The sequence below is a fragment of the Tistrella sp. genome, assembly GCF_002684955.1.
Lineage (GTDB): Bacteria > Pseudomonadota > Alphaproteobacteria > Tistrellales > Tistrellaceae > Tistrella > Tistrella mobilis.
In genome coordinates, this window is record NZ_NYWI01000072.1 from 1 (window position 1) to 112,919 (window position 112,919).

The 112,919-nt window shown below is 68.6% G+C and carries 106 protein-coding genes, 1 tRNA gene, 2 pseudogenes and 1 riboswitch (1 of these 110 running past the window's edge); of the genes and pseudogenes, 45 read left to right on the forward strand and 64 right to left on the reverse strand.

The features are described 5' to 3' along the window. A pseudogene (locus tag CMO28_RS22710) lies at nt 1-84 on the forward strand (IS5/IS1182 family transposase); the annotation flags it as partial. A 2-nt stretch (nt 85-86) separates the two neighbouring features. Here CMO28_RS22710 and CMO28_RS22715 read toward each other — a convergent pair. The 4 genes from CMO28_RS22715 to CMO28_RS22730 form a co-directional block, all read right to left on the reverse strand. Further along, nucleotides 87-1,985, reverse strand: a complete 1,899-nt coding sequence (locus CMO28_RS22715) for a TonB-dependent siderophore receptor (protein WP_296717404.1) — start codon at nt 1,983-1,985, stop codon at nt 87-89. Between the two features lie 138 nt (nt 1,986-2,123). After that, a complete protein-coding gene (locus CMO28_RS22720; protein WP_296717406.1) occupies nt 2,124-3,086 on the reverse strand; it encodes a FecR family protein in 963 nt (320 codons plus the stop codon). Then, nucleotides 3,083-3,607, reverse strand: a complete 525-nt coding sequence (locus tag CMO28_RS22725) for a sigma-70 family RNA polymerase sigma factor (protein WP_296717409.1) — start codon at nt 3,605-3,607, stop codon at nt 3,083-3,085. The genes CMO28_RS22720 and CMO28_RS22725 overlap by 4 nt, the downstream gene beginning before the upstream one ends. Nucleotides 3,608-3,652: 45 nt before the next feature. After that, a complete protein-coding gene (locus CMO28_RS22730; protein ID WP_296717411.1) occupies nt 3,653-4,396 on the reverse strand; it encodes a TetR/AcrR family transcriptional regulator in 744 nt (247 codons plus the stop codon). A 183-nt stretch (nt 4,397-4,579) separates the two neighbouring features. Between CMO28_RS22730 and CMO28_RS22735 the strand changes: the two genes are divergently transcribed. Next, nucleotides 4,580-5,992: an amidohydrolase family protein gene (locus CMO28_RS22735; RefSeq protein WP_296717414.1), complete on the forward strand. Its 1,413-nt coding sequence runs from the start codon at nt 4,580-4,582 to the stop codon at nt 5,990-5,992. A 66-nt stretch (nt 5,993-6,058) separates the two neighbouring features. Here CMO28_RS22735 and CMO28_RS22740 read toward each other — a convergent pair whose 3' ends face one another. Both CMO28_RS22740 and CMO28_RS22745 read right to left on the reverse strand, forming a co-directional pair. Next, nucleotides 6,059-7,237, reverse strand: coding sequence for a trans-sulfuration enzyme family protein (locus CMO28_RS22740; protein WP_296717416.1), 1,179 nt, complete (start codon nt 7,235-7,237; stop codon nt 6,059-6,061). Further along, entirely contained in the window at nt 7,238-9,481 is a 2,244-nt protein-coding gene (locus CMO28_RS22745) for a rhodanese-like domain-containing protein (RefSeq protein ID WP_296717419.1), read from the reverse strand. It abuts the gene before it with no gap. A 127-nt stretch (nt 9,482-9,608) separates the two neighbouring features. On the opposite strand from CMO28_RS22745, the gene CMO28_RS22750 reads away from it, so the two are divergent. After that, on the forward strand, nt 9,609-10,454 hold the full coding sequence (locus CMO28_RS22750) for a LysR substrate-binding domain-containing protein (RefSeq protein ID WP_014745789.1): 846 nt from the start codon (nt 9,609-9,611) through the stop codon (nt 10,452-10,454). 14 nt (nt 10,455-10,468) lie between these two features. Here the strand turns inward: CMO28_RS22750 and CMO28_RS22755 are convergent, their stop codons facing one another. The 4 genes from CMO28_RS22755 to CMO28_RS22770 form a co-directional block, all read right to left on the reverse strand. Further along, entirely contained in the window at nt 10,469-11,986 is a 1,518-nt protein-coding gene (locus tag CMO28_RS22755; protein ID WP_062769763.1) for a tripartite tricarboxylate transporter permease, read from the reverse strand. A gap of 18 nt (nt 11,987-12,004) precedes the next feature. Further along, nucleotides 12,005-12,439 (reverse strand): tripartite tricarboxylate transporter TctB family protein, encoded by a 435-nt coding sequence (locus CMO28_RS22760; RefSeq protein WP_062769766.1) that lies wholly within the window; start codon nt 12,437-12,439, stop codon nt 12,005-12,007. Nucleotides 12,440-12,624: 185 nt separating this feature from the next. Further along, nucleotides 12,625-13,584 (reverse strand): tripartite tricarboxylate transporter substrate binding protein, encoded by a 960-nt coding sequence (locus CMO28_RS22765; protein ID WP_062769769.1) that lies wholly within the window; start codon nt 13,582-13,584, stop codon nt 12,625-12,627. A gap of 550 nt (nt 13,585-14,134) precedes the next feature. Further along, on the reverse strand, nt 14,135-14,671 hold the full coding sequence (locus CMO28_RS22770; protein ID WP_296717428.1) for a PaaI family thioesterase: 537 nt from the start codon (nt 14,669-14,671) through the stop codon (nt 14,135-14,137). Nucleotides 14,672-15,234: 563 nt separating this feature from the next. On the opposite strand from CMO28_RS22770, the gene ccoN reads away from it, so the two are divergent. From ccoN to CMO28_RS22810, 8 genes are all read left to right on the forward strand, one after another. Continuing rightward, a complete protein-coding gene (ccoN, locus tag CMO28_RS22775; protein ID WP_296717430.1) occupies nt 15,235-16,746 on the forward strand; it encodes a cytochrome-c oxidase, cbb3-type subunit I in 1,512 nt (503 codons plus the stop codon). Nucleotides 16,747-16,754: 8 nt separating this feature from the next. Further along, complete coding sequence (gene ccoO / locus CMO28_RS22780) at nt 16,755-17,525, forward strand: cytochrome-c oxidase, cbb3-type subunit II (RefSeq protein ID WP_322111405.1); 771 nt, start codon at nt 16,755-16,757, stop codon at nt 17,523-17,525. Continuing rightward, on the forward strand, nt 17,522-17,689 hold the full coding sequence (locus tag CMO28_RS22785) for a cbb3-type cytochrome c oxidase subunit 3 (protein WP_296717434.1): 168 nt from the start codon (nt 17,522-17,524) through the stop codon (nt 17,687-17,689). The genes ccoO and CMO28_RS22785 overlap by 4 nt, the downstream gene beginning before the upstream one ends. Further along, nucleotides 17,676-18,545 carry a cytochrome-c oxidase, cbb3-type subunit III gene (gene ccoP / locus CMO28_RS22790; RefSeq protein ID WP_296717436.1) on the forward strand — a complete coding sequence of 290 codons (870 nt, stop codon included), beginning with the start codon at nt 17,676-17,678 and terminating at the stop codon, nt 18,543-18,545. Before CMO28_RS22785 ends, ccoP begins: the two co-directional genes overlap by 14 nt. After that, on the forward strand, nt 18,542-20,134 hold the full coding sequence (locus CMO28_RS22795; protein ID WP_296717438.1) for a 4Fe-4S dicluster domain-containing protein: 1,593 nt from the start codon (nt 18,542-18,544) through the stop codon (nt 20,132-20,134). Before ccoP ends, CMO28_RS22795 begins: the two co-directional genes overlap by 4 nt. Then, on the forward strand, nt 20,131-20,664 hold the full coding sequence (locus tag CMO28_RS22800) for a FixH family protein (RefSeq protein WP_296717441.1): 534 nt from the start codon (nt 20,131-20,133) through the stop codon (nt 20,662-20,664). The genes CMO28_RS22795 and CMO28_RS22800 overlap by 4 nt, the downstream gene beginning before the upstream one ends. Before the next feature lie 85 nt (nt 20,665-20,749). Next, complete coding sequence (locus tag CMO28_RS22805) at nt 20,750-21,406, forward strand: hypothetical protein (RefSeq protein ID WP_296717444.1); 657 nt, start codon at nt 20,750-20,752, stop codon at nt 21,404-21,406. A gap of 45 nt (nt 21,407-21,451) precedes the next feature. Then, complete coding sequence (locus CMO28_RS22810; protein ID WP_296717448.1) at nt 21,452-22,168, forward strand: sulfite exporter TauE/SafE family protein; 717 nt, start codon at nt 21,452-21,454, stop codon at nt 22,166-22,168. Between the two features lie 106 nt (nt 22,169-22,274). On the opposite strand, the gene rpsD is transcribed toward CMO28_RS22810, so the two are convergent. From rpsD to CMO28_RS22900, 18 genes and pseudogenes are all read right to left on the reverse strand, one after another. After that, the gene (gene rpsD / locus CMO28_RS22815) at nt 22,275-22,889 is read right to left on the reverse strand and encodes a 30S ribosomal protein S4 (protein ID WP_062769792.1); all 615 of its coding nucleotides are present in this window, start codon (nt 22,887-22,889) and stop codon (nt 22,275-22,277) included. 76 nt (nt 22,890-22,965) lie between these two features. Next, nucleotides 22,966-23,757, reverse strand: coding sequence for an ABC transporter ATP-binding protein (locus CMO28_RS22820; RefSeq protein ID WP_296717453.1), 792 nt, complete (start codon nt 23,755-23,757; stop codon nt 22,966-22,968). Further along, nucleotides 23,754-24,749, reverse strand: a complete 996-nt coding sequence (locus CMO28_RS22825; RefSeq protein ID WP_296717455.1) for a FecCD family ABC transporter permease — start codon at nt 24,747-24,749, stop codon at nt 23,754-23,756. Before CMO28_RS22825 ends, CMO28_RS22820 begins: the two co-directional genes overlap by 4 nt. Next, the gene (locus CMO28_RS22830; RefSeq protein ID WP_296717460.1) at nt 24,746-25,684 is read right to left on the reverse strand and encodes an ABC transporter substrate-binding protein; all 939 of its coding nucleotides are present in this window, start codon (nt 25,682-25,684) and stop codon (nt 24,746-24,748) included. Before CMO28_RS22830 ends, CMO28_RS22825 begins: the two co-directional genes overlap by 4 nt. Before the next feature lie 2 nt (nt 25,685-25,686). After that, nucleotides 25,687-27,831, reverse strand: coding sequence for a TonB-dependent receptor (locus CMO28_RS22835; RefSeq protein ID WP_296717463.1), 2,145 nt, complete (start codon nt 27,829-27,831; stop codon nt 25,687-25,689). Nucleotides 27,832-27,861: 30 nt separating this feature from the next. Continuing rightward, a complete protein-coding gene (locus tag CMO28_RS22840; protein ID WP_296717467.1) occupies nt 27,862-28,683 on the reverse strand; it encodes a hypothetical protein in 822 nt (273 codons plus the stop codon). A 95-nt stretch (nt 28,684-28,778) separates the two neighbouring features. Beyond that, nucleotides 28,779-28,991: riboswitch (cobalamin riboswitch) on the reverse strand. 111 nt (nt 28,992-29,102) lie between these two features. Continuing rightward, nucleotides 29,103-29,732 (reverse strand): bifunctional nicotinamidase/pyrazinamidase, encoded by a 630-nt coding sequence (gene pncA, locus CMO28_RS29970; protein WP_296717786.1) that lies wholly within the window; start codon nt 29,730-29,732, stop codon nt 29,103-29,105. 189 nt (nt 29,733-29,921) lie between these two features. Then, a pseudogene (locus CMO28_RS29975) lies at nt 29,922-30,677 on the reverse strand (RNA methyltransferase); the annotation flags it as partial. A gap of 53 nt (nt 30,678-30,730) precedes the next feature. Beyond that, nucleotides 30,731-32,368, reverse strand: coding sequence for a citramalate synthase (gene cimA / locus CMO28_RS22855; protein WP_296717472.1), 1,638 nt, complete (start codon nt 32,366-32,368; stop codon nt 30,731-30,733). Between the two features lie 105 nt (nt 32,369-32,473). Continuing rightward, nucleotides 32,474-33,652, reverse strand: a complete 1,179-nt coding sequence (locus CMO28_RS22860) for a DUF1501 domain-containing protein (RefSeq protein ID WP_296717475.1) — start codon at nt 33,650-33,652, stop codon at nt 32,474-32,476. A 13-nt stretch (nt 33,653-33,665) separates the two neighbouring features. Then, a complete protein-coding gene (locus CMO28_RS22865) occupies nt 33,666-34,991 on the reverse strand; it encodes a DUF1800 domain-containing protein (RefSeq protein WP_296717479.1) in 1,326 nt (441 codons plus the stop codon). Between the two features lie 126 nt (nt 34,992-35,117). After that, on the reverse strand, nt 35,118-36,509 hold the full coding sequence (gene cysS, locus CMO28_RS22870; protein ID WP_296717484.1) for a cysteine--tRNA ligase: 1,392 nt from the start codon (nt 36,507-36,509) through the stop codon (nt 35,118-35,120). 80 nt (nt 36,510-36,589) lie between these two features. After that, nucleotides 36,590-37,945, reverse strand: coding sequence for a glutamate--tRNA ligase (gene gltX / locus CMO28_RS22875; RefSeq protein ID WP_296717488.1), 1,356 nt, complete (start codon nt 37,943-37,945; stop codon nt 36,590-36,592). Between the two features lie 80 nt (nt 37,946-38,025). Then, a complete protein-coding gene (locus CMO28_RS22880) occupies nt 38,026-39,690 on the reverse strand; it encodes an NAD+ synthase (RefSeq protein WP_296717493.1) in 1,665 nt (554 codons plus the stop codon). Between the two features lie 41 nt (nt 39,691-39,731). Further along, entirely contained in the window at nt 39,732-40,862 is a 1,131-nt protein-coding gene (locus CMO28_RS22885; protein WP_014745815.1) for a nicotinate phosphoribosyltransferase, read from the reverse strand. 170 nt (nt 40,863-41,032) lie between these two features. Next, nucleotides 41,033-42,427: a class II 3-deoxy-7-phosphoheptulonate synthase gene (locus CMO28_RS22890; protein WP_014745816.1), complete on the reverse strand. Its 1,395-nt coding sequence runs from the start codon at nt 42,425-42,427 to the stop codon at nt 41,033-41,035. Nucleotides 42,428-42,783: 356 nt separating this feature from the next. Next, complete coding sequence (gene gor, locus CMO28_RS22895) at nt 42,784-44,133, reverse strand: glutathione-disulfide reductase (protein WP_296717501.1); 1,350 nt, start codon at nt 44,131-44,133, stop codon at nt 42,784-42,786. Between the two features lie 92 nt (nt 44,134-44,225). Further along, entirely contained in the window at nt 44,226-45,683 is a 1,458-nt protein-coding gene (locus CMO28_RS22900; protein ID WP_416370981.1) for an NAD-dependent succinate-semialdehyde dehydrogenase, read from the reverse strand. A gap of 219 nt (nt 45,684-45,902) precedes the next feature. Here CMO28_RS22900 and CMO28_RS22905 point away from each other — a divergent pair, with 219 nt between their 5' ends. After that, nucleotides 45,903-46,277 carry a hypothetical protein gene (locus tag CMO28_RS22905; protein WP_296717510.1) on the forward strand — a complete coding sequence of 125 codons (375 nt, stop codon included), beginning with the start codon at nt 45,903-45,905 and terminating at the stop codon, nt 46,275-46,277. Between the two features lie 146 nt (nt 46,278-46,423). Further along, nucleotides 46,424-47,413, forward strand: coding sequence for a hypothetical protein (locus tag CMO28_RS22910; RefSeq protein WP_296717516.1), 990 nt, complete (start codon nt 46,424-46,426; stop codon nt 47,411-47,413). Nucleotides 47,414-47,425: 12 nt separating this feature from the next. Here the strand turns inward: CMO28_RS22910 and fahA are convergent, their stop codons facing one another. From fahA to CMO28_RS22925, 3 genes are read right to left on the reverse strand one after another with little or no spacing between them, the layout of a single operon-like run. Continuing rightward, the gene (gene fahA, locus CMO28_RS22915; protein WP_296717521.1) at nt 47,426-48,682 is read right to left on the reverse strand and encodes a fumarylacetoacetase; all 1,257 of its coding nucleotides are present in this window, start codon (nt 48,680-48,682) and stop codon (nt 47,426-47,428) included. A gap of 15 nt (nt 48,683-48,697) precedes the next feature. After that, a complete protein-coding gene (locus CMO28_RS22920; protein ID WP_062769829.1) occupies nt 48,698-49,390 on the reverse strand; it encodes a TetR/AcrR family transcriptional regulator in 693 nt (230 codons plus the stop codon). Beyond that, nucleotides 49,390-50,796, reverse strand: a complete 1,407-nt coding sequence (locus CMO28_RS22925; protein ID WP_296717526.1) for an amidohydrolase family protein — start codon at nt 50,794-50,796, stop codon at nt 49,390-49,392. The genes CMO28_RS22920 and CMO28_RS22925 overlap by 1 nt, the downstream gene beginning before the upstream one ends. Before the next feature lie 204 nt (nt 50,797-51,000). On the opposite strand from CMO28_RS22925, the gene dctP reads away from it, so the two are divergent. Genes dctP through CMO28_RS22945 form a run of 4 tightly spaced genes read left to right on the forward strand, consistent with a single transcriptional unit; the run spans nt 51,001 to nt 54,443 of the window. Beyond that, nucleotides 51,001-52,020 carry a TRAP transporter substrate-binding protein DctP gene (dctP, locus tag CMO28_RS22930; protein WP_296717529.1) on the forward strand — a complete coding sequence of 340 codons (1,020 nt, stop codon included), beginning with the start codon at nt 51,001-51,003 and terminating at the stop codon, nt 52,018-52,020. Between the two features lie 36 nt (nt 52,021-52,056). After that, on the forward strand, nt 52,057-52,587 hold the full coding sequence (locus CMO28_RS22935; RefSeq protein WP_296717533.1) for a TRAP transporter small permease: 531 nt from the start codon (nt 52,057-52,059) through the stop codon (nt 52,585-52,587). Then, nucleotides 52,587-53,882 (forward strand): TRAP transporter large permease, encoded by a 1,296-nt coding sequence (locus tag CMO28_RS22940; protein WP_296717535.1) that lies wholly within the window; start codon nt 52,587-52,589, stop codon nt 53,880-53,882. The genes CMO28_RS22935 and CMO28_RS22940 overlap by 1 nt, the downstream gene beginning before the upstream one ends. A gap of 33 nt (nt 53,883-53,915) precedes the next feature. Then, nucleotides 53,916-54,443: a cupin domain-containing protein gene (locus tag CMO28_RS22945; protein WP_062769843.1), complete on the forward strand. Its 528-nt coding sequence runs from the start codon at nt 53,916-53,918 to the stop codon at nt 54,441-54,443. A 7-nt stretch (nt 54,444-54,450) separates the two neighbouring features. On the opposite strand, the gene CMO28_RS22950 is transcribed toward CMO28_RS22945, so the two are convergent. Next, nucleotides 54,451-57,594, reverse strand: coding sequence for a multidrug efflux RND transporter permease subunit (locus tag CMO28_RS22950; RefSeq protein WP_296717539.1), 3,144 nt, complete (start codon nt 57,592-57,594; stop codon nt 54,451-54,453). 15 nt (nt 57,595-57,609) lie between these two features. After that, the gene (locus CMO28_RS22955) at nt 57,610-58,776 is read right to left on the reverse strand and encodes an efflux RND transporter periplasmic adaptor subunit (protein WP_322111404.1); all 1,167 of its coding nucleotides are present in this window, start codon (nt 58,774-58,776) and stop codon (nt 57,610-57,612) included. Nucleotides 58,777-58,921: 145 nt separating this feature from the next. Between CMO28_RS22955 and CMO28_RS22960 the strand changes: the two genes are divergently transcribed. Together CMO28_RS22960 and CMO28_RS22965 are read left to right on the forward strand one after the other, a co-directional pair. Then, complete coding sequence (locus tag CMO28_RS22960) at nt 58,922-59,674, forward strand: response regulator (RefSeq protein WP_296717544.1); 753 nt, start codon at nt 58,922-58,924, stop codon at nt 59,672-59,674. Then, on the forward strand, nt 59,671-60,786 hold the full coding sequence (locus tag CMO28_RS22965; RefSeq protein ID WP_296717548.1) for an ATP-binding protein: 1,116 nt from the start codon (nt 59,671-59,673) through the stop codon (nt 60,784-60,786). The genes CMO28_RS22960 and CMO28_RS22965 overlap by 4 nt, the downstream gene beginning before the upstream one ends. Here the strand turns inward: CMO28_RS22965 and glmS are convergent. After that, nucleotides 60,747-62,573, reverse strand: a complete 1,827-nt coding sequence (gene glmS / locus CMO28_RS22970; RefSeq protein WP_296717551.1) for a glutamine--fructose-6-phosphate transaminase (isomerizing) — start codon at nt 62,571-62,573, stop codon at nt 60,747-60,749. The two genes, CMO28_RS22965 and glmS, sit on opposite strands and share 40 nt — an antisense overlap. Before the next feature lie 265 nt (nt 62,574-62,838). Here glmS and CMO28_RS22975 point away from each other — a divergent pair. After that, nucleotides 62,839-62,913: transfer RNA gene (locus tag CMO28_RS22975), tRNA-Val, on the forward strand. Between the two features lie 48 nt (nt 62,914-62,961). Here the strand turns inward: CMO28_RS22975 and CMO28_RS22980 are convergent. From CMO28_RS22980 to CMO28_RS23045, 14 genes are all read right to left on the reverse strand, one after another. Next, the gene (locus tag CMO28_RS22980; protein WP_296717553.1) at nt 62,962-64,416 is read right to left on the reverse strand and encodes a DUF2793 domain-containing protein; all 1,455 of its coding nucleotides are present in this window, start codon (nt 64,414-64,416) and stop codon (nt 62,962-62,964) included. A gap of 43 nt (nt 64,417-64,459) precedes the next feature. Beyond that, on the reverse strand, nt 64,460-67,747 hold the full coding sequence (locus tag CMO28_RS22985) for a phage tail protein (RefSeq protein WP_296717556.1): 3,288 nt from the start codon (nt 67,745-67,747) through the stop codon (nt 64,460-64,462). 2 nt (nt 67,748-67,749) lie between these two features. Continuing rightward, nucleotides 67,750-68,583, reverse strand: a complete 834-nt coding sequence (locus tag CMO28_RS22990) for a DUF2163 domain-containing protein (protein WP_296717561.1) — start codon at nt 68,581-68,583, stop codon at nt 67,750-67,752. A 15-nt stretch (nt 68,584-68,598) separates the two neighbouring features. Next, on the reverse strand, nt 68,599-69,234 hold the full coding sequence (locus tag CMO28_RS22995; RefSeq protein WP_296717564.1) for a DUF2460 domain-containing protein: 636 nt from the start codon (nt 69,232-69,234) through the stop codon (nt 68,599-68,601). 12 nt (nt 69,235-69,246) lie between these two features. Next, nucleotides 69,247-69,399, reverse strand: a complete 153-nt coding sequence (locus tag CMO28_RS23000; protein ID WP_014745833.1) for a hypothetical protein — start codon at nt 69,397-69,399, stop codon at nt 69,247-69,249. 13 nt (nt 69,400-69,412) lie between these two features. Next, complete coding sequence (locus tag CMO28_RS23005; RefSeq protein ID WP_296717567.1) at nt 69,413-70,204, reverse strand: hypothetical protein; 792 nt, start codon at nt 70,202-70,204, stop codon at nt 69,413-69,415. A gap of 15 nt (nt 70,205-70,219) precedes the next feature. Continuing rightward, nucleotides 70,220-70,648, reverse strand: coding sequence for a phage tail terminator-like protein (locus CMO28_RS23010; RefSeq protein ID WP_296717570.1), 429 nt, complete (start codon nt 70,646-70,648; stop codon nt 70,220-70,222). Next, the gene (locus CMO28_RS23015) at nt 70,648-71,037 is read right to left on the reverse strand and encodes a hypothetical protein (RefSeq protein WP_062761802.1); all 390 of its coding nucleotides are present in this window, start codon (nt 71,035-71,037) and stop codon (nt 70,648-70,650) included. Before CMO28_RS23015 ends, CMO28_RS23010 begins: the two co-directional genes overlap by 1 nt. Continuing rightward, nucleotides 71,034-71,495 (reverse strand): DnaT-like ssDNA-binding protein, encoded by a 462-nt coding sequence (locus CMO28_RS23020; protein WP_296717574.1) that lies wholly within the window; start codon nt 71,493-71,495, stop codon nt 71,034-71,036. The genes CMO28_RS23015 and CMO28_RS23020 overlap by 4 nt, the downstream gene beginning before the upstream one ends. A gap of 22 nt (nt 71,496-71,517) precedes the next feature. Then, nucleotides 71,518-72,495, reverse strand: coding sequence for a major capsid protein (locus CMO28_RS23025; RefSeq protein WP_296717577.1), 978 nt, complete (start codon nt 72,493-72,495; stop codon nt 71,518-71,520). A 33-nt stretch (nt 72,496-72,528) separates the two neighbouring features. Beyond that, complete coding sequence (locus CMO28_RS23030; RefSeq protein WP_296717580.1) at nt 72,529-73,113, reverse strand: hypothetical protein; 585 nt, start codon at nt 73,111-73,113, stop codon at nt 72,529-72,531. 12 nt (nt 73,114-73,125) lie between these two features. Next, complete coding sequence (locus tag CMO28_RS23035) at nt 73,126-74,511, reverse strand: DUF4055 domain-containing protein (protein ID WP_296717582.1); 1,386 nt, start codon at nt 74,509-74,511, stop codon at nt 73,126-73,128. Between the two features lie 39 nt (nt 74,512-74,550). Beyond that, a complete protein-coding gene (terL, locus tag CMO28_RS23040; RefSeq protein ID WP_296717584.1) occupies nt 74,551-75,960 on the reverse strand; it encodes a phage terminase large subunit in 1,410 nt (469 codons plus the stop codon). Between the two features lie 193 nt (nt 75,961-76,153). After that, nucleotides 76,154-76,675 (reverse strand): DinB family protein, encoded by a 522-nt coding sequence (locus tag CMO28_RS23045; protein ID WP_062761796.1) that lies wholly within the window; start codon nt 76,673-76,675, stop codon nt 76,154-76,156. On the opposite strand from CMO28_RS23045, the gene CMO28_RS23050 reads away from it, so the two are divergent. Continuing rightward, a complete protein-coding gene (locus CMO28_RS23050; protein ID WP_296717586.1) occupies nt 76,668-76,841 on the forward strand; it encodes a hypothetical protein in 174 nt (57 codons plus the stop codon). The genes CMO28_RS23045 and CMO28_RS23050 overlap by 8 nt on opposite strands. Before the next feature lie 62 nt (nt 76,842-76,903). Beyond that, on the forward strand, nt 76,904-77,851 hold the full coding sequence (locus tag CMO28_RS23055) for a hypothetical protein (RefSeq protein ID WP_296717589.1): 948 nt from the start codon (nt 76,904-76,906) through the stop codon (nt 77,849-77,851). Nucleotides 77,852-77,871: 20 nt separating this feature from the next. Here CMO28_RS23055 and CMO28_RS23060 read toward each other — a convergent pair whose 3' ends face one another. After that, nucleotides 77,872-79,131 (reverse strand): threonine ammonia-lyase, encoded by a 1,260-nt coding sequence (locus tag CMO28_RS23060; RefSeq protein WP_296717592.1) that lies wholly within the window; start codon nt 79,129-79,131, stop codon nt 77,872-77,874. Between the two features lie 191 nt (nt 79,132-79,322). Here CMO28_RS23060 and CMO28_RS23065 point away from each other — a divergent pair, with 191 nt between their 5' ends. Next, nucleotides 79,323-81,248, forward strand: a complete 1,926-nt coding sequence (locus CMO28_RS23065; protein WP_296717595.1) for a potassium/proton antiporter — start codon at nt 79,323-79,325, stop codon at nt 81,246-81,248. Between the two features lie 15 nt (nt 81,249-81,263). On the opposite strand, the gene CMO28_RS23070 is transcribed toward CMO28_RS23065, so the two are convergent. From CMO28_RS23070 to CMO28_RS23085, 4 genes are all read right to left on the reverse strand, one after another. Further along, entirely contained in the window at nt 81,264-81,698 is a 435-nt protein-coding gene (locus tag CMO28_RS23070) for a hypothetical protein (RefSeq protein WP_296717598.1), read from the reverse strand. A gap of 3 nt (nt 81,699-81,701) precedes the next feature. After that, complete coding sequence (locus CMO28_RS23075) at nt 81,702-81,953, reverse strand: type II toxin-antitoxin system prevent-host-death family antitoxin (RefSeq protein WP_014745847.1); 252 nt, start codon at nt 81,951-81,953, stop codon at nt 81,702-81,704. Between the two features lie 73 nt (nt 81,954-82,026). Beyond that, a complete protein-coding gene (locus CMO28_RS23080; RefSeq protein WP_014745848.1) occupies nt 82,027-82,722 on the reverse strand; it encodes a fumarylacetoacetate hydrolase family protein in 696 nt (231 codons plus the stop codon). A 151-nt stretch (nt 82,723-82,873) separates the two neighbouring features. Further along, nucleotides 82,874-83,866, reverse strand: a complete 993-nt coding sequence (locus CMO28_RS23085) for a 2-hydroxyacid dehydrogenase (protein ID WP_296717603.1) — start codon at nt 83,864-83,866, stop codon at nt 82,874-82,876. 234 nt (nt 83,867-84,100) lie between these two features. Between CMO28_RS23085 and CMO28_RS23090 the strand changes: the two genes are divergently transcribed. From CMO28_RS23090 to CMO28_RS23105, 4 genes are all read left to right on the forward strand, one after another. Continuing rightward, the gene (locus CMO28_RS23090; protein WP_296717606.1) at nt 84,101-84,748 is read left to right on the forward strand and encodes a precorrin-2 dehydrogenase/sirohydrochlorin ferrochelatase family protein; all 648 of its coding nucleotides are present in this window, start codon (nt 84,101-84,103) and stop codon (nt 84,746-84,748) included. 65 nt (nt 84,749-84,813) lie between these two features. Beyond that, a complete protein-coding gene (locus CMO28_RS23095) occupies nt 84,814-85,524 on the forward strand; it encodes a phosphoadenylyl-sulfate reductase (protein WP_296717609.1) in 711 nt (236 codons plus the stop codon). A gap of 93 nt (nt 85,525-85,617) precedes the next feature. Next, nucleotides 85,618-86,442: a 3'(2'),5'-bisphosphate nucleotidase CysQ gene (cysQ, locus tag CMO28_RS23100; RefSeq protein ID WP_296717612.1), complete on the forward strand. Its 825-nt coding sequence runs from the start codon at nt 85,618-85,620 to the stop codon at nt 86,440-86,442. Continuing rightward, nucleotides 86,439-87,041, forward strand: a complete 603-nt coding sequence (locus CMO28_RS23105; RefSeq protein WP_296717615.1) for a regulatory protein RecX — start codon at nt 86,439-86,441, stop codon at nt 87,039-87,041. Before cysQ ends, CMO28_RS23105 begins: the two co-directional genes overlap by 4 nt. 4 nt (nt 87,042-87,045) lie before the next feature. On the opposite strand, the gene parA is transcribed toward CMO28_RS23105, so the two are convergent. After that, nucleotides 87,046-87,672 carry a ParA family partition ATPase gene (parA, locus tag CMO28_RS23110; protein WP_296717618.1) on the reverse strand — a complete coding sequence of 209 codons (627 nt, stop codon included), beginning with the start codon at nt 87,670-87,672 and terminating at the stop codon, nt 87,046-87,048. A 197-nt stretch (nt 87,673-87,869) separates the two neighbouring features. On the opposite strand from parA, the gene CMO28_RS23115 reads away from it, so the two are divergent. From CMO28_RS23115 to CMO28_RS23125, 3 genes are read left to right on the forward strand one after another with little or no spacing between them, the layout of a single operon-like run. Then, nucleotides 87,870-88,130 (forward strand): hypothetical protein, encoded by a 261-nt coding sequence (locus CMO28_RS23115; protein WP_062761250.1) that lies wholly within the window; start codon nt 87,870-87,872, stop codon nt 88,128-88,130. A gap of 11 nt (nt 88,131-88,141) precedes the next feature. Next, a complete protein-coding gene (locus CMO28_RS23120; protein ID WP_296717623.1) occupies nt 88,142-89,200 on the forward strand; it encodes an L-threonylcarbamoyladenylate synthase in 1,059 nt (352 codons plus the stop codon). 41 nt (nt 89,201-89,241) lie between these two features. Next, the gene (locus tag CMO28_RS23125) at nt 89,242-90,588 is read left to right on the forward strand and encodes a sensor histidine kinase (RefSeq protein WP_296717626.1); all 1,347 of its coding nucleotides are present in this window, start codon (nt 89,242-89,244) and stop codon (nt 90,586-90,588) included. On the opposite strand, the gene CMO28_RS23130 is transcribed toward CMO28_RS23125, so the two are convergent. Continuing rightward, the gene (locus tag CMO28_RS23130) at nt 90,566-90,997 is read right to left on the reverse strand and encodes a DUF1489 family protein (RefSeq protein WP_041604938.1); all 432 of its coding nucleotides are present in this window, start codon (nt 90,995-90,997) and stop codon (nt 90,566-90,568) included. The genes CMO28_RS23125 and CMO28_RS23130 overlap by 23 nt on opposite strands. Nucleotides 90,998-91,094: 97 nt before the next feature. Here CMO28_RS23130 and CMO28_RS23135 point away from each other — a divergent pair, with 97 nt between their 5' ends. Then, nucleotides 91,095-92,528, forward strand: a complete 1,434-nt coding sequence (locus CMO28_RS23135) for an FAD-binding oxidoreductase (protein WP_296717630.1) — start codon at nt 91,095-91,097, stop codon at nt 92,526-92,528. A gap of 16 nt (nt 92,529-92,544) precedes the next feature. On the opposite strand, the gene hutG is transcribed toward CMO28_RS23135, so the two are convergent. Genes hutG through CMO28_RS23150 form a run of 3 tightly spaced genes read right to left on the reverse strand, consistent with a single transcriptional unit; the run spans nt 92,545 to nt 96,274 of the window. Further along, nucleotides 92,545-93,357, reverse strand: a complete 813-nt coding sequence (hutG, locus tag CMO28_RS23140) for an N-formylglutamate deformylase (protein ID WP_296717635.1) — start codon at nt 93,355-93,357, stop codon at nt 92,545-92,547. Then, nucleotides 93,354-94,910 carry a histidine ammonia-lyase gene (hutH, locus tag CMO28_RS23145; protein ID WP_296717640.1) on the reverse strand — a complete coding sequence of 519 codons (1,557 nt, stop codon included), beginning with the start codon at nt 94,908-94,910 and terminating at the stop codon, nt 93,354-93,356. Before hutH ends, hutG begins: the two co-directional genes overlap by 4 nt. Next, nucleotides 94,907-96,274: a formimidoylglutamate deiminase gene (locus tag CMO28_RS23150; protein ID WP_296717643.1), complete on the reverse strand. Its 1,368-nt coding sequence runs from the start codon at nt 96,272-96,274 to the stop codon at nt 94,907-94,909. Before CMO28_RS23150 ends, hutH begins: the two co-directional genes overlap by 4 nt. A gap of 96 nt (nt 96,275-96,370) precedes the next feature. On the opposite strand from CMO28_RS23150, the gene hutI reads away from it, so the two are divergent. Together hutI and hutC are read left to right on the forward strand one after the other, a co-directional pair. Then, a complete protein-coding gene (gene hutI / locus CMO28_RS23155) occupies nt 96,371-97,636 on the forward strand; it encodes an imidazolonepropionase (RefSeq protein WP_296717646.1) in 1,266 nt (421 codons plus the stop codon). Next, nucleotides 97,633-98,367 (forward strand): histidine utilization repressor, encoded by a 735-nt coding sequence (hutC, locus tag CMO28_RS23160; protein ID WP_296717650.1) that lies wholly within the window; start codon nt 97,633-97,635, stop codon nt 98,365-98,367. The genes hutI and hutC overlap by 4 nt, the downstream gene beginning before the upstream one ends. 2 nt (nt 98,368-98,369) lie before the next feature. Here the strand turns inward: hutC and CMO28_RS23165 are convergent, their stop codons facing one another. Next, nucleotides 98,370-99,821: a GNAT family N-acetyltransferase gene (locus tag CMO28_RS23165; protein WP_296717653.1), complete on the reverse strand. Its 1,452-nt coding sequence runs from the start codon at nt 99,819-99,821 to the stop codon at nt 98,370-98,372. Between the two features lie 118 nt (nt 99,822-99,939). Further along, complete coding sequence (locus CMO28_RS23170; protein WP_296717656.1) at nt 99,940-100,113, reverse strand: hypothetical protein; 174 nt, start codon at nt 100,111-100,113, stop codon at nt 99,940-99,942. On the opposite strand from CMO28_RS23170, the gene sbnA reads away from it, so the two are divergent. Beyond that, the gene (gene sbnA / locus CMO28_RS23175; RefSeq protein WP_062761264.1) at nt 100,108-101,091 is read left to right on the forward strand and encodes a 2,3-diaminopropionate biosynthesis protein SbnA; all 984 of its coding nucleotides are present in this window, start codon (nt 100,108-100,110) and stop codon (nt 101,089-101,091) included. The two genes, CMO28_RS23170 and sbnA, sit on opposite strands and share 6 nt — an antisense overlap. After that, nucleotides 101,088-102,125: a 2,3-diaminopropionate biosynthesis protein SbnB gene (gene sbnB, locus CMO28_RS23180; RefSeq protein ID WP_296717659.1), complete on the forward strand. Its 1,038-nt coding sequence runs from the start codon at nt 101,088-101,090 to the stop codon at nt 102,123-102,125. The genes sbnA and sbnB overlap by 4 nt, the downstream gene beginning before the upstream one ends. A 7-nt stretch (nt 102,126-102,132) precedes the next feature. Here the strand turns inward: sbnB and CMO28_RS23185 are convergent, their stop codons facing one another. The 4 genes from CMO28_RS23185 to CMO28_RS23200 form a co-directional block, all read right to left on the reverse strand. After that, a complete protein-coding gene (locus CMO28_RS23185) occupies nt 102,133-102,939 on the reverse strand; it encodes a hypothetical protein (RefSeq protein ID WP_296717661.1) in 807 nt (268 codons plus the stop codon). 567 nt (nt 102,940-103,506) lie between these two features. Further along, nucleotides 103,507-103,923 carry a hypothetical protein gene (locus CMO28_RS23190; protein WP_296717664.1) on the reverse strand — a complete coding sequence of 139 codons (417 nt, stop codon included), beginning with the start codon at nt 103,921-103,923 and terminating at the stop codon, nt 103,507-103,509. Beyond that, nucleotides 103,920-104,378, reverse strand: a complete 459-nt coding sequence (locus CMO28_RS23195) for a hypothetical protein (protein WP_296717669.1) — start codon at nt 104,376-104,378, stop codon at nt 103,920-103,922. The genes CMO28_RS23190 and CMO28_RS23195 overlap by 4 nt, the downstream gene beginning before the upstream one ends. Before the next feature lie 78 nt (nt 104,379-104,456). Further along, on the reverse strand, nt 104,457-105,047 hold the full coding sequence (locus CMO28_RS23200) for a S24 family peptidase (protein ID WP_296717670.1): 591 nt from the start codon (nt 105,045-105,047) through the stop codon (nt 104,457-104,459). A gap of 204 nt (nt 105,048-105,251) precedes the next feature. On the opposite strand from CMO28_RS23200, the gene CMO28_RS23205 reads away from it, so the two are divergent. The 10 genes from CMO28_RS23205 to CMO28_RS23245 all read left to right on the forward strand — a co-directional run. Next, nucleotides 105,252-105,530: a helix-turn-helix domain-containing protein gene (locus tag CMO28_RS23205; protein WP_296717673.1), complete on the forward strand. Its 279-nt coding sequence runs from the start codon at nt 105,252-105,254 to the stop codon at nt 105,528-105,530. Nucleotides 105,531-105,583: 53 nt separating this feature from the next. Next, nucleotides 105,584-106,432, forward strand: a complete 849-nt coding sequence (locus CMO28_RS23210; RefSeq protein ID WP_296717676.1) for a ParB/RepB/Spo0J family partition protein — start codon at nt 105,584-105,586, stop codon at nt 106,430-106,432. A gap of 5 nt (nt 106,433-106,437) precedes the next feature. Then, a complete protein-coding gene (locus CMO28_RS23215; protein ID WP_296717679.1) occupies nt 106,438-107,277 on the forward strand; it encodes a DNA adenine methylase in 840 nt (279 codons plus the stop codon). Between the two features lie 18 nt (nt 107,278-107,295). Next, nucleotides 107,296-107,952 (forward strand): dATP/dGTP pyrophosphohydrolase domain-containing protein, encoded by a 657-nt coding sequence (locus tag CMO28_RS23220; RefSeq protein WP_296717682.1) that lies wholly within the window; start codon nt 107,296-107,298, stop codon nt 107,950-107,952. After that, nucleotides 107,943-108,155 (forward strand): hypothetical protein, encoded by a 213-nt coding sequence (locus CMO28_RS23225; RefSeq protein ID WP_296717684.1) that lies wholly within the window; start codon nt 107,943-107,945, stop codon nt 108,153-108,155. The genes CMO28_RS23220 and CMO28_RS23225 overlap by 10 nt, the downstream gene beginning before the upstream one ends. Next, entirely contained in the window at nt 108,155-108,805 is a 651-nt protein-coding gene (locus CMO28_RS23230; RefSeq protein WP_296717686.1) for a hypothetical protein, read from the forward strand. Before CMO28_RS23225 ends, CMO28_RS23230 begins: the two co-directional genes overlap by 1 nt. Nucleotides 108,806-108,867: 62 nt before the next feature. Further along, the gene (locus CMO28_RS29980; RefSeq protein ID WP_322111406.1) at nt 108,868-109,791 is read left to right on the forward strand and encodes a DNA cytosine methyltransferase; all 924 of its coding nucleotides are present in this window, start codon (nt 108,868-108,870) and stop codon (nt 109,789-109,791) included. Between the two features lie 36 nt (nt 109,792-109,827). Continuing rightward, complete coding sequence (locus CMO28_RS23235) at nt 109,828-110,169, forward strand: hypothetical protein (RefSeq protein ID WP_296717688.1); 342 nt, start codon at nt 109,828-109,830, stop codon at nt 110,167-110,169. A gap of 17 nt (nt 110,170-110,186) precedes the next feature. Further along, nucleotides 110,187-112,412, forward strand: coding sequence for a transposase family protein (locus CMO28_RS23240; protein ID WP_296717690.1), 2,226 nt, complete (start codon nt 110,187-110,189; stop codon nt 112,410-112,412). Between the two features lie 35 nt (nt 112,413-112,447). Beyond that, nucleotides 112,448-112,919, forward strand: the 5' portion of a protein-coding gene (locus CMO28_RS23245) for an AAA family ATPase (protein WP_296717692.1). It continues 302 nt past the right edge of the window; the window shows 472 of its 774 coding nt (coding positions 1-472); its start codon is at nt 112,448-112,450; the stop codon falls past the right edge of the window.

Sequence of the window (112,919 nt, forward strand, 5' to 3'; positions counted from 1 at the left end):
GCCACTCGCTACGACAAGCGACCGGAGAACTATCTCGCCGCCGTCAAGCTCGTGGCCGCGAGGATCTGGTGCCTGAGCTTATGAGTCTACGCCCTAGGTTTGAAAGCTGCGCCGGCCCCCGTGGTACCGCTCTGCGGCTCAAAGCTCTCCGAATAGCTGAGATAAGGGGTCAGCCCCATATCGAAGGCGTAGCCAAGGCCGATGCGGCTGGTGAAAGCCTCATCATCCTGCGACGTCTCGCCCGGTGTCAGGCGGTTCTTCACCCGGCTGTCTGCCCGATCATACCGGCCACCGAGATTGACGATCCAGCCGCCCATCCGGATCTGGTCCTGCGCATAGAGGCCCCACTGGTTGCGTCGCGTCTCAAGATTCTGATAGATCGGCGGCTCGCCCGCGAAGGTGGCATTGCCACCCTGGGGCAGCGTGATCGAACTCACCTGGGCAAAGCGCCGGATCGTGTCGCTGTCGTGGCGGCGGTATTCGAAACCGGCGAGCAGGGTGTGATCCAGCGGCCCCGTGGTGCCGTCGATCTGCACCTGGTTGTCGACCACATACACGTCCGACGACTCGCGCGCCGCGAAGGCGTTGCGATCCAGCGTCACGCCATCCGCCTGAAGCGCACGGATGTAGACGGTCGCGAAGTCCAGCCGGTTGGCGATGTAGCGGGCGTTCTGGCGAAAGGTGATCGCATCGTCGAAACGGTGCTCGAACTGGTAGCCCAGGGTGTAGAGATCCCGGTCCCAATGGCCGTAATCGGTGTCGCCGGCATAGAAGCTGCGCGGCAGCTTGCCATAGGGCGCATCCTTCAGCGTGCCGACGATCGGCAGCATGTTGGAAAAGCCACCATCGACATCGTCGCGCTGCCAGCTGCCGAGCAGGGTGAGCGTGGTGTCGTCCCCGGCCCGCCAGGTCAGCGAGGGGGCGATGGCGGTGCGTTCCTGATCGATGCCGTCGACCTGATTGTCGCTTTCCATCATCAGGCCGGCCACCCGGAAGGCCAGCCGGCCGTCCTCGACCAGCCGGCCGCCGATATCGGCGCCGGCCTCGTGACGGCCGAAGCTGCCGCCGCGCAGCATCACCTCGTTCATCGCCTGGTCGGACGGGGTCTTGCTCACCCGGTTGACGATGCCGCCCGGGGTGTTCTGGCCGTAGAGCACCGAGGCCGGGCCCTTCAGCACCTCGATCCGCTCGAACATATAGGGCTCGAAGCCGCCGACCGCGAAATTGGCGCCGCCGACCTTGATGCCGTCCAGATATTCGTTCGACGAGGCACCATAGGTGCCGTCGCCGCCGAAGCCGCGGACCTGGATATTGTCGCCGCCAGGCATGATGCCGCCGGCACGGCCGCCAACGCGGACACCGGCGGTATAGGCCAGCGCCTCGCCCTCGGTGGTGATGGCCCGGGCCGACATCTGGTCGCGGGTGACGACCGAGACCGATTGCGGGGTTTCCAGCAGCGGCGTGTCGGTCTTGGTCGCGGTGGCGGTGCGGGTCGCGACATAGCCGGTCACGGGGCCCGTCGCCACTTCGGCCGTCCGGACCGCCCCCACCTGAAGCGGATCGAGCACGGTCGCCCCCTCGCCCGCCAGGCGCTGCAGCACCACCACCCCGTCGGGCGTGATCGAGCCGGCAACCGGCGTGCCCGCCAGCAGCTGCGCCAGCCCCGCCGCCGGCGTCATCCGACCCTTGAGGCCGCGGCTCTCAACGCCGCGGGTGACGGCGGTATCGGCAGAGACCTGCAACCCCGCCTGTCGGCCGAAGGCGCCGAGTGCGCCCGCCAGCGGCTGTTCCGGAATGTCGAAGCTGACCTCTGCCGAAAGATCGGCCGCCTCGGCCCGGGTGATCACCATACCGGCAACCAGCCCCGCGCCCCCCACAACCATGGTTCCCGGAAGCGTCGCGACCGATGCCGCAACCATCGCTGCGACGCCCTGCGGCACCTTCCGGCGGCGCTGCTGCCCCTGGCCCATCCCCGTCTCCTTCATGTTCTGCCCGATCCGCTATGCGAGTGCTTCGCATTTTCAGGACCAACAGACGCGGAGCCCGGACGGATTTTCCGCAGGGGCCGGCATTTTTTTGAGAAAAAGACGCCGCTTCTACCACAAGGGGTTGCGGGTCGGTACTCAGGCGCCGTCGAGGATGGTGAGCAGCGCCCCCACCCGGCGGATCCGCCCGCCATGGGCGCGCATCAGCGCCGACAGCGCCGCCTGCGGATCGCGCAGGTCATAAAGCCCCGTCACCTGCCGGCCGGCGAGAGCATCATCCGCCACGATGATCAGCCCGGGGGTATAGGCCCGCAACCTGGCCACCACCTCGCCCACCGTCGCCCCGTCGACGAACAGCCGGCCGTCCTGCCAGAGCGCCACGGCATCGGGGGCGATACGGCCGCGGATGGGGGCGGAGCCGTCGGCCGGGATCTCGACCGTCTCACCGGGGCTGAGCTGCACGGCCGGCACGGCCGGCGCCTCCACCCGCACCGTGCCGCTGCGGACCGCGACCGTCACCCGGTCGTCATCGCGGTCGACCTCGAACCCCGTGCCGGTGACCGTGACCTGCACCCGGCCTGCCCGCACCACGAAGGGTCGGCCGGCATCGGCGACCACCTGAAAGAAGGCCTCGCCGCGCCGCAGGATCACCCGCCGATGGCTGCCGTCCAGCTGCATGTCGGCGGCCGAAAGTGGCGCCAGCTGCATGCGGCTGCCATCGGCGAGCGTCACCAGCCGAAGCTCCCCCACCCCGGTCGCGGCATCCGCCGTCATCCGCAGGGCCAGCCCGGGCAGCAGCATCACCGCAAGACCGGCCGCGACCGCAAGACCGGCAAGCCCGGCGGCCCAGCGCCCACGCCGCGGCCGGCGGGTGACCACCCGCGGCGGCGGCGGCGCCATCGCCGCCAGCCCCTCGGGCACCGCCAGCCAGCTGCGACGGACCTCGGCAAAGGCCGCGGCATGGGCGGGATCGGCCGCACACCAGGCCCGGAACGCCCGGCCCAGCGCCTGATCACCCGGTGCGGCTTCCAGCCGGACCAGCCAGTCCGCCGCCGCAGCTAAAAGGTCGGCGGATGGTCTTGTGCCGGAGCGGCGCGTCATGCCCCGTCCTCATCGCGAAGTGCCAGGGTGAGCTGCACCACCGCACCCTGTACCAGCCGGTGTGCGGTGGTCACCGAGACACCCAGATGATCGGCGATGCGCTGGAGGTTGCAGCCTTCCACGCGGTGCATCTTCAACGCCACCCGCTCCCGCTCCGGCAGGCTGGCGAGCGCCGCGGCCATCCGCCGGGTCTCGTCACGATCGAGCAGCCCCTGATCGGGGGCCGGCAGTTCGGCCGGCGCCAGCCAGTCCGGGCGATGCTGCAGGCGGTTGCGATCCTCGGTCTGGCGTCTGCGGGTGACATCCAGCGCAAGGTTGCGGACGATGCGATAGAGATAGCCCACCGGCTGCGCCACCCGCCCGGCCGCCCCCCCATCCGCGGCGCCGGGGGCGAAGCGGATATAGGCCTCCTGCACGACATCCTCGGCGCGCATGCGATCGCCCACGATCGGCGTCGCGTAATCCACGAGCGTCGCGCGGTGGTCGAGAAACAGTTTGAGCCTGGGATCGTCGTCGCGCACGGCGCCTGCATGCCTTCCGGGGCGGAAACCCGATGCGGTCGCATGCTAGTCGGATTGCGAACCGGTCGCAACAACAACACTCTCCCCCACGGCACCCCGGGGTGCCAGCACCGCAGCGGCGCGGGCGATGCGGTCGGTCAGGTCGTCCCGCCGCCCCGCCGGGACATAGCCGATCAGCGAGGTGGCGATGCCCAGATCGACGGCGGCGCCGAACTGGTCGTCGGCGACCTCTCCCCCGGCCCAGAGTGCCGCGGCACCGCGGAACATGATCGCCAGCTGTTCGGGCAGGGCCCCGACCGCCAGCGGCCGCATGGCGGGATCGATGCCGTCATGATCGCCAAGCGCCAGGATCCACAGGGCCCGGGATCGCCGGCGGAATTCCTCGGGATCGTCGGCGCTGCCGCCACCGGCTGCGGGCCCGCCCGCCACCAGCGTGCCGATCAGATAGCGATGTACGGCCGGACGCTGCAGCCAGACCGCGCAGCCCGCCTGCCCCATCATGAAGGTCCGGTCGATGGCATCGCCCGCACCCGTGGTGCTGTCCGCAACATAGCGATCGGTGATCGCGTCGAACATGCGCTGGGCCAGGCTGCGCAGAATGCCCGTCTTGCTGCCGAAATGGTTGAACGGGGTCGCGAAGCTGACCCCCGCCTCCTCGGACAATGCGCGCATCGAGAAGTCGGGCAGATCCCCGGCCAGAAGCAGCCGTTCCGCCGCGTTCAGGATTTCCTCCCGCGCGAAGGCCCGCTTGCGGTCCGCAAGCCGCACTCTGCCGGATGTCGCAGCCACCCTGCCCTCCCTTTCGACCGGTCTCTCCATCCCCTGCTATGCACCATGGCGGTGGCGCCGGCAAGGCGCGATCAGATTTGTATATCATGATATAAGAATCATATTGTGATTCAATTCATCCTCGCGCCATCATGCCTCCTGACCGGCCCCAGCAGAGCGCCGGCATACCAGGGAGGACATGAGATGACCGCAGAGAGACCGATCCTGATCCGGAACGCCCGGCTTCTGACCATGGTCGACGGCCAGGACGAGACGGCCGGCGACGTGCTGATCGCCGATGGGGTGATCCAGGCCGTCGGCGGGCGGATCGATCACCCGGAGGCAGAGGTCATCGATGCCGTCGCCGGCATCCTGATGCCCGGCTTCGTCGACACCCACCGCCATGTCTGGCAGACCCAGCTGCGATCCGTCGCGGCGGACTGGTCGCTGTTCGACTATTTCGTCCGTATGCGGATGATCTGTTCGGCGTTCTATTCGCCCGACGACGTCTGGCTGGGCAACCATATCGGCGCGCTGGAAGCGCTGCATGCCGGCGTCACCACCATGGTCGACCACTGCCACATCCTGAACAGCCCCGACCATGCCGATGCGGCGCTCAAAGGGCTGATCGATGCCGGCGGGCGGGGCATCTTCTGCTACGGGCTGTTCGGCAATCCACGCGGCCATGATCCGCTGGTGGCCGAGATTGCGCCGAACTGGCTTGCCGCCGATATCCGCCGGCTGCGGGTCGGCACGGGTTTCTCGGGCCAGAACCGGATCCTGTTCGGCATGGCGCCCGCCGAGGCCGAGGCGACGCCACTGCCCCATCTTCTGGGCGAGCTGAACCTTGCGCGCGAGCTTGGCGCCCACAGCATCTCATTGCATGTCGCCATGGGCGGTTACGATCAGGGCCACCGGGTGGTGCAGCAACTGGCCGATGCCGGCGCGCTGGGCCCCGATCTGCTGTTCGTGCATGGCGCCGCCCTGACCGCGGCTGAACAGGCGGCGATCGCCGAAGCCGGGGCCGGGCTGTCGGTGACGCCCGAAACCGAGATGCAGATGGGCATGGGCCATCCGCTGGCCTTCACCGCGCAGGCGGCCGGCATCCGCACGGGGCTCGGCATTGATATCGTGTCGAATTATGCCGGCGACATGTTCCGGCAGATGCGGCTGATGCTTCAGGCCGAGCGCGCCCGGCGCAATGCGGCACTGGAAGCCCGGGGCGGCGCACCGCGACAGATCACCCCAACCGCCCGCGAGGTGCTGCGGATGGCAACCCTCGGCGGCGCCGAAGCCCTGCATCTGGAAGACCGCATCGGCTCAATCGCGCCGGGCAAGCGCGCCGATCTGATCCTGGTGCGCACCGATACCGTCAACATGTGCCCGACCATCGACGCCGTGGCCGCCATCGTGCTGAATGCGGCCCCGTCCGACGTCGACATGGTCATGGTCGACGGCCGGATCATCAAGTGCTGCGGCACGCTCGCCGGCGTCGACTGGCCGGGTCTCGCCACCCGCCTCGAGGCATCGGCGATGCGGATCACCGCAGCGGCGGCCCGGGTCGATCGCGCACCGATCGAGGCCATGGGCGCGGGCCTGTTCGCCAACCTCACCTGACCCCCGACATAAGAACGGCCCGCCCCCGGAAGGGGACGGGCCGTTCTCGTCACCTATGCCGCAAGATCAGCCGATCGCGGCCAGACCGCGCGCCAGATCGGCTTCCAGGTCGGCCGGGTTCTCCAGGCCGATATGCAGGCGAACCGGCACGCCGGGCCCCGTCCAGCCGCGCACGGTGTCGGGGGCCTGCGGCAGGGCCAGGCTTTCGAACCCGCCCCAGGACGAGCCGATGCCGAACAGGCGGAGCGTGTCGACGAAACGGTCGACCGCAGCCAGATCCAGATCCGGGCGCATGCCGATGGTCACCAGCCCGTTGGCGCCGGTGAAGTCGCGGCGCCAGAGGTCGTGGCGGGGATGGCTTTCCAGCGCCGGGTGCAGCACCCGCTCGACCAGGGGATGATCCTGGAGGAAGCGGGCGATGCGGAGCGCGCTGGCCGCATGGATCGGCAGCCGGGCCGCGATGGGGCGCAGGCCGCGCAGGGTCAGCCAGGCATCATCCGGGCTGACGGTCTGGCCCATCACCACCTGCATCCGCCACAGCTCGCGGCCCAGCTCGCCATTGGCGACCACGGCACCCATCATGACGTCGGAATGGCCGACGACATATTTGGTGCCGGCGATCACCGAGATGTCGGCACCGTGCAGAAGCGGCTTGTGCAGCAGGCCCGAGGCCCAGGTGTTGTCGATCACCAGCAGCGCATTGTGATCATGCGCCAGCGTCGAGAGCGCCTTGACGTCGATCAGGTCATAGACCCAGGACCCCGGGTTCTCGGCATAGATCATCCGGGTGGCCGGGGTGATCTTCGCCGCCGCATCCTCGACCGTGCCGTCGAAATAGGTCGACGCGATACCGCGCGGCTCCAGGAATTTCGACCGGATGGCATGAACCTGCGGGTAGACCGTGTTCTGGATCAGCACATGCGATCCGGGCAGCAGGCAGGTCAGCAGGACATGGGCGATGGCGGCCAGCCCCGTGGGGAAAAGCAGCGCCCGCTCCCCCCCTTCAAGCGCGGCCCAGGCTTCTTCCAGCGCATGGTTGGTGGGGGTGCCGCGGGCACCATAGCTGAACACCCGGCTGCCATCCTCGCGCCGCGCCTTGTTGGCGCGCATGGTGGCGATGTCGGGGGCGAGCACGGTAGAGGTGCGGACGACCGGCGGGCTCACCGGGCGGACGCCCTCCATCGGCTGGCTGCGACCCAGATGGATCAGCCGGGTCTCTTCAGACAGCTCACGATCCGCGCTCATTCACGCATTCCCTTCCTTGACGTCATGGCCCGCGCCGATGATGGCGAAACCGGCCCGCTCGCGGTCGTCCAGCTTGGCCAGCAGCCCGGTTTCCCAGGCCAGATAGCGGCGGGCGGCCTCCAGATTGCCATCATGGCGATCATGGACGAAGAACAGGAAGTCAATGCAATCGGCCTCCGACGGCTCGTCCGGGGTCGCCACCATGTCGAAACCCGCCGCCGTCCAGCCGGCGGCATCGGCGGTCACCAGGCCCGCGACCTTGCGGCCAAGCCCGGCAAGATCGATGGCGGCGCAGCGCGCGATGCGCGGATCGGCCGCGATCAGCACGATGCGGGCATCGGCGGCCAGATCGGCCACCGCCGCTGCCAGCCGCGGACGGATCGCCCAGCGGGCCCCCTCGACATGGCCCTTGCGGAAGGCCATGCCCGGGCGGAGATCGATCAGCGCCACCGGTGCGCCGCCATCGGCCTGCATGGCCGCAATCTCGGCCGGGCGCAGCACCACCAGCGCCGGCAGACGGCCCGCCGCCTCTTCATGGCCAAGGCCCGAGGCTCCGATCCGGCCCCAGCCCGACCGGCCGCCTTCCAGCACCGCCACGTCCCAGCCCATGCGCTTCAGCCAGTTGGCCACGACCGCCGAGCGGATGCCGGTGTCGCAGGTCAGCACGACGCGGGCATTGCGCACGCCCAGCCACTGGTCCGAGGCCTGGATCAGCTGGCCGCCCGGGGCATGCAGGGCGCCGGGCGCATGATGCAGCTCGTATTCCTCGGGCGTGCGGACGTCGAGAAGATAGGTGGTGCGGCTGGCATCGCGCAGCCAGGCGCCGGCAACCTCGGGCGAGATGAAGGTGATGCCGTTGACCGCGGCGAAGCCCACCAGCCAGTCCGCGGCCTCGTCATTGCCGTCGACGGCTTCGGGATAGAGCCGGTCGCTGCCATGCTCCAGATCGAAACCGGCCAGGCGCCAGCCCTGGGTGCCGTTGCGCAGCGCCACCACCGGGTTGGGCACGCCGACATCGCGCAGCGTCTGGGCGCCGATGATGCTGCGGGTCCGGCCGGCGCAGTTGACCACGATCCGGGTCTTCGGGTCGGGCGCGATGCTGCGGATGCGGTGCACCAGCTCGCCGTTCGGGCAGCAGATCGCGCCCGGGATGTTCATCTTGCGGTATTCATCGACCGGGCGGCCGTCGACCACCACCAGATCCTCGCCGCGCGCCAGCGCCGCCTGCAGCTCTTCGGCCGAGATCGAGGGGGTGTCGAGTTCGTGCTCCACCACCTCGCCGAAGGTCTTGCTGACCACGTTGACGCCGGCGAACAGCTCGTAGCCGGCCGCGGCCCAGGCGGCGACGCCGCCATCCAGCACCAGAACGTTGCGATAGCCGATCGCCCGGGCGCGGGCGGCGGCACGGGCCGCAACGGTCGACAGGCCGTCGTCATAGACCACGACCCGGGCGGCCTTGTTCGGCACCAGCCGCTCGATGTCCAGCTCCAGCCGGCTATAGGGCAGCGGCACGGCATAGAACAGATGCGACCAGCCGTACTGGCCATGCTCGCGCACGTCGAGCAGCGCGATCTCGCCGCCGTCGTGAAGGGCAGCCTTCAGATGGGCGGCGGTGATCACGCCCTCGGCCGGGGTGTCGTCGACCGGCGCCGGCGGCACCGGGATCGACCGGGTCGGCACGCCGAGCCCCATGGTCTTGCAGGTGCCGGCGGCCAGATCGAAGGTGGTACGGCCCGACAGGGTCTCCAGCGCGCGGCCATAGAAATGCAGATGGCGGATGATCTGCTCGCCCTCGATCACCACCGAATGGATGTCGTCGGGCAGAAGCGCCACGCCCCGCCCGGGGCCGACCTCGATCCGCCCGGCCTCGACCAGGGTCGCGCGGCCCGGCACGGTGCCGTCATCGGTGCGCTGGTAAAGGCGGTTGACCTCAACCCCATCCACCGCGGCCACGCAGGCCCAGGTGGTGTGGTCGTGCGGCGGGATCAGCTTGCCCGGGCGCATCACGTTCAGATAGAGCGCGAAACCGTGATCGCTGTCCTCGCGGATCATGTAGCGGGCCTGGCGCTCACCCTCTTCCGGCGGCGGGAAATCCGCCTCGGACCAGAGTTCGGCACGGGCCGCCAGGGTCTTCAGGCGGTCCAGCACCTGGGCGAGAGCTGCCCGGGTCAGACCTTCGGCGGCCAGGATCTGGCGCGCTTCGGCCACCATCCCGTCGGCGAGAATCCGGCGACGATCGATCATCCGCGTATTCCTTCTTCCTTCCCGTTCAGCGCCCTGCCCGACAGGCAGTGCGTTGCATCTCTGCAGGCTAGCGCTAAACTCATTCCGAAAATAACGAGTTATCCCGCGATTCCCATCAGGAACGCTTATGATTAACTTCGACCTCGCCGCCCTTCGCACCCTGGTCGCGATCGCCGATCAGGAGACCTTCGCCCGCGCCGGCGAAACCGTGCACCGCACCCAGGCCGCCGTCAGCCAGCAGATGCGCCGGCTGGAGGATCAGCTTGGCCTGGCCCTGTTCGAACGCAGCGGCCGCACCAAGGAACTGACCCCCTCGGGCCGGAAGCTGGTCGACTATGCCCGGCGCATGCTGGCGCTTCAGGAAGAGACCCTGGCGGCGCTGCACGCGGTGACCACCGGCGGCCCGGTGCGTCTGGGATCGCCCGCCGACATCGCCGACACGGTGCTGCCCGAGATGCTGCGCCGCTTCGCCCGGGCGAACCCGGCCCTGTCGCTGGTGATCCATGTCGGCCGCAGCCCCGACCTCATGGAGCTGCTGAAGAAGGGCGCCATCGACCTCACCATCTCCACCCGCTTCGACGAAAGCCGGCGCCATTTCCTGCTCCGCACCTCTCCGGTCGTGTGGATCGCGGCCAATGATTTCCGGGTCGATCCGAACCGCCCCCTGCCGCTGGTGCTGGCCGACGAGCCCAGCATCTTCCGCAAGATCGCGCTGGCGGCGCTGGAGCGGAGCGGCCGGACCTGGCACGAGCGCTATACCGCGCCGGGGCTTGCCGGCATCCGTGCGGCGGTTGCAGCCGGCCTCGGCATCACCGCCCGCAGCATCGAAGCGCTGACGCCTGAACTGCGGGTGGTGGGAGAGGCCGACGGGCTGCCGCCGCTCGGCAACATCCGCTACTACCTGTATCAGCGCGACGATGCGGTTTCAGAAGCGGCCAAGAACCTGTTCCGGCTGATGGCCGCCCGCGGCTGAGGCCCGGCAGGACCTCAGGCCTTGCGGCGCCGCGTGATGCGGCCGCCGATCAGCGGCCATGCCACGAAGGCGATCGCCGCCACCATCAGCACGCCCGAAATCGGCCGCTCGAAGAAGATCCAGGGCGAATTGCCCGACAGCGACAGGCTCTGATAGAGCGAGCGTTCGATGACCGGCTCCAGCACCACGCCCAGGATCAGCGGCGACAGCGGCACATGGAGCTTGTTCATCAGGTAGCCGAAGATGCCGAAGCCCAGCGCCACGACCACGCCGAAGGTGCTGTTCGCGACCGAATAGGCACCGGCGATGCAGAGCAGCGCCACCGCCGCCCCCAGCATGCCCTGGGGGATGCGGGCAACGAGCCCCGGAATGGCCCGGGCCATGACCAGGCCCAGCGGGAACATCAGGATGTTGGCGATGACGAAGGCCACGACGATCAGATAGGCGATGTCGGGGCTGTCGGTGAACAGCGACGGGCCGGGGCGCAGACCCTGGATCAGCAGCGCGCCCAGGAACAGCGCCGAGGTGGAGTTGCCGGGGATGCCGAGCGAGAGCAGCGGCACCATCGAGCTTGCGACCACCGAGTTGTTGGCGGCCTCCGGCGCCGCAACGCCTTCCGGCAGGCCGGTGCCGGCCTGGGCGCCGAAGCGGCGGGCGACACGGCCATAGGCCATGTAGATCGCCATCAGCATGCCGGCGCCGGGCAGGATGCCGATCACATTGCCGATCGCCGAAGCCTGAACCCAGGTCGGCAGCAGGCGGCGGATCATCGAGGCCGGCAGCAGCAGGTCGCGGAAGCGGACACCGGCGGTCGCAACCTCGGCCGCCTTGGCCGAGGCCGGGTTGCGGCGGCGAACCCAGGCTTCCTCTGCCATGTCGAGCAGGCTGGCGATGCCGAACAGGCCGATCAGCATCGGCACCAGCGGCAGGCCGTCATACAGCCAGGGCTCGTCGAAGGTGAAGCGCGGATAGCCGCTCTGCGGGCTGAAGCCGATCGTGGCGATCAGCAGGCCGAGCACGCAGGCGATGGTGCTGCGCACCGCATTGCCGGTCGCCATGCCGATAACGGTCGACAGGCCGAGCAGCGCCAGCGCGAAATATTCCGGCGGGCCGAAGCGCAGCGCCTGTTCGGCAAGGAAAGGCGCACACAGCAGCAGGACCAGCGCACTGGTGATGCCGCCGAAGACCGAGCTGTAGGTGGCGATGCCCAGCGCCAGACCGCCCTGCCCCTTGCGGGCCATGGCATTGCCGTCGATCGCCGTCACCACCGATGACGCGGTACCGGGGATCTTGAGCAGGATGGCCGGAAAGGACCCGCCGAAACAGGCCGAGCAGTAGATGCCGACCAGCAGCGGAAAGGCGAGGTCGCCCGGCATGGCGAAGGTGATCGGCACCAGCACGGCCAGCGTGATGCTGTCGTTCAGCCCCGGCATGGCACCCACCACCAGGCCGATGATCACGCCGAAGACCAGGAAGCCGAAGACCGCGGGCTCTGCCAGATGCAGCAGGGCCGGAAGGATCTGATCGATCATGTGCAGGGGCCTCCCGGGTCAGCCGGTGATCGAGGGCAGCGGCACGCCAAGCAGCACGCCGAAGACCAGACGGATCGCCGCGGTGAAGACGATCGCGGTCACCACCAGACGGATCGACAGCGGGTCGCCCAGCAGCCGCGCGATCACGATGAACAGGATGAAGGCCGGAAGCTCGAAGCCCGCAGGCTCGACCGCCAGGATCACCAGCCCGATGCCGAGGGCGATGGCGGCCGGCAGGATCTGCTGGCGGAGCACGACGTCCGAGGCCTTGCGGCCGGCCTGCGGCACGAAGAGCAGCAGCCCGCAGACCGCAAGGATGCCGGCGAAGAGTTCGGGCGCCAGGGCTGCGATCGAATCGTAGCCGGCGGTCTCGAAAAAGACGAAGGCCGCAAGTGCCAGCGAAGCGGCACCGAGGCAGATCTCGGGCAGCCTGCCGCCCGATGCTCGTGGCATGACGCCGTATCCCTGCTGAAATCGGGGCACGCATGGGATCGCCGGGGGGCGGCGATCGCCGGAAAGACGGAAGACGGTGGTGCGACCGGCGGGCCGCGGGGGGACGGGGATCTCCGCGAAGGGAGGGGCCTCGGAGATCCCCTGGGGGGAGGTGGCGCCGCCGGTCACACCGTCCGGGCCGGAGATTATTCCGGCTTCTTCAGCGTGGGGAGGATTTCCTCCATCACCACGGCGACCTTGTCGACATAGGTCGAGAAGGCATCCGGGCCACGATAGGCGATCGGGTAGCCGCCCTTGTTCATGCCCTCGACGAAGCGGGGATCGGCGACCACTTTCTCAAGGGCGGCGGCCAGCTTGTCGACCACCTCGCGCGGGGTCTCGGCCGGCACGGCCAGGCCGCGGAAGGTCGCCATGTGATCCAGCGCCGGCAGGCCGACCTCGGCCAGCGTCGGCACGTCGGGCATGGCGGGCACGCGCTCTTCGGACATCACGCCCAGGATCTTGATCCGGCCGTCCTTGGCGTTGCTCAGCGCCTCGCCCATCGAGACGAAGGCGGCATCCACATGACCGCCCATCACCTGCTGGAACTGCATGGCGGCGCTCTCGTTGTGGATGTAGTTGAACTGCGCGCCGGCTTCCTTCGCGAGCACCAGGGCCGCGATGTGATGCGAGGTGGAATGGCCCGGGGTCGCGATGCTGACCGCACCCGACTTCGACGCCTTCACCAGATCGGCCACATTCGCGAAAGCCGAGTTCGACGGCGCGATCACCACCTCGGGATCCAGGCAGTACATCGCCAGCGTCTGGAACGACTTGTAGGTGTAGGGGGTCTTCTTGACGATCGGGTTGTTGATCACCGACGAGGTATAGGCGAGCACGGTGTAGCCGTCGGGCTTGGCCCGGGACACATAGCTCTGGCCGACCACGGCGCCGCCGCCGGGCATGTTCTCGACGATGATCTTCTGGCCGCCCAGATAGTCCGAGCCGACCTCGGCGATCAGACGGCTGGTGAAGTCGACGGCACCGCCGGGCGAGAACGGCACGATGATCCGCACGTTCTTCTCGGGGAACTCCGCCTTGGCGGCACCGCCGAGACCGAGGGCCAGCACGCCGCCCAGAACGGCGGTCGCCAGGAATTTCTTCATCTCTCTGCCTTCCCTGTGAGCGTCCCGGGGACAGCCTGATCTGCATCCCCGCTTCCCCGGGGGATGCGACGTCTGCCGGGGGTCGGGAAGATCCTATGCCGTCCGCCTCGTCAGAAAAAATTCAAAAAAACACGGGATTGATAAGCTTATGTGATGTTTTACCCGCCAAATACCCTCAGGTTGCAACAGGTCGGCCCGCGTTTCCCTCCCGGATACGCGAAATATCGCGCCCGGTGATGTATATGATAGTGCGATGGCATGCCCAATATCCGAGGCACCGACGACAGAACTCATACAATACTATTGTACTGAAACCATATGCAGAGGGAGCACCCCTCACCCATCAGACAAGCGTTTGATACAACCATTAGTAAATTTTCTAAGCTTTTCGCCAATCCCTTACTTGACGCTCCGGTGCCGAGACCGCATCCTCGGTCGGGACGGCAGGGAGGGATGACGACACGCCTTGTCCGTCGACTGGGTAACCGGCTTGACTTCGGCGGGCCTCGTCTCAGACGAGTGCCCGCCCTTTTTTTGCAGCGGCCGCTTCTCAACCCGCGGAACGTTCTTCGCCGCCTGCCGCTGCACTATGGGTCGCCGCCGCCGCGGGGCTCTCACGGCCCTCGATGACTGCAATACTGGCCCGGCCGGTCGCCACCAGTCTGGGCGCGCCACCGTCCGTCAGCACGTGAACGCGCGCTTCCACGGCGGTCAGCCGACGGCCCGGCTTCACCACCCGGGCATCCGCCACCAGCCGGCCGCCGGCCGCGGCGGCCAGCAGCGAGACGCCGAAATCCGCCGTCATCACCCCATGGCCCAGGGGCACCAGCGTGGCGGCGGCACAGGCGCAGGCATTGTCGATCAGATAGCCGATCACCCCGCCATGGAACACGCCGTGGTTCTGCATCAGCTCGGGCCGTGCGGCGATCTCGATGCGGCAGCGGCCGCTGCCGAGGGCTGTGAGTTCCGCGCCCAGATGCGCGGTGAAGCCCTGTGCCGCCACACCGGCGCGGACACGCTTTTCCTGGATCTCGGGCAGGGGGGCGTCCGGCAGGGCAGCCCAGGGGTCGAAGCCATCGGTGGTCATCGGGCGCAGCTCTCCTTGGTCGGCGGGGCGGCTTCGTCCGGCCGCTTCCGCATATGGCGATCACTCCAGCCCCCAGATTAACCCGAACGGGATCCGCCGTCCGGCGGCATGCGCGCTCCTGTGCGACAGAATGCCGCCGCGACAGTCTGTCGATTGCATGCGCGGTCACGCATCCGCGATAGTCCGCGCCATGGCGCGATGCAGCAAAACAGCCCGATCACGGGCGCACCGTCGGTTCGGTTCCAGCCCCATCACGACTGCGGTCGTGGTGGCTCTTTGTGCTGGACCGATGACGGACCTGCATGCGCAGGCAGGATCAGCCCCCCATCGGGGACCTGCCCTGCCGCTTTGCCACATCCCCAAGCTGCCGGCCATGCCGCGACCTCCGTCGTCGGGCATGACCAGAACGACGGCATCCAAGAAATACCGTGAGGTCATGAGATGGCTTCTTCCATCAGCGTCGGCGATTGCCGCCCGACAGCATCACCATGTCGTCAGGCACAAGAGATCCTGATGTCGACATCAGAAGAAACCGGCCATCTCTCGATGCAGGGGCATTCGGAATGACTGCGACGACAGCCGTGGCGGGCCATGCCCCCGCCATATCCACACCGGTGAGCAGCGACACCATCGCCGGTTATAACGAAGCGGTCGTCCGCCGCTTCGCCATCGCCACCGTATTCTGGGCGGTGTTCGGCTTTGCCGCCGGCACCTGGGTGGCCCTGCTGCTGGCCTTCCCTGAGCTGAACATGGGGCTGGAGGGCAGCTTCGGCCGCCTGCGCCCGGTGCACACCACCGCGGTCGTGATCGCCTTTGCCGGCAATGCGCTGTTCACCACCTCGTTCTATGTTGTGCAGCGCACCTGCCGGACCGGCCTCTGGGGCGGTCCGCGGCTGGCGAATTTCGTGTTCTGGGGCTTCCAGGCCTTCCTGGTCATGGCCATCGTGGGCTATGTGCTGGGCGTTACCCAAAGCCGCGAATATGCCGAGCCGGAATGGTATGCCGACATCTGGCTGACCATCGTCTGGCTGGCCTATATGGCGATCTTCGTCGGCACGCTGGCACGCCGGAAGGAACCCCATATCTACGTCGCCAACTGGTTCTTCCTGGCCTACATCATCACCGTCGCGGTGCTGCATGTGGTGAACAACCTGGCGATGCCGGTGTCCTTCGTCGGCGCCAAGAGCTATTCGAACTTCTCGGGCGTGCAGGATGCGCTGATCCAGTGGTGGTACGGCCACAACATGGTCGGCTTCCTCCTCACCGCCGGCTTCATCGGCGTGATGTATTATTTCGTGCCCAAGCAGGCCGAGCGGCCGATCTATTCCTACCGGCTGTCGATCGTCCATTTCTGGGCGCTGATCTTCCTCTATATCTGGGCCGGGCCGCACCACCTGCACTACACCGCCCTGCCCGACTGGGCGCAGACGCTGGGTGCCGCCTTCTCGATCATGCTGTGGATGCCGTCCTGGGGCGGCATGATCAACGGCATCATGACGCTGTCGGGCGCCTGGGGCCGCCTGCGCACCGATCCGATCATGCGTTTCCTGGTCGTGGCCGTGGCCTTCTACGGCATGGCGACCTTCGAAGGCCCGCTGATGGCGCTGAAGCCGGTCAATGCGCTCAGCCATTATACCGACTGGACGGTCGGGCATGTCCATTCGGGCGCCCTCGGCTGGGTCGCCTTCATGACCTTCGGCGCGTTCTACTATCTGGTGCCGCGGCTCTGGCGCCGGCCGCTCTGGTCGATGCGGCTGGTGGAGTGGCATTTCTGGATCGCCTCTCTCGCCATCGTGCTCTACATCACCGCGATGTGGGTTTCGGGCATCGCCCAGGGCCTGATGTGGCGCGCCTATGACGAGTTCGGCTTCCTGCGTTACAGCTTCGCCGACAGCGTCGCCATGCTGCACCCCTATTACGTCACCCGCGCGCTGGGTGGGGTGCTCTATCTGACCGGCGGGCTGATGTTCGCCTTCAACATCTTCATGACCATCCGCCAGCCCGCCCCGGCCATCCTGCCGGGCGCGAGCGATGCCGCGCCTGCGCGTGGCGCCGCGCCGGCTGCGGGTTCCTGAGGCGGAGGATCGGACACATGCCCCGTTTCAATCACGCCCGCATCGAACGCAGCACCTCGCTGCTGTTCATCCTGACGCTGATGGTCATCTCGATCGGCGGCCTGGTCGAAATCGTGCCGCTGTTCAAGGTGGAAAGCACGGTGAAGCCGGTCGAAGGGGTGCGCCCCTACACGCCGCTGGAGCAGATGGGCCGCAACATCTACACCCGCGAGGGCTGCTACACCTGCCACAGCCAGATGATCCGGCCGTTCCGCGACGAGGTGGAGCGCTACGGCCATTACTCGATCGCGGCCGAGAGCATGTACGACCATCCCTTCCTCTGGGGGTCGAAGCGTACCGGCCCCGATCTCGCCCGGGTCGGTCTCAAATACTCCAATGAATGGCAGGTGGCGCATCTGGTCGATCCGCGCAGCGTCGTGCCGGTCTCGATCATGCCCTCTTATGCCGCGCTGCTCGATCGCGACCTGGACGTCTCGGAGGTCTCGGAGCACCTGCGTGCGCTGCGGGCGGTGGGCGTCCCCTACAGCCAGGAGATGATCGCCCGCGCCGAGGCCGATCTCACCGCCCAGGCCAATGGCACCGATCCGGAAGAGATGCAGCGCCGCTATCCGGGCGCGAAGGTCGGCGACTATGACGGCCAGCCCGGCCGGATCACCGAAATGGATGCGCTGGTCGCCTATCTGCAGGTGCTGGGCACCATGGTCGATTTCACCGATGTCCGGCTGGAAAGCGGCATCGGTGCCGGCATCGCCGGTTCGAAGGTGGAGGGCGGACAGTGATCGATGCGCTGAGTGCCCTTGTCTACAAGTACTGGCTGGTCGCCGCGGTGGCGCTGTTCGCGCTGATCCTGCTGCGCACCTTCCGGCCTTCGTCGCGCGAGCAGATGAAGGCGCATGCCAACATCCCCTTCCTGATCAAGGACGAAGACGATGGCCGCGCCTGAACGTGATGACCTGACCGGCCGCTACACCACCGGCCATGAATGGGACGGCATCAAAGAGCTGTCGACCCCGATCCCCGGCTGGTGGGTCGGCGTCTTCCTGATCTCGATCGCCGTCGCCCTGCTCTACATGGTGCTCTACCCCTCCTTCGCATCGACCGAGCGGTACTACGAAGGCGCGCTGAAATACAGCAGCGCCGAAGAGCTGCGCAAGGAGGTGGTGGCCGCCCGCGCCGCCCAGGCCCCCATGCGCAACGCCCTGGTCGAGACCCCGCTTGAGGAGATCGAGGCCGACGACGCGCTCCGCCGCTTTGCCACCACCGGCGGTCAGGCGGCGTTCAACGAGAATTGCGCCGCCTGCCATGGCGTGGGTGCCGGCGGCCAGATCGGCCAGTTCCCGGCGCTGGTGGACGATGACTGGATCTGGGGCGGCAAAATCGCCGACATCCGCCAGACCATCCTCTACGGCATCCGGTCGGCCCATCCCGATACCCGGCAGTCGCTGATGCCGGTTTTCGGCCAGATCCTGACGCCCGAGCAGATCAGCCAGACGGCCGCCTATGTGAAGGCCCTGTCGGATCCCGCGACCGCCGACAGCCGCGGTGCCATGCCGGGTGCAGCACTGTTCGCGGCCAACTGCGCCTCGTGCCACGGGGCCGAGGGCCAGGGCGGCCGTGATTTCGGTGCGCCGCGGCTGAACGACGCCATCTGGCTGTATGGCAGCAGCCAGGAGGCGATCGAGCGGCAGATCGCCAATCCGCGCATGGGCGTGATGCCGGCCTTCGGCGACCGGCTGGACGAATCGACCGTGCGGATGATCGCGGTCTATGTCCACACGCTTGGGGGTGGCGAGAAATGACCGCGGGATCGGGCATCACAAACGCCTCGGTGGCCGCCACCGATACCGCTGCCGCAACGGACCGGCCGGGGCGTGCAGCCCCGGCCGCCCGCCGGCCGCGGCGCAAACCCCATCTGCCCCAGCCGGTGCACGGCCATTTCCGCCGGCTGAAGACCCGGCTGACCGTGGTCTTCCTCGGCATTCTGTTCCTGGTGCCGTGGATACGCTGGGATCGCGGGCCCGGCCTGCCCGATCAGGCGGTGCTGTTCGACCTGCCCGGCCGGCGGCTGTTCGCCTTCGGCCTGGAACTCTGGCCGCAGGATCTGCCGATCGCGGTGGGGCTGATGGTGGCCGGTGCCTTCGGCCTGTTCTATGCCACCAGCCTGTCGGGCCGGGTCTGGTGCGGATTTTCCTGCCCGCAGACGGTCTGGACCGACATCTTCGGCGGCGTGCGCCGGCTGGCGCACCGGATCGCGAAGGGCAACGAGGCCGCGATCGGGCCGCTGACCGGCGCCATGAGCGCCGCCGTCGCCATCCTGACCGGCCTGGGCTTCGCCCAGTGGTTCGTCGACGCCCCGGGCCTGGCCGGCCGTTTCCTGGGCGGCGGCCTGCCCGGCGCCGTCTATGGCGCGGTCTTCCTGATCGCGCTGTTCACCTATGTGCTGGGGGCCCATGCGCGAGAGCGGGTCTGCCTGCACATGTGCCCCTGGCCGCGGTTTCAGGCCGCCCTGCTCGACCGCGACAGCCTGGTCGTGACCTATCGCCGGACCCGGGGCGAGCCGCGCGCCCGCAAGCGGGTGGCGCTGCGTCCCGAGCTGCTGGCGACGCCCGTGGCCGCGCCCGCGCCCGCGACTGCAAGCGACACGCCGCAGGCCTTCGCCTTTGCCGCCGACGGATCGGTCGGCCTGGCGCCCGGCGCGACCTTGGCCGCGACACCGGCCGGCCGCGGCGACTGCATCGATTGCGGCCGCTGTGTTCAGGTCTGCCCCACCGGCATCGACATCCGCGACGGGTTGCAGATGGGCTGCATCGGCTGCGGTCTGTGCATCGATGCCTGCGACGAGGTGATGACGAAGATCGACCGGCCGACCGGGCTGATCCGGTTCGATGCCGAAGAGGCCGACCCGGCACCGATGGCCCCGCCGGCCCGCATCGGCTTCTTCCGGCCCAAGGCGATGATCTTCGGCGGCGCGATGATCGTGGCGCTGGCGGCGGTCAGCTTCGGCGTGGCGAACATCACCGACGTCCAGGTCGATGTCGAGCCGCAGAACACCCCCCGCTATGTGCTGCTGTCGGATGGCAGCGTGCGCAACGACTACACCGTCCGCCTGTCGCACCGCCTGCCCCGGCTGGACGGGGTGACCGCCTCGGTCGAGGGCATGCCCGAGGCGACGCTCCGCTTCACCAGCGGCGACGGTGGCGATGCGGCGGAGATGGCGGTGGGTGGCCAGCGCAGCGCCGCGAACCGGCTGCTGGTGATCCAGCCGCCGCTGCGTGGCGAGGCCCTGCCCCCGGCCGGGCCGCACCCGATCGTGCTGGTCTTCCACGACACGTCGACCGGCGCAGAACTCGCCCGGGTCGATACCCGCTTCTGGGAGCCGGAGAGATGACATCCCCCCGGCACGGTTCACGACAGTACACCGTCCCCTCGGACCCGCCGCCCCGGCCGTCGGATCGCTGGATCCCGCGGGCGATCGTGGGCTTCTTCCTGGTGCTGGGTTCGGTCCAGGCCGGTTTCGTGACGCTGGCCTATGACAGCTTCACCGGCCTGGTCACCGAAGATCCCTATGCCACCGGCATCGAATACGACCGGGTGCTGAAAGAGCGCGAGAGCGAAGCGGCCCTTGGCTGGCAGGTGGAAGCCGTCTTCGAGCCGGGCGATGCCCCCCGCACCGGCCGGCTGGTGGTGCGGGTGACCGATGCCGGCGGGCGGCCGCTCGATGCTGTGGTGGTCCAGGGCGAGGCCGAGCATACCGGCCGGATCCCGCAGCTCCTGCCCGTCAGCTTCACCGCCGCAGGCCCCGACCGGCTGGTCGGCACGCTCGACTTCCCCAATGGCGGCAACTGGTTCATCCGCCTGAAGGTCACGCAGGGGGATGAGGGGGTGCGACGTCTCGTCGAATTGCCGGTGATCCGCTGACCGGCTATTTCTCCCCTGCCCGCTTCTGCTCTCTCCCCCTGATCGTCGAACCGATCGACGTCCGACATCTTCCGGAGTTTCTGCCATGTCCATGACGACCTCTCCTGCCGGCGGCATCTCGGGTGGCCGGCCGGCCGTGTGGCCACTGATCGTCGCCATCATCGCCGCCGCGGCGATCGGCGGCATGGTCGCCGGGGCCGAAGTGGCCGTCGTTGCCGGGCTGGGCGCCCTGATCGTGTCGCTGCTGCCGCGGATCATCATGATCGCCGGCCGCGGCGGCGTCGGCGCCTTCGCGATTGCCGGCCGGGTCATGTATACCGCCGGCCGGATCGGCGGCATCGCCATCGCCCTGCCCGGCCTGTTCGTCACCAGCCTGGTCTGGCTGATCATCGGCCTGCCGGCGGCGCTCGCCCGCACGGCCCATGCCCGGGCCGCCAGCACCGGCATCCAGCCCGCCCCCCTGCCGACCCTGCCCGATCTGGCCGCCGCGGGCCGGCTGGGCCAGCGTGCGAAAAGCCGCGGGATCAGCTTCCTGAAGGGCATGGTGTCCGAGCGCGGCCTGCCGCTGCTGCTCGCCAATCTTCTGCTGGCGCTGGTGATCGGCTGCGTGCTGCTGGGCATGGGTGTGGCGCTCTACGCCGCCCTGATCGCCGTGCCGGTGATGATCGCCACCATGATGCTGGTCGCGGTCGACGGCAGCGACGAGCCCGAGGTGCCCTCGGCCGGCAACACCCAGCACTGACCCCGGCGCCCGCGCAGGCGCGCGTGCCAGGCGGAGAACCGGGCCATGGCGGTATCCGAACTCACCTTTGCCGGCGGGGCCCTGATGGGCTTCGCCGGCAGTCTGCATTGTGCCGGCATGTGCGGCAGCATCGCCGCCGGGCTGATGTTCTCTTTCGACGGCGAGGGCGGCACGCGCGGCCGGATCAAGGCGCTGGCCGCCGCCCATGCCGGTCGGGTGCTGGCCTATGCCACCGCCGGCCTGGTGGTGGGGGCGATCGGCACCTCGGTCTATGCCGGGCTCGACCGTGCCGGCGGCTATGAAATCGCCCGGCTGATCGGCGCCGCCACCCTGCTTTGGGTCGGGCTGTCGGTGGCCGGGCTGGTGCCCTCCCTCGCCCGGCTCGATCGCCTGGCCATGCCGCTCACCGCCGGCATCGCCCGGGTGCTGCGCCCGGCCGGCATCGGCGGCGGCATCGCGGCCGGCCCCGGCGGGGCCTTCGTCTCAGGCGTCGCCTGGGGCTGCGTGCCCTGCGGCATGGTCTATGGTGCGCTGTTCTACGCCATGATGACCGGCAGCCCCGAAGGCGGGCTTTCGGTGATGGCGGGGTTCGGCCTCGGCACCGTGCCGGCCGTCGCCGCCACCGCCCTTGGTTTTGCCGGGCTGCGCCGCTCCGCCGCCCTGCCCGGCCTGCGCAAGGCCGCGGGCCTCGCCATCGCCGCGCTGGGCCTGCTCTCGGCCGTCATCCCCTCGGTCGGCGCCGCGGTGCTCTGCCTGCCGTAACCGCCGCCGGCTCCGTCACCGCAAAGCAAAACACCCCGCCGGTCGCCCGGCGGGGTGTTTTGTATCTGGTGCCTGAGAACCCGAAAGCTCTCCGGACCCGACAGGATCAGCGCGAGTAGTACTCGATGATCTGCTTCGGATCCATCTGGACCGGATAGGGAACTTCGGCCAGCTGCGGCATGCGATTATAGGTCGCAGTCAGCTTGTCGAAGTCGACGTCAATGTACTCCGGCACTTCGCGCTCGCGGCGCTGGGTGGCCTCGAGCACGAAGGTGAGCTGACGCGACTTCTCGCGGACGCTCACGACGTCACCCGGCTTCAGGCGGTAAGAGGGGATGGTCACGCGGCGGCCATTGACCGCGACATGGCCATGATTGATGAACTGACGCGCGGCGAAGACCGTCGCAACGAAGTTCGAACGATAGACGACGGCGTCGAGACGGCTTTCGAGCAGACCGATCAGGTTCTCGGTCGACTCACCCTTGCGACGGGTGGCCTCTTCGACGACGCGACGGAACTGCTTCTCGGTCAGGTTGCCGTAGTAACCCTTCAGCTGCTGCTTGGCAGCGAGCTGCAGACCGTAGTCGGAAGGCTTGCGGCGACGCTGGCCGTGCTGGCCGGGGCCATACGAGCGTGCATTCACCGGGCTCTTGGCCGTGCCCCAGAGATTCACGCCGAGCCGCCGGCTGATCTTGTGCTTGGCCTGGATACGCTTGGTCATTTGAGAGCGAACCGTTCGGTAACGGGGTAGACCGCAGTAGAGGATCGGGACTGAATACAGGCGCTTCCCGCGGTTGTCAAAGGGAATCACCCGGATTTCCGCGGGGTTCGGCCCCCGCACGCACCGCCACCGGCCAGGCCCCGGGGCCGACCGGCGCCGGCACCGGCCGGATGCCGAAGGCGGCCTCGATCGCCCCGTTCTGCAGCACGACATCGGGCGTGTCCAGCGCCAGCAGCCGGCCCTTCGCCAGCACCGCCACCCGGTCGGCATGGGCAAGCGCCAGCCCCAGATCATGCAGCACCACGACCACGGTCACGGTCCCGCGCAGCCCCTCGAACAGCTGCATCAATGACAGAGCGTGACCAATATCGAGCGCCGCCGCCGGCTCATCCGCAAGCAGGGCGCCGGCCGGCGCCGCCAGCGCCCAGGCGACGGCCGCCCGCGCCCGCTCACCACCCGAGAGATCATCCAGCCGCCGGTCCAGCAGCTCCCCCAGATCGAGGGCGGGATCCGGCGCCGCCGGACGCCCGGCCTGCCACCACCCTGCCCCGCGCGCAGCCCCCAGCCGGACCAGATCGCGCACCGTCAGGTTCCAGTGGCTGCGAAACCCCTGGGGCAGATGGGCGATCCGGGTCGCCACCGCCCGCCGGCCGAGCCCCGCCACCGGCCGGCCGTCGATCAGCGCCCGGCCGATCTGGGGGCGGAGCGTGCCGGTCAGCATGCGCAGCGCCGTGGTCTTGCCCGATCCGTTCGGCCCGATCAGGGCCAGCAATTCCCCTGGCCGGACATCGAGCGAGAGATCATCCAGCACCACCCGCCCGCCCAGGCTGAGGGTGACATGGTCGAGGGCAAGGGCCGCCGCACTCATCGCACCCCTCCCCGCGCCCGGCCGAGCAGCAGCAGGAAGACCGGCGCGCCGGCCAGCGCCGTCAGCAGGCCGAGCGGCAGATCGGCCGGCGGCAACAGGGATCGGGCGAGGCCGTCGAAGATTGCAACCAGCGCGCCCCCGGCGAGGGCGGAGGCCGGCAGCAGCAGATGATGTGCCGGGCCGACCAGGCGCCGGGCCAGATGCGGCACCATCAGCCCGACAAAGCCGACAAGGCCGCCCCAGCCGACCGCGATCGCGGTGATCGCGGCCCCGGCGAGCACGGCGAGTTCGGTGAAGCGGCGGACATTCAGCCCCATGGCGCCGGCCGCCTCGTCGCCCAGCCCCAACCGGTCGAGACCGGGGGCGAGCACGAGCGCGAGCGCGAATGCTGCAAGCGTCGCCAGCCAGAGCAGGCCGAGCCCGGCCATGTCGGGCGTGTGGATACCGCCCATGGTCCAGCTCATCACCACCTGCAGATTGACCGTGTCGTCGGAAAGCGCCAGCAGCATCAGCCCGCGCAGGGCGCCGAGTGCGGCCGCCACCGCCACCCCGGCCAGCAGCACGCCGGTGACGTCGGCGATGCCGGCGGCGCGCGCGGCGGCGATCACCACCCAGGTGGCGCCCCAGGCACCGGCGATGGCCAGCACCGGCAGCGCCAGACCCGGCGCCACCGGCAGCGGCACCAGCAGGGCGATCGCGGCACCGACGGCCGCCCCGGGGGCGGTGCCCAGCAGCCAGGGCTCCGCCAGCGGATTGCGGAACACACCCTGGAAGATCGCCCCCGCCAGCCCCAGACAGGCGCCGACCGCCACCGCCGCCAGCACCCGCGGTAGCCGCCAGGCCAGCAGCAGCCGGGTGAAGGGGCTGTCCTCGCCACGCAGCAGCGCCGCCAGATCGGCGATCCGCGCCGGCTCGGTCCCCAGCCAGAGCCCCACCAGGATCGCGGCCAGCAGCAGGGCGATCAGGGCACCGAAGGCCCTCTGCGTCGTCATTGATCGCCCTCCGCCGCCATGATGCAGCTGCCGCCGGCGGTGAAGGCCTCGGGATGGAGCAGCCGGGCCAGCATTTCCGCCCCCTCCACCACCCGCGGCCCCGGGATCAGCAGCAGCGCGCGGTTGACCGCATCGACCCGGCCGGCGCGGACCGCACGGATCCCCTCCCAGCCCGGGCGCTGCATCAGGGCCGGCACCCGCGCCGGTGGGCCGGCGATCAGGATCCGGTCGGGATCGGCCCGCCAGACCGCCTCTCCCGACACCCGCCCCAGCCGGTCGCGGCCGGCGAAGACGCTGACACCGCCCGCCGCGCGCAGGATGTCGCCGGTATAGGTGGCATCGCGGATGGTGAAGGCGGCGCCGCGCTCGTCACTGCCGGTTTCCAGATAGACCGGCACGGGCGGCCGCCCCTCCAGGCAGGCGCCGAGATGCGCGATCCGGGCCCCCATACGGTCGGCGACCGCATCCGCGGCCGCCTCGCGCCCGGTGGCGCGCCCCAGGCGGCGGATATTGGCCTGAATATCCGCCAGCCGGTCATGGGTCAGCACCAGGGCGGGGATGCCGATCCGGCCCAGCGGATCGACCAGCCCCGCCGCCGCCTGGCGCGCCGGGGTCATCACCACCAGATCGGCATCGAGCCGCGCGATCGCCTCTACCGAAAAGCCCAGCCGGCCGCCGACCCGGGCGGTGCGGGCGACCAGATCCGGCGGCCAGCGCGTCCAGGCCTCGATCGCCACGATGTCGGGTCCGGCGCCGATCGCGGCCAGCATTTCGACATTGCTGGAAAAGATCGCGACGATCCGGCGCGGCGGCGCCGGGATCGTCACCGTGCGCCCCAGCGCATCGGTCACCTGCCGCGGCCAGCCTTCCGCCGCCGCGACGGGGCCGGCGGCGATGCAGGTGAACAGGATCAGCAGAAGACCGATGGCCCGCATCGTCAGAAGCGATAGGTCAGGCCGACATAGGCCGCCCGCCCCGCCTGGCTGTTGCCGGTGCCGCCGCCATTCGACGACACCGGATCGCCGAGCGAGGGCACGGTGTCGGTCGCGATGAACAGCGGGTGGTCGTTCACATCGAACAGGTTGTCGACGCCGGCGAACAGCGTCAGCGTCTCGGTCACGAACCAGTCGCCGCGCAGGTTCATCAGCCAGCTCGATCCCTTGCGATGGACATAGCGGCTGTCGGGCTCGGCCCCCGCCACCAGGCTTTCTTCGGTATCGTAATAGAGCGGGCCGCGGAACACAGCCGTGGTGGTCAGGCTCCACACCCCGGGCTGGCCGGTGGTGACGCCGAGCGCCGCCTGGGTTTCATGCATGCGCTGCAGCTTGTCGGTAGAGGGCCCGGTCAGGGCCGCATCGGCGCCCTTGTCGCGCATCTCGAAATTCCACACGCCGGAGCCGCGCGCGATCAGGGTCCAGCCGTCCCAACCCAGGCGCCGGGCGATGTCATAGGCCGCCTGCAGCTCCAGCCCGCGGATCACCGCATCGCCCGCGGAATTGGCATAGGTCCGCTCATCCGGCCCGGTGGTGACGGTGGTGATCCGGTCGGTGATGGTGTTCTGGAACAGCGCCAGATCCAGGAACAGCGGCCCATCGGCATGGGCGGCGCCGATTTCGTATTGCAGGCTGCGTTCGGGATCGAGGTTCGGGTTGCCGAAGGTGCGGCCGCCGCCGACGGCGGTGAAGTCCGCCGCAAGCTCGGTGCCGGTCGGCGCGCGGAAGCCGGTGGCGACGCCGGCCCTGAGGGTCACCGTCGGCCAGGCCGCCCAGGCGGCGCCGACACTCCAGGTGACATCGTCCCAGCTTTCGGTGCGCTCCACCAGCAGCGGCTGGTTGGGGGTGGCCCTGGTCGAGACCCGGCCATAGGTCCAGCGGGCGCCGGCCCGCAGGGTCAGCGCGTCGTCGAAGGCCCGATGCACGCCCTCGCCATACACGCCGAAATCCTCGGTATCCTGGTTGATGTCATAGGGCGGCACCTGAGAGGTGGCCCCGCCCGAGACCGACTGGCGGAAGCGATCGCTGCGCAGTTTCGCGGTTTCGGCATCGATGCCGAACAGAAGGTCGGTATCGTCCCCCACCGCCAGCCGCGGCGCCAGCTTCAGCCCCAGCACGTCGAGCTGGCGGCGGTTGTCGTCGACCGAAAAGCCCGGCGCACCGCTGCGCTGACGCTCCGACCCCCAGTGAAAGCTGTCGACATCACGCACCGCATAGGCCTGGGCCGAAAGCCCCAGCCCGCCGCCGAATTCGGTGTCCCAGGCAAGATCGAGCGAGGCGTTGCGCCGGTCGTCGGTGTTGTCCAGATCCCATTGCGAGCCGCGGAAGCCGGCATCATAGACACCGTCGGTGCGGAGCGTCAGATCGATGCGCCCGACATCCTCACTCTCGAAGCCCAGCGCCGCCAGACCGCCACCGCGTTTCCAGGCGGTGTTGGCAAGCTGCCCCTCGGGGGTGTGGTAGTCGTCGGAAAGGCCGCCGCCGATGCCGACATAATGGTCGAAGCCGGCCGTGCCGCCGGCATTGGCGGCATGGCCACGGGCCAGGCCGAAGGATCCGGCACGGGCGGTGATCTCGCTGCCCGGGTCCTCGGTGGCGCCGCTGCGGGTGACCAGGTTGACCACGCCGCCGATCGCCTGGGCGCCGTAGATCACCGAGGCCGGGCCGCGGATGATCTCGATCCGGTCCAGATCGTCGGGCGAGAGCTTGGAGAGATTGGCGGTGCCGGCACGGCGGCCGTTCATCAGCACCGTCACCTGGCTGCGCCAGTCGCGGCCCTGGCCGTCGGTCGCGCCGCCGCGGATGTTGAACGAGGTCTGGCCCGGGCTCCAGTCGCTGAAGAAGCCGACGGCGTTTTCGGCCAAAAGATCGGTCACCGACCGGGCGGACGACCGGCGGATGGTAGCGGTATCGATCACCTGCACGGTGCCGGCGGCCCGGGCGCGGGGTTCGTCGCGGCCCTGGGCGGTGATCAGCATGCGGTCGAGTTCGGTGGCGGCGTCGGCCTCCGCCGCATCGGGAAGACAGGCGACGGAGCAGGACAGGGCCAGCACGCCAAGGGCGGGCCGGCGCAGAGAGGTGATGCGCATGGACGGACGATCCGGTTTCTTATGATTTGTTCAGCTGTGCCAGAGGAAGACGGCGGAGAGCTTGGGCGCCTCGGCGATCACCCCGCCATCGGCTTCGACCAACGCCAGATCGAGATGACGATCGAGCCGCGCCTCCAGATCGTCCACCGCATGACCGCGGCGGCCCAGATGGTCGAGCATATGCGCACGTGCGGCGGCACGGTCGGGAAACAGCGCCCGGAAGGTCCAGGGCACCAGATGGACCGTATCGGGGGCAAGGTCGCCCCCCAACTCGTCGAGCGCCGGCCGGTCGCCGGGGGTGATGTCTTCACCATGAAGATGGGATGGCAGGAAACCCGCCAGGCACCAGCTGCGCGGCCCCGCCTGGGCCGGCACGATCCAGGCGAGCATCCGGCCGAGCGGCCGGGTGCGGGCATGCAGCGCCCGGGCCTGGCCGATCGGCCCCGGAATATTGGCGCAGAGCACCAGATCGGCCGGCGCCGCCGGATCGGCGGGCGCAAGCTCCTGCCAGACGGCGTCGCGGATCTCGATCGACAGGTCGGGCCGCGCCTCGGCAAGCCCGGCCAGCCGGCCGCGCATATGGGCATTGGGTTCGATGGCGCACCAGCGCCCGCCGCGGGCGATCACGGCCTGGCCGAGCAGGCCCGATCCGGCGCCGATATCGATCAGGCTGCGCGGCCGGCCGCCGTAAAGCGCACGAAGCGTATCGCCCAGATTGCGGGCATAGTCCGACCGCGCGAGTTGTTCGGCGAAGAAGGCGGCATCGGCATCCGCCCAGAGGGCGGATGGTGGGCTGGCAAATGGAGAGCTGGCCGCGGCCGATGGCACGGCAGCCCGGGGCGTGGCGGACATCTTGGGCCTCACCTGCGTGGCACGTCACCGCAGGCCGGATCCGGGTGGAGCATTCCCCCCGGATCGCCATCGATACACCCCGACCGATGGGCACGCGCGTGACCACGAATGACGGCAGGTCTCCTGGCTCACGGGTCATCGCCGGTCCGTCGCCTTCCCGGCGCCCCGATATGCCGGGCAACCAGTGGCATCGCTGACGGCCAGCTCGCCGTCTACAGTTGCGGGGGCAGCCGGGGCCTGACGCGGATCACCGCCTGCACCCCGTTCCCTTTTGATCCCCGAGGGGAACCGTCGCGGATGACGATAGTGGAGCCGCCCATGACTGGTCAAGCATCCCGCCCTCCTGGTTATTGATACGATATAACATAACATTTTCAGATGATGCAACGCCCCCGACAGACATGCTGCGGGGGCCTCGGTCAGATGAACAGATCACCGGCGGATACGAAGCGCACACCGGCCGCCGTCATCTCGGCGCGTGCGCGGTCCAGCGAGCCGTCGGTATCGATGGCCCGGCAGGCATCTTCCACCAGAACCACCTCGAAACCGGCGGCCCGGGCGTCGAGCGCCGTCCAGGCGACACAGAAATCGGTGGCGAGCCCGCAGACGAAAACCCGCTTGACGCTGCGCGAGCGCAGATAGCCGTCGAGCCCGGTGGCGCTGCGCCGGTCGGCGGCGAGGAAGGCCGAATAGCTGTCGACCGTGGCGTCGTCGCCCTTGCGGATGATCAGCCGGGCATGGGGCAGATCCAGATCGTCATGCAGCCTGGCGCCATGGCTGCCCTGCACGCAATGGTCGGGCCAGAGCACCTGGGTGCCATAGGCAAGCTCCGCGGTCTGGAACGGCGCCTTGCCGGCATGGCTGGAAGCGAAAGAGGCATGGCCGGCCGGGTGCCAGTCCTGGGTCAGCACCACCTCGGTGAACAGCCGTCCGATCCGGTTGACCACCGGCACGATCTCGTCGCCGCCGGCGACCGCCAGCGCGCCGCCGGGCATGAAGTCATATTGCGGATCGGTCACGATCAGCGCATCGCCGGCGCCCGGACGCAGCCGCAGGGCCTCGGCGCGCGCCTCGGCTTCGGCATGACGGCGGCGACGGGACGACCGGCGACCGCCGGTCTCGGCCGAGGCGCCGCCGGTCTCGGCCTGATCCAGCGCCTCGCGGCGGCGGCGATAGGACGGGAAGGCCGCCAGTTCCTCGTCGCGCGCGCCCCGGATCATCAGCCCGTGCAGGAAGCCACGCAGCGAGCGGACCTCCTGCCCGGTCAGATCGGCACGCAGGAACATTGCCTGCAGATTGCGCAGCATCGTCGGCCGCATCTGCCGGTTGCGCACCACCCCCGACCAGTCGAGCGCCTGGCCCAGATGCTCCAGGAAGGCATCGATCTCCTGCTTGCTCGCCCGGCCATAGCGGCCGAAATCGAGCTGCACCGGCACGGTCTCGTCGCGTGCGGTGAACCATTCATACGAGACCAGCGCCACTGCCTGGGCAAGGTTCAGCGAGGCGAAAGCGGGGTTGAGCGGCACCGTCAGGATCAGATCGGCCAGAGCCACATCGTCATTCTCAAGCCCGGTGCGCTCGGGGCCGAACAGAATGCCGACCCGGCCGCCGGCCTCGACATGGCCGCGCATGCGCGCCGCCGCCGCGGCGGGTGTCGCCACCGGCTTCACCATGTCGCGCGGCCGCGCGGTGGAGGCGACCACGAAATCCAGATCGGCGACCGCATCCGCCACCGTCGCATAGATCCGGGCGTTGTCGAGCACCGCATCGGCGCCCGAGGCCAGAACCCGCGCCCGCTCGCTCGGCCATTCGCAGCGCGGTGCCACCAGACGCATGTCGGTCAGGCCGAAATTCAGCATCGACCGTGCGGCCGAGCCGATATTGTCGGCGATCTGGGTGTTCACCAGGATGATGGCGGCCTGGTTGCCGACGGCACCTTCAATGCCACGGGTGGCGGCCGCCTTGGGCGGCCGCTGCTCGGACTGATCGGTCATGCGCTCATATATCTTGTTGCTGCGAAGGGAGCCGGCCGCCGGGCAAAGTATCCTCAGGCGACGCTATTGGCCGCCGCAACCTCTGCCGCCGCCTGCACCGATCCCCCGGCGCGATAGAGCCGCCAGGTGATGCCGTCGGCCAGCGCCTCGTAAGAGGCATTGACGACGTTAGCCGAGACGCCGACCGTCGACCAGTGGTCGCCGGCGGTATCGGCACTTTCGATCACCACCCGGGTCACCGCATCGGTGCCGGTGCCGTCCGGGGCCGACATGATCCGGACCTTATAATCGACCAGCCGCATGTCGCGCACCGGCTGATAGGTCTGGGCGATCGCCCGGCGGAGCGCAGTGTCGAGCGCGTTGACCGGGCCGTTGCCCTCTGCCACCGCCATCACCGGCACCCCGCCGACCGAGATCTTGATCGTCGCTTCCGACAGGGTCACCAGCTCGCCGCGGGCATTGTAGCGGCGCTCGTCGATCACCCGGAAGGACAGCAGGCGGAAATATTCCGGCACCTCGCCCAGCGCGCGACGGGCGAGCAGCTCCAGGCTGGCCTCGGCGCCGTCATAGGCATAGCCCATATGCTCGTTGGCCTTCACCTGCTCCAGCAGGGTCGGCAGGCGCGGATCCGACGGGTCGACCTCGATGCCGATCTCGGCGAGCCGCGCCAGAAGATTGGCCCGGCCGGCCTGGTCCGAGACCAGCACATGGCGCTGATTGCCGACCTGTTCCGGGCGGATATGCTCATAGGCGCGCGGATCCTTGAGCACCGCGCTCGCATGCAGCCCGCCCTTATGGGCGAAGGCGGCGGCGCCGACATAGGGCGCATGGATGTTGGGCGCCCGGTTCATCCGCTCGTCGAAGGCGCGGCTGACGCTGGTCAGATGGGCGAGCCCGGCCTCGTCGACCCCGGTCGTATAGCCCATCTTCAGCATCAGGGTCGGCAGCAGGGTCACCAGATTGGCATTGCCGCAGCGCTCCCCCAGGCCGTTCAGCGTGCCCTGGATCTGGCGCACCCCGGCACGGACCGCCGCCAGGCTGTTGGCGACGGCATTGCCGGTGTCGTCATGGCAGTGGATGCCCAGCCGCTCGCCGGGAACGATCGTCGCCACATGGGAGACGATGTCCTCGATCTCATGCGGCAGCGTGCCGCCATTGGTGTCGCAGAGCACCACCCAGCGGGCGCCGGCCTGATACGCCGCCCTGACGCAGGCCAGCGCATAGTCGGGATTGGCCTTGTAGCCGTCGAAGAAATGTTCGGCATCGAACATTGCCTCGGCCTTGACCCGCGCGGCATGGCCGATGCTGTCCGACACCATGCGCAGGTTCTCGTCCAGATCGACACCCAGCGCCACGGTCGCCTGGAAATCCCAGCTCTTGCCCACCAGACACACCGCCTGGACCGGCGCGTTCAGCACCGCGGACAATCCGGGATCGTTCTCGGCCGAACGCCCCGACCGCCGGGTCATGCCGAAGGCCGAGATCCGCGCCCGCTGCATCCGCGGCAGATCGCCGAAGAAGGCGTCGTCGGTCTGGTTGGCCCCGGGCCAGCCGCCTTCAATATAGTCAATGCCCAGCCGGTCCAGTTCACGCGCAATCGCGGCCTTGTCGGCCGCCGTGAAATCAACGCCACGGGTCTGCGCGCCATCGCGCAGCGTGCTGTCGTAAAGATAGATGCGCTCACCGGACATGGGATCGTATTCTCCGTCGATCGGCTGTTCCGGGACATGTCTAGCACCCGGAACCAGCCGATGCGAAACGAAAATACGCAGATCACGCCTGCGACTCGAGCCTGCTCAGGTTCTGAACAGGTCCTTCGCTGCCGCAACATCACCGGACCCTGGAAAAGCGACCTCGTCAATCTCCGCAGCTGCGATCTCAAGATGCTCTGCGAGCACCGCTTTAATCAACGAACGCACGTCCGTCACCGGCATGAGGTCTCGGTTCTGATAAAGCGCCTTCTCTGTCAGGCCCGGCCATTCACCATGGATCCGACCACCATTGATGCGCCCCCCTCCCAGGAAGGCAAAGCCGCCGGTCCCATGATCAGTTCCAGCACTTCCATTGACTCGCACAGTCCGACCAAATTCCGAGACACCGAGGATGACCGTATTTGCCCAGACCTCTTCGCCCAGAGATTCACGCATGCTTGCAAGTCCGTCCGCCAGAGCCCGTGCGGCAACGAACATACGCCCGTCAACAGTCCCCTGATTGCTGTGGGTGTCCCAGCCTTCCGAGGAAATTACTGCAAGGCGGGGACCGTCGGGCCTGGCGAGCATCTTCGCAGCGGAAACGAAGACCTGGATCTGCGGACGGCCATAGCCCAGAGAACCCGTCGCCTGCGCTGCGTCGCGAATTTCGTCCGCGAAGGCCGCAAATCGAGGATCATGACCATAGACTTGGGCCATGCGTTCAATCACATCGCCGGACGGCAACTTGATGTCGGCCGGCGGAATATTAGTCACCCTGGGCGCTCCCAACAGGACAGCGGGCATACCACCGTCAACGGTAACAGCGGACAGGTGACCTCCATGCTGTTTCATGATGCGACCGAGCCAACCACTATCCACTTTCGAGGGATCGCTCATGCCGCTTTCAAGGATCGCCTGGCCATCGAAGTGGGATCGGTCCCGATATTGGGAAGACACCGCCGAAGCGAAGAGAAGTTGCCGGTCATCGTACCAAGGCTTGACCGGCTGGAAGGCCGGGGTGAGACCGAACAGGTCATTAACAGGCAGCACCTGTTCAGGACCGAATGCAAGCTTCCCTCTCAAAGTGGCGTAGTCCGGGTCACCGATCGGCGGCATCACGCCAAGCGCATCAACGGCTCCGCGCATGATAATCAGTATGAAACGCCTCTCAGCAACGACGGACGAAGCCCGAGCACGACCAGCGACAAAGCCGACCCGGAGCGAAGCGAGTGTCGCCGCACCAGTAGCAGCACCATGAAGAAAACTCCGGCGGGACAAGGGCATGGAAGTATTCCTTTCACCGCAAACTAAAATCGGGAGAGGCGGCAATCAGGCTAAAGGCGTCCTTGGGTGTCGGTGCTCCCTTCAGGGTACGGATCACGTCCTGATTAGCCCCATGAAAGTACACCGACAAAGCCTCGTCGACATCGCTGCGCACTCCGAAATGTTGGTACATCCTGCCAGCAAGTCCTGCACGTAATAGCATGTAGCCCGGCGTAAACCACACGTCGCGATCATCGGGCCACCCCTTGGGCGATCGCGCTGCATGCACCCGATGGCCGAGGGTCAATACCGCAGAAGTGATCTCAGTTGCAGCGTCACGGCCCTTCATGCCACACAGGCTTCCAAAGGCCACAGCCCAATCTTCAGGAAGCAAGACCTTCCGGCCACCAGGCTTCCAGCTTGCAGGATGGTCAATCATCACGCTAAGCACGGCAGCCAAACAGCCATCCTCTGCAAGAAACACCTCGGCCATATTTTGGACCAGTTCCTCAGGAGGCCGATCATCAATAAAGTACTTTGCAACTTTATATGAGATAAAACGTGCCGTCGATGGATGGCTTGCGAGAAAATCGAGAAGGTCGTCAAGCTCCTTCTCTCCGCCCTCTGCAATACGATGCTCCATGATCGACTTATCACCAGGCTCATGTCGATCAGATACAAATCGCATATCGAAGGGGGCGTTTCGGTTATAGATCTGAACGACCCATCCAGTAAGTATCTTCGCAGCCTCACGCACGTCGCTCTGAGTATAGCCTCCGGATACGCCGAGCGTGTGCAGCTCCAGAAGTTCCCGCCCCAAATTCTCATTTAGCCCGACATCGCTTCTCGCTGCGGCTGGAGAGTGAGGACCGAAAGACATGTGATTGCTGAGATATACATGCATCATGGGATGGTGCATCACCGCACCCAGCAAATCGCGGAATCTGCCGGTAACATATGGGCGGATGGCCTCCGCCTCATAAATATCAGTCACCCCCCGCAACGTAGCTTGAGCCATGGAAATAGTGAAATGTTCAAAGAAGAAGCGAACAAGTCGCTCGCGAAATGGATCAGGCGTATCAAGAGCAGTCATGACCCGCCCCTCCCGGATGCCGCGCACATATCCGGTAAAAACGCGGTACCAATCCACCTTCTCCCGAGCTCGTTCCTCAGGTGTGGGATATCGGATCGCCCAGCGTTCGCTGAGTTCGGGCAAAACCGTACGGGTAAAGACCGGTCGTTCCGGATCGAGTTGAGCCTTGAGCCAGCCTTTTGGATCACGCCTGACGGCATCAGCCAGATCACGTCGATACCCGGTACCAAAACGGGTCATCGCGAGGGTCGCCTCGGATGAGATCATCACGTCGTCCTTTCACGGCCGGAGGGCCGTCGATAGATGTCCGCGGGGCAAGGGTACTGCACCCGCGTTACCGGACGAAATGGCGATTTCGTGGCAAACTTTTTGTCTTTGTGCGCCCCGGTCCTATCAGCCGCGCTTCCAGCGCGTGCCGTCGGGCCCGTCTTCCAGCACCACGCCGCGTGCCTTCAGATCGTCGCGGATCCGGTCGGCGGTGGCGAAGTCGCGGTTGCGGCGCGCAGCCAGACGCTCGTTGATCAGATGCTCGATCTCGGCCTCGTCGGGGCCGGTCTCGCCGCCCGAGGCGGGGCCGCCGCGGAACCAGGCTTCGGGGTCGAGCCGCAGCAGGCCGAGCGCATGCCCCGCCCCCAGGATCTGCGCCTTCAGCCGGGCCCGTTCGGCCCGATCGGTGGTGCGGTTCGCCTCCCCCACCAGCTCATGCAGATGCATCAGCGCAAGCGGGGTGTTGAGGTCGTCTTCAAGCGCCGCACGCACCGCGTCGGGATAGACGCGGCAATCGCCGTCGGGCTCGATCTCGTCCATCAGCCGCAGGGTGTTGTAGAAGCGGTCGAGCGTCTGCTTCGCCCGCTCCATACCCTCCTGCGTCCAGTCCAGCGGCCGGCGGTAATGGGTCTGGAGCATCAGCAGACGCACCGCCTCGCCCGGCACATGGCCCAGCAGGTCGCGGACGGTGAAGAAGTTGCCGAGCGATTTCGACATCTTCTCGCCGTCGACATTGATGAAGCCGTTATGCATCCAGTAGCGGACGAACAGCGCGCCGTCATGGGCGCACTGGCTCTGGGCGATCTCGTTCTCGTGATGCGGGAAGATCAGATCCTGGCCGCCGCCATGGATGTCGAAGGTCTCGCCCAGATGGGCCTCGGCCATGGCCGAGCATTCGATATGCCAGCCCGGACGGCCGCGGCCCCAGGGGCTGGACCAGCCGGGCTGATCATCGGCACTCGGCTTCCAGAGCACGAAATCGGCGGCATCGCGCTTGTAGGGCGCCCCCTCCACACGGGCCCCCGCCACCATCTCTTCCCGATCGCGACGCGACAGCCCGCCGTAATCGGGCATCGACGGCACGCTGAACAGCACATGGCCCTCGGCCTCGTAGGCATGATCCTTGGCCATCAGCCGGCGGATCATGTCGATCATCTGTGGGATATGCTCGGTCGCGCGCGGCTCGATCGACGGCGGCAGCGCGTTCAGCTCGCCCATATCCTCGTGGAACATCAGCGCGGTGCGGGCGGTCAGGGTCTCGATCGCCTCGCCGCTTTCCTTCGCCCGCACGATGATCTTGTCGTCGACATCAGTGATGTTGCGGACATAGGTGACGCGCGGATAGCTCGCCTTCAGCAGGCGGTAGAGGGTATCGAACACCACCACCGGCCGGGCATTGCCGATATGCGCGCGGTCATAGACCGTGGGGCCGCAGACATACATCCGGATATGGTCCGGATCGATCGGCTCGAAAGCTTCCTTGGCACGGGTGCGGGTGTTGTAGACGGAAAGCGCCATGATGGCTCGTCCTCGGGCAGGCAATCAAAGACGGGCGAACGGCGGAGGCGCCGGCCGGTTGAATCAGGTGGCCGCGGGCGTCAGGCGTCCCGACCCGAAAGCCGGGCCGCGGCACGCGCGGCGCCGATCATCGGTAGCAGCTTTTTCAGCTCCGGTCCATGCTCGGCCGCGGTCAGCGCCAGACGGAGCGGCCTGAAAAGCCCCCGCCCCTTCACCCCCGTCAGGCCCTGAATCCCGCGGGTCCAGGCGCTCCAGGTCGTCTCGTCCCAGGGCTCCGGCGGCAAGGTGTCGCGGGCCGCGGCAAGCACCGCCTGCGACGTCTCGTCGGCCTCGATCCCCGGCGTCACCGGCCCGGCCACGACCTGCCACCAGCGGCCCGCCTCGGCGATCCGCTCGATATTGCCCGCGACGGCATCCCAGAACGGGGCCACCAGATCATCGGGCACGCCCAGCCCGACCAGCCGCGCGCGCACGCCCCCGGCATCCAGACGCCGGATCTGCCGGGCATTCAGCTGGACCAGATCGGCGGGGTCGAAACGGGCGGCCGCCCGGCCGAAGCGGCTGATGTCGAAGCTCGCCACCAGTTCGTCCAGGCCCGCGACCGGTTCGATCGCATCCGAAGTGCCGAGCCGGGCGAGGAAGGCCGCCACCGCCAGCGGCTCCATGCCGTCCTCGCGCAGTTCCGCCACCGCAAGCGAGCCGACGCGCTTGGAAAGCCCGGCGCCGCCGGCATCCAGCAGCCAGGCCAGATGGCCGAAATGCGGTTCGGCGGCCCCCAGCGCATGGAACAGCTGGATCTGCGCCGCCGTGTTGGTGATGTGGTCCTCGCCGCGGATCACATGGGTGACGCCGGTCTCGGCGTCGTCGACCACGGTGGCGAGCGTATAGGTGGGGGCACCGTCGGCGCGGATCAGCACCGGATCGGACAGCGATCCGGCATGAACGTCGATCCGGCCGCGGACCAGATCCTCCCAGGATGTCTCGCGGTCATCCAGCCGGAAGCGCCAGTGCGGCCGGCGGCCGGTGGCCTCCAGCGCCGCACGATCGGCATCGGAAAGGGCCAGCGCCGCACGGTCATAGACCGGCGGCCGGCCGGCGGCCAACTGGGCCGCACGCCGCGCCGACAGCTCTTCCGGGGTTTCGTAACAGGGATAGAGCCGGCCGCAGGCGACCAGGCGTTCGAAAGCGGCGGCATGGCGATCGGCGCGTTCGGTCTGGCGGAAGCTCTCGTCGGCCGGAATGCCCAGCCAGTCGAGATCGGCCAGAACGCCCGCCACATAGTCCTCGCGGCTGCGCTCGCGATCGGTGTCATCGATCCGGAGTTGCATCACCCCGCCATGGGCGCGGGCATAGAGCCAGTTCACCAGCGCGGTGCGGGCATTGCCGACATGGAGACGTCCGGTCGGAGACGGCGCGAAGCGGGTCTTGACGGTCATATGGGCCGATACTCGGTGGAACCAGGGCAGATGGCCGCGCCGGTCCGCAGCCGCGGCGCCGACAGGGCGGCGGCCGGGCCTCAGGCCCGGTCGCGGAAGCGGTTGGTGATCGGATAGCGTCGGTCGCGCCCGAAGGCACGGCCGGTGATCTTCACACCCGGGGGCGATTGGCGACGCTTGTATTCCGCCACATAGAGCAGGCGGGCGATACGATCGACCTCGTCGCGATCCTGGCCCTGCTCCACCAGCACCCGGTGGGGCAGCTCCTTCTCGACCAGGCCTTCCAGAATGGCATCCAGCCGTTCATAGGGCGGCAGGCTGTCCTCGTCCTTCTGATCCTCGCGCAGCTCGGCCGATGGCGGCTTGGCGATCACCCGCTCGGGCATCACCGGCCCGTCGGGGCCGAGCGCGCCTTCCGGCTTCTGGGCATTGCGCCAGCGCGACAGCTCGAAGACCGTTATCTTGTAGACGTCCTTCAGCACCGAATAGCCGCCGCACATGTCGCCATAAAGCGTGGCATAGCCGACCGACATCTCGGACTTGTTGCCGGTGGTCAGCACCATGTCGCCGAACTTGTTGCTCATCGCCATCAGGATGACGCCACGGATGCGCGACTGAATGTTCTCTTCCGTCACATCCGGGCCGCGATTACCGAAGACCGGCGCCAGCATGGTCGAGAAGGCCTGCACCGCCGGCTCGATCGGGATCTCGTCCAGCCGCACGCTGCAAAGTTCGGCACAAAGCGCCGCATCGTCCAGGCTGTCGCGGCTGGTATAGCGGGACGGCATCATCACCGCGCGGACCCGATCCGCCCCCAGCGCGTCCACCGCCACCGCCAGCGACAGGGCACTGTCGATGCCGCCCGACAGGCCCAGCACCACGCCCGGGAAGCCGTTCTTGTTCACGTAATCGGCCAGGCCCAGCATCATCGCCGAGTAGATCGCCTCCAGCACCTCGGGCTCGGGCGACAGCGGGCCAGCCTCGGCCACCACCTCGCCCGCCTCGGTCCGGCGGATATGGGCAGGCGTGGTGCCGCTGATCCAGGCCGGCGCCTGAACCTTCAGCGCGCCGTCGCGGTCGAGCACGAAAGAGGCACCGTCGAAGACCAGCTCGTCCTGGCCGCCGACCAGATTGACATAGGCGAGCGGCAGGCCGGTTTCGTGCACCCGCGCCACCGCGTGGGCCAGACGCTGGTCGCGCTTGTCGACCTCATAGGGGCTGCCGTTGATCACCAGCAGGAATTCGGCCCCGCTTTCGGCCAGGCATTCGGCCGAATCCGGCCGCCACATATCCTCGCAGACCATCAGCCCGACCCGCCAGCCGCGGATCACCACCGGCCCGGCCGGCGGCGCCAGATCGAAGACCCTGAGCTCGTCGAACACGCCATAATTGGGCAGCGCATGCTTGCGCACCACGCCGGTGACGTGGCCACCATCCAGGACATAGGCCGCGTTGTAGAGCTTGCCGCCCTCGGCATGGGGGGCACCCACGATCAGCGCCGGCCCGCCATCGGCGGTCGCGGCCGCCAGCATGTCGAGCGCGGATGCCACCGCGCGCATCAGCGCCGGCTTGCGCACCAGATCCTCGGGCGGATAGCCGATCAGCGACAGCTCGCCGGTGACGCAGAGATCGGCGCCCTGTTCCGCCGCATGTTGCCGTGCCTCCAGCAGCTGCCGGGCATTGCCCTCGACATCGCCGACGACGGGGTTGATCTGGGCCAGGGCCAGGGTCAGAAGCTGGGTCATGTCGGTCCGGATCCTGTCGGAAAGCACGGCACGGAGGGCCGTCAGCGGCGGGGCCGCCGCGACGGCAGCAGGAATTCGCGCCCGACCTTCACGCTCTCGCGCCCATCATACGAGACGATGTCCGCGGTCGCGTAGGTCTCGCTCCACTTCTCGGGCAGGAAAGAGCCGGTGCCGACCACGTCGATCGGGGCTTCGACGCTGCCCATCACCCGGCACTTCTCGGGCCCGAAGCCGCTGGAAGCGACGATGCGCACCTTGTCGAACCCGGCATCGTCCAGGGCGTTCCGCATCTGGAAGATCGCCGCCGCCGAAACGCCGGGGCCGAGCAGCCATTTCAGCTCGGTCTCGCTGCGATAGCGACGGATCGCGTCGGGGCGGTTGCGCTCCAGCGCCGCATAAGACAGCGCCGGATCCAGCCCTTCCAGGAAGCGGCCACCATGGGTGTCGAGCCGCACCGACAGCTTGCCGGCCGCCGCCATCTCGGGGAAGCGGCGGCAGACCGCCAGCGCATCGGTGATCTCGGCGCCGTAATAGTCGACCAGCACGGTCAGCGCATCGCCCGGGAAGGTGTCGACGAACATCTCCGCGGCCCGAAGCGTGGAGCCGGCATAGCCGATCAGCGCATGGGGCATGGTGCCGAAGCCATGGGCATTGCCGAAATGCACCGCGGTCGCATCGGTGGCATTGCCGATGAAGCCCACCGCCCCTTCCGCCTGGGCCGCAGCCGAGCCGACGCTCGCCGCATAGGCCATCATCTCGGCCATTTCGGCACCGGCGCAATGGCGGGCATCCATGGCGAGGAAGGCCGCGCGCGGCAGGGCGACCGCCATGCTCCAGGCGTTATAGGCGGCGACACATGGGGCGCCCAGACGCTGGAGATACACCGTCTCAAGCTCGACCAGCGCCGACATCGGGCCGGTGATGTACATCAGCGGCTCGCCCGCCCCCACCCACGAGCCTTCCTCGTGGCAGGGTTCGATCACGATCTCCACCCCGCGCAGCCGGGCCATCGCCTCGATCCAGTCGATGGCGAGTTTCAGCGTCGCCAGCACCGGGCGGCGCATGAACACGGCATAGGTCACGCTGCGATCGCCGAAACGCTCGACGATGCGCCGCGTGCGCTTGAAGTAGACATCGGTATAGGCGGCGACGAAGTCGTTGGTGGCAGACATGCGCAGCCTCGGCAGTTCCGTGGTGCCGGCGGACATCGCGTCCGCGGATGAGCTGTCGGCAGAAGAGCTGTCGGCAGAGGATGTTCGGGGGCCAGCGGAAGGAATGACGGCGGCCCCGGTCTCCGGGGCCGCCGCATCGGTCCGACCCTTGGGGGTCGCGGATACGGATGTCACCGTGCGGCACCCGCCGCCGCGGCCGGGGCCTGGGGCAGGCCCAGGCGTTCACGACGCAGGGCATCGGCGATCTGGAAGGCCAGTTCCAGGCTCTGTTCGGCATTCAGCCGCGGGTCGCAATGGGTGTGGTAGCGGTCGGCTAGGCCATACTGGTCGATGGCGCGCAGGCCGCCGACGCATTCGGTGACGTCCTGGCCGGTCATCTCGAAATGCACGCCGCCGGCATGGCTGCCTTCGGCCTGATGGACGGCGAAGAAGTTCCGCACCTCGGCCAGCACCCGGTCGACCGAGCGGGTCTTGTAGCCGGTCTCGGTCTTCATGGTGTTGCCATGCATCGGATCGCAGGACCAGACCACCTTGCGGCCCTCGCCTTCGACCTTGCGGACCAGGGCCGGCAGCTTGTCGGCCACCTTGTCCGCCCCCATGCGCACGATCACGGTCAGCCGGCCGGGCTCGTTGGCGGGGTTGAGCGCATCGATCAGGCGCAGCAGCTCGTCCGGATCCATCGACGGGCCGGCCTTGACGCCGATCGGGTTGGCGATGCCCGACATGAACTGGACATGGGCGCCGTCCAGCTGGCGGGTCCGGTCGCCGATCCACAGCATATGGGCCGAACAGGCGTACCAGTCGCCCGAGGTGCTGTCGACACGGGTCAGCGACTGCTCGTAGCCCAGCAGCAGCGCCTCGTGGCTGGTGAAGAAATCGGTCTGGCGCAACTGCGGCGCGGTTTCCGAATTCACCCCGCAGGCGGCCATGAAGTCGAGCGCATCCGAGATCCGCTCGGCCGTCGCGCGGTAGCGTTCGGCCTGTTCGGAGCCGCCGACGAAGGCCAGGTTCCACTTATGCACCAGGTTGAGGTCGGCGAAGCCGCCCTGGGCAAAGGCCCTGAGCAGGTTCAGCGTCGCCGCCGACTGGTTGTAGACCCGGATCAGCCGGTCGGGGTCAGGCTTGCGGGCCGCGGCGTCGAACTCGATGCCGTTGACCATGTCGCCGCGATAGGACGGCAGCGCGACGCCGTCGCGGTTCTCGAAATCCTCCGAGCGCGGCTTGGCGAACTGGCCGGCCATGCGGCCCACCTTCACCACCGGCATGCCGGCGCCATAGGTCAGCACGACCGCCATCTGCAGCAGCACGCGGAACGTGTCGCGGATGTTGTTGGGGCTGAACTCGGCGAAGCTCTCGGCGCAGTCACCGCCCTGGAGCAGGAAGGCCTTGCCTTCGGCGACGCGCGCAAGATGCGCCTTCAGGCGCCGCGCCTCGCCGGCAAAGACCAGCGGCGGATAGCCCGCAAGCTCGGCCTCGACGCGCGCGAGATGCGCAGGATCGTCGTAGGTCGGCTGCTGCTTGATGGGCAGCGCGCGCCAGGCTTGCGGGGTCCAGGTGGCAGGCATCGGGTCTCGGTCCTCGCGGGCGTCGGGATCGGCGGGCCGATCTGGTCGGACGGCTTTACGTGGTGCGTTGGGCGGGACGTGAGCTGGTCACGGAGAAGGCACGGCCGGCACCGGATGCCGGCCGGAGAGACAAAGAGCGGCGGCGGCAACGCGCCCCCCATGGACCGGATCTTCTCCGGCCCCCGGACGGTCGCCGGTTTCGAACCTATACCGCCGCCCCCGGTGGTTTTCAAACAAAACGCGGGCCGGAAGATGATGCAACACCGCCGCACGACCGATCAGTGACGGATGTAATATCCGGCAAGCCGGCTTTGTGCATTGCAACAAATACCTGCGCGTTCAGCCTCTCTGCCGTCTCAATCCTTCACCGGACTGCGCATGGTGACGAATTCCTCGGCCGCACTCGGGTGCAGGGCGATCGTCTCGTCGAACTGCTTCTTGGTGGCGCCGCAGGTGATCGCGACCGCCAGCGACTGGATGATTTCGGCCGCATCGTCGCCGACCATATGGGCGCCGAGCACGCGGTCGCTGGCACCGTCGACCACCAGCTTCATCAGCACCCGGGTCTCGCGGCCGGTCAGCGTGTGCTTCATCGGCCGGAAGCGCGCCCGATAGATCCGGATCGAGGCATACATCCGCCGCGCCGCCTCTTCCGTCAGGCCGACCGTGCCCACCTGGGGGGTGCAGAACACGGCGGTCGGCAGGGTGTCGTAGCGCAGCCGGTAGGTGTTGTCGTTATAGAGCCGCTCCGCCAGCGAGCGCGCCTCGGCGATCGCAACCGGGGTCAGCTGGAAGCGGTCGGTCACGTCGCCCACCGCCAGGATCGAGCGGAGCTGGGTCTCGTAGCGATCATTCACCACGATCGCGCCGTTCTCGCGGATGTGCACACCCACCTCTTCGAGCCCGAGGCCGGCGGTGTTGGGCACGCGGCCGGTCGCGAACATCACCTGGTCGGCCTCCAGCACCTCACCCGAGGTGAGGGTGACGGCGAACCCGTCGGCCAGGCGATCGATGCGCACCGGCTCGACACCGGTGCGGAAGCCGATGCCGCGCGCCTGCATCTCGCCCTCGACGGCGGTGCGGATATCGGCGTCGAAGCCGCGCAGGATCCTGTCGCCGCGCAGCACCAGCGTCGTCTGCGTGCCGAGCGTGGAGAAGATCGAGGCGAATTCCGTGGCGATATAGCCGCCGCCGATGATCACCAGCCGTTCGGGGCGCTCGGTCAGATCCAGCGCCTCGTCCGAGGTGATGACGTGCTCGATGCCCGGGATCTTCGGCAGATAGGCATGGCCGCCGGTGGCGATCAGGATCCGTTCGGCGGTGACGGTGCGCCCGTCGACCTCCACCTCGTGCGGGCCGGTAACCCGGCCGCGGCCGCGCAGCACGGTCACGCCCGAATTGGCCAGCATCGTCTCGTAGATGCCTTCCAGCCGCTCCAGCTCGCGGTTCTTGGTGCGGATCAGCGCGCCCCAGTCGTGGCTGGCGCCCTCGATCGTCCAGCCGAAGCCGCGGGCATCCTCGATCTCGTCGCGGAAATGCGCACCATAGACCAGGAGCTTTTTGGGCACGCAGCCCCGCAGCACGCAGGTGCCGCCCACCCGGCCCGCTTCGACGATGGCGACACGGGCGCCGTATTCGGCTGCGCGCCGCGAGCCTGCGACGCCGCCCGATCCGGCGCCGATGGTGAGCAGGTCGTAATCGTACATGCGTTCGCGTCTCCTGGCGTTCGCGTCCCTGGGTGCGTCGTCGTCCGGCAGGGGCAGACGGGCCGGGACCCGCCCTGCCCCACCGGTCCGGATCAGGCGCCGATGCCGCCGATCAGGGCGTACTTCACTTCGAGGTAGTCCTCGATGCCGTACTTAGAGCCTTCGCGGCCCATGCCGCTCTCCTTCACGCCGCCGAAGGGGGCGACTTCGGTGGAGATCAGGCCTTCATTGATGCCGACGATGCCATATTCCAGGGCTTCCATCACCCGGAACACCCGGCCGACATCGCGGGTATAGAAATACGAGGCCAGGCCGAATTCGGTGTCGTTGGCATAGGCGACCGCCTCCTTCTCCTCGTCGAAGACGAAGATCGGCGCCACCGGCCCGAAGATCTCCTCGCGCGCCCCCCGCATCTCCTGGGTGGTGCCGAAGACGATGGTCGGCTTGTAGAACCGGCCGCCCAGCTCGTGACGGCCGCCGCCGAGCATGACTTCCGCACCCTTCGAGGTGGCATCGGCCAGAAGCTCGTCGACCTTCTCGACCGCGGCGTCGTCGATCAGCGGCCCCAGGACCACGCCCTGCTCCAGGCCGTCGCCGACCTTCATCCGGGCGACGCGGGCCGCCAGCTTCTCGGCGAAGGCCTTGGCCACGCCGCGCTGGACATAAAGCCGGTTGGCGCAGACGCAGGTCTGGCCGTTGTTGCGATATTTGGAGACGATCGCGCCTTCCACCGCCGCATCCAGATCGGCATCGTCGAACACGATGAACGGCGCATTGCCGCCCAGCTCCATCGACACCTTCTTAACGGTGGCGGCGCACTGTTCGATCAGCACCTTGCCGATCTCGGTGGAGCCGGTGAAGGTCAGCTTGCGCACGATCGGGTTGGAGGTGATCTCGCCGCCGATCGCCGAGGCCGAGCCGGTCACCAGGTTCAACACGCCCTTGGGGATGCCGGCCTCTTCGGCCAGCACCATCAGGGCCAGCGCGGTGAACGGGGTCTGCGAGGCGGGCTTGCAGACCATGGTACAGCCGGCAGCCAGGGCCGGGCCGGCCTTGCGGGTCAGCATCGCCGCGGGGAAGTTCCAGGGCGTGATCGCGCCGACGACGCCCACCGGCTCCTTGGTCACCACGATCCGCTTGCCGGCCGAAAAGGTCGGGATGGTGTCGCCATAGACGCGCTTGGCCTCTTCGGCGAACCATTCGATGAACGACGCGGCATAGGCGACCTCGCCCTTCGCCTCGGCCAGCGGCTTGCCCTGCTCGGTGGTCATGATCCGGGCGATGTCTTCCTGATGCGCCATGATCAGCTCGAACCACTTGCGCAGCAGGGCCGCCCGCTCCTTGCCGGTCTTGGCACGCCAGGCCGGCAGCGCGGCATTGGCGGCCTCGATGGCGCGGCGGGTCTCGGCGGCGCCCATCTTGGGCACGCGGCCGATAACGGCGCCCGTCGCCGGATTGTCGACGGTGATGGTGGCGCCATCATCGGCGCCGACCCAGGCGCCGTCGATATAGCACGCCTCGCGCATCAGACCCTTGTGCGAGAGCTGAATCACCTGAAGTCCTCCCTGGAATGTCTCCCACATGCGGCCTGGCTCCGGGGCGACCGCCCCGGGGGTCCGCACGCGAAACTTCGCCGCCCTCCGGGCCGGCCATGGGTTGAACCCGCCCGAATGCGGCATCAGACTATATGGCGGCCGGGGGTGCCGCAAGGAACCCCCACACGCCGTGGACCCTGTTCCGCGGATCATGCAGGGCTGGAGGATCAGGTCATGCGCCCGCACGGCAACCGGAAGACGACGCACCGCATCGCCATGGCCATGCTTGGGATTGCCCTGCTTGCAGGCGGTCCGGCCCTCGCCGCCGGAAACGAGCCGCCGGAAGAGGGCCATCCGCAAGAAGGGCTGGGCCCCAAGCTCGAACGCCTGGGCCGCGCGGCGGACGAGGCCCTGACGAGCCTGCGCGACGCCATCGAAGACCTGCCCCGCTACGCCGCCCCGGAAATCGACGGCGACGGCAATATCATCATGCGCCGCCTGCCCCAGCACGCCGCCCCGCTGGAGGGCGACAAGGCCCCGGACGAACGCGAGGGCGAGAGGCCGGACCGGGGACGGCCGGTGGAGCGGGATGGCGGGGTATGGCTGTAGAGTATAGGTAAATATTCACCGCCACACGAACTGGTTGCAGCTATCTCATAAGTTAAATTCGTTGACGCCTGTATAAATTCAGAAGAAATTGAACCTGAAGATGGATCCTCGGCAACGTCAGGCGTTTCGGCCTGCTGGATGACGATATGCGCGCAGACAACCTGACAGATCCAGCCTATGCGCGGCTTCCCTCAGGAAGAGCCGGGGACTATTTGGAGAAGCTCGTCCTTGATGGCTTCAAACGGGAACTAGATCAGGAAGAAAATGTCGTTCGAAGTTTGCCATTCTTCGCGACATCTATCGGTATACTAATCACCCTGATCAGCCTTGCTATTCACAATTTGCCAACGGCGGATCATGGTCTATGGATAATATTTATCTATGGGATTCTGATACTATTGATCGCAGATATCTTTGCTCTTCTGTATTTTCTTCATCAGGCAATCCGCACACGTGCGTTTGGTTATCCTATGCACGAGGAAGACCTGCTCGACTATGCAGAACGGCTGATATCGTACTATACGCCGACACCCCCGGCCTCACCAGCAGACAGCAACCCTGAGGCGAATACATTGGAGGTCGTCAGGTCGGATACGCCCGGAGGTGATCTTGACGTCCACGCGATCGTGGAGCGTGCCGTTCTGGAAGACCTTCGCAACGTCTTCATAACACAGTTCGCCAAATCGGCCGGAATCAGCCGCCGTAACAATTGGGCACGCCTGAAAGCCCGCAGCAGAGCCTTCCATTTTCTGATCATGGGGTTGGGCTTCGCGCTCGTACTGATCTGCGTTATGCTTTTTCAGAGCATGATCCATGGAGGATCACATGGAAGACATCGCCTCTCTGGCACAGAAGTTGCGCAACCGCGTGATGCGGGATCCGAAGACGGGACAGGTGATGGAGAAGCCGCAGCCGCCACGGATGCGCAAGGTCGTGAAGGGCTTCTGGACTTACGGGGAAGTCCCGGGGGACGTGGAGGACCTCAGACAGGAGAAGAAGACACGATGAGCGGCAAACCCGTATCTCCTCCAGCGACGTCCGAAACCTCGCAGCCCGCCGACGCGGCAAAGCCTGCACCACCGCCGATGAACTGGACCCGGAAGAATGGTAATGATGCAGGCCGTGAGACGAAGTAACCGGCCTCGCTGTCAGCCGCTTTTGGCCAAAGCCGCCGTGATGGTCCCCGCACATTCGCCGAAGCCGATCCGGTAGCCGTCGCAGTCTGCGTGGCCGGACAGGGTGAGCGTGTCGCCATCCTCCAGATAGGTCCGGGTCGTGGCGTCGGGCAGATGCAGGGGGTCGCGGCCGTTCCAGGTAAGTTCCAGCAGGCAGCCACGGTTTTCGGGCGCGGGCCCCGAGACGGTGCCCGATCCGATCAGGTCGCCGGTGCGCATGGCGCAGCCATTGGCGGCATGATGGCAGAGTTGCTGGACCAGCGAGAAATACATGCGCCGGTAGTTGGTTCGGGTGATGACGGCCTCGGTGCCAACAGACGTGCTCAGCCTTGCGGTCAGGTCGATGTCGAAATGCGCCGGCCGGCCCGCATCGTCCAGATAGGGCAGCAGCGGCAGATGCCGCGCGGGGGCGGCGCAGCGTGCCGCCGCCAGCGCCTCGCGGGTCACGATCCAGGCGCCGATCGAGGTGGCGAAGCCCTTGGACTGAAAGGGCCCGAGCGGCCGGTTCTCCCAGCCCTGGATGTCGCGGGCCGACCAGTCGTTGAGCAGCACATAGCCGAAGATCATTGCCTCGGCCTCGGCCAGGGTGACGGGCTCACCCGGCCGGTTGGGCAGGCCGACCACCGCCCCCAGTTCCAGTTCGAAATCCACCCGCGCCGAGGCGGCGAAAACCGGCATCGTCGCACCGGCCGGCAGAACCTGGCCAAGCGGCCGCCGGACCGGCGTGCCCGAGACCACCACCGTCGAGGCCCGGCCGTTATAGCCGACGGGGATATGCACCCAGTTCTCGGCCAGCGTGTCGGCGCCGCGCAGTGCCATGCCGGCATTGCGGGCATGGTCTTCGCTCGAGAAGAAATCGGTGTATTCGGCAACCGTGAACGGCAGATGCAACTGCACCTCCGTCAGCGGCACCAGCGCCGGACGCAGCTGCGGCGCTTCGGCCGCACCGGCCGACAGCAGGCCGGTCAGCCGCTGCCGCAGGGCCGACCATGCCGCCGTCCCCGCGGCCATGAAGCCATTCCAGGACGGCTGATCGAAGACCGCCGGCAGACCGTCGAGCAGGCCCGCGCGCTGCAGCCGGGCCAGATCCAGCACCTGATCGCCGATCGCGGTGCAGCAGCGCGGCGCATCTCCGCCACGGCTGAACACCCCGCAGGGCAGGTTGTTGAGGGGAAAAGAAGTCTCGGTCTGGTTCGCGCTTGCGACCCAGCTTTCCAGACGCCCGGACATGTGTAGCGGTTTCCTTCAGTCTTGACCGGCGGTCTTCCGGCCGGCAGTGGAGATCCCGCCGGTGATGAACCGCACCAGGTGCTCGCGCATCTCGTCGCGCGCCAGGATCGAGCAGCCGCCGTCCGACAGACGCTCCACCCGGCGGCCGTCATCGCGCTGGCTGACCGAGATCAGCACCGTGCCGACCATGAAATTGTAGAACCAGCAGACTTCGGCGTGATCGAGGTCGGGCGCCGCCGCCGCGATCGCGGCGATATAGCGCCGGGCCATGCCGTCCAGCTCTTCGGCGATCAGGTTCGAGGTCCATTCGGTCGGCATCAGCCGGTTCTTCAGGATCAGATTGGCGAGCAGCCCGCCCTCGGCCGGCGTATCCTCGCGGAAATAGCCGCTGACGAAGCTTTCGACGATCTGGCGGATCCGGACCCGACGCCCCGCGGCGCGGGCCTCGGCCTCCAGCCGGTCCAGCTGCTCCAGCCGGTATTCGGCGCTCCGCCGCGCCACCTGACGGAAGACATCGACGGCCAGATTGTCCTTGGTGCCGAAATGATAGTTCACCGCGGCCACGTTCAGCCCGGCGCCGCGCGCGATGTCGCGGGTGGTGACGGCATCGACGCCGCGCTCGCTGATCAGCATGCGGGCGACCAGCCGGATACGCTCCTTCGGCCCCTCGGCCGGCTGACCCTGTCCCTGGGCTTCCATCTCGGTCATCAATCGGTTCCGGTCGCTCTCTTCACCACACGTGCATAGGCATTGGACGATCCGGCAGCGGTATCGCGGCTTTCCGCCACCCGTTCCGCAATCTCGCCGAAGGCCCGGTCCAGCTTCTCGCGCAGCCCCGCCTGATCGACACCGATCAGCCGGCTGTCGCGCTTCACCACCCGGCCGTCGACCAGCACGGTCACCGCATCGCCCGGCCGTGATTCCAGCAGCAGCATCGCAACCGGGTCGCCCATCGGCATCATATTCAGCCCGCCGGTCGCGAACAGCGCGATATCGGCCCGGGCGCCCTTGCGGAGCGTGCCGATTTCTCCGCCCATCCGCATCGCACGCGCCCCGCCCTCGGTGCCGAAGCGCAGCGCATCGCGCACGGTCAGCCCGATCCTGTCGGGTACGATGCCCTGATCCAGCACCTTCTGATTGTCGATCGCGCGCGCCGTCTGCAGGGCCAGACGCATCTGGGTCAGCATGTCGCCGCCGATATTGGAGGCGATGTCGACACCGAAGCTGGGCAGCCCGCCGGCTTCGATCAGCCGGTTGGTCACCGGCCAGCCCATGCCCATCTGCATCTCGGTCTCGGGCGTGATCGACAGCCCGCCACCCGAGGCGACCAGCCGCTCCAGCTCGTCATCGCCGCACATATTCGCATGGACATGCAGCATGTCCGGCCCCAGACGGCCGCGGCGGTCGAGATCGGCAATGCCGTGGGGCGAGCCGAAAGTGCCGACATGCAGCGTGATCAGCGCGTCGTGGCGCCGCGCGAAGGCCAGCTCCCGATCCGTCACATCCGGCCCGACCAGGCCGAATTCGGTGAGGGCGACGCCGAAATCGAGCAACGGCCCCGCGGTCGCTCGAAAGCTCTGCGCCACCTCTTCCGCATGGCGCAGGCGATCGTCATGGCTGGCGAAGGCCCGCTCGCGCGCCGGCACGTCGTAAAAGCCATAACAGAACACGCCGCGGATGCCGGCATCGGTCAGCCCCTGGATCGCGGCTTCGGCATGCGCGGGGCTGTTCATCAGATGCGAGAAATCGCAAAGCGCGGTGACGCCGGTGTCCAGCGCTTCGAGCGCGCCGGCCAGATTGGCCAGATAGATGTGCTCGGGCGTGTAGGCGGTGGCATAGCCGACCCGGATCTCGCGCACATAATCCGCCAGTGACCAGTCGGCCGCCACGCCGCGGATCGCCGTCTGCCAGACATGGCGATGGCTGTCGACCATGCCGGCCACCGCAATCGCCCGATCCCCCTCGATCACCTCGGCATCCGGTGCCTGGATCCCGTCTTCGACCGCCGCGATCCGGCCATCCCGCACCAGGATGTCGGTGGTACGCGGGCGCGTCTGCGGCGGCAGATCCGGATCCGCCAGATAGACATTCCTGATCAGGATCTCGTTCGGCACGGCGGCGTCCTCCCTTCAGTTCGTTGAACCGAACCATAGCCCCAGCACCCGCATCAAGCAAGTGATCCAATCATATGATTCAAACAAGCGCTTTACATCTGCCGAAGCGTCGCCTACCAATTCCCCAAGGCAGACGGACGCCTGCTGCACATCGGCCCGATCCGTCGAAGACCGACCACATCCAAAAAGACAGGGGGAGGACTCATGAGGTTTCCGCGCATCGCGGCCGTCCTGGCCGCTACGCTGGTCACGGCAACGCTGACGACCGGCACGCCCCGGGCCGCAGAGGTCATCGATCTGAAATTCGCCGTCTTCACGCCCGAGCAGGAGATCACCTATCAGCAAGCGATCAAGCCCTGGGTCCAGGCGGTGGAAGACGCCTCGGGCGGCCGGGTCCGGATCCAGCTTTTCCCCGGCGGCACGCTCGGGCGCGACGGATCCAAGCAGATCAAGATGCTGAACGACGGCGTCGCCGACATCGCCTTCATCATCCCGGCCTACAATCCGGGGCTGTTCCCGGACAACTGGGTGATCGAGCTGCCCGACACGTCTCAGACCGCAAGCGAAGGCTCGGTCGCCTTCTGGCGGATGGTCGACAGCGGCCGGCTCAGGGGCTATGACGGCTTCGAGGTGCTGAGCATGGTCGCCACCTCGCCCTATCTGCTCCACGGTAACAAGCCGATGAACCGGGTTGCGGACCTGAAGGGCCAGAAGATCCGGATCGCCGGCAAGCTGGAACAGCAATGCGTCGAGGCAGTGGGCGGCGTGCCGGTCGGCATGCCGATCACCAAGATCCCCGAAAGCCTGAGCCGCGGGATCATCGATGCGACCCCGATGCACTATGCCGCGCTCTACGCCTTCGGCATTTCCAGTGCCACGAAATACCACTACCACGCGGCGCTGGGCTCGATGCCCTTCGGCTTCGTGATGACCCGGGAGCGGTTCGAGGCCCTGCCCGAAGACGTCCGGAAGGCCATGCAGGCGGAGGGTGGCGAAAAGCTGGCACGCATCTTCGGCGCCGCCATGGATGCCGAAAACGCCCGCCGGCTGGCGGAGACCGAGGCGGCGCCCGGGCAGACGATCGTGATCCCGACCGCCGAAGACGCAGCCGCCTGGTCGGCGGCGATGGCCGGCTGCTCGGACAGATTCGTTGCGGAGCAGGAGAACGGACCGGCGCTCGCCGCGGCCTTCAAGGCCGAACTCGACCGTATCCGCGCCGAATGATCCGGCCGGTGATCCCCCGGGAGCGGAGCGTCTGACATGACCCTCGACCGCCTCGACGGGCTCAACGTCGCCTGCACGCGGCTCATCGCGCTGGCAGGCCTCGCCGCCCTGTTGATCATCGCCATCGCGACCCTGGCCGATGTCGGCGCGCGCTGGCTCGCCGATGCCCCGATCGCCGGGGTCTATGATCTCTCGACCCTGTTCATCGCGGTGGCGATGGCGGCCTGTTTCCCGGCCGCCATCGCCAGCCGGCAGAACATCAAGGTCACCTTCCTGGCCGACCGGCTGCCGCGGCGGGCGCAGCTCGCCTGCGATCTCTTCGCCGAAATCATGACCCTGGTCTTCTTCACCCTGCTCGCCTGGCAGCTGGTGGTCTACACGCGGGAGCTGATCGACAGCGGCGAGACCTCGTTCATCCTCGAGGTCGGAATCGCCCCCTGGTGGGTGGCCGCCACCGCTCTCTTCATGCTCTGCGTGCCGGTGCAGCTGGTGGTGGTCGCCACGGCGCTGCGCGACCTCGCCACCGGCGACACCCACCGTCTTGCCGCGCATCAGGGAGAGGTCTGATGGATCCCTTGACCACCGGCGCGCTCGGCCTCGCCCTGATGTTCGCCCTGATCCTGGTCCGGGTGCCGATCGGCATCGCCATGGGCATGGCCGGCTTCATCGGCTATGCGATCCTGGGCGGGGTGAAGCCCTCGCTCAGCATCCTGGTCTCGGAGCCGGCCGGGATCATCGCCAATTACGAATTCGCGGTCATCCCGCTCTTCCTGCTGATGGGCAGTTTTGCGACCGCCGGCGGCCTCTCGGCCGAGATCTACCGTCTGGCCCATGCCTTTGTCGGCCATCGCCGCGGCGGGCTCGCGATCGCGACCATGGGCGGCTGTGCACTGTTCGGTGCGGTCTGCGGCTCGTCGCCCGCCACGGCGGCGACCTTCGGCCGGGTGGCCCTGCCCCAGATGCTGGACCGCGGCTACGCCCCCTCCTTCGCCACCGGCTGCATCGCCGCCGGCGGTACGCTCGGCGCCCTGGTTCCGCCCTCGATCATCATGATCATCTATGCGGTGCTGGCGCAGGTCTCGATCCTGGACGTCTTCGTGGCCGCCGTGATCCCGGCGATCATCGCCGTCGTCTTCCACGGCATCGCGATCACCGTCTATACCCGCTTCGTGCCCGAAGCCGGACCCGCGGGCCCTCGGACCGGCTGGGCGGAGCGGTGGAAGGTGCTGCGCGAAAGCTGGGCGGTGCTGGTCCTGCTGATCGCCGTGATCGGTGGCATCTATGGCGGCATCGTCACGGTGAACGAGGCGGCCGCGGTCGGCGCCTGCTTCACCCTGTTCCTGGCCCTGCTGCGCCGGCGCCTGAGCTGGGGCAGCTTCCTGCATGCGCTGGGCGAGACCGCCACCAACACGGCGGTGATCTATCTGATCATCTTCGGCGCCTCGATCTTCTCGTATTTCTTCACGATCAGCGGCGCACCGCAGGTGCTGGTCTCGACCATCGGCGCCATGGAGGTGCCGCCGCTGGTGATCATCTTCGCGCTGCTGGTGATGTATCTGGCGCTGGGGGCCGTGTTCGAGACCGTCTCGGCCATGCTGATCACCCTGCCCTTCGTGCTGCCGCTGGTCGTCTCGCTCGGCTACGACCCGGTCTGGTGGGCGATCGTGAACATCGTGGTGATCGAGCTCGGCATGATCACGCCGCCGATCGGCCTCAACGTCTTCGTCCTCAAGGGCGTCGCCGGCAACATCCCGCTCGGCACCATCTTCCGCGGCGTCTCGATCTTCGTGGTCTCGGATCTGCTGCGCCTGATCCTGCTCGCGGTGTTTCCGGTGCTGTCGCTCTACCTGCTCACCTCCTGAACCCTTCCCGCTCCCCGGATATGGAAAACGCATATGCTCAAACCCATTCGCCGCATCGTCACCACCAACACGGCCGAAGGCCGCTCGCGGATCCTCTCCGACGGTCCCTCGCCGCATGTGCTGGAAACGGCAAGCCATCGCGGGCTGATCGATCTCTGGGCCATGGCCGAGGGCGGCCCGGACACCGCCACCCCGGACGGCGCCGATCGCCCGGTGGTGCTGGCACCCGCCCGGGGTGGCAACACCTTCCGGATCTTCCAGCTGCCGCCGGCCGGTGTCGGCGAGAACGACCGGGTGCTGTCGGCCGATGTCTTCGCCCGCATGGGGGCGAGCGATGCCCATGATGCGGATGCGAAACATCCCAACATGCACTGCACCCGATCGATCGACTACATCGTCCTGCTCTCGGGCCGGGTGAAGCTGATCCTCGACGAAGAGGAAACCATCCTGGAGCCCTTCGACGTGGTCATCCAGCGCGAGACCAACCACGCCTGGCAGAACCTGTCCGACCAGCCGGCGCAGCTGATCGCGGTGCTGATCGACACCTCATCTGGAACGTGATGCCGGCTCAGGGACGTGATGCCGGTGGCTGTGACGGCGTGCCCCGACGGGCGCGCCACCAGCCCGCCAGCCGCTCGCGGCCGCCGATCACGAACACGAAGAAGCCGGGCACGAAGAAGATCGCCAGAAGCGTGGCCGTGACCATGCCCCCGAAGACGCCGGTGCCGATGGCCCGCTGTGTTTCGGCACTGGCACCGCCTGCAAGCATCAGCGGCACGACGCCCAGGCCGAAGGCGAACGACGTCATCAGAACGGGGCGCAGGCGCAGCCGGGCCGCGGTCACCGCCGCCTCTGCCACCCCCATGCCGCGCCCGTGCAGCTGGCGGGCGAATTCCACGATCAGGATGGCGTTCTTCGCCGACAGGCCGATGACCGTGATCAGGCCGACCTTGAAAAACACATCATCCGGCATGCCCCGCAGCATCACCGCAGCCACCGCGCCGATCAGACCCAGCGGCACCACCAGCATGACCGGGAGCGGAATCGACCAGCTCTCGTATAGGGCGGCCAGAACCAGGAACACCACCAGCATCGACAGGGCCATCAACAGCGGCGCCTGGGCAGCCGACATGCGCTCCTGCAGGGACTGACCGCTCCATTCGACCAGGAAACCGGGGGGCAGCTGCGCCGCCAGCCGCTCCATTTCGGCCATGGCGTCACCGCTGGAGACACCGGGCGCAGGACTGCCGGAAATGCTGGCGGACAGGCTCCCCTGATAGCGCTGCACCTGCAGGGGCAGATCCTGCCAGACGGGCGTGACGATCGTGGACAGCGGTACCATGCCGCCATCGGCATTGCGCACGGTCAGCTTCAGCACATCATCCACCTGCATGCGGGCGGCAGCGTCTGCCTGGATGATCACCTGCCGCAGGCGGCCTTCATGGGGGAAGTCGTCGACATAGAGCGAGCCCATGGCAGCCGACAGGGTGTCGCCGATCGCGGCGAACGATACCCCCAACGCCTCGGCCTTCTGGCGGTCGATGTCCAGGCGGACGCCGGCCCCGGCCGGCAGGCCATCGGCATAGACATTGGCAAGCCGGTCGCTCTGCCCTGCCAGCTCCAGCAGCCTGGCCGTCGCCGCCTCCAGGGCGTCATGCCCCCGACCGGAGCGGTCGAGGAGACGCAGGCTGAAGCCAGAAGACGTGCCCATCTCGTCGATCGCCGGCGGCAGAAGGCTCGTCACCGTGCCGTCGGTGATATCCGCCATCGCCTCGTCGACACGTCGGGCCTCGTCGGCCGCCGTGGCGCCGCCGCGCCGGTCCCAGTCGCTCAGCATCGCGAAGGCCTGGGCCGTGTTCGCCCCCGACCCCGAGAAACCGAAACCCAGGATGACCATGTTCGAGGTAATCGCCGGCCGGCCGGCAAGATGGGCCTCCAGGCGCCGGACGACATCGAGCGTGCGTTCGCGCGTGGCATCCGCAGGCAGCTGAACCGAAGTCATGAAATAGCCCTGATCCTCTTCGGGCAGAAATGCGGATGGCAGGGTGCGCAGGGCCAGAACCAGCAGCACGGTGATCGCCACGAAGGCCAGCATCACCCGTCCGCTGCGCCGCACGACCGCGACGAGACGGGTTTCATAGGATCGGGTCATGTGATTGAAGCGCCGGTTGAACCAGCCGAAGAAACCCCGTCGGTCATGCGCACCCGGGCCGACCGGTTTCAGAAGCGTGGCACAAAGGGCCGGCGTCAGACTGAGGGCCAGGAGGGCTGAAAACAGGATCGACACCACCATCGACAGGGCGAACTGGCGATAGATCACCCCGACCGAACCCCCGGCCAGGGCAATGGGAATGAACACCGCCGTCAGCACCAGGGTGATGCCGATCACCGCACCGGTGATCTCTTTCATGGCCTTGCGGGTGGCGTCGCGGGGCGACAACCCTTCGGTCGCCATCAGCCGTTCGACATTCTCGACCACCACGATCGCATCGTCGACGATGATGCCGATGGCCAGCACCATGCCGAACATGGTGAGCACGTTGATCGAGAACCCCGCCACCAGCATGACCGTGAAGGTGCCGAGCAGCGCAATCGGCGCCACGATGGCCGGGATCAGCGTGTAGCGGAGATTCTGGAGAAACAGCAGCATCACCAGGAACACCAGCACCATCGCCTCGATCAGGGTATAGATGACCTTCTCGATCGAGATCTTGACGAAAGGGGCCGTGTTGAACGGGGTGGCGACGCTCATCCCCGCCGGCATGCTCTGGCTCAACGTGTCGAGCCGCGCCTTGACGGCGGCGGCGGTCCGCACCGCATTCGCCCCCGGGGAGAGCTGGACGGCGGCAAGCGTCGCGGGTTTGCCGTTCTCCCGGTTCGCGAAGCTGTAGGTCTGAGCGCCGGTCTCGATCCGCGCGACATCGCCCAGCACCACCCGCGAGCCGTCGGCCGCGGCACGCAACACGATGCGGGCAAAGGCGTCCGGCGTCTGCAACTGCCCGTCCACCGTCAGGGGCACGCTCACCCGCTGCCCCGGCACGGCCGGCGCGTCGCCCAGCCGCCCGGGGGCGATGCGGGCATTCTGCTGCAGGATCGCCGCCGACAGATCGGTCATCGACAGGCCGAATGCGATCAGCCGCGACGGATCGACCCAGATGCGCAGCGCCTGTTCGGCGCCGAACAGCTGCACCCGGCCGACACCGTCGATGCGGCGCAGCTCCTCGATCACATTGCGGGCCAGATAATCGCTCAATTCCGTCTCGTCGAACCGGCCATCCTCGGATTTCAGGCTGATCAGCATCAGAAAGCCGGAGGTCGCGGACTCGACCGTCAGACCGTTCTGGCGAACGGCCTGCGGCAGGCGGGGTTCGACGGCCTTCAGCCGGTTCTGCACATCCACCTGCGCCAGTTCCAGATCGGTGCCGGGCTTGAAGGTGACGGTGACCTGCGCCGTGCCCGAACTGTCGGCGGATGATTCGAAATAGAGCAGGTTCCTCACGCCCGACAGCTCCCGCTCGATCGGAACCAGAACGGAGTCGTTCATCGTCTGCGGGCTGGCGCCGGTATAGGTGGCATAGATGCTGACGGTGGGCGGGGCCACCGAGGGATAGCGGGCGATGGGCAGCCGGGGCAGTGCAAGCACGCCCGCCAGAATGATGAACAGTGCGACCACCCAGGCAAATACCGGGCGATCGATGAAGAACTGCGGCATGATCCCTCTCCGATCTCAGCCGGCATCGGCGCCCGGGCGCCACATCTGCGGCTCGACGCCGATCCCCTCGGCCAGCCTGTCCACGCCCTCGACCACCACCCGTTGACCGGCTTCAAGGCCGGTGGCGACGCGATAGCGGTGATCGACCAGTTCTCCCAAAGTCACGGGTACCGGCCGGACGGTGGCATCGGCGGCAACGATCCAGACCTGCGGCACACCACCCGCCCGCGTCACGGCCTGCTGGGGGATCATCAGGGCGTCGTCGTATCCGGCCCGCGGCACACGGGCACGCACGAACATACCCGGCAGCAGCTCGCGCGACGGATTGTCGACCAGAACGCGCAGCAGCATATCGCCGGTGCCGGCATCGACCGTGATGCCCGAGAAGAGGATGTGCCCGATCGAGCCGTATGGCGTGCCGTCGCGGCGCAGGATCCTCACCGGCAGGCCACGCCCCTCCCCGTCCGTGGACGGCTGGCCGTCCGGCCCTGTGCGACGCCGCAGGGCCTCACGCAGTGCCTCCAGCGAGCGTGCCGGCTGACGCAGATCGACATAGACCTGATCCACCTGCTGGACGCGGGCCATAGGCGTGGCATCGGTCGGCGAGACCAGGGCACCCTCGCTCACCAGGGCCTGATCGATACGACCTGCGATGGGCGCCTCCACGGTGGTGAAGGCCAGATCCAGCCGGCGGCGGTCCAGGGTGGCGCGGGCCTGTGCGACCTCGGCGACGGCCTGGTCACGCTGCGCCACCGCATCGTCCAGGGCCTGATCGCTGATCGCATCGGCCCGGTGCAGGGGCTCCAGCCGCCGGACCTGCTGGCCGGCGCGCGCCGCGACAACCTCGGCCCGCCGCAAGGCAGCCGCTGCCATCCCGACATCGGCCTCGAACGGGGCGGGGTTGATCTGAAACAGCGGGTCGCCGGCGCGGATATCGGCGCCCTGTTCGAAGAGCCGGCGCTGGACGATGCCGCTGACCTGCGGGCGGATCTCGGCCACGCGCAGCGCAACGACACGCCCGGGAAGATCCTCGACGACCTCCAGCCGCTCGGGCGCAACCTCGACCACCGCCACCCGGGGCAGCGGCGTGGGTGCCCTGGGCGTCGTCTCGTTGCACCCGGCCAGGACAATCATCGCCAGGGTGAGCCCGGCGCTGCTGCGAAGCAGGCGTTCCATCCTCATGCATCGGCCTTTCAGGGAAGACGTCTCCTCGTCCTTTCCGCGCAAGGCGGGACGAGCGGGGCGAACCCTATGCCGGGGGAATGGCGTTTCCGTCGACGGAGTGTGGAGATAGAGTGGAGGCCGCCCGCAAACATGCAGACCAGCCATGCCCCACCCGCCGATCCCCGCCTCGCGGGTTGCCACGTCCCAGCCTTCCGCCCCCCGGGCGCTTGTCCTCGTCGCCGAGGACGAACCCGAGATCGCCGAGATCCTGTCCGCCTATCTCGACCGCAACGGCCTGCGCAGCATCCATGCCGCGGACGGTCGCCAGGCGCTCGACCTGCATCTGTCGCTCAAGCCCGATCTGGTTCTGCTGGATGTGGGGATGCCGCGCCTGGACGGCTGGCAGGTGCTGTCCGAAATCCGCCATCGCGGCGAGACACCGGTCATCATGCTGACCGCGATGGATCAGGACATGGACAAGTTGACCGGCCTGCGGATCGGTGCCGACGACTACATCGTGAAGCCGTTCAATCCGGCGGAAGTGGTGGCACGGGTGAATGCGGTGCTGCGCCGTTCCCGACCGGCCGGCCGCGACCATGGACGGGAGGTCATCCGCGTCGGCCGGCTGCATGCGGATATGGAAAGCCACGAAATCCGGCTGTGCAGCCCGGATGGCGATCAGCCCCTGACGCTGACCCTGACCGAATTCAAACTGCTGACCCATCTGATGCATGCGCCACGGCGGGTGTTCAGTCGCGGGGAATTGCTGGTCGCCTGCCTGCCCGAGGGAGAGACCCTGGAACGCACGGTGGACAGCCATGTCAGCAAGCTTCGCAAGAAGCTGGAGGCAGCCGGTCTGGAGGCCGTGCCGGCCAGCGTGCGCGGGGTCGGCTATCGGCTGGGAGACCCGTCATGACCGGCAATGGCGGTCTCAGCCGCCGCATCATCCGGTCGATGGTCTCTCTCGCTTTGATCATCAGCGCGCTGGCGCTGCTCGGCACCTACGTCTTCTACATACTCTGGTTCGCCCTCTTCCCCACCAGCATCCCCGGCCCCGACGACAGCGGCCTGATCCCGACGACGGCGGAATGGGGGTGGATGGCGCTGACGGCGTTGACGGCCCTTGGCCTCGGCATCCTCTGGGCGCTCAGGCTGGCGCGGCGCATCCTGATGCCGATCAACGCCGTGGCCAGCGGTCTGCATCGGCTGGCCGAGGGGGATCTGTCGGCGCGGGCCACGGCCGATGATCCGCTGCCCGACGAGGCCACGCAGCTGGTCCATGATTTCAATGCCATGGCCGACCGGCTGGAGCGCGCGGAACACGAGCGCCGGTTCTGGAATGCGGCCATCGCCCACGAATTGCGGACACCGGTGACGGTGCTGCGCGGCCGCCTTCAGGGCCTGACCGAGGGGATTTTCGAACCCACGCCGGAGCTGCACCGGTCTTTGCTGACCCAGGTCGAGGGGCTGGGACGTCTGATCGACGATCTGCGGCTGGTCGGCCTTGCCGAAAACGACCGGCTGGACCTGCAGCTCAGGGCGGCGGATCTGTCGGCTGAAATCGCCGCGGTGGTGCAGGTGGTGGAACCCCGGCTGGCGGAGGCCGGCTTCGACCTCTCCTGTGCGCCGGGGGTGACGGCACCGGTCGACTGCGACCCCGTCCGCATCCGTCAGGCGCTGCTGGCCTTGCTGGAAAATGCGCGACACCACGCGACGCCGGGGCCGCTGCGCATCACGACCGTCTGCACGGACGGGGTCTGTCACCTGATGGTGGAGGATAGCGGCCCCGGCGTGCCCGAGGGGATAGCGGGCGAGATCTTCAAGGCGTTCCGCCGCGGCGATCCCCAGGGCCGCAGCAGCGGCCTTGGGCTGGCCGTGGTTCAGGCGATCGCCCGTGCCCATGGCGGCGAGGTGACCTGCCGTCCGTCAGCCATGGGCGGAACCGTCTTCGATCTCGGCTGGCCGGTGATGTCGGGTGCTGCCCGCCATCACTCTACCGTCACCGATTTCGCCAGATTGCGCGGCTGATCGACATCCGTGCCCTTCAGAACGGCGGTGTGATAGGCGAGCAGCTGGACCGGCACGGCATAGAGCAACGGTGCCACCACCGGGTCGACGGTCGGCAGCACCACCACCTCCGCCACCAGATCGGCCAGGCGCCCGGCCCCTGCCTCGTCGGTGATCAGGATCCCCCGGCCGCGGCGGGCCACGATCTCTTCCACATTCGATGCCGTCTTCTCGAACAGCGGGCCCGAGGGCGCCAGCGCCACCACCGGCAGGCCGTCGTCGATCAGCGCGATCGGGCCGTGCTTCAGCTCTCCCGCCGCATAGGCTTCGGCGTGGATATAGCTGATTTCCTTGAACTTGAGCGCTCCTTCCAGCGCGATCGGAAAGGCGGTGCCGCGGCCGACATAGAGCACGCCCGTCACATGGACCAGGCTTTCGGCGATGCTGCGCATCCGGTCGTCATTGTTCAGCACGTCGGCGACGCGTGACGGCACCTCGGCAATCGCCTGGGTCAGCCTCTGGTCGCGGGCGGCATCGATGGTGCCGCGGGCACGGCCCAGGCCGATGGCGAGGCAGGCGAGCGTCACCAGCTGGCAGGTGAAGGCCTTGGTCGAGGCCACGCCGATCTCGGGGCCGGCCTTGGTGCGCAGCACCAGATCCGCCTCGCGCGCCATGCTGCTTTCCGGCACGTTGACCACCGCGATGGTGATCAGACCGGCAGCCTTGGCATGGCGCATGGCGGCGAGCGTGTCCGCCGTCTCGCCCGACTGCGAGATGAACACCGCCACCTCGCCCGGGATCAGCGGCGTGTCGCGATAGCGGAATTCCGAGGCGATGTCGACATCGACCGGCAGCCGCGCCAGCTGCTCCACCCAGTATTTGGCGACCATGCCCGCATAGGCGGAGGTGCCGCAGGCGACGATCATCATCCGGCTGAGCGCCTTCGGATCGAAGGGCATCTCCTTCATCTCGATCGTGCCACGGCCGGGGTCGAGATAGGTCCTGAGGCTGTCGCCGATGACGGCCGGCTGCTCGTAGATTTCCTTCAGCATGTAGTGCCGGTGGCCGCCCTTGCCGACCGCGCCGCTGGAGAGTTCGGTCTGCCGCCGCGGCCGCACCACCTCTGCGCCGTCGGCGTCGTAGATGGTCATCCCCTCACAGGTCAGCACCACCATGTCGCCTTCGTCCAGATAGGTGATCTCGCGGGTGAAGGGCACCAGCGCCATGGCGTCGGAGCCCAGATACATGCAGCCCGCGCCATGCCCCACCGCCAGCGGGCTGCCGCGGCGGGCGCCGATCAGCAGTTCCTGTTCACCGGCGAAGACCAGCCCCAGCGCGAAGGCGCCTTCGAAACGCTTCAGCGCCGCCTTGCAGGCCTCCACCGGTGCCAGCCCCTGTTCGATCAGCGCGGTGATCAGCTGGGGAATGACCTCGGTATCGGTCTGGCTGGCGAAGACCCGGCCGGCCGCCTGCAGCTCGGCACGCAGATCGCGGTAATTCTCGATGATGCCGTTATGCACCGCCGCCACCCGGCCGGTGGCATGGGGATGGGCATTGGCCTCGGTCGGTGCGCCATGGGTGGCCCAGCGGGTATGGCCGATGCCGGTCATGCCCGGAACCGGCCGCTCGGCAAGCAGCGCCTCCAGCCGGGCGATGCGCCCTTCCGCCCGGCGCCGCTCGATCCGGCCTTCGGCATCCAGCACGGCGATGCCGGCACTGTCATAGCCGCGATATTCCAGCCGGCGCAGCCCTTCGATCAACACCGCCGCCGCATCCGCAACACCAACGACACCAACGATGCCACACATCAGGCCAACTCCGTGCTTGTCAGGTCATCCCGCGGCCGGCAGACCGCGGTTCCGATCTCAGGGGGTAGCAGAGCCACCCATCCGCTGCCAATCACTTCGCGTTACGGAATGTTGCAGACGCACCGCCTGCGGCGGTCGGCGGATGGCCCATCACGAAACTGCAATCTGCCTGCGATCACCCGCTTGACAGCCATGATGCAGGGCCATATAAAGCGCGCACCTCAGGCGGCCGGGACGGCGAAAGCCGGCACCGACCCGATCCTGCGGGCGCGTAGCTCAGCGGTAGAGCACACCCTTCACACGGGTGGGGTCACAGGTTCAATCCCTGTCGCGCCCACCAATTCGACAAGGCCCCCGGAATCTTCGGATTGCGGGGGCCTTGTTCATGTCAGGCCCCCACCCGCACCGCGATCTCGGCCGTATCGGCCCCCAGCCTGCGCCAGATGCGGCCCAGGATATGCGGGTCGCAGGCATCGCTCAGCCGCTCGTCAGGGCCCAGGCAGCGGGCCAGAATGCCCCCGGCCAGGGCCGCCGCCGCAACCACCACCCGCCCGGGCACCACCGGTCCCGTCAGCCGCAGCGGCACCCGGCCGGCAAAGGCGATCCGGGCCGCCGGTTCGTCGCCCCCCGTATCGCCGCCGACCAGCGCCGGTGCGGTGGAGACCACGGCAAAGGCGATCGCGGCCTCGAAGCGGTCGGTGACCCGCCCGTCCTGATCGATGCCGACCACCGTGCCGGGCGTCACCGCCCGGCAGTCCGGCGCCAGGGGAACATATTCGGCGAAATCCGCCCCGGCCGCGTTGATCGTGCCGGCGGCATTCAGCGAGCGCCCGGTCGTGCCGTTGACACCCAGCGCCAGCGCACAGGCGGGGCCACCGCCCGATCCGGCGACATTGTAGAACCGGGCGCTGACCCCGGCATGGCCGCCGATCATCACGGCCTCCGCCCCTTCGGCCGCGGTCACGCTGCGCAGCCTGATCATGGCGGTGCCGACGCCTGCATCCATCACCTCCAGATGCCCGTCGGCGGTCTGGATCAGATCCCAGCTGCGCGCGGCCCCGCCCGTCGCCTGCAGGCGCAGCCCCACCGCGGAACCGGCCAGATGCAGCCCCTGTGCCGGCGCCGCGGTGCCGATGCCGAGTGCCGCCCGATCGGCCGGCACGGTCAGCCGGTCCACCCCCTGGGTCGCCAGCACCAGCGGTGCGGCAATGTCGGTCCGCAACCGCATATTGCCCCCCTGCCAGGCCAGGGCCCCCTTGCGGCTGCCGGCCTCGCGCAGCGCCAGCGCCGCTTCGCCGCCGGCATTCACATGGGCCGAAACCGTGGCCGCGGTCGGATGGCGCACCACCAGCCCTTCGGCATCGACCGCGCTGCTGTCGCCCACCACCAGCTTCTGGCCGACATCCAGCCGGCCGGTGATGACGTCGCCGACCTTCGAAACCCGGGTCGCAAGTACTGCATCCAACCCGGTGACTTCGGTGGTGGCATGGCTGTGGGCCAGCATGGTGGTCGCCGTCCAGGCACCGGCCCGGCGGACCACGAAGGCCTGTTCGGCTTCGACCAGCACCACCCAGCCGTCGCGGGCGGTGATGAAGCGCCAGCCGCCCGCGGTCCAGAGCGCAAGCTGCCCGTCGCGCCAGGCCCAGGCGCCCGAGGCCCCGAACGGTATCAGATAGGCATCGCCCTCGGCCGGGCTGGCGGGCGGCAGGGTCAGGCTGCGGCTCTTGACCGCGATCTGCGCCAGAACATCCAGCACGGTCAGGGCTTCGTTATGGGTGACGTGTTTCTGCGCCTGGGCGGCCGCAAGCAGCGGCAGCCCCAGGCGCGGCGTGGCATCGGCCATAGCCGGACCTTTCAGGATCTGACGGAAAAGACGGAACGCGCCCTCAGGGCACCACGGTCGCATAGCGCGCCGGGCCGGGCCCGGTCGCCGCACCGATCTGTGCGACCTTCAGGCCAAGAGTGGCGGGTGAGGTGAAGAAGTCGGCGTATTGTTGGGCGGCGGAATAGCTCCAGCTGCCGGCGCCCTCGACGATCACCGTGCGGCGGATGGCTGCCGTCTCGATCGGGCTCGCCAGGATGTCCAACTGGTAGCGCTCGGCCGTCTCGCTCATCGGCTCGTCGGCGCCGTCGGTCCAGCCGGCCAGGCGGTCGGCGCGCAGCCAGCGGATCAGCACCGAGCCGTCGGTCTGGCGCTTCGCCTGAAGATCGACCGGCCGGAACGGCCGCAACCCGGCGCCGGTCAGGCTGTGGATGCGGGTGGGGCCGATCGCACCCGCAGGCGTCACCGCCCGGAAATGCAGCACGGCGCCGATATCGGCCGGCCGCCAGCCCATCACCGCCAGCCGCTCGGGATCCAGAAGATGAACGGTCTCGCCGATCGCATGGGCGCCGATCGCCGCCTCGGTGCCGCGCAGCCCGCGCCGCAGCCGCGACAGACGCCAGAGACCGGCCGACACCCGCTCGATCGCCCCGAAGCTCAGGATCTCGGCCCCGACCAGGGCAAGGCTGCGGCCGCTTTCGGCATCGGCCTCGGTGATCCCGGCATCGACCCGCAGATCGTCGCCGAAATCGACCGTGACACTGGCCAGGTCGTCGCGGAGCGTCGCCGGGCCCGTCGCCAGAAGGGTGGTTGCCGTGCCGCTCGCGGCAGGCGCCAGCACCGCCACCTCTCGCCAGGGGCCGTCGGCCCTGTCGGCCACCTCCACCCGCGCCGCCCTGAGGCCGCCACCACCGCCGGTGACCATCACCACCAGCCCGGGATCGGGGGCGGGTTCCACCACCGGCGGCAGATCCAGCACCGTCACCTCGGCCAGGCCTTCGGCGCGTGCCGGGGCCGTGGTCACCGGCGGGATGTCATCGGCACCGGGGCGGGCCGTGGCATGCAGACCGTCATGGTCGGCCACGGCCTCCACCTCGATCAGCCCGGGCGTACCGAAGGCCATGCGTTCGATCCGAAGCCGGGCCGGCATCATCGGCAGGCGCGGATCGGGTGCAAGCGCGATCACATCGCCCGGCTCCAGCAGCAGATCGCCGAAGCCCAGCCGGAAACGCCAGCGGTCGCGCCCCACCAGCGCCTCGTCGGCGAGCGTGCGGGCGATGCGCGCCGCCTCGTCCGCCGTCAGCACCAGCGGCAGTTCCACCGCCTGGCGATCCTCGGCCCCGGCAAGGCTGCGCCGGGCCCGGGCCAGACCCGGCCGACCGTCGGCGGCACCGTCGATGAAGGCGACACCGATCTCGCGCGGCATCTCGGCCTGCTGGATGCGGGTGCGCTCCACCAGCGGCGGCGGCTCGTCGCCGGCACCATGTGCCCCCAGCCGTCCCGGGTCGATCACGGCGGTGACCGGCCCGCCGCGGGGCACGAAGGCCAGTCGGCCGTCGCGCTCCACCGCATCCACGAACCAGCTGGCGAGCAAGGGCTCCAGCGCCTCGCGCGCGCTGCCCTGGCGGGCGACGACATATCCGCGCAGCGCCATGCCGCTGACGCCGGTCAGGTCCAGCTCGTCCGGATCCACACCGGCGGCCTGGGCCAGATCGGCGATCACCGCCCCCAGATCCGCGGTCTCCGCCGGCCGGGTGAGCGCCAGCCAGCGGTCGATCCAGGCGGCATTGTCGCCCGCCGGCACCCAGGGCACGGCCATCAGCCGCCCGCGCCCCGCGGCAAAGCCGACCACATGGCCGGGCTCGATCTCGACCGGCGTCGTCGCCACCCGCCCCGCCCGATCGATCTGCGCCACCCGGTCGGTGAAGACCACGACGACGATGCCGTCCGCCGCCCGGTGCAGGCCGACCGGCCGCTGATCCGGCCAGGGGTTGAGCGTCTGGTCCCGGTCGGCCGTGGCGGTCAGCCCGGCAAGATGGCGTAGCCGCGCAGCCGACAGCAGCAGCAGGCCTCCGTCGTCGCCGCGCATCAGCGTCCGTGCCGCCGGCAACCCGTCCAGGATCATCGTGGCCTCCACGTCGCTGCCGCTGTCATCCAGCGCCCAAAGCGCCAACAGGCCGCCCGGCCGGCCGCCCAGGATCCAGATCCGCGTGCCCCAGGCGCTGACACCGCGGACATCGCCCGCCACCATCCCGGGCAGGGCCACCAGCCGATGGCGGCCGGTCTCGATTTCCACGAACACAGCCGCCGCCTCGCCGTCGCGCGCATAAAGCTGCACCGGCCGGTCGGCCGGCGCCCAGGCGCAGCCACGCCGGGCCGAGGTCAGCGGGATCGCGTGGCTCCAGCGTTCCTCCGCCAGCCAGCGGCCGCCGGAGCTGCGCTGGCGGGCGACATGGCGGACCCGGTTCACCATGTCGCTCGCGGTCACATGACGGGCGATCGCCCCATCCTCCACCCCGCCATCCATCGAGGTACAGGCATCCGTCCAGGCATAGGCGTTATCGCCGGCAATCCCACCCGCCGGCCCCGTCAGCACATCGATCGGCGTACCGGCGATCGGCGAGGGCAGCCGCCGCAGGCCGTCGCGGGCAACCGGCGTGACGCTGGCAAAGGCGGCGGGATCCACCCCCGCCACCACGGGGCTGCCGCGCACGATTTCGGCCTCAATCAGCGGCACCCGGTTGCCATAGGGGGCAAGCGGCAGGTTTTGGAAGACGAGATAGGCAAGATCGCGGAAGGCCGGTGTCGCAGCCGCCCCTTCATGGGCCAGGATCAGCGGATCCGGCGCCTGATCGGCGGTCCCTCGATACAGCCGGAAATACCGGCCGGGCGCGGCAGAGGCGGCAATGCCGGCCAGCCCCGCCGCGGGATCGGCCGACCAGATCAGCGTCTCGTCGGCCCAGATCCGCCGGATGCCCAGGATCGGCCCCTGGGCGAAACCCACGGCAAAGCTTGCGAAGTACTCGTACTCCACCCGCCCGGCCGACAGCAGCCGGCCGGCGCCCAGAATGCCGAACACCCCGCCGACGGATGTGGTGACGGGGATGATGCGGCGGCGTTCGGTAATCGGCCGCGCCCAGATGATGTTGCCCGCCAGCCGCACGCTGCCATAGACCCGGGGAATGACCCGGCCATGGCCGGTGGTCTGGACCGCCAGATCCTGCAGCCGTGGCCCCTCGCGCGGCTCGAACCCGCCGCTCGCCGCCCGGCGCGCCAGGCTGCCCAAGGCATCACCCAGCCCGCCCGAGGGCAGCAGCCCGCTGATCAGCGAAGTGAGAAAGAACCCGGCCATGATCACTCCGCCTCCAGCGCGCCCGGATCGGGTGTGAAGGGAAAGCCGCGAAAATTGACCGTATTGTCGAAGCGCGCCGCACAGGTCGCGATCCGCTTGTCGCAGCCGACCCGCAGCCGGTAGCCGCAGCCGGCCGGGGGTGCCGTCGGCAGCGGCCGGGCCAGGACGATGCCGCCTTGCGTGCTGGTCGCGACATCGGCCACAAGGCCGGCAAGTGCGCCGTCCAGGATCGTCAGGCGGCCGCCGTCGAACCAGCCGGCCGTCTCGGTCCGGGCGGGATCGGCGATCGCGGTGGCGGTTGCCGCGGCGATCACCCCGTCGACCTCGAACCCCGTGCCCGCCACCGTCACGCCGCAGCGGGCATCGGCGAAATCGGCCGTACAATCTGGGCCATAGGCGATGCCGATGCCCTGCTGCAGGCGCTGCGACACCCCCCGCAGCTCTGCCCGCCAGCGGCTGCCGGTGATGGAGATTTCGCCGATGCGGCCCGCCGCCAGCAGCAGCCGCCCGGCTTCGGGCGCCGTCCAGTCGGCAATGGCGAAGTCCACCCGGGCATCGTCGAACCGCCCGCAGGCGATATCCGCGGCCGAGATCGCGTCGTCATCCAGCGGCCCGCCGACATCCAGCCCGTCTACCCCAAGCCCGGTGCGGGCATCCACCGCCCCCGGCACCATGCCGGCGCGGGCGCGGTAGAGCGTGCCCTCGACCACGAGATCGCGGTCATGATCGGTCAGGCCGATGACCGCGCCGTCATGGCGTTCCACCCGCCAGAGCCGGGCCAGGCTGCCCAGCGGCCGGGTCAGTGCGGCGGCAAGCGCCGCCGAGGTCGTGCGCATGGTGTCTCCCCTCCCTCAAAGCCGGATCTCGACCAGCGGCACCGCACGCAGCGCACCGATGCCATAGTCTTCCAGCGTCGCCGGCAGGTGGTCGGTGTCGAAGCGGACCGGCACGTCGAAAGCAAAGCCGGCCGTCAGCACCACCCCTGCCGCAGGCGCCACGGCAAGGCTGACCAGGCCGGTCGCGGCATCGACGGCGAAGGCCGCCGGGGGCAGCTCGGCCCCGTCCGCCGCCACCCGCACGCTGCCCGCGACGGGCTTCACGATCCGCCGGTCCACATGCCAGGGCGGCGCCTCGTAGCGCTTGATCAGCTGAAAGCCGGTGGTGCTGCCGTCCCCCTGGCCCAGCGGCTGGTCCAGCGGCCCGGGCGGACCATTGCCGGCATCGCTGCTGCAATCGGTCCAGTCCTTGAAGCGGAAACCGCAGGCCCGGCCACGGCGGGCGCGGAAAAAGGCGATCAGCCGGGCCAGCTGTTCAAGCCCGCGCACGCCCATGGCGATGTCGTACCGGGCGCGCGCCTCGGCCCAGTCGGCATTGCGCCGCTCATGGCCCGAAGCCAGCACCACGACATCGGTGGAAAATACCGGCCCGCCCGCAGACCCCCAGGCGATGTCCTCGGGGAAGCGGATGTCGTGAAAATCCTCGATCATCGCATCCGACCATCAACCATCGCGGCGGCGCGCGCGTTCGGCCGCCTCTGCCGCAGCACGGGCCGCCCAGGCCCGGCCCGGCTCCAGCCGGTCACGCCGCCCGGCCCGGCCGGCAAGTTCATCGGCCGCGGCAGGCCGCGGCGTGGTATCGACCGTCTCGGTCATGTCTCGTTTCTCCTCAGAATTCCGTGCAGACAGGGGGGGCGGCCGCGGTGAGTTCCAGGGCGACGGCCGTGCCGTCGAAGCCGTTGGCGCTGATCAGCCCGGGGGGCAGCACCAGCCGCCGACCGGCGCCGGCCCGCCCCAGATCCAGGATCACCGATACCGTCCCGGCCAGAGCGAGGTGGCCGGCGAGCGTCGCCGCCGTCACTCCGGGCTCGAAGCCGAGTGTCAACGTCACGCCCCCGCCCAGCCAGGCGACCGGCACCGGTCGATCCGGGGCCGTCTGGCCGTGAAGCCGGACTGCCAGGGTCAGCCGGCAGCGCCGAAGCGGCGCCAGTGCCACCCCGTCGATCCACAGCCCGACATCCCCAAGGGCGATCCGCGGCGAGGTGTCCGCCGGCCCGAATGCCGCAACCGTCTCGGGCTCAGCCGGGAGCCCGCGGAGCCGCACCCCCAGCCGCGGCGGGCCGGTCTCGTCCAGGTCGAGCGTCAGTCGCGCCGGACGGGCGCCGGTGATCCGGCTCGCAACCCCGCCGGCAGCCGGAGCAATCAGCACGCTCAGGGCCGGCCCCCCGCCCATCGACGGCACCAGCAGGTCGAGCAGGGCAAGGCTCGCCGGCATCTCAAGTTCAAGCATCGGCGCAACCGGCCCCCCGGCCAGAACCGGCTGGCCGGGCTCTGCCGGATCGGCACCGGTGCGGACGGGTCGTGTCATCTCCAGGTCGAGCGCCGTCACCACCGGCACCAGACCGGCGCCGGCCATCGTCTCCAGCCGCACCGCCAGCGGTGCCGGGGATCGGATCTGCATGTCATCTCCCCCTCCTCAGGCGCCGTCGATGCGCCAGAACACCGCCAGGGTCAGCCTGGCGCCCTCGGCATCCAGCGTCAGGGCGGCACGGCTGAGACCGGTCAGGCCGGCCACGACCCCGCCCCCCGCCTCCAGCGCCGTGCCGGGTGGGAAGGCCGCCAGCACGACATCGGCGGCGGCATCCAGCGCCGCCATGCCGGTGCCGGGCGGGGCCACCGCCTCGACGGTCTGGCGGCCGGTCAGCGCCGCATGGCCGCCGGTACCGGCGATCGCCGCCTCCATCGGCCCCGGGGACGGCACCAGCCAGGCACCCGCGGCGGGCGGGGGGCCGCCGCGGGTGTTGGGCCAGCGCACCGGCAGGCCGGCCATGGCGGCCGCCGCCCCCAGCCGGGCATCGAAAGCGGCACGCAGCCGCGTCTGCACATCCGGGGCGAGCGAGGTCATCACCCGCCCTCCCCGCCGGCCGGCGCGCTGAGCTGCAACCGCCAAAGGTCCAGCACCGCCACCGGGCGGATCGCCTCACCCACCCGCCAGTCGGCGAGACCGATCACGATCAGGTCGCCGGGGGCGGGTGCAACGCCCAGACCTTCGACCAGGGCCGGACGGCGCGGGCCCGATGCGGCCGAAAGATCGGGCAACTGCCCGGCGGCAACGGGATCGCGCCCCCAGATCAGCCGCCCGGCCGCCAGCCGGGTGCGGGTCTCGGTCGTCGTCCCGGTCGCCGGGTCGAAGGCGGCGGTCACCCGGTCCAGCGCGCAGTCGAGCGCAAGCCCGCCCGCCCCCGCCAGCAGATCGCCCAGCATCCGGCCGAGCACGGCATCGATCCGGGTCATGTCCGCACCAGCCGGCGGCGGTGCCGCACCGGAGCCAGAGGCGCCAGCAGACGGGCGGCAAGCGCCAGCGCACCGCCGGCCCCCGCCGTCTCGCCCGGGGTCTCGCCGTAATCGATCGCGACATCGCCGAGCGTCAGCCGCCGTGCGGCACCGCCGGCCGCCTGTTCGGCAAGCGGCCGGTCCAGCGCCGCCAGCGCCAGTTCGATACAGGCCTGTGCCACCGGGGCCGGCACGGCGACGCCGTCGAGCCCGATCCCGGTCGCAACCCGCGGCCAGGCCAGAGGCTGGCCGGCATCGGCAGGCTGGCCGATGAAGTCGTGGAAGGCATCGATATGGGCCGTCGCCTCGACCAGTGCCGCCAGACGGCGGCCGGCATCGGCATCGGCCCAGACGGCCCGGCCGCGGGCGGCGTGATGGGCATCGGCCTGGGCGAGGTCGGCATAGGTGGCGACGGTCATCGCACGATCCTCCCGTCGTGCCTCAGGCCACCGTCAGCCGCACGCCGGCCAGGCTCTTGACGTCGGCCGCGGCAACCTGCCAGTTGGTCTTCTGCTCCAGCGCCGCATCGGTCGGGTTGATGCCGCCGGCCACCACGTCCCAGGCGAAGCCGCGCAGCCGGACGTTGAAGGCGTATTCGCCCTGAATGCGCATCACCAGGTTCTCAAGTCCCGTAATCACGTCCGAAACGATCGAGCGCTCCTCGCTCTCGGCCACCTCGATCGCATCCTCGACCAGCCCCAGCACCCGATAGCGGTCGGGCGTGCCCGGCGCCACCAGCGCCGGGCTGTCGATCACCAGGGTCGGCCGGCCGAAGCTTGCGACCGTGCCCTGATAGATCGTGACCCCGGCCACCTCGAACACCTTGTCGGCGACGCTCTGGGCCATCAGGTCGTAATAGGGCTTGGAATGCATCACGAAGCACGAGATGCGGCCGCCGGCATCGCCCAGCCGGGCCATGGCCCGGACCAGCGTGCCGTGGGCAAGGCCGGGCTCGGCCTCGCCCGAGACGTCGAGATCGAGCGCGGCCACCCCCGACAGCGCCGCAGAGGCGGCCCTGAGTGCGGTGTCGACATAGTCGACCGCCACCGCCTTGCCGATCTGCCGGCCAAGCAGGAAGGACATCTCGCCCGGGTCGCGGCCCAGCTTGCGCAGGCTGTCCAGGGTGTTGGCGACCGGGCCGATCCGGCGGTTGATCTTGATGCCGACGGTCTCGGCCTGGGCAAGCGGCGTGTCGGCCACCCCCCCCACCGCGTCGATATTGCGGCGGGTGACGAGCGAGGCCACGCGCGAGATGAAGCTTTCGGCCGCGTAATGGCCGCGGCGGCGTTCCGGCACCAGCCGGATGGCCCCGCCCGAAGCGGCGTTGAAGGCATCGGCGTTCTGTTCGACGACCTCGACCATGCCCCCGAAGAATTCTTCGGGGGCGATGCGGAAGTCCTGTTGGGTACCAATGGTCATATCGTGACGTCTTTCGTGTGAAGGGTCTGAAGATCAGGGATCGAGGTCGAGATAGGCGGCACGGCCATGCTCGCGGATGAAGCGGGCACGTTCGGCCGGCCCGCCCAGATCGGCGCGGCGGCGATGGCGGCCGGCACCGGCTTCGGGGCGGGCGCCGCCGCCATGGCTGTCGGGGGCGGCGAGATAGGCGGCCCCCTCGCCCGCGGCCCAGTCGGTGACGAAGTCGGCAAGCGGCCGGGTGCTGCCGTCGGCAAGCCGGGCGGTCAGCAGGCGGGCGCCCTCGTCGCCCGCCACCTCGATCAACGGGCGGAGCAGGGCCGCGGCCCCCGCGACCAGTGCCGGCGCCACGCCGGCGCGGGCAAGCGCGGTTTCAAGCCCCTGATCGACGAGCAGGCGGTGCAACTCGCCGCGTTCCCGCTCCATGCCGGCGGCAAGGCTGGCGAGTTCGGCGCGGTGCCGGCGATCCAGCCGGGCGCGCAGCGCGGCCAGGGCCGCGGCTTCTTCGGAAGCGGCCTCGCCGCTCTCGGTCAGGCCGGGCTCCGCGGGCATGGGGGAAGCTTCGGGCAAGCGGGTGTCCTGGGGCGGCACCGGCGGTGCCTCCCGGGTCTGGTCGGTCATGATCGGATGTCCCTAAATGCCGGCGGTGCCCGATGCGGCGCCGGCCGGCAGGATTTCGCCGCGGGTGAGCGCCCGGCGCAGTTCGCCGCGGGCGATCGCCCCGCTCTGCCAGGCCTCGACCAGCGCCGTCAGTTCGTCGGCGGCCATCGGCCGGGGCCAGTAGTCGGTGTTCAGCGCCACGCGCGTGGGTGGTGCGGGCTCGATGCCAAGCCACGGCTTCGCCAGGTCCAGCGCCCGGCCAAGCCCGTCCCCGGCCGCCTGGGCAAGAGCCGACAGCGCCGAATTCTCGCCCTGCCGGTGGATTTCGGCGGTCAGCGCCGCCTCGGCGACCTTCTTCTCGGGTGCCAGCATGCGCGCGCCGAGTGCAGCCATCTGGGCCTCCTTGCGGTCGAGCAGGCGTTCGAGCACGCCCAGCCCCTCGCCGCGGAATTCCAGAAAGAAGGCCCTGGCCTCGGGCGCCTCCAGCACCCAGGCCTCACCGGCGCCGATCGCCAGCGGTTCCGTGCCGTCGAAACGCTGGCCAGTGACCACCGCGGTCGGCAACCCGGTGTAATGGGCGCCATGCTCCAGATCGGCGCTGGTGCGGTAATGCGACAGGTTGACCTCGACCAGGTCGAGCAGCGGCGGCCGCGCCACCTCCAGCCCCGGCCCGCGCGGGCCGATGCACAGGAAGGGGATCCGGCCGAGTGGCCGGCCGGCGGCACGCGGCTCGATCTCTGCCACCAGGCTCGGCCGCTCGCCGCCGCCGCTCGCCCAGAGGCGCTGGCGATAAATGCCGTCGGGGTCCAGATCCAGGCTCCGGCGGCGCCGGATGCCCGCCTCGTCCTCGCCCTCGTCCAGCAGCACATGGACCAGATGCCGGCCCGCGCGGCCATGGCCGCGATCGAGCCGCCAGTCCAGGATCGCCTCGGCCGGATAGGGTGCCAGATAGGGCAGTTGCCCGGCCTCGGCCGCGGCGGCCCTGCTCTGCGGCCCCCCCGCCTCGCCGGGCGGATGGTCGACCAGCAGGCCGATCCGGCCGGTGGTCAGCAGTTCCGCCACCACATGCTCGGCCAGGCGCCTGAAGCCGTCGCCGCTGCCGGTCGGATCGGCGATCACGGGGGCGAGCCCCGGTGCCGCCTCGATCTCGGGCGGCTTGCGGAACACCAGACCGCTCAGCCCGTCGATGGTGCGGGCGGTGGCGTTGTAAAACAGCGCCCTGTCGCGATAGCCGCGATAGGCCGTCTCGCTCTGGCCGTCCAACCGCGGCAGATAGCGTTCGCCGGCGGCATGCACGGCCTCCTGCCCCGCCGCAACGTCGCGGCAGCGGGCCCAGGCGGCCCGGCGGGCGGCATGGGCCGGATGGACGCGATCGGCAGCACCCGGCACACCGGGTGGGCCCGGTCCGAATGTCGTCATCGGATTTGTCCTCGACATGTCTGAAAAAGTGGGGTGGTCTCAAAGACCGCCCAGCTTGAGGCGGACCACGCGCCCGCGTTCGGCATCCAGCCAGGACAGCAGCTGGCTCAACGCGTCGACCTGGTCGTCATGGGCGGCATTGGGGAAGATCGTCGCCTCGCGGACGAAATCACCGGCCCAGCCCGCCCCCGCCTCGATGGTGAAGCCGCCCGCCTCCAGCCGCGGTGTCGTCACCGCCAGCCGGGTGAGCTTGTCGGCCACCGGCCGCACCGCCTGAACCGGCAGGCGACCGGGCATGGCCTTCAGATCCTGGATCAGCGACTGGCCTGACGCCTTGTCTTCGACCAGGATCACCGAGGGCCGCCAGCGCGCGGCCAGGCGGGCCGCCTCGCGCCGCAGCGCCGGATATTCCAGCCGCTCGCGGAACACCTCCGCCAGATGCAGCCCGTCCTCATGTTCAATGACCGTCAGGCAGACGCTCGGATCGTTGAGCGCGTCCGCCTTGTAGGCGGTGTCCCAGCTCTGCAGCACCCGCCGGACCCGTGCCGGATCGGGCATGGCCGCAGGCCGCAGCCAGGCAGCCTTGATCAGCCCGCCCGCGGCCGGTGCCGGTCGCTGCAGATACTGTGCGGCATAGCCTGCCTCGCCCAGCATGCGCCGGGCCTCGGCCAGTTCATCGCCGCCCTCGCGTTCGGGATGCAGCGGCGTGCCCGGATGGCGCACCATCTGCACCTTGCCGAAATGGATGCGCTGAGCGCTCTCCACCTCGGCCGGCAGCGACAGATGGGTCCAGCCGCCACGGGCCAGCAGATGGCCCGAAAGGTCGGCCTCGTGCAGGCGCTGCATCACCACGATCATCGCACCCCGGCGCTTGTCGTTCAGCCGGGTGGAAAAGGTCTGGTCGAACCAGGTCAGCGTCGCCTCGCGCAGCGCCGCCGACTGGGCGCGGCGCGGATCATGCGGATCGTCGACGATCAGCAGATCCCCGCCATCGCCGGTCAGCGTACCGCCGACGGAGGTTGCAAACCGGAAGCCGTTGGCGGTGGTGCTGAAGCGCTGGGCGCGGTCGCGGCCGCGGCGGATGCGGGTTGCGGGGAACAGGCTGCGGTACCAGTCGCTCTTCATCACCGCGCGGGTGTCGAGCGAATGACGCCGCGCCAGTTCATGGGCATAAGAGGCGACGACGACCCTGAGGGCCGGATCATGCCCCAGCCGCCAGGCCGGGTAGGCCACGGAAATGGTCAGGGATTTGAGCGAGCGCGGCGGCACGTTGACGATCAGCCGCCGGATCTCGCCCCGGCGCACCGCCTCCAGATATTCGGCCATCAGGTCGATATGCCAGTTGCCGAAAAACCTGCTGCCGGGGTCGACGGTGTTGAAACATCGGGCAAGGAAGCTGGGGAAGTGGCGCGCGGCAAGCAGCTCCAGCGCGTTCCCCGGGTGTGTCACCTCGGGAAACGGCGTCTGCGCGGCCGCAGAAAACCCGTCATGTGCGTCTCCGGCTATTGTGGAAGAACAGGGTGAAGATGGCGGAAAACCGCCCGCTTCGCCGCGGGCAACTCGCCATCATGGTGAAATAGTTACATCAAAATCGGCTAATGGTTGCATGGGAAGTTGTTGCAACGCCACGCTGGCCTCCGGGTCAGCCGGCCGCGGCCTCGGACAACCCATGGATGCGCTGAAAGATCAGGAAATCAAGCGGCGGGGGTGCCACCTCGGTCTGGGTCAGCATGTCGTGGGCCTGGCCGCGATGATGGGTCTGATGGTTGAACCAATGGCCGAGAAACAGGGCCAGCTGGTCCGAGAACCTGTCGCCGCGGGTGGTGGTGTAGGTGAAGGGCTCGGCGAAGCGCGACAGCGGCAGGGCGGTGATCGTCCCCAGAATGCGCTGATCCAGCCCGGCACGTGCGTTGCGCAACTCGTTGAAATGGGCCCAGGGCTGGGCGTTCAGCGGCCGGTCGGGCGCCGTGGTGCCGTTCAGCCGGGCCAGGAACAGCTCGTCGACCACCATCATGTGGTTGAGCACGCCGCGGATGCTGCCGAAGAACGCCGCCCGCGGCCGTTCGAACTCCACCACAGGCAGGCGCGCCACCGCGTCATAGAGCCTGAGATTGGCCCAGGCATTGTAGCGGGCGAGGATGCCGAAATAGCTGGGCATGTCCATAAGGGTGCAACTCCGACTGGCGGTGGGCGGCGGAACCATGGCGGCCATCATGACCCGCCGTCACGCGCAGGGATATGGCGGGGTCGAAGAAAATCGCGAAAGGAAAACATCTCTAACGAGATATCACATCGAAATTTATCACCAATACGCGCATATCATCGAATGATCTTGCCTCATTGCGCGCATATCCTCTAGTCTCGCCTCACACGGCAATCCGGGAGGCGTGTCATGCATCGACGGACGGGACGGACACTGCTTCTGTTGCTGATGCTGGTCCTTCCCGGCTGTGCCGGCGACACCGCACCGGATCTGCCCGCCGCCCCAAGCCCGGTGGTCGAGCGCGCGGCCCAGTGGCGCGGCATCGCCGAGGATGCCGCCCTGCAGATCGGGGCCGGATTGCCGCCCGGCGCACGGCTGGTGATCGCCGCACCCGACCGCCGAAGCGCCTTCGCCGACCGGCTGCCCGACCTGCTTGCCGCAGCGTTCATCCGCCAGGGGTTCGCGGTCTGGTCGGCCCCGCCCGGCGATACGGCCCCTCTGGTCCAGGCATCCGCCCCCGGTTTCGATCTGCCGCCGGCCGATGGATCGATGGGTCTGCTTCGGGTCGAAACCCGGATCACCGCGGTCGGCCACGATGCCGAGGATACCCGCAGCCTGCTGGAGGCCGGCCACTACACTCTGCTCGCCACCGGCGTCTATCTGCTCGAAAAGGCCGGCCGCGAGGGCGTGGATCTCGTCGCCAATCCGGGCTGGCTGATCGGCGCCGGCCTTGCCGCCGATCTCGCCAACTGGGCGGAGCGGCCAACCCCCTCGACAGAACTGGTGCTGGGGGTACGGGTGCTGGACGGCACGCGCTATGTCACCGCCACCGACCGGGTCTATCTGATCCGCGACGGCGATCGCGGCCTCTATACCGGCCGGCGGCGGGCCTCGCCCGACACGATCACCGTGCTCTACGATCCGCGCGGCGACAGCCTCTCGGATGCCCGCCAGGCGGCCGCCAGCCATTGCGCCCAGACAGCGCGCCGGCCGATGCTCGCCGCCCGCTGGGCCCCAGCACCCGATCTGCCCGACGACCCGGTCGATCTGGCGGTCGCAACCCTCGTCGACGATGGCGCCCGCCAGCCGCGTCACGGCGCGCGTTTCGACTGCGTCGATGCCGATGCGCGGTTTTAAGCCCTCCGCATCAGGCCCCTTCAGATAGGCTGGCCGCGATCCGCCTGGGCCTCGGTCAATGCCTTTGCAAACGTGTCCGGATCGACATTGCCACCGGTCAGCACCACCATAACGGTCCGCCCGGCAACCGGCACCCGTCCGGCCAGAACTGCTGCAAGGGCTGCGGCGCCACCCGGTTCCTCCACCAGCTTGAAGCGCGCGAAAGCGTAAAGCATGGCGCGCGCCACATCGGCATCGGTCACCGCCACGGCGGCATCGACCACCTGGGCGTTGATCGCGAAGGTGAGCGCACCGGGAATGGGGGTCGCCAGCGCATCGCAGATCGTGCGCACGCCCGGTGCATTGCCGATCCGGCGTCCTTCGGCGATCGACCGGGCGGTATCGTCATGGCCGGCAGGCTCGGCGATCACCAGTGCCGGCCGATCGGGCAACGCCTGCAGGCAAAGCCCCGTACCCGCCGCCAGCCCGCCGCCGCCGCAGGGCACCACCACCACATCGGGCCGCTGCCCCAGGCTTTCGGCCTGATCCAGCATTTCGACCGCGATCGAGCCCTGCCCCGCGATGACGTCGCGATCATCATAGGCCGAAACCACGGTCATGCCGCGTTCGGCGCCGATCCGGCGGGTGATCCCCACCCGGTCGTCCGACAGCCGATCGTAGAACACGATCTCGGCGCCATAGGCGAGCACGCCCTCGATCTTGGTGCGCGGCGCATCGGCCGGCATCACGATCACGGCAGGCGCCCCGAATTCCCGCGCCGCCGCCGCCAGCCCCTGGGCGTGATTGCCCGAGGAATAGCCGACCACGCCGCGTGCCCGCATCTCGGGCGACATCAGCTCCAGCCTGTTATAGGCACCGCGATATTTGAACGAGCCGGTGTGCTGCAGCACCTCGGCCTTGACCAGCAGCCGCCCGCCCAGTTCGGCATCCACGCGGGCGGAGCGCAGCAGCGGCGTCTCGATCATCGACGATCGCATGCGGATCCAGGTCCGCCGCAGCACCGACAGCGTCGGCCAGTTCGACGCCTGGATCTGCTGCAGGCTCGGCCGGGCTCGCGGGGGCAGGATCACGGTGCTGGCGCGGTCGGCATCGATCACCGGCAGATCCACCGCCTCTTCCGGACGGCGAAGCCCGCCCCAGAGGTTCAGCGCGGGCTCCAGCGGCACGCCGGCACGCGCCCGCGCCGCCGCACTCAGCGGCCGCGCGGCAGGCTTGGGACCGGGGGCATAGGCCGACGAAGCGGCCGTGGTCGAGGTCGGGCGGTCCGGGTCGAAGGGCATGGCATCGCCGTCTGAAGCGGGACAGAAGGCCCCAGCATATATCACGCCCGGCCCGGCGCCGACCATCGGCCCGCTCCGCAAGGCTCCGGCGAAAAAAGCTCACACCTTCGATGATCCGCCGTGATTATAAGCGGAATGGTGGCGGCGCCGCGGCAGCGCTGTCCCCCTGTTCGACGCGTGGAGGACCGCCGATGGAACTCGCCAACCAGCTGATCTTCGTAGGCGCCGCCCTCGTGTTGATCAGCATCGGGGCCAGCCTGGTCTCCTCCCGCTTCGGCATGCCGCTGCTGCTGGTCTTCCTTCTGCTCGGCCTTGCCGCCGGGCCGGAAGGTCTGGGCGGCATCGTCTTCGCCGACATAGATTCCGCCGCCCTGATCGGCTCGCTCGCCCTGGCGGTGATCCTGTTCGACGGCGGCCTCAAGACCAAGGGGGAGAATTTCCGTGTCGCCCTCTGGCCCGCCACATCGCTCGCCACCGTCGGCGTGCTGATCACCGCCGGCCTCACCGGCCTGATCGGCTGGGCGCTGTTCGATCAGCTCGGGCTGATGGCCGGCCTGCTGCTCGGCGCCATCCTCAGCCCCACCGACGCCGCGGCGGTGTTCTTCCTGCTCGGCAGCCGCGGGCTGGTGCTGAAGGAACGGGTCGGTGCCACACTCGAAATCGAAAGCGGCAGCAATGATCCGATGGCGGTCTTCCTCACCATCGGCCTGGTTGAGCTGCTGGTGGCCGGTGCCGCAGGCGGCGACGGTCTGGGGGTGGTGGACCTTGCCGGGATCTTCCTGCTGCAGATGGGCCTGGGCGCTGGTTTCGGCGTGGCTGCGGGCCATGTGCTGGGACTGGCCATCAACCGGCTGCGTCTCGCTTCGGGCCTCTATCCGCTGCTGGCGCTGGCGGGCGCCCTCTTCACCTTCGGCCTGACCGCGGTGCTCGGCGGCAGCGGCTTCCTGGCCGTCTATCTGATGGGGTTGATGCTCGGCAACCGGAAGCTTCAGGGCTTCCACAACATCATGCGCTTCCATGACGGGCTCACCTGGCTCGCCCAGATCGTGATGTTCCTGATGCTGGGGCTGATGGTCCTGCCGTCCGGGCTGATTGCGATCGCGCCGCTCGCCCTGCCGCTCGCCTTCGTGCTGATGCTGGTGGTGCGTCCGATCGCCGTCTGGGTGTCGCTGCTACCCTTCAACTTCTCGAAGGCGGAACAGGCTTTCATCTCGTGGGTGGGCCTGCGCGGGGCGGTGCCGATGGTCCTCGCCCTCTTCCCGACCGCGGCGGGGCTGGATGTCGGCCCGCTCTATTTCGGCATCGCCTTCTGGGTGGTCGTGGTCTCGCTCACCATCCAGGGCTGGACGATCACCCCGCTTGCCCGCTGGCTGAAACTCGAAATCCCGTCCAAATCCGGGCCGATCGACCGCATCGAAATCTCGCTGCCCGAACTGCCCGACCACGAGATCGTGGGTTATGCGATCGAGGACGACAGCCCGCTGGTCGATCGCCATCCGCGCCTGCCGCCCTGGGCGCAGCCACTGCTTCTGGTGCGGGAAAAGACCCTGACCACCCCTGCGCCGAGCTTCCGCCTGGCTGTCGGCGACACGCTCTATCTGCTGGCGCCGCCCTGGAAACTGCCGGATCTGGACGCGGTCTTCGGCGGCCGGGCGGAAGAGGATGCCGCCTTCTTCGGTGCCTTCACCCTGAACGGCGAGGCCCGTCTGTCGGGACTGGGCGATGCCTATGGCGTGCCGGTGCCGGCCGAGGCACTACGTGAGACGCTGGCGGATTTCATCGATCGTCAGTTCAACCGTGCACCCGTGGTCGGCGATGTGGTCTTCCTCGGCAATGTCGCCCTGATCGTGCGCGAACGCGACGAGACCGGCCGGGTCACCAAGGTCGGTCTCGACCTCGACGGGCTGAAGCGGCGTGCGCCGCGGGTGCCCTTCCTGCCCGACTGGCCGACGCTGGTCCGCGCCGCCCGCCATCTGGGCCCCGGCCCTGCCCGCGCCATGCGCCGGCTGCGCGACCGCAGCCGCGGCACCACCGCCACCCCCGTTGCAGCCCGGCCCGCCGACAGCACCCGCCGCGGCCTGGCGGAGCGCCTGCGGCGGATGCTCAGGCGCAGGTGAGAGCCGGGTTCCCCTCTACAGGCGAGGTGTCAACTTAAGCGTGCGGTCCCGGCGATGCCGACCGATCCCGCTTCGAACGGCCTCGAAGATTTCGACCGGCAACATGCCCCAGGCAAAGACGTCCCGCCGGTCGCGCCGGACCGGCCGGAGATCATAGCCGGGCCATACGAACCAGTTGAGTTCTCGCGTCACGATCCAGGACGGTTGATCATCCAGGCCAAGCCGTTGCTTGACCTTCAACGGCAAGGCCACCGCGTGAGGATCATCGTCCGGCGGTGTATGCGTAATCGGCACGACATACACACGCCTGTCTCCGTCCTCGTCGGTCATTGTCATGACCACTGCACAGGGCCTCGCTTTCCGGCCTTCCTCCTCACCGCCATCACGCTGATGACGCCACAGGAAAACATAGGAGATAACGAGGCCCGGCACGGGATCGGGAAGCGGCATCCGTCAATCGTCGAGAGAGTAGCGCAACGCCTCGGGAATTTCCGCCGCCTCGAGAGCGGCAAACTCCTCGTCGGTCAACTCCTCGGCCGACACATGGCCCCGCATTGCCTGCTTCAGACGGTGATAGGTCGCAGCCGAGATGATCACGACCGTCTCGCGACCTTGCCTTGTCACGCGGACCGGCTCCGTCAGCGCCCGGTCGTGCCAGGCATCGAAGTCCTTCCGGATCTCGGACGCTGTCACAATGCTGGACATGACGCACCTCCGCTCTCTCGCCCACACAGAAGATGTGGCCATCCGCCCCTGCGTGCAAGGTCGCGACGGCAGGTCACACCACGTCGAAGGTCAGCTCACCCACATGTTCGATGCCGCAGCGGACCTTCTGGCCGCGGGCGATCGGGCCCACACCGGCGGGGGTGCCGGTGAAGACGATGTCGCCGGGCTTGAGCGCGATATAGCGCGACAGTTCGGCGATCACCTCGGCGGTGGTGCGGATCATCTGGTTGAGGTCGGCCTGCTGGCGCATCTGGCCGTCGACCTCCAGCCAGATCCGGCCGCGCTGCGGATGGCCGAAGCTCTCGACACGGGCGAGTGCGCCCACCGGGGCCGCCTGGTCGAAGCTCTTCGCCATGTCCCAGGGGCCGCCGCGGTCACGGGCGGCGTTCTGAAGGTCGCGCCGGGTCAGGTCCACGCCCACGGCATAGCCGTAGACCAGCGACAGCGCCTGATCGGCCGGTACATTCGCGCCCTCGCGGCCGATCGCCGCCACCAGCTCCACCTCGTGATGCAGGTTGGCGGTCATCGGCGGATAGGCGACCTTCGCGCCATCGGCAACCACGCAATCGGCCGGCTTGATGAAGAACACCGCCGCCTCGGCACTCACATCGGTGCCGCCCATCTCGCGGATATGATCCGCGTAGTTCTTGCCGATGCAGAACACGCGGCGGACCGGAAACCGGATCGCCGAGCCGCGAATCGGCAATGTCGGCGCCTCCCAGGATGCCACCGCCAGACCGTAGGTCATGCTCCCTCCCCCCTTGGATCGATCTCGTCCCGGGGCGCAGGGCCATGGGTGCGGGTGCAGGCCGCCCTCGCCACCGGGGCGAGAAAGATACGTCCGCACCCGGTCCATGTTAAGCGTTTGTGATATATCCCGGTGATTTTGCGTCCGAAAGTTACGCCAGCCTGTCGCGTGGCGTGGCGCCGGCGAAGTAGGCATCCAGATTGTCCAGCGCCCGGAAGCCCATCGCCGCCCGGGTCTCGACGGTGGAGGTGCCCATATGCGGCAGCAGATAGGCGTTGTCGAGTTCGGCCCAGCGCGGATCGAATTGCGGCTCGCCGGTGAAGACGTCGAGCCCCGCCGCCCGCAACCGGCCCGACGTCAGCGCCGCAATCGCCGCCGCATCGTCCACCAGCGGCCCGCGCGCGGTGTTGACCAGAATGGCCCCTTCGGGCAGGCGGGCGATCCGCTCGGCATTGATCATGCCGATGGTTTCGGGCGTCGCCGGGCAGTGCAGCGACAGCACATCGGCCACCGCCACCAGATCGTCCAGGCTGTCATGATAGACGGCGTCGGCCAGATCGGCGCCCAGTGCCGCCTCATCCAGCCGGCGGCGCTGATGATAATGAATGGTCATGCCGAAAGCCTTCGCCCGGCGGGCCGTCGCCTGGCCGATACGCCCGAAGCCGACCAGCCCTAGCCGCCTGCCGCGAAGATCGGTGCCCAGCATGAAGGTCGGCGACCAGCCCGACCAGCCGCCGGTGCGCAGCATGCGCTGCCCTTCATAGGCGCGGCGCGCCGCCCCCAGCATGACCAGCATGGCGATATCGGCCGTCGCCTCGGCCACGACGTCGGGGGTGTTGAACACCTGCAGCCCGCGCGCCTTCGCCGCCGCAAGGTCGATATGGTCATAGCCGACCGAGAAGGTGGCGATCGCCTCGACGCAGGCGGGCAGCCCCTCGATCGCCGCCCGATCCATGCGCTCGGTGGGCGTTAGCAGAATGCCGCGAGCGGCGTTGTCGGCCGCCAGCGCCGCCAGCTCTGCCGCCGGAATCGGCCGATCCTCGGCCAGACGGATCACGCGGTAATCGCGCGCCGCCCGCTCCTCCACCGCGTCGGGCAGATGGCGGGTAACGACCAGGACCGGACGATCGGCAGGGGCGGACATGGGGCATTTCTCCCGGATCTGAGGAACGGTCCGCAGCATATCCCGAGCCCGTCGGGCTCCGCCACCCCGTGTTCAACAGCATGGTTTTGTTGTTCTTGAAAACTACTCCTTAAATATGTGTTGTTTATGAGATCCACCGGACCTACATTGCTTTCCAACATGCTGATCCGCATTCAACAGATCGGATCCGTTTTTATCATCCCGCCCGCCGGAACCGGCGTGGGGAGGAGACCGATGACCGCGCTGCTGCCCGTTTCGCTCGACCTGCGCCGCCTGCCCGTCGCCGTGGCCGGCCATGGAGAGAAGGCGCTCACCCGCCTCGCCATGATCATAGAGGCGGGCGCCATTCATCCGCGTGTCTACGCACCGGATGCGCCCGCGGATTTCATTGCCCGGGCCGAGGCGCTGGGTGGCGTGGTGGTCGACCGGCTGCCGAGCGATGCCGAACTCGACGATTTGCGGGTGCTGTTCGTCGCCGATCTGGATGTCGAGACCGCCCGGCCGCTTCATGACCGGGCAGAGGCCTACAAGGTGCTGGTGAATGTCGAGGATGTGGTGCCGCTCTGCGCGCTGCAGGTGCCGTCGGTGCTGCGCCGTGGCGATCTGGCGATCGCCATTTCCACCGCAGGCGCCAGCCCCAGCCTCGCCATCGCCATGAAGCGTGAACTCGCCCGGCTGATCGGCCCCGAATGGGCCGAGAGGACGGCCGCCATCCGCCGGCTGCGTATGGCGCTGCGCGGTGCCAGCACGCCCCCCGCCGCGGTGAAGTCCGCAACCGACGAAATGATCCGGCGCGAAGGCTGGCTGCCCCTCGGCGGCACCGCCGCCGATGCAACCGATGCAACAACCCCGACCGACCATCCCCGCCGTGTGAAGGCCTGATCCTCCCCTCCCCGGAGGGTCAGTGCCTGAGGAACGACAAAAGACCGCGAAAGGTCCTGATCACCATGGCCGTGATCGAGAATGCGCTCTACGACGAGCTGAACTTCCGCCTGGGTCACCTCGACGGGATCGAACTGATCGCCGCCGCTGCCTATGGCCCGCTCGGCGGCCGCCTCGCGCTGGTGTCGTCCTTCGGCACCGAGGCTGCGGTGCTGCTGCACATGGTCTCGCGGGTCGACCGCGACCTGCCGGTCATCTTCCTTGAAACCGGCATGCTTTTCCCCGAGACGCTGGCCTATCGCGACCAGCTGATCGACCGGCTGGGCCTGCGCAATGTCCAGTCCGAGACCCCCGATCCGGTCGACCATGCCCGCGAGGATCCGGAAGACGAGCTCTGGATCACCAACCCCGATGCCTGTTGCGCCTTCCGCAAGGTCCGACCGCTGGCCAAGGCGCTGTCGCGCGTCGACGGCTGGATTTCGGGGCTGAAGCGCCATCATGGCGGCGGCCGCGCCGAGGTGATGCCGGTGGAGCGCGACGGCCGGCGGGTGAAGCTCAACCCGCTCGCCTTCTGGGATCGCGACCAGATCCTGGGCTATTTCGACGCCCACGATCTGCCCCGTCATCCGCTGGAGTCCCAGGGCTACGCCTCCATCGGCTGCATCCCCTGCACCAGCCGCACCCGGCCGGGCGACGATCTGCGCAGCGGCCGCTGGTCGGGCCGGGCCAAGACCGAATGCGGCATCCACACCATGTCCGACGGCGCCGGCATCTGAACGTCTCCGGTCGGCCGCGCCGGTTGACCGCGGCCGGCAGGGCGCCGATGATCGGCCCACGCCCTGCATCCTGAAGACCGGAGCCCTGCCCCCATGCCGACCGACCTGCCTGCCGACCGCACCGACGCCGGCATCGCCCTGCCGCCGCTCGATGCGCTGGTCGATCTTGCGCGCCGTGCCGGCGAGGCGATCATGGCGCTTTACGGCCCCGGCGTCGAACGCTGGACCAAGGCCGATGAAAGCCCGGTGACCGCGGCAGATCTGGCGGCGCACGAGGTGCTGACCAGGGGGCTCGCCGTTCTCACCCCCGATCTGCCGGTGATCAGCGAGGAAGCCGTCACCGAGGCGGAGCTTGCCGCCGGCGCGCCCGCGGCCGCTTTCTGGCTGGTCGATCCGCTCGACGGCACCCGCGAATTCCTGTCGCGCAATGGCGAGTTCACCGTCAACGCCGCCCTGGTGGTCGACGGCCGCCCCATTGCAGGCGTGGTCGGCGTGCCGGCCACCGGCAGGATCTATGCCGGCTCTCCCGATGGTGCCGTGGTGGTGGAAGCCGATGGCAGCCGCCGGCCGATCCGGGTGCGGCCCGTGCCCGCCGACGGCCCGGTGGCGCTGATCAGCCGCAGCCATCTGGACCCGCGCACCCGCGACTGGCTGGCGGCGCACGAGGTGGAGCGCAGCCGCCAGGCCGGCTCCAGCCTGAAACTCTGCCTGATCGCCGAGGGCGAGGCCGATCTCTACCCGCGGCTGGGGCGCACCATGGAATGGGACATCGCCGCCGGCCATGCCGTGCTCCTGGCTGCCGGCGGCCATGTCGACACCCTGGCGGGCCCGCCGCTCACCTATGGCAAGCCGGGGCTCGACAATCCCCATTTCCTCGCCCGCGGTCCCTGGACCACCGGCGAGGCGGCGGACGCATGACCGGCGAGATCGACACCCGCCTGCTCTCCCGCCTGGTCTCTGCGCTCACCGCCAGCGCCGGCCGCCATCCGGCCAGCCGGGCCGATCTGGAACGCCGCGCCCGCAGCCGGCTGACCCGCTGGCAGGAAGCGGCCGCCCTGCCGCCCGAAACGCTCGACACCATGGTGGCCCGGGCGCTGGACAGGGTCGCCGCCGCCGGGCTGGTCGATGACGATGCCTATGCCCGCCTCCGCGCCCGCAGCCTGCGCAATCGCGGCCGGCCCCGCGCCGGCATCGCCCGCGACCTGTCGCTGCGCGGGCTGGAACCCGCGCGGATCGAAGGCGTGCTCTCCGACATGGCCGAGGATGAAGGCGGCGCCGACGACCGGATCGGCGCCATCGCCTATGCCCGCCGTCGTCGGCTGGGCCCCTGGCGACCCGAAGCCGCCCGCGACGGCACCCGCCAACGCGACATCGCCGCCATGGCCCGTGCCGGCTATTACCCCGATCTGGCCCGCCGGGTGATCGATGCGGTCGATGTCGATGCCCTGGACGACTGGGCAGCCGATGCCGAGGCCCTTCCCGACCGGCGCCGGCCGGGCAGCACGACAGAGGACTGACGCCTCAGCCCAGGCTGCGCTCGATCTCGTCGGCAAGTGCCTCCAGCTCCCGGGCGGCGGCTGAACGCGGCTCGGTTTCCGAGACGGCCAGCCCGTCGAGCAGCGATGCCGCAAAGCCTGTCCGGTTGGCGAAGCGGGTATCCGCCACCGGTGCGCCCAGTTCCGCCACCGCATCGATCATCGCCTGGGCGAGGCGCGCACGCGGCGCCACGCGGTTCAGCACCAGCAGCACCTGCCGCCGCTCGGCCCGCACCAGGTCCAGGGTCGGCCGGGTCGCGCCCACGTCGAACGGGTTGGGCTGCACCGGCACCAGCACCAGATCGGCGGCACGCACCGCGCAGCGGGCATCGTTCTCGGCCTCGGGCGGGGTGTCGACGATGACCACATCATGTTCGCGCCCAAGCCCGGCCAGTTCGCCGTCCAGCCGCCAGCCCGACAGGGCCCGCATGGTCACCGCCGGCCGGTTGGGGCTGCGCTCCGCCCGCCAGCCCGCCCAGCGGGCCAGGCTGCCCTGATCATCGATATCCACCACCGCCACCCGACGGCCGCGTGCCGCCCAGCATCCCGCCAGCTGCGCCGCCAGCGTCGTCTTGCCGGCGCCGCCCTTCTGCTGTGCGATGGTCAGGATCATCTCCCGTCTCCCCGATACGTTCCTCATCCGGCGTTGCACTCACCCGCCGATATCCGAGCTGAAGCGTGACCTCTGCGACGGCTGGCCGCAAGCCTCGTGCACGGTTGCGTCCCGCGCCCCGGACCGGCATAGTCGGCGGATACCGACCCTGTGGCGCCGGCCGGTTCCGGTGCCCGCCCTCGTGCGGAGACAACCACATGCTCAGCGCCGAAGAGAGCCTCAACTTCATCCGCGAGCGGATCGACGCCCTCGGGCATGGCAGCAAGCACCATGAACGGGCGGCGCATGACGCGTTGACGCTGCTGTCGAACCACTGGTCCGAGGAAAGCGGCGAGTCGATGGACAACGACCTCGCCGTCATCGAGATGATCGGCCAGGATCTCGCCGATCTTCAGCGCCACATCGCCGACCTTCAGCATGCCTATCTGAAGGCGCTTTTCGGCGACAAGCCCGACTGACCTCTGCGCCCGTGTCCCCTTCGCCCGTATCCCCTGAACCAACCTGCCGGCTGAAGGTTGCGGTCGATCCGGTCAGCGCCGAAGACCGCCGCGCCATCGACGATGCGGCGGCGCTTGTCGTCGCCGGCCGGCTCGTCGCATTCCCGACCGAAACCGTCTATGGCCTGGGTGCCGATGCCACCTCAGACGCAGCGGTCGCCCGGGTCTATGCCGCCAAGGGGCGGCCGGCCCGCAACCCGTTGATCGTCCATGCGTCGGATCCCGAACAGGGGCTGATCGTGGCGCGCGCCGACGATCGGGCGCGGGTGCTTGCCGGGCTGTTCTGGCCCGGCCCGTTGACCATGGTGATGAAGCGCCGGGCAGATTGCCGCATCGCCGATGTCGCCGCCGCCGGTGGCCCCACGGTCGCGGTCCGGGTTCCGGCACTGTCGGCCGCGCGGGCGCTGATCAGGGCGGCGGGTGTGCCGATGGTCGGTCCCAGCGCCAACCGGTCGGGCCATGTCAGCCCCACCACCGCCGATCATGTGCTCGCCGATCTGGACGGGCGTATCGCCGCGGTGCTGGATGCCGGCCCCTGCCCGGTGGGCGTCGAATCCACCGTCATCGACCTTTCAGGGCCACGGGTCCGCGTGCTCCGGCCCGGCGCGATCACCACCTCGATGCTGCGGGCGGCCCTCGGCGCAGACGATCTGGCCGACCCGGCGGACGGCGCCGATCTGCCGGCCGATGACGGCCTCTCGGCCCTGCCCTCACCCGGCATGCTCGGCAGCCACTACGCCCCCGGCCATGCCGTCCGGCTGGATGCAACGGCGCCGCTTCCCGGCCGGCGGGAGGTGCTGCTCGCCTATGGCCCGCCGCCACCGGGCTTTGCCCATGTGCTGCAGCTGTCGGCCGATGCCCGCCCGCGCGAAGCCGCCCGGCGGCTCTACGCGCTGCTGCGCGCCGCCGACGGCTTCGATGTCGATGGCATTGCGGTCGCCCCCCTGCAGGTGTCCCCTGCCGACCCCGATGGGGAAATCCTGGCCGCCCTCGCCGACCGGCTGGGACGTGCGGCCGCACCTCGTGACTGACCGGTCATGCCGTCATCACCCCGACACGGAGAAACTCTAAAGTGAGCGATCTTTTCGATCGCAGCGGCGGAGCAGTGATGCGGCAATCCAGGGAGCAGGATCTCGACCGGCTGATTGCGCTTGCGCTCGCCGCACCGGGCGAAGCCGGGGCGGCCGTCGGCGACCTGCCGGCACCGGGCGACTGGCGGGCCGGCGCGATTGCACTGCGCGCCGCACCGATCCCTGCCACCATGCACTGCATGGACGTGGTCGACCGCTTCCTCAGGGATCCGACCCTGCCCGCCCTGGCGGTGGTGGATGGCCAGGAACGGCCGATCGGCCTGGTCGGGCGCACCCATCTGCTCTATGAATTCGCCCGCCCCTTCATCCGCGATCTGTATGCCCGACGCCCGATCCGCGAATTGATGGCGCCGGATCCGCTGGTGGTCGATGAAGGAACCGGGATCGAAGCGCTGGGGGCCGAGATCACCGCCGTCGGCGGCGGCGCCTTCTCGGCCGGTTTCGTGGTCACCGCCAAGGGTCGCTATCTGGGGGTGGGCTCGGCGCTGGACGTGATGCGCCGGCTGGTCGCCCGCATGGCCGAGCACAACCGCGCGCTCGACCGCGCCGTCGAAGAGGCGGAGCGGGCCAATGCCGCCAAGACCGCCTTCCTCGCCAATATGAGCCACGAGCTGCGCACGCCGCTGAATGCGGTTCTGGGTTTTTCCGAGATCATCATGACCCAGATGCTGGGCCCGGTCGGTCATGCCCGCTATCTGGAATATGTCGGCGACATCCACTCCTCGGCCGAACATCTGCTGTCGCTGATCAACGATCTGCTCGACATCGCCAAGGCCGATGCCACCGGTCTGCCGCTCGACATCGAACCGGTCGACCCCACGAGCCTCGCCACCGAGACGCTGCGCATGGTGGCGCCGCGGGCCGAAAAGGCCGGGGTGATCCTTGCCGCCGACCTGCCGGAGCGGATGCCGATGATCACCGGCGACCGCCGCCGCCTGCGTCAGATCCTGCTGAACCTGCTGTCGAACGCGGTGAAATTCCCCCCCGACGGCGGTGAGGTGCGGCTGATCCTGGAAGATGTGCCGCCCGGGCCGGATCAACCGGCCTGCATCCGGATGATGGTCGCCGATACCGGCATCGGGATGAGCGCCGATCAGATCCCGATCGCGCTGTCGCGCTTCGGCCAGATCGATTCCAGCCTCACCCGTCGCCATGACGGCACCGGCCTCGGCCTGCCGCTGTCGCGCGCGCTGGCGGAACTGCATGGCGGCGGGCTCACCATCGACAGCACGCCCGGCTTCGGCACCACGATCACCGTCCCCCTGCCGCATCGGGCGATGGTCAGGCCGATCGGAACGGATCCGGTTAGAGCAGACCCAGGGCTCTGAGTTCGGCCGCAAGCTTCGGGTCGCCGCCTTCGGCACTGCCGCTGCGGCGGTCGGCCGGGGCGTCCTCGGGTTTCAGATAGCGCCAGCCCTGATGCGGCTTGCGCGGCTGGGTCTCGGTCTCGACCAGGTCGGGGTCCAGCACCAGGGCGCAGCGGCGCACGCCATCCGTGCCCTGCACCGGCTCCAGCGCCACCAGCCTCTGACGGGCTGAGACCAGGCCGCGGATCACCCAGTAGAGCGAGCCGCCATCCAGCAGGGCCGCGGTTTCCTTGGGCGTCTGGCGGGTGACATGGACAAGCAGCGGCGGCCGGCCCGCGGCGCGGGCCTCTGCCAGCCGGGCGGTCTGGAGTTCGGCCAGATGTTCGACCGAGTTGACCCCGACCGCGAGTTTGAGAAGATGCAGCGTCATGGCGCGCACTCTATGCCGTCCGGTGCCGCCGCGCCAGAGGCTGACATGCGCCCGTCTCTCCCGATCGCTCCGCCCCTCCCGGAAGGCTCCGCCCCCAATGTCCGCACCGCTCAACCGCCCCTCGCCCGAGATCCTGGACCGCATCCGCGCCGTGGTGGGGCCGAAGGGCTGGCGTGACGATCCGGCGGCGATGGAACCGCATCTGAAGGAATGGCGCGGCCTCTGGACGGGACGGACCCCCGCCGTGGTGATGCCTGCAACCACGGAAGAGGTCGCAGCCGTGGTGACGATCGCGTCGCAAGCCGGCATCGCGCTGGTTCCCCAGGGCGGCAATACCGGCCTGGTCGGCGGCGGCGTGCCGACCGAAACCGGCGACGAGCTGCTGATCAGCCTTGCACGCATGAACCGGATCCGCGATGTCGATGCCGCAGGCGGCAGCATGGTCGCCGAGGCCGGCTGCATTCTGGCCGATGTTCAGGCCGCCGCCGCAGAGGCCGGCCGGCTGTTCCCGCTCAGCCTCGCCTCGGAAGGCAGCGCCCGGATCGGCGGGCTGATCTCCACCAATGCCGGCGGCGTGCATGTGCTGCGCTATGGCAGCATGCGCGATCTGGTGCTGGGGCTGGAGGTGGTGCTGCCCGATGGCCGGGTGTGGAACGGGCTGCGCCGGCTGCGCAAGGACAATACCGGCTATGCGCTGCGCCAGCTCTTCGCCGGCGCCGAGGGCACGCTCGGCATCATCACCGCGGCCGCCCTTGAACTGGTGCCGATGCCGCGCCACCGGGCGGCGGCCTTCGTCGCCATGGGCTCGCCCGAGGCGGCGCTCGACCTTTTCGCCCGCGCCCGCGCCCATGCGGGCGACCTGCTCGAAGCCTTCGAGCTGATCAATGCGACGCCGATGGGCTTCGCCCTCCGCCACATTCCGGGCCTTAGCGACCCGCTGCCCGATGCCGCCGGGCCCTGGTTCGTGCTGATCGAGCTGGCCGGCCCCATCCCGCTGGGTGATCTGCTGGAAGGTCTGCTCGGCGAGGCGCTGGAAGAGGGCGCGATCGAGGACGCCGCCATCGCCCAGTCCGAAACCCAGTGCAACGCCTTCTGGTCGCTGCGCGAGGGCCTGTCCGAGGCCCAGAAGCCCGAGGGCGCCAGCATCAAACACGACGTCTCGGTGCCGGTCTCGGCCATCCCGGCCCTGATCCGCCGCGGCGGCCGCCTGGTCGAGGAACTGATCCCGGGCGCCCGGCTCTGCCCCTTCGGCCACATGGGCGACGGCAATATCCACTTCAACGTCAGCCGCCCGGTCGACATGACCGATGCCGATTTCCTGGCCCGCTGGCACGAGGTCGCCACCGCCGTGCATGATCTGGTGGCGGAGCTGGACGGCAGCTTCTCGGCCGAACACGGCGTCGGCCGGCTCAAGACCGGCGATCTCACCCGCTACCGCTCCGAGGTCGAAGTCGGGCTGATGCGCGCGATCAAGGAGGTCATCGACCCGGCCGGCATCATGTCCCCCGGCCGGGTGCTGTCGCGGGACTGATGCGACAAAGCCGCCCTCAGCCGATGAAGGCCGCCATCACCGCCTTCAGCACCGGCCGGATGCGGGCCGCGCGCTCGGGCAGGAAGCTGAAGGGCGGGCCGTTCTCCTCCATATAGGTCTCCTGGACCAGCTCCATCTGGATCGCCTCGACGCCCTGGTTCGGGCGGCCATAGCTGCGGGTGATATGGCCGCCGACGAAGCGGCCGTCGACCACATGGCCATAGCCCGCCGCTCCGGCCGCCGCCTCCGCCGCCGCGGCGACCCGCGCCCTGCGGTCCGGGCTCATGCTTGCGCCGCGGGCCGTGCCGATGTTCAGATCCGGCAGCCTCCCCTCGAACAGCCGCGGCACCACGCCCCGGATCGAATGGGCATCCCAGAGCAGTGCATGGCCATGGACGGCCTTCGCGCGGTCGAGTTCCGCCGCCAGCGCCGCATGATAGGGCTGCCAATAGCTGGCCACCCGCTCCGCGATCTCGGCCGCATCGGGCTCGGCCCCCGGCAGATAGAGCGGCCGGCCGTCGAACAGCGTCGTGGGGCAAAGCCCGGTGGTCGCCTGGCCGGGATAGAGGCTCTCGCCCGAAGACGGCCGGTTCAGGTCCACGACATAGCGCGACAGCCGGGCGGCGATGATCGTGGCATCGAATTCGGCCGCGAAGTCATAGAGTTCGGGGATATGCCAGTCGGTATCGGCCAGATCCAGCGCCTCGGGCGTCAGCCGCGCCTCCAGCCCGTCGAACAGCCCCGTGCCGCAATGGGGCATGCTCACCACCAGGGCCGAGCCGCCGCGGCGGAGGGTATAGACCTCGTGCACCATCGTCTCGCCGGTCATCCCGCCATGCCCTCCCTCTCCAGGCTCACCTCGGTCAGGTCGCAGAAGCGACCCTCACGCACCATCATGCCGGCTGCGGTCAGGTCCGGCGCGAAATAGCGGTCGGTGTCGTAAGACGGCACCACCGCGCGGATCCGCGCCACCGCCTCTTCGACCTTGGCCGCCGCGCGGAGCGGCCGGTGGAATTCCAGCCCCTGGGCCGCCGCCAGCAGTTCGATGCCCACGATCTCGGACACGTTGTCGGCGATGTCGCCCAGCCGCCGGGCGGCAAAGGTCGCCATGCTGACATGGTCTTCCTGATTGGCCGAGGTCGGCAGGCTGTCGACGCTGGCCGGATGGGCCAGGGTCTTGTTCTCCGAAGCCAGCGCCGCCGCCGTCACATGGGCGATCATGAAGCCGGAATTCAGCCCGGCATCGGCGACCAGGAAGGCCGGCAGGCCGCTGATCGACGCATCGATCAGCATCGCGATCCGCCGCTCCGCCAGCGCGCCGATCTCGGCGGCGGCAATCGCCAGCTGGTCGGCGGCCATGGCCACGGGCTCGGCGTGGAAATTGCCGCCCGAGATCACCTCACCGGTATCGGTCATCACAAGCGGGTTGTCGGTGACCCCGTTCGCCTCGATGGTCAGCGTGCGTGCCGCCATGCGCATCTGGTCCAGCACCGCCCCCATCACCTGGGGCTGGCAGCGCAGCGAATACGGGTCCTGCACCCGGTGGCAGTCGGGGCCCTGATGGGCGGCGTTGAGCGGGCTCGCCGCCAGCAGATCACGACAGGCCGCCGCCGCGTCGATCTGGCCGGGCTGGCCGCGCAGCGCATGGATGCGCGGGTCGAAGGGCCGGTGGCTGCCCATCACCGCCTCGACCGCGATCGCGCCCGAGACCAGGGCCGAGCGATAGCAACGCTCGATCCGGAACAGCCCGTCCAGCGCCAGCGCGGTCGAGACCTGGGTGCCGTTGATCAGCGCCAGGCCTTCCTTGGCCCCCAGTTCGATGGGCGCCAGCCCGGCACGGGCCAGCCCTTCGGCCGCCGGCAGGCGCTCACCCGCCACAATCACCTCGCCGATCCCCAGCAGCACACCACAGAGATGGGCGAGCGGCGCCAGATCGCCCGAGGCACCGACACTGCCCTTGGACGGGATCACCGGCAGCACGTCGGCCGCATGCAGCGCCAGCGGCGCCTCGACCAGTTCCCCCCGCACGCCCGAAGCGCCGACCGCCAGGCTCGCCGCCTTGATCGCCAGGATCAGCCGCACCACCGGCGCCGCCAGCGGTGCCCCGACGCCGGTTGCATGCGACAGGATCAGATTGCGCTGCAGCCGGGCGAGATCGCTGGCCGCGATGCGCTTCTGCGCCAGCTTGCCGAAGCCGGTATTGATGCCGTAGACGGCCTCCTCGCCGGCCGCGATGCGCTCCACGATCGCGGCCGAGGCCGCCATCCGCGCCGGCGCCGCATCGTCCAGCGCCAGATGCGGCCGCCCCGCCCAGATCCGGCGGAGATCGTCGAGCGGGATCCGACCCGGTGCCAGGACCAGGGTCTCTGTGGTCTCGGTCATGCATGCAGCCTTTCGAGCGCGGCCCGGAAGCGGCGGGCGATGGCGTCCTCGTGGAGATGCCGGCCGCCCGCCACGACATGGCGGCCCCCGGCGAAAACATCGGTGACCAGCGGGCGATTGCCGGCGAAGATCCAGCCGTCGAGCACGCTGTCGGGCCGCCGGCCGATCATCGAGGCATCGGCAGCGTCCAGCACCACGATATCGGCGCGCGCCCCCGGCGCGATGCGCCCGGCCTCGATCCCCAGCGCCCGGGCGCCCCCGGCTGCGGCGGTCAGATACAGCGTCTCGCCGGTCGATCTGCCGGCGCCGCCCGACAGCACGGTGCGCCGGCCGCTCACCAGGCGCTGGCCGTATTCCAGCAGCCGCAATTCTTCGGCCACCCCGATCGAGACATGGCTGTCGGTGCCGATGCCGAAGCAGCCGCCCTCGGCCATAAAGGCCTCGGCCGGGAAGATGCCGTCGCCCAGATTGGCCTCGGTCACCGGGCAGAGCCCGGCCACGGCACCGCTCTGCGCGATCCGGCCGCGCTCGTCCGCCGTCACATGGGTCGCGTGTACCAGGCACCAGCGCCGGTCGACCCTGGCATGATCATACAGCCAGTCGACCGGCCGGGCGCCGGTGGCGGCCAGGCAGTCAGCCACCTCGCGCGGCTGTTCGGCGATGTGGATATGGACCGGGCCGGCGGGCCGCGCCGCCAGCACCTCGGCCAGCAGGGCCGGCGGCACGGCGCGCAGCGAATGCGGGGCTATGCCGACCACCAGATGCGGATCGGCCGCGGCTTCGGCCTCCAGCCGCGCGACCAGGGCCAGGAAGCGATCGGCATCCAGAATGAAACGGCGCTGGCCCTCGGTCGGCGGCAATCCGCCGAAACCCGATGCGGCATAAAGCACCGGCAGCATGGTCAGCGCGATGCCGGTCTCGCGCGCCGCGGCGACGGCGCGCAGGCTCATCTCCGCAGGATCGGCATAGGGGCTGCCGTCCAGATCGTGATGCAGGTAGTGGAACTCACCCAGCGCAGTGAACCCCGCCTTCAGCATCTCAACCTGGCCCCAGGCGGCCACGGCCTCGAAATCCTCGGGCGTCATCCGGTCGAGCGCCCGATACATGGCGGCCCGCCAGCTCCAGAAACTGTCGGCCCCCTCCGCCCCGGCCCGCTCACCAAACCCGGCGATGGCGCGCTGATGGGCATGGCCGTGCAGGTTCGGCATGCCCGGCACGGCATGGCCGTCCAGCCGCAACGCATCGCCGGGCGGCACGGCATCGGCCTCGACGCCGGCGATGCGTCCGGTCGCATCCATGGTGACCAGAACATCACGTGCCCAGCCCTCGGGCAGGCGGGCAGTCTTCAGGAACAGTCTCTGCATCTGGCTCCGCTCCGGTCTCGACCTAGACAAGCCTATACAAGCTTAGACAAGTCTGACAAGATCGTTCTCAACGCGACCGAGATGGAGACGACGGCCATGACCACGGCGACCCGCTGGGACCGGATCTGGGTGAACCTGCATGTGGCGACCATGGTCCCGGGCGACGAGCCCTATGGCGCGATCGGCGATGCCGCGGTGGCGGTGAAGGATGGCCGCATCGCCTGGGTCGGTCCGGCGCAGAATCTGCCCGGCCTGCCCGACATGCTGGCGGCCGAGGTGATCGATGCCGGCGGCGCCTGGATGACGCCGGGGCTGATCGACTGCCATACCCATCTGGTCCATGGCGGCAACCGCGCCCGGGAATTCGAGCTGCGGCTCAACGGCGCCTCTTACGAAGAGATTGCGAAGGCCGGCGGCGGCATTCTGTCCACCGTCACCGCCACCCGCGCCGCCGATCAGGACCGGCTGATCGCCGATGCCCTGCCCCGGCTGGATGCGCTGCTCGCCGAAGGTGTGACCACGGTCGAGATCAAATCGGGCTACGGCCTCGAAACCGATACCGAGCTGCGCATGCTGCGTGCCGCCCGGGCCCTCGGCACCCGCCGGCCGGTCGAGATCCGCACCACCCTGCTCGGCGCCCATGCGCTGCCGCCCGAATTCGCCGACGACGCCGAGGCCTATGTCGACCTGGTGGTGCGCGAGATGATCCCGGCCGCCGCCGAGGCCGGCCTCGCCGATGCGGTCGATGCCTTCTGCGAGCGGATCGCCTTCTCCACCGCCCAGACCCGGCGGGTGTTCGAGGCCGCGCGCGCCGCCGGCCTGCCGGTCAAGCTGCATGCCGAACAGCTGAGCGACCAGAAGGGCGCAGTGCTCGCCGCCGAATTCGGCGCGCTCTCGGCCGATCATCTGGAATATCTGGGGGTCGACGGCGTGCGCGCCATGGCCGCCGCCGGCACGGTGGCGGTGCTGCTGCCCGGCGCCTTCTACATGCTGCGCGAAAAGCAGCTGCCGCCGATCCTGGAACTGCGCGCGGCCGGCGTGCCGATCGCCATCTCCACCGACTGCAACCCCGGTACCTCGCCGGTGACCTCTCTGCTGCTGATGGTCAACATGGCCTGCACCCTGTTCCGCCTGACGCCCGAAGAGGCGCTGGCCGGCGTCACCCGCGTGGCGGCACGGGCGCTGGGGCTGGAAGATCGCGGCACCATCGCCCCGGGCCTGCGCGCCGACCTCGCCCTCTGGCGGATCGGCACGCCGGCCGAGCTGGCCTATATGGTCGGCTTCAATCCCTGCATCCAGGTCGTCCGGGGCGGCCGGCCGCGGGATCCGCGCATGGGCTTTGCAGGGGAAGCCGCCGCATGACCCAGCCGCTCTACCGCCGGATCAAAGCAGCGATCCGCGCCCGGGTCATCGAGGGCGACTGGCCCGAAGGCAGCCAGCTGCCGTCGGAAAACCGCCTGCTGGAGGAATTCGGCGTCAGCCGGATGACCGTGCACCGGGCCCTGCGCGAGCTGACCGACGAGGGCCTGCTCGCCCGGGTTCAGGGGGTAGGCACCTTCGTGGCCGAGCGCCGCCCCGGGGTTTCGGTGGTGGAGCTGCGGTCGATCGCCGACGAGATCACCACCCGCGGCAACCGCCATGCCGCGCGGGTGGAGGTGCTGGACGAGGTGACGGCCGATGCCGCCCTCGCCCGGCAGATGAACCTGCCCGAAGGGGCCCGGCTCTGGCATTCGATCGTGCTGCACACCGAAAACGACGTGCCGATCCAGCATGAAGAGCGCTGGGTGAACCCGGTTCTGGCGCCGGACTATCCGGCCCAGGATTTCACCCGCATCACCCCCACCGCCTATCTGTCGGGCCTCCATGCCGCACCGGATGTCGAACATGTGATCGAGGCGACCGCCGCGCCGAAGGCCATCGCCGCCCGGCTCGGCATCGCCCGCAACGATCCCTGCCTCAGGCTCACCCGCCGCACCTGGGTGGATCGCGGCGTGGTCACGCTCGCGATCCTCACCCATCCGGGTACCCGCTTCCGCCTCGGCACCCGCTTCCGGGCCGGCCCCGGCACCATGCCGCTGGCGGCAGGCTTCTGAGGTCAGCCGCTGGCGCGCGCCAGCAGCCGGCCCATATTGCGGATCACCGCCGCCCCGACGCCGCGTCGTTTCGGGCCCAGAATGGCATCGGTCGGGCCTCGCCCCTCGATCGCCAGATGCCGGCCCAGCGTGCTGCCGAACCCGGCCAGCCACACTGCCGAAAACCGGTTCACCCGGCCCAGGATCGATCGCATGTCGACATACATCACCCGGACGGTCTCGTCGCTGTCGGGGTGCTTCTTGGTCAACGGCAGCGGCTTGCCGCCCACCGCCTGATACATCGGCACCAGGCGCGGAATGGCATCGAACAGCATGAAGCGCACGCCCATCGACAGGCTCAGCCGCTCCACCTCGCGGAACAGGTCATAGCGGATGCGGTTGCCGCGGAAATCCGGATGGACCACCAGCCGCGAGACCTCGACGAAACCGCCCTCCCAGAACGTGTCCGGCACCGGCACCTGGGCCTGCAGCTCGCTCAACGACCGGTCGCCGCCATTGACCACCAGCCGGGCGGTGGCGATCGGCTTGTCGCCCAGATACGCCAGAAACAGGATCGACGAGCCGTCCAGCCGGTCCGCCCAGTCGGCCGGGTCGCGCGCCTCGGGCCGGCGCCCGTAGAACTGGTTGGCATCCCGCCGGAGCGCGCGGGCCGTTACCATATCCGCCGCACCCGCCGCCGGCACCACCCGCAGATGCCGCATCAGCCCGCGCGGCTTCAGCCCATGGGTCCAGAGTGCCTGGATTCCGAAGCCGGGCGCGGTGCAGGCGGCCAGCACCGCCGCCCGGTCGATCGCCGCCGGATCGGCCATGCGCAGCAGGACGCGCACGGTTTCAGTCCCGCTCTCCACCGCCACGATCCGGCTGCGCAGCCGGAAGGGATCGGCCCAGGGCCGCACCACGGTCAGGGTCATCAGCGTGCCCGGCACCAGCAGGGCGGCCGGTCCCGTCACCTCCGCCACCGCCTCATAAGGTCCGATGGCCGTGACCAGGGCCGGCAGCCGCCGCCGGTTCAGGCTCCGGCCATCCAGCATCGCCGGCAGGGCCTCGGCAGGCCGCGGCAGCTGATCGACCACCGGCGCCGGGATCGCGGCATCCAGCCGCACGATGCCCCGCGCGGGCTCCACCGAAAGGCAGCCGAGCCGGAGCGGCCCCAGCCGCCGCCGACGGATCGCCCGCCGGTCGACCCCGGGTTCCACCGCCACCGCCGTGGCCGGATCGGCCAGCCGCCCCGCCACGTCCTCGGGCAGATGCCCGCCGGCCGCCACGAAGGACCAGCCGCCCCCGGCATCCCAGACCAGGCGCCCGTTCAGCCGGTCCGGCCCGGCATGCAGGCAGACGGCCACCGCATGCGGCGGCGGCAATCCGGCCGCCGCCATGGGGGATGGCGCAGGCGGCGGCGCCTCTGCCGCGGGCCTGGCCATTGCATCGCTGACGGGCAGATCGATCAGGGTCATGGCGCGCCTCTCCGGCTGCGGGTGGACCTTTTAGATAACGATACTGATGATTGTAAATTATAATGACTTTCAGTTGATATTTAAAATCATGTACCACGAAACGAGACACAGGCTTTCGTCATCCGCCGCTGAATTCGCCAGCCGTCTGCGAAAGCCGGGATGTTTCACAGTTGATAATCAACCATAGAATGATATTCTGGCTCGCAATACGCGGCATGATTTTTTCACGGTCCGCGCCCCCTTTGCGGACGGCCGCGACCACCTGCGCCTCGGCGGAGGGTTCGCCATGCACATAGAAGACCTCGCAGCCCTGATCCAGGACGACGTGTTCGTACCGGTCCGCATCGATGCGGCTGGTGGTGTCGACATCCTGCTCAAGATCGAAGGGCTGAACCCCGCAGGGTCCATCAAGTTCAAGACCGCGCTCGCGATGATCGCCGACATGGAACGATCCGGGCGCCTGAAGCCCGGCGCCACGGTGGTCGAAAGCTCGTCGGGCAATCTGGGCCTCGCACTCAGCATCGTCTGCCGTGCGCTCGGCTATGGTTTCGTCTGCGTCTCGGATCCCAACATATCCCCCGCCACCCGCGACATGATCGAGGCGACCGGCGGCCGGATGGAGCCGGTGACCGAAACCGACGAGAATGGCGGCTATCTGGGCACACGGCTCCGGCGGATCGCCGCCCTGCTCGATCGCCATTCGGGTTGGGTCTGGACCAATCAATACGGCAATCCGGCCGCGAAATGGGCCCATCACCGCTGGACCGGCCCTGCCGTGCGGCGGCGGGTCGACCGGCCGGATTTCCTGTTCGTCGGTGTCGGCACCGCCGGCACGGCCATGGGTTGCGCGGAATACTTCCGGATCAATGCACCCGACACGAGGGTGATCGGGGTCGACAGCGTCGGGTCGGTGACCTTCGGCCAGACGCCGGGCCGGCGCTACCTGCCGGGGCTGGGCGCCAGCCAGCAGCCGCCGCTTTTCGAAGCGACCATGCTGGACGAACAGGTGATCGTGCCCGAGACCGAAACCGTCACCGCCTGCTGGCGCTTCCGCCGCCGCCACGGCTTCCTGATCGGCGCCTCCACCGGCACCGTGCTGGCCGGCATCGCCCGCCATGCCGCCGCCGGCGCCATCCCGCCCGGTGCCACGGTGGTCGCGCTCTCGCCCGATCTGGGCGACCGCTATGCCGCGACCCTCTACGACGCCGCCTGGATCGGCAGCCGTTATGCCGACCTTCCCCCCGACATTGCCGAGGCCCTTGCCGCATGACCGACCGCATGCTTCAGCCGGCCCCCTTCACCGTGATCGGTGCCGAGGCCGTCCGCCGGGCCCTTGCCGCCCGTCCCGACCATCTGGTCGCCCTGGTGCGCGACACCTATCTGGCCCACGACGCCGGGCTGACCGTCAACCCCGACAGCTATTTCCTGCGCTTCCCCGACCGACCCGGCGACCGGATCATCGCCCTGCCGGCCGCGATCGGCGGCGATGACCCGGTCTCGGGTATCAAATGGATCGCAAGCTTTCCCGGCAACCTTTCCCGCGGCATCGACCGTGCCTCGGCCGTGCTCGTCCTGAACGATGCCGGGACCGGCTATCCTGTCGCCTGCCTGGAAAGCTCGATCATCAGCGCCGCCCGCACCGCCGCCTCGGCGGTGCTGGGGGCCGAACTGCTCCATGGTCCTGAAAAGCGGGCCCGACAGGTGGCGGTGATCGGCACCGGGCCGATCGCGCGCGCCATCACCGACATGCTGTTCGCCACCGGCTGGCAGGCGGGCGAACTGGTCGCCCATGATCTCGACCTCGCCCGCGCGACGGCCTTCGCCGATGCGATCGGGCTGCGCCGGCGGATCCCCACCCGGGCCACCGCCGATATCGCCGCGGCGATCAGCCAGGCCGATCTGGTGATTTTCGCCACCACCGCCGGCCGGCCGCATGTGCTCGATGCCGGGCTCTTCGCCCATGCCCCGACCGTGCTTCACATCTCGTTGCGTGATCTGGGGCCCGAGGTGATCCTCTCGGCCTGGAACCTGGTCGACGATGTCGATCACGCGCTCAAGGCGGATACCTCGCTGCATCTGGTCGAAAAGGCCCGCGGCGATCGCGGCTTCGTCGCCGGCACCATCGCCGATGCGGTGCATGGCCGGATCGTGCCCGACCGCAGCCGTCCCCGGATCTTCTCCCCCTTCGGCATGGGCATCCTGGACCTCGCCCTGGGTCTGGATGTCTGGAAGACGGTCACCGACCAGGGCGGCGGGGTCGTTGTGCCGGACTTCTTCCCGCGCACAGCGACCCTCGGCCTCTGACTGCCTCTCACCCTCCGGCCCGCGCCAACAGCCGGCCCATGCCGCGGATCACCGCCGCGGCGGGGCTGCGGCGGGCGGGGCCCAGGATCACATCGGTCGGCTCGCGCCCTGCGATCTCCAGATGCCGCCCCAGCGTGCCGCCGAACCCCGCCAGCCAGACCGCCGAGAACCGGTTCACCCGGGCCAGAATCGCGCGCATGTCGACATACATCACCTGCTCGATCTCGTCGCTGTCCTGGTGCTTCTTGGTCAGCGGTAACCGGCGGCCGCCCACCGCCTCGTAAAGCGGGGCAAGCTTGGGGATGGCGTCGAACAGCAGATAGCGCACCCCCAGCCCCAGGGCCAGCCGCTCCACCTCCCGGAACATGTCGAGGCGGATGCGGTTGCCGCGGAAATCCGGATGCACCACCAGCCGGGACACCTCAACGAAACCGCCCTCCCAGAATTCCTCCGGCACCGGCACCAGGGCCTGCAATTCGCTTCTGGACCGGTCGCCGCCATTGACCACAAGCCGGGCCGTCGCGATCGGCTTGTCGCCCAGCAGGCCCAGAAACAGGATCGAGCAGGCATCGAGCGGATCGGCCCAGGCCTCCGGGTCATGGGCATCGGGCCTGCGGCCATAGAACTGGTTGGCGTCCCGCCGCAGCCTGTAGACGGTCGCCATGTCGGCCAGCCCCGCCACCGGCACCACCCGCAGATGCCGCATCAGCCCACGGGGCTTCAGCCCATAGGTCCAGAGCGCATGGATGCCGAAACCCGGCGCGGTGCAGGTGGCGAGCACCGCCGCCCGGTCCACCGAGGCAGGATCGGCCATGCGCAGCACGATCCGTGCCCCGGCATCGCCCGCGCCGGCCTCCACCGCCACGATCTGTAGGGGGGTATTACCTTCTGGATTCAGGTGGGGGGCCCCGGGTCGCCTGCTAAGCGCTTGAGAATTGGGCGAAAAGTGGCCGATCTGGGGCCGGGGGCGGCGCGGCGGGGATGCAAAGCGGGGGCGAAATCGGGGCCTGGAGGTGGCAACCAGGCGACATTGGATTACAAATCGCGCGCATCGGGCCAACATTTGTGGACACCGCGGGAAACTGCGGAAAACAGGACCGGAGGGCCCTTGAAAAGGCCCTGGGAGCCGGCCGGAGACCGGGGCCAGGGCCGGGCGAACTCCGAAATGTGTTCGGAGTTCCGGAACGGCTGCCGCGGCCGGGGAAAAATGGCGGAAATCCGGGAGGTTGAGGGCGGCGGCGCTGCCAACGGGCGCAGGCCCGAACTCCGAATCGCCAAAACGTCAGAAAACGCGCCCGATGCGGCGCATTCGTGGATTTTCTAACGGCGAGGGCGGCGCCATTGCTGGTGCCGCCCTCGCTCGATGTTGCCGAAAGGTCCGTCAGCTGAAGATGTCGTCGTCGGCGTCCGAAATGCGATCGATGGCGTCCGCAGCGGCTTCCATGAGGCGGGTAATCTCCGCCGGGGCAGGCGTGGGATCGAACCACGCCACTTCGCAGAGAACCGTGTCGATGTCGGTCGCGTAAACAACACCGGACGTCACGTCGGCCGGCAATTCCTCGGGGTCGGCCGTGACGGCGTAGCCGATAACCCAGTCGTCTCGCGGCCATGGGCTGATGTCGCGGGCGCCGATCAGTTCGGCGAGGCGATCCTCGACCCATGGCGGCACCTGCCCGTCATCCAGCCACTGCCGGACGTCGGCGACGTCGATGTCGAGGCGGTCGGCGATGGCATGCTGCCAATGAAGAGCGCTGCCCAGTAGGGCTACGGAGGCTGTGCGGAAATCGTCGCCAGTCATGACGCGCTATCCCTCTCGCGCGCGGTGAGCTCGATGATCGTCCAGGCGAGGCACCGCTCCAGGTCGGCGATCTGGGTCCAGATGCTGCGAAGGTCATCGTGGACCATCGTCTCGGTCAAGTGGCCGAAGCGGGTGGCGAGCCAGGGCAGCGGCATGTCGGTGGGAACCGGCGGATGCGCAGTGTCAGCGGTCGCCAAGTCCCACACCTCATCGGAGGCGCTGCGGTCCATGCAGAGCCAGCAGCGGACGAAAGGCGTGTCCATCCATTCGATATCATAAATGGCGGCCGTGGCATCACGGCGCAGGATGGTTACGTCGAACTCACGGAAGAAGGCTCCTCCGCCATCGACGACAACAGGCAGCAGGCGCGCGATGATGTCGTCGCCGACTTCGCTTCGCGAGCTCTGACGGAAATAGCGGGTGTCGATGGTGACATGGGTCAGCATCTGCATCATGGCAGCTCCTCGGCCGGCGCCACTCTGCGCGGGCCTCACGCTCTACGTCCAAATCGTCGAGCTTGGTTGAAAAATCCATCACGGCACCCGGCAGAAATAGACCACCCGCCCGATCACGCGGAGATGTTCCAGGTCCGCCGGCCGAAGCGCTTCGACCGGGTAGATCTGGTTGTCAGAGACCAGCTCGACCGTGCTGTCCAGGCGGCGGCGTAGCCGTTTGACGAGCAGGTCACCGCCGAGATTGACGACATAGATGCACCCATGAACCAGCTCGATCTGGCTGTGGTCGACGACGAGGATGGAGCCGTCCGGGATTGTGGGCACCATGCTGTCGCCGCGAGCCCAGATCACCGAACATCTGTCTGGGGCTGCCCCGAGGTCGCGCAGGAACGCGCGCTCAAAAGCCACGACATCGGTCACGAGTTCAGAGGTCACGCTTATTCCGGCGCCAGCCGCCGCCTCGACGTTATAACGCGGCAATCGCACGAGATCCGGTCCGTCTGGGACCCTCTCAGATCTGGACGCGCCCATTCCAGATCCGAATGCCATGTCGTCGAGAGTGATCCCCGCCGCGCGGGCGATCTTGGCAGCATTCGCAAATGACGCAGTCGAAGACTGTGCTACATATTTGCTGATTGTCCCGAGAGGTATGCCGGTCTTCTCGGTCATGGCACTGGGACCGCCACCACGGGCTATTGCATCCGCCACCCGCGACCGCAGCGCCTGCTCTGACGCCATATTTGGATGTATCACGGGTGCACCGTCCTTATTCGGGTTGATGACATCCATATTTGGATGTACCTTTAGAACAGCGTCGCGCGATGGCGTCGCGCGAACGCGCACAAAGCGAAACAAGGTGACTGAGGTGTGCCCATGGCGGCGAAGTCCTGGTCAAAGGAAGAGATCAAGTGCGCCATCCACAAGAAGGGGATGACGCTCTCCGGCTTGGGCGAACTGCATGGCGTCCATCCGAGCAACATGCGTGCCGTATGGTCTCGGCCCGTCCGCGCGGCCGAGCGAGCCATCGCAGAGTTCCTTGACGTGTCCCCCAAGGAACTGTGGCCGGATCGGTACCCGATCCGGAAGGCGTCCATTCTTTCTAACGAAAATGCGCAGCTCATCGCGAGTCGAAAATCGGCACGCGCGGGCTGACCGCTGCGGTAGCGCCAGCGCCAGTTGAGGCGCGTCAGGATAGGCACTAACCCATGGATGACATCATGCCCACCCCCACCACCATCATGGACATCCGCCTCGCCGACATCGACGTGCCGGCCGATCGGGCGCGCGACTTCTCGGAGGCGGGCGCGGCCGCCCTCGCGGGCATCATCGCAGCCCAGGGGCTGCAACACCCGATCCGTGTTCGGGCGTCGGGCGCGCGCTACACGCTGATCGCGGGCCTCCATCGCCTGCGTGCGCTCGAGCGGCTCGAGCAGCCGACAATTCCGGCCGTGCTGTCGGGCGCCGTCACTGACGACGAAGCACGGCTGGAGGAAGTGCTTGAGAACCTCGGCAGGAATGAGCTGACGGCGCTTGATCGGTGCCATCACCTCTACGAGCTGAAGCAGGTCTACGAGCGGATGTACCCGCAGGCGAAGCACGGGGCGGCATCACCAAAGGCGCAAAGTTTGCGTCTTTCCTCGGATGGCGAGGTCTTCGGCTTTGCGAGGTCTTCGGCCGAGAAGATCGGGCTGTCAGCCCGGGCCATCCAGCTGGCAGTGAAGATCTGGACGAAGCTGTCGCCCCGATCGCGCCTGAAGCTCGCGGGGACACACCTCGCCGAAAAGCAGACCGAACTCCAGAAGCTGTCCGAGCAGACGGCGACGGTGCAGGACAAGATCCTGGCGCTGGTGCTGGGTGATGAGCACCCGGATATCCAGAGCGTCGGCGATGCACTGGCGCATCTCGAAGGTGGGGTTACACCGACCAAGGTCGAGAAGGATTTCATGCGGTTGCGGGACGGCTTCCTGAAGTTGCCGGATCCGACGCTCGACCGCCTGCTGCTGGAAATTGAGGATCGCGTGATCGCATCGCTCAAGCGGCGGGGGCGGATCTGATGGCCATGCCTCGCACCGCGCACCGGCAGGCGGGCTCGAAGGCGCGTATCGCCGACCAGATCGTGACGCTGATCCCGCGCGATACGACTGTGTGGGTGGAAGGATTTGTGGGGACAGCCGCCGTGACGCTGTCGCGACCGATCGGCCGGGCGGCGGAGCACATCAATGATCTGAACGGCGAGATCGTGAACCTGTTCAGGGTCTTGCGGAACGACGCGCAACTCGCGGAGCTTTGCCGAAAGGTGTATCTGACACCCTATTCCCAGGAAGAGTTTGAGGTGGCGCGAACCATCTGGGCGGACGAACATGCCGATGAGCTCGACCCGGTGGAGCGCGCGCTGCGCACTCTGATCGCCTCATGGCAGGCGATCGGGGGCAAGCAGACGCATACGGCGGCCTGGAGGCTTGATCTCAAGCGGTCGTGGCTTGTCAGCGTGTGGCACTCGGTGCCGGATCGGCTGCTGCGCACCGCCGTGCGGCTCAAGCACGTTCATATCCACCGTCGGCATGTCCTCGAGATCCTCGATCTTTTCGGGGACAACGCCAGAGCGACGATCTATCTCGACCCACCCTATCCGCGCACCTCGCTCGCCACGCGCGAGGTGCTGTACGCGTGCGACATGACGCTGGCAGAGCATGACGCGCTTATCGAGCGGCTCCTGCGCTGCAGGGCGAGGGTCATCGTCTCGATGTCGGTCTGCGACCTGTACGACGACGCCTTCCGGGACGGGGGGTGGTGGTCGCAGTCAGTCGCCGTGCGTGGCCTGCGAAACGCCGTGAAAGTCGAGCGATTGCATTGCAACTGGCCGGTCGAGACGTCGACCGACCTGTTCGCATCACTCTGAAATCGGGAGTGCACGGACATGACGGAAAAAGTCATTGCCTACCAAGCCGTGGTGGAAAACCCGCTGGGGCGGAGCACCGACTGGCCGGAGCACTGCGCTCTGGGGGTGGTCGCGCACCGTAGGTACGGCGTCGACGGGATCGACGTCGGCCCGGTGATCGAAGTCATCCAGTTCGAAGACGATGAGGCGCTGTGGGCGCCTGTGGAGACCGATCTCCGGGACCTGATCGCGGGATGCAGTCTGATCAGCACCCCGGAAGGCGCGCGGAGCCTGGCAGCCAAGCTGATCGAGGCGGCGGATGCGGCGGATCAGGTCGCAGGTGAGGTGACCGGCTTCGCGCCTGCCACCTATGACCTGATCGCGCACCTCCGGCGTCAGATCGCATTCAGCGGCCGGACGTTCGGGCCGGGCTCGCGCGCGGGCGGGATCGTGGCTCACATCACCAAGGAATTGGATGAAATCAAGGCGGCCCCCGGTGATCTCGCCGAGTGGGTCGATGTCATCCTGCTCGCCCTGGATGGGGCTTGGCGGACCGGCGCCAGCCCCGAGGCAGTCGTCACCGCGCTTGCCGCGAAACAGGCGAAAAACGAGACGCGGTCGTGGCCGGACTGGCGCGAGATGCCCGAAGACGGGCCGATCGAGCATGTTCGGAGCGAGGTGCCGTCATGCCGCTGAGCAGCGAAATCCGGGCGGTCGTCGCCGAGCTGGATGCGGTCGCGTCTGGGCATCCGCGGGGGGATATCGCCGGTCATCACTGGGAGGTCGCCTCGGCCAACCTGCTCGCGATCGCGCTGCGTCTCCGTGAGCGCGAGATGGAAGAGGCTGCCCGCGACACGGCGCCGCGTGTCTCCAACGTCATCCCGCTGGTGAGGCTCTGATGCGGTCGCTGCGCGTGCTGGTCGGGTGTGAGTTCTCAGGGGTGGTGCGGCGTGCGTTTGCCTCGCGCGGCCACGATGCGTGGTCCTGCGACCTGCTGCCGGCCGAGGATGGCAGCAATCGGCACCTGCAGTGCGATGTCCGCGACATCCTGGGCGAGGGCTGGGACCTGCTGGCGGTGATGCATCCGCCCTGCACGCGGCTCTGTAACAGCGGGGTGCGGTGGCTGTTCAAGCCGCCGGCCGGCCGCCGCGTGGATGACATGTGGGCCGAGCTGGACGAGGCCGCCGCGCTGTTTAACGCCTGCTGGACGGCGCCAATCCCCCGGGTCGCGATCGAGAACCCGATCATGCATCGGCACGCGCAGGCACGGATCGTCGGGTATCAGCGCCCGCAGTATGTCGAGCCGTTCTGGTTCGGGGACCCGTTTTTCAAGCGCCTGGGTCTGTACCTCCGCGGACTGCCGCCGCTGGTGGCAACCGATTGGCTGCCGCCGCCGGCGCCGGGGACGGACGAGCACAAGCGCTGGTCGCGCGTGCATCGGATGCCCGCATCGCCGACCCGGGCGAGGGAGAGGAGCCGGACGCATCCGGGGCTGGCGGAGGCGATGGCCGATCAGTGGGGCGGCTATGCCATGGCGCAGGTGGCCTGAACATGAATGCCGTGTACTACAACGAGGTGGACCCCCATGCCGCGCAATGGCTCCGCAATCTCATGGCAGATGGCCTTATTCCCGCCGGAGATGTCGACGAGCGGGATATCAGGGACGTGCTCCCCTCCGACCTCGATCAGTACCGGCAGTGCCACTTTTTCGCCGGGATCGGCGGCTGGGCTCTCGCGCTCCGGTGGGCAGTCTGGCCAAGCGATCGGCCGATCTGGACCGGATCCTGCCCCTGTCAACCTTTCAGCGCGGCAGGCCGCCGCCGCGGGTTTGCTGACGAGCGGCATCTCTGGCCCGCATGGGCCTGGCTCATCAGCCAGTCACGACCCACGTGGTCGTTGGCGAACAGGTTGATGGGCGAGCTGCAAGGTCGTGGCTCGATGCTGTTTCGGCTGACCTGGAGCACGCAGGCTACGCCTTCGGGGCGGCGGTACTGCCTTCTGCGAGCGTCGGCGCCCCGCACGCCCGGCACCGGACGTTCTGGGTGGCCAACCGCGGCGGCCCTGGACTACCGGAGCGAATCCGCGACGACGGCGTTCGATCTGGCCCGGTGGGCGCACTCACGGGGGAAGCCGCTTTCGGCGGTAACGTCCCTGAGCGCCTGGCCGACCTGCAAGGCGACAGACTCGACAGGCGGGCGGGCCAGCCGAGCGAGGGGGCGCGGCTTAAATCTCAACGACTTAGTGCTTCTGGTGTCGTGGACCACCCCGGCAGCGTCGGACGGGACCAGGGGCGGAACGATCACGCCCGGCATGTCGGGCAGTTCGTTGACTCAGCAGGCCAGTCTGGCCGGCCCGGCGCGGGTCACGACGGATGGGCGTCTGTTGACTGGATCGGCTGCCGGGATGGCCGATGGAGGCCTGTTGAGCCCGGAACACAGCCGCTGGCTTATGGGGTACCCGGCCGCGTGGGGCTTCTGCGGGGTTATGGCAACGCGATTGTCCCGCAGGTCGGCGCGGCGTTCATGCGCGCGGTGATGGAGGCCCTGGATATGATCCGAAAGGCAACAGCCGATGAGTGACAGCTATGCATGGCTCATCGCCGAGTTTGACGAGGCGCTCGAAGCCGCCCGCGAGCATGGCGCGAGCCTGATCATCGCCGTGATCGGCACCGCAGGGCGTCACCGTGTCCGCTCGCGTGCCACGTCCGACGGGATGATGCGCTGTGCACGTGAGGCGGCGTTGATCGCTGCCGAACAAATCGAACACGACCCGGCCTATGCCGGGGTTGCTGACGAATTGCGCGCAGTCGACGCGGCCCTGACACGTGCCGTTGCGCTACTCGCCGCCGTCGACCGGCTGCGGGGTGCGCAGACGGACATGAGGGACGATACGCATCCAGCCCTGGTGCACTAAGGGAAAGGGACGCGGCAATGCAGGAATGGTGGACCGCCAAGGAGCTGGCCGCGCTCGCGTCCGACCGGGGGATCACGACGTTCCCTGGATCGGAGCGGGGTGTTCAGCTGCACGCGGCCCGCGCCGGATGGGCCGATATGGGCCCCGGCCGCTGCCGGCGGCGAGCTGGACGGGGCGGCGGCACCGAATATCACTACACGCTGCTGCCCGATGCGATGCGGGCGGCGATCGAGCTGCGTGACACCCGGGCACAGCTGGCTGTGCGTCACGCGGCCGAAGTCGCGCGGGACGATCGGCGGGTGGCCGCCCTGCGGGCCTCGGCGCTGCCCGCCCGGGCACGGGCGGTGATGGAAGCGCGGGCCGAGGTGCTGCGGTCGATCGAGGGCTATGCGATTGCTCAGGGGCAGTCGCGGGCCTGGGCGATCGGGCGGTTCCTGGCTGCGGTCCAGGATGCCCTGGACCGTCAGGATCTGGAGCGGGCGCGGGATCAGGGTGAGCCTCTGACGGAGCGGGAGGTGGCGAGCCTGGGGCAGCAGCTGGTTCTGATGGCTGGCGATGGGTTCGCGTTGTCAGTGGCACGCCTGATCGAGGCCAATGATCGGCGCGGCAAGGCGTCGATATCGCGGGCGACGCTCTATGGATGGTTCAGCGCGCGCGACCGTGGCGGCGTGGGCGCTCTGGCGCCGGCGGCGACCAAGGAGGCGCAGCCGGTGCCTGCCGGGTTCGCGATGTTCCTGAAGTACTACGCATTGCCCACCAAGCCGTCAGCGTCCGACGCGCTTGAGCGGTACCTCGAAGATAATCCGGCTCCGGAGATGCGGCTCACCATCGATCAGGTCCGCTATATCCTCCGCGAGCGTATGAACAACATCGAGAAGGCGGTGGGGCGGGAAGGGCTGCTGACCCTTCGTTCGCGGCTGGCCTATGTGACCCGTACCACCGAGGACATGCTGCCGACCACGATTTACACAGCCGACGGCAAGACCTTCGACGCGGAAATTTTGGATCCGGTGACCAATCGGCCGATCCGGCCAGAAATCACCACGGTGCTCGACGTGGTGACCCGGAAAGCGGTCGGGTTCGCCTTGTCGCGCAAGGAGAACGTGATCGCTGTCACCGAAGCCCTCAAGAACTCGGCGATTGCCTGCGGCATACCGGCGATTTTCTACGTCGACAACGGGCCGGGCTACAAGAACAAGACCTTTGATGCGGACTGTGGTGGCCTGATGGGGCGGCTCGGCATCACGAAAATGCACGCGACGCCATGGAACTCGCCTGCCAAAGGGCGGATCGAGAGGCCCAATGCCACCATCTGGGACGTGCTTGCGCGCCGGCTCCCAAGCTATATCGGGCACGATATGGACAAGGAAGCGTCGGCTTTGGCCCACAAGGCCTCTCGACGCGACCTGAAGACAATCGGCACGACGCGGGTCATGCCGTCTTGGGATGAATTCGTGGAGATGTGCTCGGCATGGGTGGATCGGTACAACGACCGACCGCATAGCAGCCTGCCGCGCATTGATGACCCCGCATCTGGGAAGCGTCGGCACATGTCGCCGAACGAGATGTGGGCGGCCCATGTCGCGACAGGTTTCGAACCGGTCGAAGTGGCGGCGGATGAGCGTGATGATCTGTTCCGGCCGTACGAACTGCGCACGACGCGCCGCGCGGAGGTCTACTGGCTCAACAACCAGTACTTCGATCACGCCCTGCAGCCCTATCACGGCGAGCGCGTGATGGTCGGCTACGACTATGCCCAGGCCGATCGGGTCTGGGTCCGTGAATACGACGCGGAGAGCGGTCAGCCTGGCCGACTGATCTGTGTCGCGAAGTTCATGGCGAATTCGGCGCGATACGTGCCCGTCAGCTATGAAAAGCAGGCACTGGAGAGGCGGGCAAAGTCTCGCCTGCGTCGTATCGACGAGAAGCGCGATGCGATCCAGGCCGAGCTGCGCGCCCCGCTGCTGGAGGCGCCCGTGCAGGCGCCGATGCCGATCATCGAGGCTGCGCCGCAGCCGGAGGTGGAGGTGGAGATGGTGCCGGTGAAGCCGGCGGCGCGGCGGCAGGTTTTTGCTTCCGATGCTGCCTTGGCAGCCTGGGCGCTTGAGCACCCAGGCGAGCTGACGGCCGGGCAGGCTGCGGTCTTGAGGCGGTGCCTGACGACCGAGACCGGTCGAGATCTGCTGCGGGTGTCAGGCGTCGACGCGGATGCGCTTAGGGACGTCCTCCGCGCCGTCGCCTGACGGTCCAGTGACCAACTGAACAGGAGAAGAGATACATGATCCCCGGATACGTTGAAACTGAGAATTACAAGGCCTTCCTGGAGGCTCTGAAGCGCCTTGACGAGCGGGGGGCCGAAGAAAGCTGCATCGTGATCATCGACGGCAAGCCCGGGTTGGGTAAGTCGACAATGTTGTCGAGGTGGGTGGTTCAGACCGGCAGCGTCTACATCCGCACCACTCAGGGCTGGGATTACAGCTGGATGGTCAAGGACATCCTGGCCGAGCTCGGGGTCGACCCTGAGCTGATCCGCACCACGCGCGCGCGGTTCCAAAGGCTCCTCCAGGAACTGCAGATCCGTCAGGAACGGGCGGCACTCGCCGGACAGGCGTTTGCCCTCGTGATCGATGAATGTGATCAGGTCGCGGGGCGACGCGAAATCATCGAGGGGCTGCGGGATATCTCCGACCTGCTCTATCTGCCTACGGTGCTGGTCGGCATGGGCACTCTGCGCGACTCTCTGCGGCGCT

Coding starts and splice junctions, on each gene's coding strand:
- CMO28_RS22715 (WP_296717404.1), bottom strand. CDS start 1,985: ATGAAGGAGACGGGGATGGGCCAGGGGCAGCAGCGCCGCCGGAAGGTG.
- CMO28_RS22720 (WP_296717406.1), bottom strand. CDS start 3,086: ATGACGCGCCGCTCCGGCACAAGACCATCCGCCGACCTTTTAGCTGCG.
- CMO28_RS22735 (WP_296717414.1), top strand. CDS start 4,580: ATGACCGCAGAGAGACCGATCCTGATCCGGAACGCCCGGCTTCTGACC.
- CMO28_RS22740 (WP_296717416.1), bottom strand. CDS start 7,237: ATGAGCGCGGATCGTGAGCTGTCTGAAGAGACCCGGCTGATCCATCTG.
- CMO28_RS22745 (WP_296717419.1), bottom strand. CDS start 9,481: ATGATCGATCGTCGCCGGATTCTCGCCGACGGGATGGTGGCCGAAGCG.
- CMO28_RS22750 (WP_014745789.1), top strand. CDS start 9,609: ATGATTAACTTCGACCTCGCCGCCCTTCGCACCCTGGTCGCGATCGCC.
- CMO28_RS22755 (WP_062769763.1), bottom strand. CDS start 11,986: ATGATCGATCAGATCCTTCCGGCCCTGCTGCATCTGGCAGAGCCCGCG.
- CMO28_RS22760 (WP_062769766.1), bottom strand. CDS start 12,439: ATGCCACGAGCATCGGGCGGCAGGCTGCCCGAGATCTGCCTCGGTGCC.
- CMO28_RS22765 (WP_062769769.1), bottom strand. CDS start 13,584: ATGAAGAAATTCCTGGCGACCGCCGTTCTGGGCGGCGTGCTGGCCCTC.
- CMO28_RS22770 (WP_296717428.1), bottom strand. CDS start 14,671: ATGACCACCGATGGCTTCGACCCCTGGGCTGCCCTGCCGGACGCCCCC.
- ccoN (WP_296717430.1), top strand. CDS start 15,235: ATGACTGCGACGACAGCCGTGGCGGGCCATGCCCCCGCCATATCCACA.
- ccoP (WP_296717436.1), top strand. CDS start 17,676: ATGGCCGCGCCTGAACGTGATGACCTGACCGGCCGCTACACCACCGGC.
- CMO28_RS22795 (WP_296717438.1), top strand. CDS start 18,542: ATGACCGCGGGATCGGGCATCACAAACGCCTCGGTGGCCGCCACCGAT.
- CMO28_RS22800 (WP_296717441.1), top strand. CDS start 20,131: ATGACATCCCCCCGGCACGGTTCACGACAGTACACCGTCCCCTCGGAC.
- CMO28_RS22805 (WP_296717444.1), top strand. CDS start 20,750: ATGTCCATGACGACCTCTCCTGCCGGCGGCATCTCGGGTGGCCGGCCG.
- CMO28_RS22810 (WP_296717448.1), top strand. CDS start 21,452: ATGGCGGTATCCGAACTCACCTTTGCCGGCGGGGCCCTGATGGGCTTC.
- rpsD (WP_062769792.1), bottom strand. CDS start 22,889: ATGACCAAGCGTATCCAGGCCAAGCACAAGATCAGCCGGCGGCTCGGC.
- CMO28_RS22820 (WP_296717453.1), bottom strand. CDS start 23,757: ATGAGTGCGGCGGCCCTTGCCCTCGACCATGTCACCCTCAGCCTGGGC.
- CMO28_RS22825 (WP_296717455.1), bottom strand. CDS start 24,749: ATGACGACGCAGAGGGCCTTCGGTGCCCTGATCGCCCTGCTGCTGGCC.
- CMO28_RS22830 (WP_296717460.1), bottom strand. CDS start 25,684: ATGCGGGCCATCGGTCTTCTGCTGATCCTGTTCACCTGCATCGCCGCC.
- CMO28_RS22835 (WP_296717463.1), bottom strand. CDS start 27,831: ATGCGCATCACCTCTCTGCGCCGGCCCGCCCTTGGCGTGCTGGCCCTG.
- CMO28_RS22840 (WP_296717467.1), bottom strand. CDS start 28,683: ATGTCCGCCACGCCCCGGGCTGCCGTGCCATCGGCCGCGGCCAGCTCT.
- cimA (WP_296717472.1), bottom strand. CDS start 32,368: ATGTCCGGTGAGCGCATCTATCTTTACGACAGCACGCTGCGCGATGGC.
- CMO28_RS22860 (WP_296717475.1), bottom strand. CDS start 33,652: ATGCCCTTGTCCCGCCGGAGTTTTCTTCATGGTGCTGCTACTGGTGCG.
- CMO28_RS22865 (WP_296717479.1), bottom strand. CDS start 34,991: ATGATCTCATCCGAGGCGACCCTCGCGATGACCCGTTTTGGTACCGGG.
- cysS (WP_296717484.1), bottom strand. CDS start 36,509: ATGGCGCTTTCCGTCTACAACACCCGCACCCGTGCCAAGGAAGCTTTC.
- gltX (WP_296717488.1), bottom strand. CDS start 37,945: ATGACCGTCAAGACCCGCTTCGCGCCGTCTCCGACCGGACGTCTCCAT.
- CMO28_RS22880 (WP_296717493.1), bottom strand. CDS start 39,690: ATGACCCAGCTTCTGACCCTGGCCCTGGCCCAGATCAACCCCGTCGTC.
- CMO28_RS22885 (WP_014745815.1), bottom strand. CDS start 40,862: ATGTCTGCCACCAACGACTTCGTCGCCGCCTATACCGATGTCTACTTC.
- CMO28_RS22890 (WP_014745816.1), bottom strand. CDS start 42,427: ATGCCTGCCACCTGGACCCCGCAAGCCTGGCGCGCGCTGCCCATCAAG.
- gor (WP_296717501.1), bottom strand. CDS start 44,133: ATGTACGATTACGACCTGCTCACCATCGGCGCCGGATCGGGCGGCGTC.
- CMO28_RS22905 (WP_296717510.1), top strand. CDS start 45,903: ATGCGCCCGCACGGCAACCGGAAGACGACGCACCGCATCGCCATGGCC.
- CMO28_RS22910 (WP_296717516.1), top strand. CDS start 46,424: ATGCGCGCAGACAACCTGACAGATCCAGCCTATGCGCGGCTTCCCTCA.
- fahA (WP_296717521.1), bottom strand. CDS start 48,682: ATGTCCGGGCGTCTGGAAAGCTGGGTCGCAAGCGCGAACCAGACCGAG.
- CMO28_RS22920 (WP_062769829.1), bottom strand. CDS start 49,390: ATGACCGAGATGGAAGCCCAGGGACAGGGTCAGCCGGCCGAGGGGCCG.
- dctP (WP_296717529.1), top strand. CDS start 51,001: ATGAGGTTTCCGCGCATCGCGGCCGTCCTGGCCGCTACGCTGGTCACG.
- CMO28_RS22935 (WP_296717533.1), top strand. CDS start 52,057: ATGACCCTCGACCGCCTCGACGGGCTCAACGTCGCCTGCACGCGGCTC.
- CMO28_RS22940 (WP_296717535.1), top strand. CDS start 52,587: ATGGATCCCTTGACCACCGGCGCGCTCGGCCTCGCCCTGATGTTCGCC.
- CMO28_RS22945 (WP_062769843.1), top strand. CDS start 53,916: ATGCTCAAACCCATTCGCCGCATCGTCACCACCAACACGGCCGAAGGC.
- CMO28_RS22950 (WP_296717539.1), bottom strand. CDS start 57,594: ATGCCGCAGTTCTTCATCGATCGCCCGGTATTTGCCTGGGTGGTCGCA.
- CMO28_RS22955 (WP_322111404.1), bottom strand. CDS start 58,776: ATGAGGATGGAACGCCTGCTTCGCAGCAGCGCCGGGCTCACCCTGGCG.
- CMO28_RS22960 (WP_296717544.1), top strand. CDS start 58,922: ATGCCCCACCCGCCGATCCCCGCCTCGCGGGTTGCCACGTCCCAGCCT.
- CMO28_RS22965 (WP_296717548.1), top strand. CDS start 59,671: ATGACCGGCAATGGCGGTCTCAGCCGCCGCATCATCCGGTCGATGGTC.
- glmS (WP_296717551.1), bottom strand. CDS start 62,573: ATGTGTGGCATCGTTGGTGTCGTTGGTGTTGCGGATGCGGCGGCGGTG.
- CMO28_RS22980 (WP_296717553.1), bottom strand. CDS start 64,416: ATGGCCGATGCCACGCCGCGCCTGGGGCTGCCGCTGCTTGCGGCCGCC.
- CMO28_RS22985 (WP_296717556.1), bottom strand. CDS start 67,747: ATGGCCGGGTTCTTTCTCACTTCGCTGATCAGCGGGCTGCTGCCCTCG.
- CMO28_RS22990 (WP_296717561.1), bottom strand. CDS start 68,583: ATGCGCACGACCTCGGCGGCGCTTGCCGCCGCACTGACCCGGCCGCTG.
- CMO28_RS22995 (WP_296717564.1), bottom strand. CDS start 69,234: ATGATCGAGGATTTTCACGACATCCGCTTCCCCGAGGACATCGCCTGG.
- CMO28_RS23000 (WP_014745833.1), bottom strand. CDS start 69,399: ATGACCGAGACGGTCGATACCACGCCGCGGCCTGCCGCGGCCGATGAA.
- CMO28_RS23005 (WP_296717567.1), bottom strand. CDS start 70,204: ATGCAGATCCGATCCCCGGCACCGCTGGCGGTGCGGCTGGAGACGATG.
- CMO28_RS23010 (WP_296717570.1), bottom strand. CDS start 70,648: ATGACCTCGCTCGCCCCGGATGTGCAGACGCGGCTGCGTGCCGCTTTC.
- CMO28_RS23015 (WP_062761802.1), bottom strand. CDS start 71,037: ATGACCCGGATCGATGCCGTGCTCGGCCGGATGCTGGGCGATCTGCTG.
- CMO28_RS23020 (WP_296717574.1), bottom strand. CDS start 71,495: ATGACCGTCGCCACCTATGCCGACCTCGCCCAGGCCGATGCCCATCAC.
- CMO28_RS23025 (WP_296717577.1), bottom strand. CDS start 72,495: ATGACCATTGGTACCCAACAGGACTTCCGCATCGCCCCCGAAGAATTC.
- CMO28_RS23030 (WP_296717580.1), bottom strand. CDS start 73,113: ATGACCGACCAGACCCGGGAGGCACCGCCGGTGCCGCCCCAGGACACC.
- CMO28_RS23035 (WP_296717582.1), bottom strand. CDS start 74,511: ATGACGACATTCGGACCGGGCCCACCCGGTGTGCCGGGTGCTGCCGAT.
- CMO28_RS23050 (WP_296717586.1), top strand. CDS start 76,668: ATGTCCATAAGGGTGCAACTCCGACTGGCGGTGGGCGGCGGAACCATG.
- CMO28_RS23045 (WP_062761796.1), bottom strand. CDS start 76,675: ATGGACATGCCCAGCTATTTCGGCATCCTCGCCCGCTACAATGCCTGG.
- CMO28_RS23055 (WP_296717589.1), top strand. CDS start 76,904: ATGCATCGACGGACGGGACGGACACTGCTTCTGTTGCTGATGCTGGTC.
- CMO28_RS23060 (WP_296717592.1), bottom strand. CDS start 79,131: ATGCCCTTCGACCCGGACCGCCCGACCTCGACCACGGCCGCTTCGTCG.
- CMO28_RS23065 (WP_296717595.1), top strand. CDS start 79,323: ATGGAACTCGCCAACCAGCTGATCTTCGTAGGCGCCGCCCTCGTGTTG.
- CMO28_RS23070 (WP_296717598.1), bottom strand. CDS start 81,698: ATGCCGCTTCCCGATCCCGTGCCGGGCCTCGTTATCTCCTATGTTTTC.
- CMO28_RS23075 (WP_014745847.1), bottom strand. CDS start 81,953: ATGTCCAGCATTGTGACAGCGTCCGAGATCCGGAAGGACTTCGATGCC.
- CMO28_RS23080 (WP_014745848.1), bottom strand. CDS start 82,722: ATGACCTACGGTCTGGCGGTGGCATCCTGGGAGGCGCCGACATTGCCG.
- CMO28_RS23085 (WP_296717603.1), bottom strand. CDS start 83,866: ATGTCCGCCCCTGCCGATCGTCCGGTCCTGGTCGTTACCCGCCATCTG.
- CMO28_RS23090 (WP_296717606.1), top strand. CDS start 84,101: ATGACCGCGCTGCTGCCCGTTTCGCTCGACCTGCGCCGCCTGCCCGTC.
- CMO28_RS23095 (WP_296717609.1), top strand. CDS start 84,814: ATGGCCGTGATCGAGAATGCGCTCTACGACGAGCTGAACTTCCGCCTG.
- cysQ (WP_296717612.1), top strand. CDS start 85,618: ATGCCGACCGACCTGCCTGCCGACCGCACCGACGCCGGCATCGCCCTG.
- CMO28_RS23105 (WP_296717615.1), top strand. CDS start 86,439: ATGACCGGCGAGATCGACACCCGCCTGCTCTCCCGCCTGGTCTCTGCG.
- parA (WP_296717618.1), bottom strand. CDS start 87,672: ATGATCCTGACCATCGCACAGCAGAAGGGCGGCGCCGGCAAGACGACG.
- CMO28_RS23115 (WP_062761250.1), top strand. CDS start 87,870: ATGCTCAGCGCCGAAGAGAGCCTCAACTTCATCCGCGAGCGGATCGAC.
- CMO28_RS23130 (WP_041604938.1), bottom strand. CDS start 90,997: ATGACGCTGCATCTTCTCAAACTCGCGGTCGGGGTCAACTCGGTCGAA.
- CMO28_RS23135 (WP_296717630.1), top strand. CDS start 91,095: ATGTCCGCACCGCTCAACCGCCCCTCGCCCGAGATCCTGGACCGCATC.
- hutG (WP_296717635.1), bottom strand. CDS start 93,357: ATGACCGGCGAGACGATGGTGCACGAGGTCTATACCCTCCGCCGCGGC.
- hutH (WP_296717640.1), bottom strand. CDS start 94,910: ATGACCGAGACCACAGAGACCCTGGTCCTGGCACCGGGTCGGATCCCG.
- CMO28_RS23150 (WP_296717643.1), bottom strand. CDS start 96,274: ATGCAGAGACTGTTCCTGAAGACTGCCCGCCTGCCCGAGGGCTGGGCA.
- hutI (WP_296717646.1), top strand. CDS start 96,371: ATGACCACGGCGACCCGCTGGGACCGGATCTGGGTGAACCTGCATGTG.
- hutC (WP_296717650.1), top strand. CDS start 97,633: ATGACCCAGCCGCTCTACCGCCGGATCAAAGCAGCGATCCGCGCCCGG.
- CMO28_RS23165 (WP_296717653.1), bottom strand. CDS start 99,821: ATGACCCTGATCGATCTGCCCGTCAGCGATGCAATGGCCAGGCCCGCG.
- sbnA (WP_062761264.1), top strand. CDS start 100,108: ATGCACATAGAAGACCTCGCAGCCCTGATCCAGGACGACGTGTTCGTA.
- sbnB (WP_296717659.1), top strand. CDS start 101,088: ATGACCGACCGCATGCTTCAGCCGGCCCCCTTCACCGTGATCGGTGCC.
- CMO28_RS23185 (WP_296717661.1), bottom strand. CDS start 102,939: ATGGCCGATCCTGCCTCGGTGGACCGGGCGGCGGTGCTCGCCACCTGC.
- CMO28_RS23190 (WP_296717664.1), bottom strand. CDS start 103,923: ATGACTGGCGACGATTTCCGCACAGCCTCCGTAGCCCTACTGGGCAGC.
- CMO28_RS23195 (WP_296717669.1), bottom strand. CDS start 104,378: ATGATGCAGATGCTGACCCATGTCACCATCGACACCCGCTATTTCCGT.
- CMO28_RS23200 (WP_296717670.1), bottom strand. CDS start 105,047: ATGACCGAGAAGACCGGCATACCTCTCGGGACAATCAGCAAATATGTA.
- CMO28_RS23205 (WP_296717673.1), top strand. CDS start 105,252: ATGGCGGCGAAGTCCTGGTCAAAGGAAGAGATCAAGTGCGCCATCCAC.
- CMO28_RS23210 (WP_296717676.1), top strand. CDS start 105,584: ATGGATGACATCATGCCCACCCCCACCACCATCATGGACATCCGCCTC.
- CMO28_RS23215 (WP_296717679.1), top strand. CDS start 106,438: ATGCCTCGCACCGCGCACCGGCAGGCGGGCTCGAAGGCGCGTATCGCC.
- CMO28_RS23220 (WP_296717682.1), top strand. CDS start 107,296: ATGACGGAAAAAGTCATTGCCTACCAAGCCGTGGTGGAAAACCCGCTG.
- CMO28_RS23225 (WP_296717684.1), top strand. CDS start 107,943: ATGCCGCTGAGCAGCGAAATCCGGGCGGTCGTCGCCGAGCTGGATGCG.
- CMO28_RS23230 (WP_296717686.1), top strand. CDS start 108,155: ATGCGGTCGCTGCGCGTGCTGGTCGGGTGTGAGTTCTCAGGGGTGGTG.
- CMO28_RS29980 (WP_322111406.1), top strand. CDS start 108,868: ATGGCAGATGGCCTTATTCCCGCCGGAGATGTCGACGAGCGGGATATC.
- CMO28_RS23235 (WP_296717688.1), top strand. CDS start 109,828: ATGAGTGACAGCTATGCATGGCTCATCGCCGAGTTTGACGAGGCGCTC.
- CMO28_RS23240 (WP_296717690.1), top strand. CDS start 110,187: ATGCAGGAATGGTGGACCGCCAAGGAGCTGGCCGCGCTCGCGTCCGAC.